Annotated in this window: 70 protein-coding genes and 1 pseudogene; 37 read left to right on the top strand and 34 right to left on the bottom strand. The window is 42.4% G+C overall.

What is annotated here, in order from left to right:
* From M2273_RS21735 to M2273_RS21720, 4 genes and pseudogenes are all read left to right on the top strand, one after another.
* Positions 1-459 (top strand): annotated as a pseudogene (locus M2273_RS21735) (glucosamine-6-phosphate deaminase); the annotation flags it as partial.
* Positions 460-772: 313 nt separating this feature from the next.
* Positions 773-1,888: an acyltransferase family protein gene (locus M2273_RS21730; RefSeq protein WP_429399875.1), complete on the top strand. Its 1,116-nt coding sequence runs from the start codon at positions 773-775 to the stop codon at positions 1,886-1,888.
* Between the two features lie 3 nt (positions 1,889-1,891).
* Positions 1,892-2,389, top strand: coding sequence for a DUF2059 domain-containing protein (locus M2273_RS21725; RefSeq protein WP_429399874.1), 498 nt, complete (start codon positions 1,892-1,894; stop codon positions 2,387-2,389).
* A gap of 70 nt (positions 2,390-2,459) precedes the next feature.
* Positions 2,460-5,321: a M16 family metallopeptidase gene (locus M2273_RS21720; protein WP_429399873.1), complete on the top strand. Its 2,862-nt coding sequence runs from the start codon at positions 2,460-2,462 to the stop codon at positions 5,319-5,321.
* A 244-nt stretch (positions 5,322-5,565) separates the two neighbouring features.
* Here M2273_RS21720 and M2273_RS21715 read toward each other — a convergent pair whose 3' ends face one another.
* The gene (locus M2273_RS21715) at positions 5,566-6,231 is read right to left on the bottom strand and encodes a hypothetical protein (protein ID WP_429399872.1); all 666 of its coding nucleotides are present in this window, start codon (positions 6,229-6,231) and stop codon (positions 5,566-5,568) included.
* An 82-nt stretch (positions 6,232-6,313) separates the two neighbouring features.
* On the opposite strand from M2273_RS21715, the gene M2273_RS21710 reads away from it, so the two are divergent.
* The 7 genes from M2273_RS21710 to M2273_RS21680 all read left to right on the top strand — a co-directional run bounded on the left by M2273_RS21710 (position 6,314) and on the right by M2273_RS21680 (position 14,468).
* Complete coding sequence (locus M2273_RS21710; protein WP_429399871.1) at positions 6,314-8,917, top strand: ligase-associated DNA damage response DEXH box helicase; 2,604 nt, start codon at positions 6,314-6,316, stop codon at positions 8,915-8,917.
* A 178-nt stretch (positions 8,918-9,095) separates the two neighbouring features.
* Positions 9,096-9,431, top strand: a complete 336-nt coding sequence (locus tag M2273_RS21705) for a tRNA-binding protein (protein WP_429399870.1) — start codon at positions 9,096-9,098, stop codon at positions 9,429-9,431.
* The gene (locus M2273_RS21700; protein ID WP_429399869.1) at positions 9,432-9,905 is read left to right on the top strand and encodes a nucleoside deaminase; all 474 of its coding nucleotides are present in this window, start codon (positions 9,432-9,434) and stop codon (positions 9,903-9,905) included.
* Between the two features lie 199 nt (positions 9,906-10,104).
* Positions 10,105-10,716 (top strand): superoxide dismutase, encoded by a 612-nt coding sequence (locus M2273_RS21695; RefSeq protein ID WP_429399868.1) that lies wholly within the window; start codon positions 10,105-10,107, stop codon positions 10,714-10,716.
* A 191-nt stretch (positions 10,717-10,907) separates the two neighbouring features.
* The gene (locus tag M2273_RS21690) at positions 10,908-11,906 is read left to right on the top strand and encodes a zinc-binding dehydrogenase (protein ID WP_429399867.1); all 999 of its coding nucleotides are present in this window, start codon (positions 10,908-10,910) and stop codon (positions 11,904-11,906) included.
* A 73-nt stretch (positions 11,907-11,979) separates the two neighbouring features.
* Positions 11,980-13,434: an amino acid permease gene (locus M2273_RS21685; RefSeq protein ID WP_429399866.1), complete on the top strand. Its 1,455-nt coding sequence runs from the start codon at positions 11,980-11,982 to the stop codon at positions 13,432-13,434.
* Positions 13,435-13,439: 5 nt separating this feature from the next.
* Complete coding sequence (locus M2273_RS21680; RefSeq protein WP_429399865.1) at positions 13,440-14,468, top strand: 2Fe-2S iron-sulfur cluster-binding protein; 1,029 nt, start codon at positions 13,440-13,442, stop codon at positions 14,466-14,468.
* Between the two features lie 150 nt (positions 14,469-14,618).
* Here the strand turns inward: M2273_RS21680 and M2273_RS21675 are convergent, their stop codons facing one another.
* The 3 genes from M2273_RS21675 to M2273_RS21665 form a co-directional block, all read right to left on the bottom strand.
* Positions 14,619-15,779 (bottom strand): PepSY-associated TM helix domain-containing protein, encoded by a 1,161-nt coding sequence (locus tag M2273_RS21675; protein WP_429399864.1) that lies wholly within the window; start codon positions 15,777-15,779, stop codon positions 14,619-14,621.
* A gap of 2 nt (positions 15,780-15,781) precedes the next feature.
* Positions 15,782-18,205, bottom strand: coding sequence for a TonB-dependent siderophore receptor (locus tag M2273_RS21670; protein WP_429399863.1), 2,424 nt, complete (start codon positions 18,203-18,205; stop codon positions 15,782-15,784).
* Between the two features lie 317 nt (positions 18,206-18,522).
* Positions 18,523-19,458, bottom strand: coding sequence for a LysR substrate-binding domain-containing protein (locus tag M2273_RS21665; protein ID WP_429399862.1), 936 nt, complete (start codon positions 19,456-19,458; stop codon positions 18,523-18,525).
* Positions 19,459-19,546: 88 nt separating this feature from the next.
* Here M2273_RS21665 and M2273_RS21660 point away from each other — a divergent pair, with 88 nt between their 5' ends.
* Positions 19,547-21,046: a catalase gene (locus M2273_RS21660; RefSeq protein ID WP_429399861.1), complete on the top strand. Its 1,500-nt coding sequence runs from the start codon at positions 19,547-19,549 to the stop codon at positions 21,044-21,046.
* Positions 21,047-21,133: 87 nt separating this feature from the next.
* Here M2273_RS21660 and glmS read toward each other — a convergent pair whose 3' ends face one another.
* The 3 genes from glmS to M2273_RS21645 all read right to left on the bottom strand — a co-directional run bounded on the left by glmS (position 21,134) and on the right by M2273_RS21645 (position 25,381).
* A complete protein-coding gene (glmS, locus tag M2273_RS21655; protein ID WP_429399860.1) occupies positions 21,134-22,969 on the bottom strand; it encodes a glutamine--fructose-6-phosphate transaminase (isomerizing) in 1,836 nt (611 codons plus the stop codon).
* A gap of 189 nt (positions 22,970-23,158) precedes the next feature.
* A complete protein-coding gene (locus M2273_RS21650; RefSeq protein ID WP_429399859.1) occupies positions 23,159-24,541 on the bottom strand; it encodes a DUF4270 family protein in 1,383 nt (460 codons plus the stop codon).
* Positions 24,542-24,556: 15 nt separating this feature from the next.
* On the bottom strand, positions 24,557-25,381 hold the full coding sequence (locus M2273_RS21645; RefSeq protein WP_429399858.1) for a glycogen/starch synthase: 825 nt from the start codon (positions 25,379-25,381) through the stop codon (positions 24,557-24,559).
* A 153-nt stretch (positions 25,382-25,534) separates the two neighbouring features.
* Here M2273_RS21645 and panC point away from each other — a divergent pair, with 153 nt between their 5' ends.
* Complete coding sequence (gene panC / locus M2273_RS21640; protein ID WP_429399857.1) at positions 25,535-26,368, top strand: pantoate--beta-alanine ligase; 834 nt, start codon at positions 25,535-25,537, stop codon at positions 26,366-26,368.
* Between the two features lie 120 nt (positions 26,369-26,488).
* Positions 26,489-26,839 carry an aspartate 1-decarboxylase gene (gene panD, locus M2273_RS21635; RefSeq protein WP_429399856.1) on the top strand — a complete coding sequence of 117 codons (351 nt, stop codon included), beginning with the start codon at positions 26,489-26,491 and terminating at the stop codon, positions 26,837-26,839.
* 134 nt (positions 26,840-26,973) lie between these two features.
* Here the strand turns inward: panD and M2273_RS21630 are convergent, their stop codons facing one another.
* Positions 26,974-27,498, bottom strand: a complete 525-nt coding sequence (locus tag M2273_RS21630) for a hypothetical protein (protein ID WP_429399855.1) — start codon at positions 27,496-27,498, stop codon at positions 26,974-26,976.
* A 409-nt stretch (positions 27,499-27,907) separates the two neighbouring features.
* On the opposite strand from M2273_RS21630, the gene carB reads away from it, so the two are divergent.
* From carB to M2273_RS21610, 4 genes are all read left to right on the top strand, one after another.
* Complete coding sequence (carB, locus tag M2273_RS21625; RefSeq protein ID WP_429399854.1) at positions 27,908-30,724, top strand: carbamoyl-phosphate synthase large subunit; 2,817 nt, start codon at positions 27,908-27,910, stop codon at positions 30,722-30,724.
* A gap of 106 nt (positions 30,725-30,830) precedes the next feature.
* Positions 30,831-31,520: a hypothetical protein gene (locus tag M2273_RS21620; protein ID WP_429399853.1), complete on the top strand. Its 690-nt coding sequence runs from the start codon at positions 30,831-30,833 to the stop codon at positions 31,518-31,520.
* Positions 31,521-31,628: 108 nt separating this feature from the next.
* On the top strand, positions 31,629-32,111 hold the full coding sequence (locus M2273_RS21615; protein WP_429399852.1) for a hypothetical protein: 483 nt from the start codon (positions 31,629-31,631) through the stop codon (positions 32,109-32,111).
* A gap of 259 nt (positions 32,112-32,370) precedes the next feature.
* Complete coding sequence (locus tag M2273_RS21610; protein ID WP_429399851.1) at positions 32,371-33,009, top strand: hypothetical protein; 639 nt, start codon at positions 32,371-32,373, stop codon at positions 33,007-33,009.
* A 24-nt stretch (positions 33,010-33,033) separates the two neighbouring features.
* Here the strand turns inward: M2273_RS21610 and M2273_RS21605 are convergent, their stop codons facing one another.
* Positions 33,034-33,498: a DUF4920 domain-containing protein gene (locus M2273_RS21605; RefSeq protein WP_429399850.1), complete on the bottom strand. Its 465-nt coding sequence runs from the start codon at positions 33,496-33,498 to the stop codon at positions 33,034-33,036.
* A 288-nt stretch (positions 33,499-33,786) separates the two neighbouring features.
* On the opposite strand from M2273_RS21605, the gene M2273_RS21600 reads away from it, so the two are divergent.
* The gene (locus tag M2273_RS21600) at positions 33,787-35,169 is read left to right on the top strand and encodes an SMP-30/gluconolactonase/LRE family protein (protein ID WP_429399849.1); all 1,383 of its coding nucleotides are present in this window, start codon (positions 33,787-33,789) and stop codon (positions 35,167-35,169) included.
* Positions 35,170-35,491: 322 nt separating this feature from the next.
* Here M2273_RS21600 and radA read toward each other — a convergent pair whose 3' ends face one another.
* Complete coding sequence (radA, locus tag M2273_RS21595; protein ID WP_429399848.1) at positions 35,492-36,958, bottom strand: DNA repair protein RadA; 1,467 nt, start codon at positions 36,956-36,958, stop codon at positions 35,492-35,494.
* Between the two features lie 369 nt (positions 36,959-37,327).
* On the opposite strand from radA, the gene M2273_RS21590 reads away from it, so the two are divergent.
* Complete coding sequence (locus M2273_RS21590) at positions 37,328-37,774, top strand: DUF1569 domain-containing protein (protein WP_429399847.1); 447 nt, start codon at positions 37,328-37,330, stop codon at positions 37,772-37,774.
* Between the two features lie 195 nt (positions 37,775-37,969).
* Here M2273_RS21590 and M2273_RS21585 read toward each other — a convergent pair whose 3' ends face one another.
* From M2273_RS21585 to M2273_RS21575, 3 genes are all read right to left on the bottom strand, one after another.
* On the bottom strand, positions 37,970-39,520 hold the full coding sequence (locus M2273_RS21585) for an Rne/Rng family ribonuclease (RefSeq protein ID WP_429399846.1): 1,551 nt from the start codon (positions 39,518-39,520) through the stop codon (positions 37,970-37,972).
* Positions 39,521-39,750: 230 nt separating this feature from the next.
* Entirely contained in the window at positions 39,751-40,599 is an 849-nt protein-coding gene (locus M2273_RS21580) for a tetratricopeptide repeat protein (RefSeq protein WP_429399845.1), read from the bottom strand.
* Between the two features lie 9 nt (positions 40,600-40,608).
* Complete coding sequence (locus M2273_RS21575) at positions 40,609-40,932, bottom strand: HU family DNA-binding protein (RefSeq protein WP_429399879.1); 324 nt, start codon at positions 40,930-40,932, stop codon at positions 40,609-40,611.
* A 316-nt stretch (positions 40,933-41,248) separates the two neighbouring features.
* Between M2273_RS21575 and mutY the strand changes: the two genes are divergently transcribed.
* Complete coding sequence (gene mutY, locus M2273_RS21570) at positions 41,249-42,298, top strand: A/G-specific adenine glycosylase (protein ID WP_429399844.1); 1,050 nt, start codon at positions 41,249-41,251, stop codon at positions 42,296-42,298.
* A gap of 23 nt (positions 42,299-42,321) precedes the next feature.
* On the top strand, positions 42,322-42,744 hold the full coding sequence (locus M2273_RS21565; RefSeq protein ID WP_429399843.1) for a single-stranded DNA-binding protein: 423 nt from the start codon (positions 42,322-42,324) through the stop codon (positions 42,742-42,744).
* A gap of 78 nt (positions 42,745-42,822) precedes the next feature.
* Here the strand turns inward: M2273_RS21565 and M2273_RS21560 are convergent, their stop codons facing one another.
* Together M2273_RS21560 and M2273_RS21555 are read right to left on the bottom strand one after the other, a co-directional pair.
* The gene (locus M2273_RS21560) at positions 42,823-43,305 is read right to left on the bottom strand and encodes a hypothetical protein (protein WP_429399842.1); all 483 of its coding nucleotides are present in this window, start codon (positions 43,303-43,305) and stop codon (positions 42,823-42,825) included.
* A gap of 114 nt (positions 43,306-43,419) precedes the next feature.
* Entirely contained in the window at positions 43,420-45,606 is a 2,187-nt protein-coding gene (locus tag M2273_RS21555) for a S9 family peptidase (RefSeq protein WP_429399841.1), read from the bottom strand.
* A gap of 104 nt (positions 45,607-45,710) precedes the next feature.
* On the opposite strand from M2273_RS21555, the gene M2273_RS21550 reads away from it, so the two are divergent.
* Positions 45,711-47,240: a serine hydrolase gene (locus M2273_RS21550; protein ID WP_429399840.1), complete on the top strand. Its 1,530-nt coding sequence runs from the start codon at positions 45,711-45,713 to the stop codon at positions 47,238-47,240.
* 84 nt (positions 47,241-47,324) lie between these two features.
* Here the strand turns inward: M2273_RS21550 and M2273_RS21545 are convergent, their stop codons facing one another.
* Positions 47,325-47,645: a hypothetical protein gene (locus tag M2273_RS21545; protein ID WP_429399839.1), complete on the bottom strand. Its 321-nt coding sequence runs from the start codon at positions 47,643-47,645 to the stop codon at positions 47,325-47,327.
* A 92-nt stretch (positions 47,646-47,737) separates the two neighbouring features.
* Between M2273_RS21545 and M2273_RS21540 the strand changes: the two genes are divergently transcribed.
* The 9 genes from M2273_RS21540 to M2273_RS21500 all read left to right on the top strand — a co-directional run bounded on the left by M2273_RS21540 (position 47,738) and on the right by M2273_RS21500 (position 56,371).
* A complete protein-coding gene (locus tag M2273_RS21540; protein ID WP_429399838.1) occupies positions 47,738-48,031 on the top strand; it encodes a nucleotidyltransferase family protein in 294 nt (97 codons plus the stop codon).
* 173 nt (positions 48,032-48,204) lie between these two features.
* The gene (locus M2273_RS21535) at positions 48,205-50,079 is read left to right on the top strand and encodes a M61 family metallopeptidase (RefSeq protein WP_429399837.1); all 1,875 of its coding nucleotides are present in this window, start codon (positions 48,205-48,207) and stop codon (positions 50,077-50,079) included.
* Positions 50,080-50,123: 44 nt separating this feature from the next.
* Positions 50,124-51,419: a M20/M25/M40 family metallo-hydrolase gene (locus M2273_RS21530; protein ID WP_429399836.1), complete on the top strand. Its 1,296-nt coding sequence runs from the start codon at positions 50,124-50,126 to the stop codon at positions 51,417-51,419.
* Positions 51,420-51,720: 301 nt separating this feature from the next.
* A complete protein-coding gene (locus tag M2273_RS21525) occupies positions 51,721-52,254 on the top strand; it encodes an AAA family ATPase (RefSeq protein ID WP_429399835.1) in 534 nt (177 codons plus the stop codon).
* Between the two features lie 242 nt (positions 52,255-52,496).
* Complete coding sequence (locus M2273_RS21520) at positions 52,497-53,057, top strand: RNA polymerase sigma factor (RefSeq protein ID WP_429399834.1); 561 nt, start codon at positions 52,497-52,499, stop codon at positions 53,055-53,057.
* Positions 53,054-53,620 (top strand): hypothetical protein, encoded by a 567-nt coding sequence (locus tag M2273_RS21515; RefSeq protein ID WP_429399833.1) that lies wholly within the window; start codon positions 53,054-53,056, stop codon positions 53,618-53,620. Before M2273_RS21520 ends, M2273_RS21515 begins: the two co-directional genes overlap by 4 nt.
* Positions 53,601-55,010 (top strand): hypothetical protein, encoded by a 1,410-nt coding sequence (locus tag M2273_RS21510; protein WP_429399832.1) that lies wholly within the window; start codon positions 53,601-53,603, stop codon positions 55,008-55,010. Before M2273_RS21515 ends, M2273_RS21510 begins: the two co-directional genes overlap by 20 nt.
* An 87-nt stretch (positions 55,011-55,097) precedes the next feature.
* On the top strand, positions 55,098-55,865 hold the full coding sequence (locus M2273_RS21505; RefSeq protein WP_429399831.1) for a TerC family protein: 768 nt from the start codon (positions 55,098-55,100) through the stop codon (positions 55,863-55,865).
* 95 nt (positions 55,866-55,960) lie between these two features.
* Entirely contained in the window at positions 55,961-56,371 is a 411-nt protein-coding gene (locus M2273_RS21500; protein ID WP_429399878.1) for an endonuclease domain-containing protein, read from the top strand.
* Between the two features lie 168 nt (positions 56,372-56,539).
* Here the strand turns inward: M2273_RS21500 and M2273_RS21495 are convergent, their stop codons facing one another.
* Positions 56,540-57,727 (bottom strand): class I SAM-dependent rRNA methyltransferase, encoded by a 1,188-nt coding sequence (locus tag M2273_RS21495; protein WP_429399830.1) that lies wholly within the window; start codon positions 57,725-57,727, stop codon positions 56,540-56,542.
* Between the two features lie 182 nt (positions 57,728-57,909).
* Here M2273_RS21495 and M2273_RS21490 point away from each other — a divergent pair, with 182 nt between their 5' ends.
* Positions 57,910-58,761, top strand: coding sequence for a DUF2911 domain-containing protein (locus M2273_RS21490; protein WP_429399829.1), 852 nt, complete (start codon positions 57,910-57,912; stop codon positions 58,759-58,761).
* A gap of 15 nt (positions 58,762-58,776) precedes the next feature.
* Here M2273_RS21490 and M2273_RS21485 read toward each other — a convergent pair whose 3' ends face one another.
* The 3 genes from M2273_RS21485 to M2273_RS21475 all read right to left on the bottom strand — a co-directional run bounded on the left by M2273_RS21485 (position 58,777) and on the right by M2273_RS21475 (position 63,429).
* Positions 58,777-60,489 carry a sodium:solute symporter gene (locus M2273_RS21485; protein ID WP_429399828.1) on the bottom strand — a complete coding sequence of 571 codons (1,713 nt, stop codon included), beginning with the start codon at positions 60,487-60,489 and terminating at the stop codon, positions 58,777-58,779.
* Positions 60,490-60,597: 108 nt separating this feature from the next.
* A complete protein-coding gene (locus M2273_RS21480; protein ID WP_429399827.1) occupies positions 60,598-60,789 on the bottom strand; it encodes a hypothetical protein in 192 nt (63 codons plus the stop codon).
* Positions 60,790-60,966: 177 nt separating this feature from the next.
* Positions 60,967-63,429 (bottom strand): PIG-L family deacetylase, encoded by a 2,463-nt coding sequence (locus M2273_RS21475; RefSeq protein ID WP_429399826.1) that lies wholly within the window; start codon positions 63,427-63,429, stop codon positions 60,967-60,969.
* Between the two features lie 242 nt (positions 63,430-63,671).
* Between M2273_RS21475 and M2273_RS21470 the strand changes: the two genes are divergently transcribed.
* The 4 genes from M2273_RS21470 to M2273_RS21455 are packed head-to-tail and all read left to right on the top strand — an operon-like array spanning position 63,672 to position 68,298.
* A complete protein-coding gene (locus M2273_RS21470) occupies positions 63,672-64,319 on the top strand; it encodes a TetR/AcrR family transcriptional regulator (protein ID WP_429399825.1) in 648 nt (215 codons plus the stop codon).
* A complete protein-coding gene (locus tag M2273_RS21465; protein ID WP_429399824.1) occupies positions 64,303-65,670 on the top strand; it encodes a TolC family protein in 1,368 nt (455 codons plus the stop codon). The genes M2273_RS21470 and M2273_RS21465 overlap by 17 nt, the downstream gene beginning before the upstream one ends.
* Positions 65,671-65,692: 22 nt before the next feature.
* Entirely contained in the window at positions 65,693-66,745 is a 1,053-nt protein-coding gene (locus M2273_RS21460; protein ID WP_429399823.1) for an HlyD family secretion protein, read from the top strand.
* Positions 66,746-66,750: 5 nt separating this feature from the next.
* Positions 66,751-68,298 (top strand): DHA2 family efflux MFS transporter permease subunit, encoded by a 1,548-nt coding sequence (locus tag M2273_RS21455; RefSeq protein ID WP_429399822.1) that lies wholly within the window; start codon positions 66,751-66,753, stop codon positions 68,296-68,298.
* 259 nt (positions 68,299-68,557) lie between these two features.
* Here the strand turns inward: M2273_RS21455 and M2273_RS21450 are convergent, their stop codons facing one another.
* From M2273_RS21450 to tal, 14 genes are all read right to left on the bottom strand, one after another.
* Positions 68,558-69,142, bottom strand: a complete 585-nt coding sequence (locus tag M2273_RS21450) for a carboxymuconolactone decarboxylase family protein (protein ID WP_429399821.1) — start codon at positions 69,140-69,142, stop codon at positions 68,558-68,560.
* Between the two features lie 155 nt (positions 69,143-69,297).
* Entirely contained in the window at positions 69,298-69,843 is a 546-nt protein-coding gene (locus M2273_RS21445; protein WP_429399820.1) for a peroxiredoxin, read from the bottom strand.
* Positions 69,844-70,049: 206 nt separating this feature from the next.
* Complete coding sequence (locus tag M2273_RS21440) at positions 70,050-71,672, bottom strand: NADP-dependent glyceraldehyde-3-phosphate dehydrogenase (RefSeq protein ID WP_429399819.1); 1,623 nt, start codon at positions 71,670-71,672, stop codon at positions 70,050-70,052.
* Between the two features lie 95 nt (positions 71,673-71,767).
* Positions 71,768-72,010 (bottom strand): Atu4866 domain-containing protein, encoded by a 243-nt coding sequence (locus M2273_RS21435; RefSeq protein WP_429399818.1) that lies wholly within the window; start codon positions 72,008-72,010, stop codon positions 71,768-71,770.
* A gap of 6 nt (positions 72,011-72,016) precedes the next feature.
* Positions 72,017-72,856 carry an oxidoreductase gene (locus M2273_RS21430; RefSeq protein ID WP_429399817.1) on the bottom strand — a complete coding sequence of 280 codons (840 nt, stop codon included), beginning with the start codon at positions 72,854-72,856 and terminating at the stop codon, positions 72,017-72,019.
* A gap of 41 nt (positions 72,857-72,897) precedes the next feature.
* Positions 72,898-73,629 (bottom strand): SDR family oxidoreductase, encoded by a 732-nt coding sequence (locus tag M2273_RS21425; RefSeq protein WP_429399816.1) that lies wholly within the window; start codon positions 73,627-73,629, stop codon positions 72,898-72,900.
* Positions 73,630-73,783: 154 nt separating this feature from the next.
* The gene (locus tag M2273_RS21420) at positions 73,784-74,641 is read right to left on the bottom strand and encodes an SDR family NAD(P)-dependent oxidoreductase (RefSeq protein ID WP_429399815.1); all 858 of its coding nucleotides are present in this window, start codon (positions 74,639-74,641) and stop codon (positions 73,784-73,786) included.
* A 179-nt stretch (positions 74,642-74,820) separates the two neighbouring features.
* Positions 74,821-75,720 carry a helix-turn-helix domain-containing protein gene (locus M2273_RS21415; RefSeq protein ID WP_429399814.1) on the bottom strand — a complete coding sequence of 300 codons (900 nt, stop codon included), beginning with the start codon at positions 75,718-75,720 and terminating at the stop codon, positions 74,821-74,823.
* 799 nt (positions 75,721-76,519) lie between these two features.
* Entirely contained in the window at positions 76,520-77,248 is a 729-nt protein-coding gene (gene pgl, locus M2273_RS21410; protein WP_429399813.1) for a 6-phosphogluconolactonase, read from the bottom strand.
* A gap of 124 nt (positions 77,249-77,372) precedes the next feature.
* Positions 77,373-78,887, bottom strand: coding sequence for a glucose-6-phosphate dehydrogenase (gene zwf / locus M2273_RS21405; protein WP_429399812.1), 1,515 nt, complete (start codon positions 78,885-78,887; stop codon positions 77,373-77,375).
* 54 nt (positions 78,888-78,941) lie between these two features.
* Positions 78,942-79,295 (bottom strand): four helix bundle protein, encoded by a 354-nt coding sequence (locus tag M2273_RS21400; RefSeq protein WP_429399811.1) that lies wholly within the window; start codon positions 79,293-79,295, stop codon positions 78,942-78,944.
* A gap of 51 nt (positions 79,296-79,346) precedes the next feature.
* Positions 79,347-80,774, bottom strand: a complete 1,428-nt coding sequence (gndA, locus tag M2273_RS21395) for an NADP-dependent phosphogluconate dehydrogenase (protein WP_429399810.1) — start codon at positions 80,772-80,774, stop codon at positions 79,347-79,349.
* 82 nt (positions 80,775-80,856) lie between these two features.
* Positions 80,857-81,480: an HAD family hydrolase gene (locus M2273_RS21390; protein WP_429399809.1), complete on the bottom strand. Its 624-nt coding sequence runs from the start codon at positions 81,478-81,480 to the stop codon at positions 80,857-80,859.
* A gap of 7 nt (positions 81,481-81,487) precedes the next feature.
* Positions 81,488-82,585, bottom strand: coding sequence for a transaldolase (gene tal / locus M2273_RS21385; protein WP_429399808.1), 1,098 nt, complete (start codon positions 82,583-82,585; stop codon positions 81,488-81,490).
* Positions 82,586-82,587 lie beyond the last annotated feature (2 nt).

Here is an 82,587-nt window from a genome sequence, read left to right as displayed (position 1 = left end):
ACCAAAAAGAACACCGTGGGTGAGGCAGATATCCAGCTCACCATCGACCTGCTGCAAAAAATAAAACCGCAGCAGATTTTTGCCGCCGGTGATTTCGCCGATCCGAACGGTACCCACCTCGTTTGTTTTAACATTATCCTGGCCGCTTTGGACCGTTTAAAAGACACCGAGGACTGGGTAAAAGACTGCTGGCTGTGGATGTACCGCGGGGCATGGCATGAGTTTGAAACCTATGAGATTGAAATGGCCGTGCCACTTTCCCCGCAGGAGGTGATCCGCAAGCGGAATGCTATCTTCAAACACCAGTCGCAAAAGGACCGTCCGGTGTTCCCGGGTGATGATGCCCGCGAGTTCTGGGTACGTGCCGAGGACCGCACCCGGGATACTGCTCAGCGTTATGACCGCCTCGGACTTGCTGAATATGAGGCCATGGAGGCGTTTATGCGGTACAAGTTTTGAGTAGTGAGTGATGAGTTTTGAGTTTCATCCCATCGTCTGTGTCTTCACAGACGATTTGCATTTATTCGTTGAAATAAAGAAAGTTGCCGTGAGGACACGGGCAACGGAAAATAGAAATATATAGACATTTTAATTCCCTCCCCTGGGAGGGGCGCGATGGATTGGTGTAGTGGTAGGGAGGGGTCTATGCGATTAGTTTAACCCCTTCCTCCCCTTCCCAAGGGAAGGAATCGCACTTACCCCTGCTTTTTAAAACTCAAATTAAACCCAGGCACCATATTAATATAAAATTAATAGCTCTAAAATATATTGAATGACCTCAACCATTACTACTGAAAAACCCACACGACTTGTTTCACTTGATGTAATGCGCGGCGCAACCATTGCCGCTATGATACTGGTAAATGATCCCGGCGACTGGGGGCATATTTATCCACCGCTGGAACATTCTAAATGGAATGGATGTACACCTACCGATCTGGTGTTCCCTTTCTTTTTGTTCATGGTTGGTGTAGCAGTGGTTTATGCTATGGAGAGCAAGAAGGCAACCGTGCCGCATGGCAAAATGATATTAAATGCCTTGCGTCGTACGCTTATACTCATCGCCATTCCGTGGATCACGCAGTTTATTTTTCATCCTGAAGGAGGGTTTGCACATTTGCGTTTCCCGGGAGTATTGCCACGTATCGCACTGGTTTACTTTATCTGTACCGTATTTTATTTAAAAACCTCACAAAAAACCCGCGACTGGATATTTGCCTCGGCATTAATTGGTTATTTCATTATCATGACCTGTATCCCGGTACCGGGTGTGGGTTATGCCAATCTGGAGCCCGAAACCAACATGGGCGCCTGGATAGACAGACTGGTATTTACTACCAACCACCTCTGGCGCGAATCGCATACCTGGGACCCTGAAGGTTTGCTGGGCACACTGCCCGCAGTAGCCACCGGCTTGTTTGGTATAAGGGTAGGCAGCTGGTTAAAACGGAAGGACCGTGATGAAAATGTTAAAGTAAGCTGGATGTTTACCTACGGGGTAATAGCAGTTGTAGCCGGCTTGATCTGGGACTTGTTTTTCCCCATCAACAAAGCGCTGTGGACAAGCTCATTTGTACTATACACCGGCGGACTGGCCACCATTGCCTTGGCCATTAGCTATTGGCTTATTGATGTGCAGGGCCATAAAAGATTTACTTACCCTTTTGTTGTTTTTGGGGCCAATGCCATTACCGCGTATGTGCTATCAGGCTTTATTCCGCATTATATGGGTATGATCAAAATTGGCGGGGCATCAATCTATCAAACGCTGTTTGTACCTTATTTTTCACCTGTTAACGCCTCATTGGCAAGCGCCATATTTACAGTAGCCATACTATGGCTGGTTATGTGGTTATTCTACATCAAAAAAATCTTTATCAAAATATAAATCATGAAACTAAACCTTATCGCCCTTATCACATTACTTGTTTTATCAACTACCTGCCTCAAAGCACAAACCGCTGCCCCGGCTTTTACGGCATCGCACCTGAAAGCAGCCGATGACTTTTTAACTGCCACGGGTGTAAATAATCAATTTGGCAGCGTTATGGATAACATGATCAAATCGTCAAGTGCTCAAATACCGGAAGAACATCGTGCGTCCTATTTAAAAGTAATGAATACTTTCATCGCTAAATATTTTACATGGGATATGCTTAAAGATAAAATTGCTACCGTGTATGCTGCCGAATTCACTGAAGATGAACTTATAAAGCTGTCTGCATTTTACAATACCCCGCTTGGAAAAAAAATCAGCTCAAAACTCACTGTACTAACCCAAAAAGGAATGGCAATAGGTCAGCAGGCCGTTGCCGACCACCGACCGGAACTGGAACAAATGATGAAAGATGCCTTTGAAAAGGATACGCCTCCGGCTACCAAGCAATAATTAACATTTTGCAACTTGTAACTAATAATTTCGTTTTGCATCTTAGCATAAAATATTCCCCAATTAATATATGAAATTAAACCTCAAGCTTTCCGCACTTGCCTTAGCTTTGATCATAACCTCGGCAGGCGCTTTTGCGCAGGTTAAAAAAAAGCCGGCTCCATCGTCCAAAGGCAAACCCGTTGTTGCGCAGGCAAAAGCAAAAGCTGATGTATTGCCCGTTGACGACCAGGTGATCATTGGCAAGCTGCCCAACGGATTAACCTACTATATCAGGCAAAACGTTGAACCTAAAAACAAAGCTGAGTTATACCTGGTAAATAAAGCCGGTTCGGTTTTAGAAGCTGATGACCAGCAAGGACTTGCTCACTTTACCGAGCACATGGCCTTTAACGGCACCCGCGATTTCCCTAAAAATGAAATGGTTGATTATCTTCAAAAATCAGGGGTAAAATTTGGTGCCGATCTAAACGCTTATACATCATTTAACGAAACCGTATATCAGCTGCCAATACCATCTGATACCGTTAAAATTTTTGAGAATGGTTTTAAAATATTGGCCAACTGGGCAGGATATGTGAGCTTTGACCCTGCAGAAATAGATAAGGAACGTGGTGTTGTTTTAGAAGAAGAGCGCCTGCGTGGTAAAAATGCCCAGGAACGTTTACAAAATCAAACCTTACCTGTATTGCTTAATAACTCACGCTATGCTTTACGTTTGCCTATTGGTAAGGATGATGTGCTGAAAAACTTTAAACCGGAAACTATTAAAAGTTTTTACCACGACTGGTACCGCCCCGATCTGCAAGCTGTTATAGCTGTTGGTGATTTTGACCCTAAACGGGTTGAGCAACTGATAAAGCAAAATTTCTCTCAGCTGCAAAATCCACCGGCCGAAAAACCACGTGTAAAATATACCGTACCAGCAACTCCCGGTACTGCGGTTAAAATAGCTACAGATGCTGAATTTCCATATACCCTTGCCCAAATCATAGTAAAGCATCCCGGAACAACAACCAAAACAACAACTGATTATATGCAGCAGATCAGGGAGCAATTGTTTAACCAGATGCTTAATGCTCGCCTGGGCGAACTGTTGCAAAAAGCAACCCCTCCATTTTTATTTGGGCGATCAAGCTATGGTGGTTTTTTGGGCGAGCAAGATGCCTTTACTTCCATAGCTGTAGCCCGGCCGGGTGAGCTGGAAGGCGCTATTAAAGCCGTAGTTGCTGAAACAGAACGTGCGCGCAAGTTTGGCTTTACGCTTACCGAATTGGAAAGGGCCAAACAGGATGCCCTGGTACAAATGGGAAATGCCTTTAGAGAAAGAAACAAAACCCGCTCGGTAAATTTTGTACGGGAGTACCAGCAACACTTTTTAACAGGCGAAGCCATACCAGGTATTGAATATGAATACAATTTTTATGTGAACAACATTGGCAAAATAACCCTTGCCGAAATGAATGCGCTTGCCGGTAAATTCATCAGCGACCAAAACAGGGTGGTGATCGTAGAAGCGCCTGATAAGGAAAAAGACAAACTACCTGCCGAAAAAACATTATTACAATGGATAAGCACAGCAGGGCAAAATGTAACCGCCTATGTTGATAATGTATCGTCAGATCCGTTGATTAGCAAATTGCCCGATGGCAGCAAGGTTACCAATCAGGTTGCAGATGATGCCATTGGTACAACCACCTTAACATTGGGTAATGGCGTAAAAGTAATTTTAAAACCCACAGAGTTCAGGAACGATCAGATATTGATAAACGGATACGCCTTTGGCGGTACCTCCTTAGCCAATGATGATGATTTTACATCGGCAAACCTAGCTACCGCCATAATAAGCAACAGTGGTATAGCCCAGTTTAACCAGGGGCAGCTTGATAAAAAACTGGCTGGTAAAAATGTGAACATTTCGCCATACATCAGCGAATTTACACAGGGAATAAGCGGTAGCACGTCACCTGCTGATTTTGAAACTGCATTGCAGCTTATCTACCTGTATTTTACCCAGCCACGTAAAGACAAGGATATTTGGCAATCGCAAATTGACCAAACCCGCTCATTATTAACCAACCGTGGCCTTGATCCGGTAAGCGTATTCCAGGATACCGTGGCAGCTGTATTAAGTAATTATAATTTCCGCGCTATGGTTACCACACCAGCCAGGTTAAACGCGGCATCACTTGATAAAGCTTATTCTTTTTATAAAAGCAGGTTTGCCGATGCAAGCGGCTTTACTTTTACCCTTGTAGGTAATTTTAATGTAGAAACTATTAAGCCTTACCTGGAGCATTATTTAGGAGCCTTGCCATCAACCAACAGTAATGAAACCTATAAAAACCTGGATATACATCCCGCGGCAGGATTGATCAATACAACCGTTAATAAAGGTGTTGGCGAAAAAAGCAGCGTGCAGTTGGTTTTTAGTGGTGAGTTTGACTACAACGAAGCCAACAATTTGCAGATGGATGCACTGGAAGAGGTGCTTAACATTAAATTGATAGAGCGCCTGCGCGAGCAGGAAAGCGGTGTTTATGCGCCGGGTGTAAGAGCAGGGTACCATAAAACCCCAAGCGGCAGATATACTATCTCTGTTTATTTTGGATGTGCCCCTGAAAATGTAGATAAAATGGTAAATGCCACATTAGAGGAAATTGCCAAGATCAAACAAAACGGGGCCTTGCCTGCCGATATCCAAAAATTTGTAGCTAAAGAGGCCCGTTCAACCCAGGAGCAATTGAAAGAAAATATCTTCTGGGCTGGATATTTGGCCTCATCATCACAAAATAAGGAAAACCCTGATCAGATATTGAGCCATGTAAACAACCTGGAACAGGTAACCGTGCAAAGCACCAAAGATGCTGCAAACAAATACCTGAGTGGCAAAAACCTCATCAAACTAATATTAATGCCTGAGAAAAAATAAGTTTTTTCTCCCATTGGGATATATTAAGAACGCCCCGCCAGATGATCCTGGCAGGGCGTTCTTGTTTTGTGCTTAACGTGCTTTAATTCCCTCCCTTGGGAGGGGCGCGGTTGGATAGCGCGGTAGCAGGGAGGGGTTTCTACACATGACACAAGCTTGCATTATTTACTAAACCCCTTCCTCCCCTTCCCCAAGGAAGGAATCGCACTCGTCCCTACTCATTTTTAATTTGGCTTGATGATTCTCAATGCATATTCAAATAGGCCGATGCCGCATCGTGGGCTTTATGCACCACTACGCCAACGCATTTGTTACTGGCATCTATTTCAAAAGAAATGCCTTTATCCATATCGGTATAAACCTGCACTTTGCCGTCTTTATTTTTATAATCACTGGTTGGTTTTAGGTCGTAAGCTTTTTTAATTTCATCACGCATAGCGCCCACTCCAACACCATCAGCTGTTTTAAACTCCGGCGAAGTGATCAATATTTTCTGAATCCGGCTAATGTTCTCGTCCTTACCTCCCATATTCCGATGCGAAAACACACTGGTTTTGTACCCCGAACTATTGTGCTTAGCGTACCACACCATTAATGAGCTTCCCATAGCGGCATCAGAACTATCAGGTCGCCCTAATAACTGACTAACATTTTCAACATCTTCGTTCAATAATATGCGTCCAATGCCCCTACCGGGACTAATGAGCTGGTCGGCAGATATTGTTTTTGTTGTACCTGTATCGGTTGTGGCCGGGCTTTTGGCTATGGAGTCGTCTAATATAGGCTGTTTTACTTTGCCGGTATCGGCGGCTTGTTGTGTGGTATCGGCAGGTGTCTGTTTTTTTGTGGATTGATTACAGGCAAACAGACCTGCACTCAGTAATAATATTATAAGGGAGTTCTTCGTCATATATCAACATAACAGTATTATATTTATTTTGTTGGCCGGGTTATTTACCTAACCAAATTAACATTAATTTGTTGAACAAATAATGATCACAAAAGGCCAACAGGTTATACAGCAATGGTACAAGCAAAAAAACTGGCAGCAGTTCCCTTTTCAGCAGGAAATGGAAGCAGCCTACCTTGCCGGCTACTCAGGTTTGCAGAATGCGCCTACCGGTAGTGGTAAAACCTTCGCACTGTTTTTGCCTTTCCTGGCCAATTTTATTAATAAACATCCCGACACTTATACTACTCAAAAGAACAACGGCCTGCTCATGCTGTGGATAACCCCGCTGCGTGCCTTGACAAACGACATCAGGAAGGCCATGCAGGAATCTTGTGACGAAATAGGTTTGCCATGGCAGATTGCCACCCGCACCGGAGATACATCAGCTGCCGAAAAGCAAGCCCTGAAGCGAAAGCTGCCCGAAGTATTGCTCACCACCCCGGAAAGCCTGCACCTGATGCTGGCCCAAAAAGAATACCCCAAAATGTTCAGCAACCTGCAGATAGTAGTGATTGATGAATGGCACGAACTTTTAGGCACCAAACGCGGCGTACAGGTGGAGCTGGGGTTGTCTAAGTTAAAAGCCTTGAGTTCTGAGTCTTTAGTCCAAAGTGAAAACAATAAACCCCATGCAAAACTTTCAAACTTAGAACTTCAAACTTCAGACTTTGGGCTTCGTATCTGGGGCATCAGCGCAACCATTGGCAATTTAGAGCAGGCTGCCGAAGTATTGTTAGGCAACGATTTTCCGCCGGAACGAATAAAAATGGTGCGGGCCAACCTGGATAAAAAACTGGAAATAAAATCAATCATCCCTGATAATGTGGAGAATTACTCCTGGGCTGGCCACATAGGTTTAAAGCTGTTGCCGCAGGTGATGGAGATCGTGGCGCGCAGCAAAACCACTTTGATATTTACCAATACGCGTTCACAATCCGAAATCTGGTACCATGCCATTTTAGATAACTATCCGGAGTATGCAGGCATCATGGCCATGCACCACGGCTCGTTGGATAATGAGCTGCGTAACTGGGTAGAGCAGGCTCTGCACGCCGAAGCTCTGAAAGTAGTGGTATGCACATCGAGTTTAGATCTGGGGGTAGATTTTCGACCGGTAGATACTGTGGTTCAGGTAGGCAGCCCGAAGGGAGTTGCCCGTTTTATGCAGCGTGCCGGGCGAAGTGGTCATCACCCGGGCGCGGTATCAAGAGCCTATTTTGTGCCCACACACTCGCTCGAGCTGCTGGAGGGTGCCGCCCTTAAAGAGGCCATCAGAAAAGGCATTTTTGAAAGCCGCGACCCTATGTTGCTTACCATGGATGTGCTGATCCAGTACATGGTTACGCTGGCCGTATCGGATGGTTTCAGGGCCGATGAATTGTTTAAAGAGGTAAAAAGCACTTATGCCTTTGCCGATATCACCCGTAATGAATTTGGTCAGCTGCTTGATTTTATAACCAGCGGCGGCAAAACCCTGGCGCAATATGATGAGTTTTTAAAGGTGGAGGTTGAAAATGGCCTGTACAAAGTAAACAGCAGGCGGGTGGCTATGCGTCACCGGCTTAGTATAGGTACCATTACCAGCGAGCTGAGCATCCGGGTAAAATGGCTGAGCGGCGGCAGCCTGGGCACTATCGAAGAATCATTTGTATCCAAATTAAAGCCGGGTAACACCTTTTGGTTCGCGGGCCGCAGCCTCGAATTTATCCGGGTTAAAGAAATGACCGCCTATGTAAAAAAATCAAACTCCAACAAGGGCCTCATCCCCAGCTGGAATGGTGGCCGGATGCCTTTATCGTCGCAACTATCTGCCGTGTTCAGGGATAAACTGGATGAGGTAGCGCATGGTATTGAAAAAGATGAAGAAGTTATCGCTCTTAAACCCTTATTTAATTTGCAGCAGGAACTTTCGCACCTGCCCCAAAGTCATGAGTTTTTGATCGAGTCATTTAAATCGCGCGAGGGGCACCACCTGTTATTTTACCCCTTTGAGGGCCGGTTGGTACATGAGGGTATGGCTTCGTTGCTGGCCTTTCGCATCAGCAAAATAAAACCCGCCAGCTTCTCCATCGCCATGAACGATTATGGATTTGAGCTACTCACAGATGAGGATGTACCTATTGACGAGGTACTGGAAGATGTCAGCTTTTTTTCGATTGATAACCTGTTGGATGATATTCAGCACAGTTTAAATGCCAACGAAATGGCACGCCGCCGTTTCAGGGATATAGCCCACATCGGCGGACTTGTGTTTACAGGATACCCCGGTCAGCAGGTAAAAAACAAGCACTTACAGGCATCTACCTCCTTATTGTTCGAGGTATTTACCGAGTATGAGCCCGATAACCTGTTGGTGCGGCAGGCTTATAACGAGGCGCTCGCTTTTCAACTGGAGGAGTTTAGACTCAGGGCAGCGCTGCAGCGCATAGCTACACAAAACATTATTCTTAAAGTAATTGAACGCCCTACTCCATTTGCTTTCCCTATTATGGTTGACAGCCTTGGCCGTGAAAGATTGACCACCGAAACCATGGAAGAGCGAATAGCCAAAATGGCACGAAGCTACGGTGCCGAAGGTGTTGCCGAACCCGCCGAAAATCGCAGAAACCGAAAATCCGGAATTACCAGGAAGAAAGGCTTTTAGCTCGATACCTAAAAAACACATCATTGAGGCACGAAGCAAGAAGCCCCCTCTAAATCTCCCCCAAAGGGGGGAGACTTTGAAAGTGTTTTAAAGCCCTCTCCTTTGGAGAGGGTTGGGTGAGGCCCTGAAATTTGCACATCTACACATAAATTCCACCAGGCTTTATACCTTTGCCCTCATGGAAACTATTACCTGGCACGATTTTGAGCAAGTAGAACTCAGGGTTGGAACTATTCTGGAAGCAGCAGATTTCCCCGAAGCACGCAAACCCGCCTTTAAGGTAAAGGTTGATTTTGGGGAGTTCGGCATTAAATGGTCAAGTGCGCAGATCACTAAACATTATACCAAAGAAGAATTAACCGGCAGACAGATCGTCGCGGTCATCAACTTTCCTAAAAAACAGATCGCTAATTTCATGTCGGAATTTTTGGTTACCGGTTTTGCCGATGAAAATGGCGATATAGTTTTAGCCGCCATTGATAAACCCGTGCCAAACGGTAGTAAACTTATTTAAATGAGATATATCAATTTTGAGGACGAGCCCGCTATTTCGCCCGACGATTTTTTCATGGGCGAGGCTTTAAAAGAAGCCCGCTATGCTCTTGAAGAAGATGAGATACCCATTGGCGCCATTGTGGTATACGGCGGCAAGATCATAGGGCGTGGCCACAACTTAACCGAGCGATTGAGCGATGTATCGGCACATGCCGAAATGCAGGCATTAACCGCCGCGGCCAACTCCATGGGTGGTAAGTATTTGCCGGGCTGTACTTTATATGTAACTATGGAGCCTTGTGTAATGTGTGCCGGGGCATCCTACTGGTTCCAGGTGAGCAGGATTGTTTTTGGCGCTTATGATACCAAGCTTGGCTTTGGCAGGCTTAATCAAAAAATAACCCATCCCAAAACGGTTATTACCGGAGGCATCCGTGAAAACGAATGTGCCGAACTGGTAAAAAGTTTCTTTAAAGGGAAGCGGAAAAAATGATGTCTGAATCAAAGTTTTCAGAATTTATAAATTAAGAGAATGGGTTATTCGAATTTGATAACCCCTGAAGACTTCTCACATTCTGTAAATTCTGATTCCAGACAAATACCTGACAAACTTTTTAGAACAAAAACTGAGTTCAACTCTTATATTTGTTACGTCACAACATTAAACTTTTAAACTTTAATAATAAACAATTATGGCATTTACACTACCGGCGTTACCTTACGCTACCGATGCTCTGGAACCGCACATTGATAAACTGACCATGGAAATTCACCATGGCAAACACCATCAGGCTTACGTAACCAACTTAAATAAAGCCCTTGAAGGTAAACCTGAAGCTGATAGCAGCATTGATGATATCATTAAAAATATTTCAAAATTTCCGCCTGCTGTACGCAACAATGGTGGTGGTCATTACAACCACTCTTTATTCTGGACATTGCTTTCTCCAAACGGAGGCGGCGAGCCTACTGGCGCTTTAGCCGATGCTATAAAAAGCACTTTCGGTTCATTTGCCGATTTTAAAACTAAAGTGTCTGAAGCTGGTGCAACCCGTTTCGGTTCGGGCTGGGCATGGTTAATTGTTACTGCCGATAAAAAACTGGCTATTACATCAACTCCAAACCAAGACAACCCATTAATGGATATTGCCGAAGTAAAAGGCACACCAGTTTTAGGTATTGATGTTTGGGAACATGCTTACTACCTGAAATATCAAAACCGTCGCCCTGATTATTTAGCGGCTATCTGGAACGTGATCAACTGGAAACAAGTTGCCGAGCTTTACGCAAAAGCAACAGCTTAATATTAAGAACCTATAAATTTAAAGCGGCAGAGTTTAAACAATTCTGCCGCTTTTTTTATTTAATTTTATTTTATATAATTTAACTTGTCATCCTGAGCGCAGCGAAGGATCTATTCACCGACATGTATGGTGAAGATAAGATTCTTCGCTGCGCTCAGGATGACAAGTTAGGTTGAAAAACCATCATCCCTATGAAAGCCATCGTTTTAGAAGCCGCCGATAAACCACTGGTATATAAAGAGGTTGAAAAACCAACCCTTGCTCCCGGCGAAGTATTAGTACATATAAAAGCCGCCGCATTAAACCGCCGCGACTACTGGATAACCATAGGCCGGTATGCCGGTATCAAATATCCATCCATATTAGGATCAGACGGGGCCGGTACAGTTGCCGAAGTTGGCAGTGAGCAGGATAATCACTGGCTAAACCAGGAAGTGGTCATCAACCCAAGCAACAACTATGGCCAGAGTGATGATTACCAAGGAGCGGATTTTAAGATATTGGGCCTGCCCGATAATGGCACTTTTGCCGAATATGTAAAAACCCGTGTAGAATATCTGCACCCCAAACCCGCTCATTTAACCTGGGATCAGGCCGCAGCCATTCCGCTGGCCGGGCTAACCGCTTACCGCGCATTATTTACCAAAGCTAAAGCCAAAAAAGGCGATAGGGTTTTGATATCTGGCGTTGGCGCGGGGACGGGCGCTTTTGCACTGCAATGGGCTGTAGCTGCCGGATGCCAGGTTTTTGTAACCTCGGGCAATGGCGAAAAAATTGAACGCGCCAAACACCTGGGCGCGGCAGCAGGCGTAAATTATAAGGCGCAGGATTGGGCCGAACAACTGAAACTGATCGTTCACGGTTTTGATATCATTATTGATAGTGCCCTGGGTCCGGGGTTTGCCAAATTCCCTGATCTTTGTAATCCCGGCGGGCGCATCGTGATCTTTGGCGGAACAGTAGGTAATATCCCTGCACTTGACGGACGCAAGATATTCTGGAAGCAATTGCAACTCCTGGGCACCACCATGGGCACCACAGCTGATTTTACGGCTATGCTACAATTTGTAAACGAGCATAAGATAATTCCCATAGTTGATGAAGTGTTTCCGCTGAGGGATGCGCAAAAAGCCATTGACAAAATGGAAAATTCCTCACAGTTTGGTAAAATTGTACTGCAGAACCTCTAATAATAGCTGTTTAAACATTTGTATATAGCGCGATTGCCTAATAATCTACTAATTTTGTGGACTTTATTTAGGCATGATCAAAAAACCCATAGACCTGCTGCTGAAAGAGTCGGCAGAAGTAGGAGAACATTCATTAAAACGCACACTTGGCCCGGTTAACCTGATATTGATCGGGATAGGCATCATCATAGGAGCAGGGTTATTTTCATTAACCGGTATCGCGGCCGGTCAGCATTCAGGACCAGCGGTAACCATCTCCTTCCTGATAGCTGCTTTAGGCTGTACATTCGCCGCACTTTGTTATGCCGAGTTTTCGGCCATGATACCGGTTGCGGGCAGTGCTTATACCTATTCTTATGCTACTATGGGCGAGCTTTTTGCCTGGATCATTGGCTGGGACCTGGTGCTTGAATATTCCGTTGGTGCCGCTACCGTGGCCATTAGCTGGTCGCAATACCTCACTAAATTCCTGTCCTGGTTTGATCTTTACCTGCCCCCGCAGCTTACCTTATCCCCTTTTGAAACCGCCAAAGCTGCCAATGGCGATGTGGTGAGCGGTATTATTAACCTGCCCGCGGCCTTAATAGTTATTATTGTTACAAGTATCATCATCCGGGGTACAAAAGGTTCGGCTTTGGTTAATGCCATTATTGTAAGTTTAAAGGTGGGTGTGGTACTGGTGTTCATAGCTGTTGGCTGGTCGTTCATCAACCCGCAAAACTATCACCCTTATATCCCGCAAAATACAGGCGTATGGGGAGATTATGGATGGTCGGGCATATTACGGGGCGCGGGATTGGTTTTCTTCGTATTCATTGGGTTCGATGCCGTATCAACCGCGGCACAGGAGGCTAAAAACCCGCAGCGAAACATGCCCATAGGTATCATCGGCTCGCTGGTAGTTTGTACAATCCTGTTCGTGATCTTCGCCCATGTTATGACGGGCATGGCTAATTATAAAGAGTTCATTGGCTCAGGCGCTCCGGTTGCCATCGCTATCGAAAAAACACATTACCAATGGTTAAGCAAGGCTATTGTGCTGGCTATATTGATAGGTTATACCTCGGTTATATTGGTTGATTTACTGGGCCAGTCAAGGGTATTCTTCTCCATGTCGAAAGATGGATTGCTGCCCAAAGTATTCTCTGATGTGCACCCTAAATTCCGCACGCCATGGAAATCAAACATTGTGCTGTGCGGCTTTATCGCGTTATTCGCTGCTTTTGTACCCATCCGCGTGGTGGGCGAAATGACGAGTATTGGTACTCTGCTGGCCTTTGTGATGGTTTGCGCGGGAGTACTTATATTACGTAAACAGCAGCCCAATGTGCACCGGCCGTTTAAAACACCGTTTGTACCTGTTGTGCCTATATTGGGCATATTGGTTTGCTTTGCCATGATGACATTTTTGCCCGGCGATACCTGGCTGCGATTATTAATTTGGTTGGCAATTGGTTTAGTTATATATTTCACCTACGGTAAAAAGAACAGTGTAATACGAAAAAGGCTTGCGGCTAAGCAGGAATAGTTTTCATGAATGAGGATATACTAAAATTAAAGATTGAACGGATAAAATGGGAAACGCCGGATACCGCTTCCTTTTATTTAAGCAACACAACAGGCAAGCCTATACATTATAAAGCCGGGCAATTCATTACCCTGATATTCAATCACCATAACGAGGAGATCCGCAGGTCATATTCCCTGAGCTCCTCACCAGATGAGGATCTTTTATCCATCACCGTAAAGCGGATAACCAATGGAGAGATCTCCCGCTTTATGCTTGCTAAGGAACATCCGGGTGATATATTAACGGCACTCACCCCTGCCGGCCGGTTTACTATAACCAACTTTGAGCCGGAAAAAGATATACTCCTGTTTGCAGGTGGCAGCGGCATTACACCCATATTTTCGCAGCTTAAATATATACTGAACCGCCCGGGTAAAAGTCGGATTACGCTTATTTACAGTAACCAGGATGCAAAGTCTATATTATTTAAGGATGAACTGATTGAACTGGCCGCCAAATACCCGGATAGGTTTACCATTATTAACCTGCTCAGCAGCGAGGCCAACCGACTGAATACCGACAGGGTTGAAAAGCTTACCCGCCAAATTGTACAGCATGAGCTGGGCAAGGCTGAATTTTATCTTTGCGGCCCATTCCCTTATATGCGGATGATCAGGTTCGCGCTGGTGTATATGGGTATAAACCCTAACCAGATACGCCGGGAAAACTTTGTATTGGAAACCGTATCTGTTACCAGCTCGATCATCAATTTTCCGCCTCGCAACATCAGGATCAAATTTAAAAACGAGGTGCATGACCTGGCCGTTGGCGAAAATCAATCCATATTACAGGCTGCCCTGCAAAACAACGTAGCGCTGCCTTATAGCTGCCGCAATGGAGTATGCTCCACCTGTACAGCCAAATGCGCCAGTGGTAAAATTGAAATGGTAAAAAATGATGTGCTTACCGATGCCGACATAGCCGAAGGCTGGATACTGACCTGCACCGGTCATCCCATAAGTGATGATGTGGTGATATCGTTTGGGGAGTAAATAAAAATGCGTCATTGCGAGGTACGAAGCAATCTCTACACAGGCAAGTCAATTTGCTCTGTATAGCATAGAGATTGCTTCGTACCTCGCAATGACGTGTGGAAGGAAATATAGATGCTTCACTCAGTTCAGCATGACAAATTTTATAAGCTATGTCAAATGCTGTTTATGCACTCTTCTGTGCACCACCTCTTTTACTTTTTTTGATTTTGACTTTTTACGCTTGCCCAGCCAAATGATAAACCCTGTTATGGGCAGCGAGGCACAGATCAAACTGGCTAAAAAAGCGATAATCTTGGTGGTAAGTCCACCTATTTGGCCCACATGCAGATCATAATTCATCTCGTTCATTTTCAGGCCGGTACTTTTCTTTTCATTAGGTGTTTGCTTTAGCAGTTTGCCTGTATATTTTTCAAAAATGTATTCGTCGCTATTATAATAGTGCAGGGTTTGGGCGTAAGCACTTATACCAACCGTACCAGCAGCAGTAGCATCGTCATTAATAAGAAACATCTCGGCTTTGGGCGACCGCACCTGCGCAATTGCAAAAGCTTTATCTATCACAAAACCGTTTTTTACTTTCCCTTTCAAAAGTGAATCAGACTTCAGCACCTCTTTTTCTGATGGATATGACCGGCCTAAGTTAGCAGTGATATAAATACCCTCCCTTACCGATTCAAAAACCATCGACAGGCCCGTTATAGCCAGTATAATGGCTACGGAGGTAGCATAAAAGCCCAGTACATTATGCAGATCGTAATTTACCCTGCGCCAGCGGCCGTTCCATTTAATATTAAAGCTGCGTTTACGGTCGCTTTTACGTTTGGGCCACCAGAGTATGAGGCCGGTGATCATGATCACCATAAATATAATGACGGATATGCCCACCACTAAGCTGCCAACCTTAGCAGGCAGCAGCAGGTACAGGTGAATGTACTCTACAATAATAAAAAAGTTTTTCGCCGGGTTCTCGGTATGGGTTATTTTGCCGGTGTAAGGGTTTAAATACACATACAACATTTCGTCCTTAGGCAAATTGACCAGTACGGCAGCAGGCCTGTTCACTCCATAATAGTACATATAAGTGGCCGATGCTCCTTTCCGACCCTTAAGCGCTTCGGCTTTTAAAACTGATGGATCAAGGTAGGGTTTGTACTGTACTTCAACCTTGCGGTAATCATGTATCAGGTCCTGTATCTCATCCTGAAAACAAAATATACAGCCGGTAATACTCACAATAAACACCACCAGCCCGGATATAAACCCGAGCCAGCGGTGACAGAATAATATGACTTTCTTAAACCTCGTCATTATTAAAATCGGTAAGCAATACTCAAACGGAAATTGCGCGGTGCATCTGCCTGCCAGTAATAAGCGTTCAGGAAAGAATAATAGGAACCGCTATAAGTATATTTGTCAAGCACATTAAATACGTTGCCGGTAATGCGCATTTTCGCACCTTCCCAAAATAAGCCAGCATCCATTTTAAAGTAGTTGGGCAACTTTTCCAGGCCAACGCTCCAGGTATCTGTCTGCCGGCCGGCAAGATAAGTTCCGCCCAAAGAAATGCCGGTACCTTTTAGTCCACCGCTACTTAATTTATAGCTCAACCAAGCGTTAGCAACATGTTTTGAGTAACCGGGAACCACATCACCTACTTTAATAGTATTATCTGGAGATGCGGCAAGGTCGGGATTTACTTTGCTCACTTTTGAATCGGTGTATGCGTAGTTTGCAGTCAGGTTCAAACCGGGTAGCACTTCACCACGCAGGTCAAACTCCAAACCCTGAGATTTTTTTTGACCAAATATGATACTTAACCCTGAGTTAGGAGCAGCATTGGGGTCGGCAGTTAACTCGTTATTTCTTAAGATGCGGTATACCGAAAGCGTAGTGTTCCATTTGCCATCAGCCCAATCTTTTTTAATACCAAACTCGGTGTTGGTACCGGTTAATGGCTGTAATTTACCAACGCTAACCCTGCCTGCCTGTGGTAAAAATGTCTGGTCGCGTAAACCATAAACCGAAGTTTGATTGTCTATGGATACGCTCAGGCCAACACGCGGGGTAAAATGCTTAGCTTCTTCCGGAGTGTTAAAGTCTGACATTTGTATGGAGGTATAACGGCCTGCCAATGTTAATCTAACTCTGTTATCAAAAAACCCAAGTTCGTCTTGCACATAGAAGCTTGAATAGCGTGAGTTGATCAGACCAAATCCTGCTGCTGCACGCGCCTCTAAATTTAAGGTACGGTCAAACGTAGGATAACCATTTGCAGGGTTGTTTAATGTAGGGACGCCTTCTTCATAAGGATTAAAAGGTGTTTCTTTGGTATCAAGCGATTTAGTTTGAGCATAATCGGCAATATATTTTTTGTCTGCCATATCAATGCCCCCTAAAATTTTATGAACTATGCCACCGGTAGTTACCTTGCCATTTAAAAATACCTGGGCTAATGACATAGTGCTTTGTGCTTCCCAAATACCTGCGTTGCGCACATACCGGCCGTCGGCAAATACGGTGTCGGCCCACATAGAGGTGCCGAGTTGCGAAGAGCTGTAACGTGCCGCCTGCGCAGTCAATTTCCAGTTATCAGCTAACTGGTGCTGCAGGTTCAAACTAAAGCTATGATCATTAATATTGGTTGGAGGCAGGCCTGCCGGTAACTGGGTAAAGTTACGCGGAAGCACAGCATAGCCTTTAGGGCTGAATACGTAGTATGAACCAACGTCAGACATATGCGCGCGCTGATAAACATACTCGGCCGTCAGCTTGGTTTTATCGTCAATTTGGTAAGAAATCACCGGCGCAATGGCATAACGGTCATTAAACTCATTAGCACGGAACGAGGCCTTGTTTTGTGCAGATAAGTTTAAGCGATACAGCAGTTTTCCATCTTTGCTCAGTTTCCCGTCAAGATCAAGCGTTGCGCGGTTCAAATTGAAACTACCGGTGGTAAAGCTAACTTCGCCTTTTGTTTGGCCGGTAGGCTTTTTAGTAACCACATTGTATAATCCACTTGGGTCGCCGTTAGACAACATAAAGCCTGCAGGGCCTTTTACAAATTCAATATGATCAACAAAGCTCATGTCTTCGGTAAGCGGGCCCCAGTATGAACTTACTACGTTAAAGCCGTTCCGGAATGCCTGTATCTGCGAACCGCGCATGGTAATATTAGTATACATATCGCCCCAATGCTCTAATCTTACTGCACCGCTCACGTTACGTATCAAACCATCGCTCATGCTGATTACCTGTTGATCGGCCAATACTTGTGATGTAACTACCTGAATATTTTGAGGAATCTGCAATAAAGGCTCATCCAACCGCAAACTATTTGAAGGGGCATCTACTTTATATTTTTGCCTTTTACCGGATATGGCCACTTCATTTAACTGGTTCGCATTTTCGGCCAGCGTAAAATTGGCAACAGCCGGATGGCCAGCCATTACTTCAACCTGTGCTTCCTGTGCCTTTTGACTAACGTGACTGATAACAAGGGTGTACTTTCCCTGAGGTACCCGCAAACTAAAATCGCCATTCGCGTCGGTAATTGTTCCATACTTGGTGCCCTTTAAAGTAACCGAAACGTTTTCGGCCGGGCCGTCATTATAAATTTTAATGTGACCTTTAACAATACCGCGTATTTGCTGCGCCGAAGCGAAATTTGAACTAAAGGATAATAAAATTAAGAGAGGGAGAAATATTTTGTGAAAAGAGAGTTGGGGTTGTTCCATTTTATTTAGACTAATTACAAATAATGGTCAAAAATAAAATACAAAGCCTTACAATCCAAATTATTTAGAATAATTATAAATAATAATGGTTTTTTAGTAAGAGAATCGCTGAAGAGAATTATTCTCATTAATGCTAAGCTTGACGTTCTCTATATGGGCGCAATGTGGCAATCTCACCGTGCAGGTTGCACAAGCAAAGTTTGTTACTTATCCTGTGAGATTGCCACGCTGCGCTCGCAATGACATAATTGTAGATGGTTCAGTAGAAGCGCCTACTGAGCAACTTAACTTATATAAACAACGCCCGGATTGTTGTATCAAATATCAATCACTTCTTTCTTTTTCTTACTTTTCATTCGTTTGGGTACAAATTCAAGTATCTCATTTTTGAGGGCCTCAATCATGCGGCGTTTTAAAAAGTTACGCTGTATCACAATGCTTACCTCGCGGGCAGGTTCGGGCGATTTAAAATAACGCACCCTGTCCAATTGTTTGTCGCTTAGTTCGGCCAGGGCAAGTTCAGGCAATATGGTGGCGCCGTTATTCTGGTCAACCATCCGTTTCAGAGTTTCAACACTCCCGGTATTATATTCAAAATGCAAAAATCCTTTAGTTGATTTACGGCGCTGGCAAATGTTTAAAACCTGCTCGCGCATACAATGCCCCTCGTTAAGCACCCAAATCTCTTCCATATCAATATCCTCGGGGTTGATATTTTTCTTTTTTGAAAGTTTGCTATTTTTAGATACGTAGGCCACAAAGTTCTCGTAAAAAACAGGGATCTCGGTTAAGGTGCTTTCATGCAGCGGGGTCGACATGATGCCGCAGTCTATCATCCCCAATTTTAACTGCTGCACAATTTCCTCGGTAGTTTGCTCCCAAACTATCAGCTTAACCTGCGGAAACTTTTCAATAAAACCCCGGATAATTTTGGGTAAAATATAAGGAGATACGGTAGGAATAATGCCCACCCTTAATTCGCCGGATAATTCTTTTTGCCTGTCGGTAATAATTTCCTTTATTTTTTCACTTTCCGACAGCATGATACGGGCCTGCGTAATTATTTCGATACCAATTTCGGTAGGTGTTACAGGTTGTTTGCTACGGTCAAAAAGTTTTACACCAAGCGTATCTTCCAGCTTTTGTACCTGCATACTCAGTGTTGGTTGCGTAACAAAGCATTTTTCGGCAGCTAATACAAAACTCCGGTAGGTATCAACGGCTACAATATATTCAAGTTGGGTAATGGTCATATAGATAAATTCTATTCAAATATAACAATTATTGATTTTTTCTATTGAAATATTATAATGAAGTTTGAACTAACAAAACCAACTTGATATGGAAACCAATAAAAAAAAGCTGACTACTGCATCCGGTATCCCCTATGTGGAAAATGAAAACTCACTAACTGCCGGACCAAGAGGACCGATCTTGTTACAAGACTTTATACTTCACGAAAAAATGGCTCACTTTAATCGTGAACGTATACCGGAACGTGTGGTACATGCAAAAGGATCAGGCGCTTATGGTAAACTAACCATCACCCACGATATTTCAAAATACACCCGTGCCAAAATATTTAATACGATAGGTAAAGAAACCAAGGCATTTTTACGTTTCTCGACCGTAGGTGGCGAAAAAGGATCGGCTGATACGGAGCGCGACCCAAGAGGGTTTGCCCTAAAATTTTATGCAGAAGACGGTAACTGGGACCTGGTAGGTAACAACACACCAGTGTTTTTTATAAAGGACCCAAAGAAATTTGGTGACTTTATTCACACCCAAAAACGCGACCCCTATACCAACTGCAAAAGCGCTACCATGATGTGGGATTTTTGGTCATTAAGCCCTGAAAGCCTGCACCAGGTAACCATACTGATGAGCGACAGGGGAACGCCTTACGGTTATCGCCATATGGATGGTTTTGGCAGCCACACTTTCTCGTTCATCAATGCGCAGAATGAAAGATTCTGGGTGAAATTCCACTTTAAAACCCAGCAGGGTATTAAAAACTTTACCGACGCGGAAGCCGGTGAAATGCGTGGCAAAAACCCTGATTTTGCACAGCATGACCTGTTAACCGCTATTGACAATGGCGATTTCCCGAAATGGGCCTTGAAAATTCAGGTAATGCCTGAGGCTGACGCCAAAACATATCACATTAACCCGTTTGACCTTACCAAAGTATGGCCACATGCCGATTATCCGTTAATTGATGTTGGTATATTGGAGCTTAATGAAAACCCCGACAATTATTTTGCCCATGTGGAACAGGCTGCTTTTGCACCGGCACATGTTGTTGATGGTGTTGGCTACTCGCCCGATAAAATGCTGCAGGGCCGCATCTTGTCATATCCTGATGCGCACCGTTACCGTTTAGGAGGTAATTATGAACAGATCCCTGTAAATAAATGCCCGTACCTGGTAAGTAATTACGAAAGGGATGGCCAAATGCGTGTGGATGGCAACCAGGGTTCAAATCCTAACTATTTCCCTAATAGTTTTGATGATATTGAAGTTGATCAAAGCTATAAACAGCCGGCCTGGGATTTTGGCAGCTCTGTAGGCGACTGGTATGACCGCAACGCCGAAGGCGAAAACGATCATTACACCCAACCGGGTAATTTATACCGTTTAATGGATGGACAGGCAAAACATGACCTGATCACTAATATTGTGAATTCTATGAGTGGTATTGATGGCCCTAAAAAAGATCAGATAGTTAACCGTCAACTATGCCATTGGTTCAGGGCCGATATTAATTTAGGTATGGCAATTGCCAAAGGCCTGGAACTTGATCTGAATGAAACCATGAAACAAATGCCGGCTTCGGTATAAAGTATTAAGTCAAAAGTTTTAAGTCCTAAGTCTGCAGTTGTATTAAAAATACTGCCGGCTTAGGACTTAAAACTTTTGACTTAGAACTTACTCCACCGTAACAGACTTAGCCAGATTACGCGGCTGGTCAACGTTACAGCCACGCATTACGGCTATGTGGTAAGCCAATAGTTGCAACGGTATTGTAGCCACCAGCGGTACAAACGCCTCATTGGTTTGAGGTATCTCAATCACATAATCGGCCATGTTCCGTACTTCGGTATCACCTTCGGTAACAATGGCTATTACATGCCCCTTACGTGCTTTTACTTCCTGTATATTACTGATCACTTTTTCGTACGAGGAATGCTGGGTTGCAATAACCACTACCGGCATATCGTCATCAATTAAGGCAATAGGGCCGTGTTTCATTTCGGCGGCAGGATAACCCTCGGCATGAATATAGGATATCTCCTTAAGCTTTAAAGCTCCCTCAAGCGCCACTGGGAACGAACTCCCCCTGCCCAGGAACAGGCAATTTGTTGAATCCTTGAATTTCGCGGCAATTTCTTTAATATGGTCGTTTGATTTTAAAGCCTGCTCCACCAGTTGCGGGATCTCGTTTAGCTCGGTCAAATACTCCACCAGTTTGCCTTGTGTTATTTTACCGCGTTGCTGCGCAATGTAAAAGGCAATAAGTGTTAGCACGCTAACCTGGGCGGTAAATGCCTTTGTTGATGCTACACCAATTTCTGGGCCGGCGTGGGTATACACCCCGGCATGTGTAGTACGCGGTATGGATGCACCCACTACATTACAAATACCAAAAATAGTAGCGCCTTTTTCCTTTGCCAGTTCAATAGCCGCCATGGTATCCGCGGTTTCGCCCGATTGTGAGATGGCTATTACCAGGTCCTTTTCTGTAATGATAGGATTGCGGTACCTGAACTCAGAAGCGTACTCCACTTCAACCGGTACACGGGCATATTCTTCGATCAGATATTCACCAACTAAACCCGCGTGCCATGACGTGCCGCAGGCAATGATGATAATACGGTCAACATTTTTTAGTTTTTCAGTATACTCCTTTATCCCCCCCAGCTGTACCTTACCCTGCTGCGGGTAAATACGGCCACGCAGGCAATCACGAATGGAACGGGGCTGCTCATATATCTCTTTGAGCATAAAGTGGTCATAACCGCCTTTTTCAAGCATCTCCAGCTTCAGGTCAAGCTCCTGTATGTATGGGGTTTGAACCGAGTTGTCAATATTTTTGATCAGCAGGTTATTACGGTTTATAAACGCAATTTCGTTATCATTTAGATAGATCACATTTTTAGTGTACTCCACAATAGGTGTGGCATCTGATGCAATAAAATATTCGCCCTTACCTACACCAATTACCATTGGGCTGCCTTTACGGGCAGCTATGAGCTCATCTGGCTCGTCAGCGCTCATGATCACAATGGCATAAGCGCCTATCACCTTATTTAAAGCTACCCTCACAGCATCGCGCAGATCCAGGCCGCCCTGCTGCTGTATATCCTCTATCAGGTGAATTAAAACTTCGGTATCCGTATCGCTTTTAAAAACGTGGCCTTTAGCCAGCAGGGTTTCTTTAATAATACCGTAGTTTTCAATAATGCCATTATGAATAATGGTTAACTTACGGTCGCCAGACGAGTGCGGGTGCGAATTGCGGTCGCTTGGCTCGCCATGTGTTGCCCAGCGGGTATGCCCTATCCCTATTGATCCTTTCAGGTCAATGTCTTTAACAAACTTTTCAAGATCATCAACCTTGCCTGCCTTTTTATAAACCTTCAGCTCTTTATCTAATAAAGCCACACCGGCGCTGTCATAGCCCCGATATTCTAAACGGTGAAGTCCTTTAATAACTATTGGATAAGCATCCCGGTAACCTATATAACCTACAATTCCGCACATAATAAATTTATTAAAATGTAAATGGAGCAAAAATAATTAGCTATATAACATAAATCATAGCTAATTATTTTGATTTTTTTAGAAAAGAGGGACGTTTTTAATTACTTAAAAACAAATTTTAAGAAGTATAAATAGCTTAAATAAAAAATCCCCTTATCGGGGATTCTTTTTATCTAATCAGAGGTTCGTTTACTTACGGATCTTGGTATAAATGATATTCAGCTTGATTTTATAAGGTGAAGTTTTATCGCTTCCAACCGCTACGGTACGGGCTGCAACCTGTGCGGTTGGACTAATATTAGTAGAACCTGTTTGACTATTAACCTCTGTTGTATCAACAGGTGCTACATACGTTCCATAATCAATTGTTTTTTTAAGTAACAGATCCTGGATGTAAGCTGTCACTATAAAATGATATTCTTTTTTTGTTTTACTATATCCCCCGCCAAATACACCTGCCTGGGCACGCGCATCGGTTGGTGAAGCATCCTGAATAAGAGTACGCTGCTTGGCTATATCTAACTGGTACATGGTAAGTTTTGGCAATGGAGCATAAGGTATACCTGAGTTTGGCACTGGTGTGATCACCAGTTCGGCCCTGTTCAGTACAATAGAATCAGGCAATTTACTCAGATCCGGGAAACTCACTTTGGCTCTTAAACCTGCAAGCCCTTGCAAATAAAAAGTGTTTTGTGAATTTGTTTTGTCGTTTAGCGCAGCCTGAATGGTTGAAGTATAAGTATGTGTTATCTCGGCACTGTGCGATGAAAAAGGCAACGTCACCGTAGCGGTATCAATGGTTGCACCATTTACAGCTTTATAAAACACATCTATGCGTGATGAGTCAAGTGCAAGCTGTAAAACACCCCCGGCATTGGAAGCCTGGGTTTTATCTAACATAACATATAAACCCTTCACTGCATTTTGGAAAAGCAGCGTTGAAGCCAGCTGCGAACCAGTTGCATTCAACAGATTATCATAAATAAACTTCTTGCTGAATGGAATACGCAACTGCGGACCAACCTTTTGCACAGTATCAACCTTTGCATCCCTGATGTTAGTAATGGTTACGCTATCGTGTGTACGGGCTGTAAATGTTTTTGTACCCAATAAATTGCCCAAATTAGCCTGCCAGTGTTTGGTGTTATAATAAGTTTGGTTATTGGCTTTTTCCTGTAGCTGGTAAACATTTGCTACGTAACGGGTAGCAACAGAATCACCATAAAAACCATCGGCATATCGTAATACCAATACAGCAGAGTCAATAGTTAATGTACCCGGTGGCACAGTATATGCCGCATTATTTGGTAATGAAAGGGCAAGGGCCAAATTTGATTTTGTTGTTCCAAATTCAGGGTCGGTAAAGTTAGCAAGCGGTGTTTTTGCAAGCGCCGATGTAACTACAGAGTCTTCAACAACAGTATTAACAATAATGTTGGAATCAACAATTAAACTTCCGTTGATCTGATTTGAAGAGTCAATACCTAAACCGATCCCATCTTGTCGTTTACAACTATTAAAAATAAAAAGACTTATTAACAGCGTCAATAAGTCTAATCTTAAAAATTTCATATATAATATTAAAGATTAAGCAACATGCACCAATTCATCGTTGGTAATTTCGTCGTAAAAATTGTAATAATTTTCGAAATCTGCGGTAGAATCAAATTCTAAAACCGATTTATTGCTGTTTTTAACATTATTTAACACATCTGCATCTATATTCTCGCTACCCAAAACTATTCCGTCTGAGTATTGAATGGCACCTGCATATAAGGCAGAATTTGTACCTTCTTTGTAAGCGTCAACGTGCTGTTCGGTCATGTTGTTCATGATAGCCTTACGCACAAAATCGCCATTCATTTTCTCTTTAAAATCATTTTCGTAGATAGAGTAAATGATCTTTGAGTTTTTGAATGTAGGATCGTCTTTATAAGTAGTTTTTAAATAAGCAGGCACCAATGCACTAAGCCAACCATGGCAGTGAATAATATCAGGAGCCCATCCTAATTTTTTTACAGTTTCCAATGCACCTTTGCAAAAGAAAATCATCCGCTCATCATTATCGGCGTAAAATTTACCGTCTTTATCACCAAACACATGTTTACGCTGAAAATATTCTTCATTATCTAAAAAATATACTTGCATGCGCGCCGCCGGGATAGATGCTACTTTAATGATCAGCGGGTTATCATTATCGTTGATAATGATGTTCATACCCGATAAACGGATCACTTCATGAAGTCTGTTCCTGCGCTCATTAATATTACCAAAACGCGGCATAAGGATACGGATCTCGTAACCTTTCTCCTGCATAGCCTGCGGAAGTTGGCGTGTTATTTCAGCAATTTTAGTGAGTTCGAGAAAGGGAGACATTTCATGAGTTATAAACAAAAGCTTAGATTTACCCATCACTTAATCAGTATTAAATATGTAAAGAAGTCAAAAAATTTGAGTCTGCAAATATAAGCATTATTATATGAACTGTCAACGAATTGTGCAAGTAACTTTTGGTATTTTTTAGGCAAATGCACATCTTTACCAAAATTTGTAATAGTATTTACATTGAAAATATTTACCACCAAAAAAGAAATAACACACTATTTTACCCATAAAACAGGAAAAATAGTGGGCTTTGTACCTACACTGGGAGCCCTGCACCAGGGCCATATGTCATTAATTAAACAGGCACAGCAAAACAGCACCGAAGTGGTTTGCAGCATTTTTGTTAACCCCACACAGTTTAATGACCCCAAAGACCTTGAAAAATACCCCAGGCCAATAGCTGCAGACATCAGTATGCTGGAGCAGGTTGGATGCGATATTTTGTTCAATCCCCCGGTTAATGAAATTTATGATGATAATGAGAAATGGCATTTAAACATAGGCGATCTGGAACATTTGCTCGAAGGCGAATTTAGGCCGGGGCATTATCAGGGGGTTACCCAGGTGGTTTATAAGCTGTTTAGCATTGTGAAGCCGGATATCGCTTTTTTTGGGCAAAAGGACTACCAGCAGTTTTTAGTGATCAGTAAAATGGTTGAATTGCTGAACATGCCGGTTAAACTGGTCATGTGCCCTATTGAGCGCGAAAATGACGGTCTTGCCATGAGCTCAAGAAATATTCATTTAACTCCCGACGACAGGCACCATGCGCTGATCCTCTTCAAAGCACTAAGCTGGGTTAAAAACAATTTTGATGCAGGCAATATTCCGGCAATAAAACAGCAGGCCGGGCTAATGATAAGTAACGAACCCGGAATTGAGTTGGAATATTTTGAAATTGTTGACGGCCAAACTCTGCATACCGCAACTGCCGATACAAAAAACATAGTTGCACTTGTTGCGGCCAGGGCAGGTAAAACAAGACTGATAGATAATATGTTGATTGGTTCTTAGCTCATGATTCACAGATCATGGTAGCCCGATAATTGCAGGTATACAACTATTTACATTTAGCCAACAATGCAATGTACTATCAGCTATGAACCATGAGTTAAATATTCATAACTTTGCATCATGATTATTGAGATATTAAAGTCCAAGATTCACAGGGTTAAGGTAACACAGGCCGAACTGAATTATGTGGGCAGTATTACAATTGATGAAGATTTGATTGAAGCGGCTAATATTATACCGAACGAGAAAGTCCAGATTGTAAATAATAATAATGGCGCACGCTTTGAAACTTATGTAATAAAAGGCGAGCGTGGCAGCGGAACAGTATGCCTTAACGGTGCAACAGCACGGTTGGCCCAGGTTGGCGATATTGTGATCATTATGTCATACGCGTACATGGAAACTGATGAGGCCCGTGCATATGAGCCCATATTGGTGTTTCCTGATGCTGATAATAAGCTGATCAAATAAGATTCGTTTTTCCAAACAAACAAAAACAACCATCCTTCTCTCAAAGCACCGCTATAAGCCGGACAGGTCATCTACGCACAATTTTTGTTAAAAATTTAACGTAAATCTGTGACACAATCCCCTGTTTTCAGGAATTAATTACGCGGATAAGAACCCAAACCCAGGGTAACTTTTAAACTTGCATCAACGGCGTTAGCCTTACGCAACAGGTAAACCATCCTGATGCGCACACTTGGCTGCCGAACAAGGTCATCAAGAAAATGTGAATTATCAATATCAAGCACAATGCTATTACCAACTTCGGGGGTAATATCCTTACGCACAGCAACCAGTACTTCATCACTCCCATCGGCTTTTGCCATATACACCCTCAAAGAAACTATATTGCCAATGTTATAATCAGATGGGTCTTTTGATTGCAACTTGGCCGATACAACGCGCACCTCGCTTATCCGGCCTGCATTATTACCATCTTTAGTAAAATCCTGGTCAAAGCTGTTGGCTATACTTAAAGCAGTACGCGCTTCGCCCACTGTTGCCGATGCCGGAATCACCAGATTGGCTGTATAAGGGAACGTTGACTTTACGATAGATTGCATCATGGCGCAACTACCCAAAAACAAGGTTATTATCAGAATAAACAAAGGCTTCTTCATCATATCAATTCAGGTGGTTATCCTCTACACTACAAACGCGGGTTTAATAAGTTTGTAATGCATATTATATATTAAATTTCAGTATAATTTAACTTAAAGCCGAATTTTTTTTTGAAAATTGTTAAAAAAACCGGTATCGGGGTTATGAACCGGTCTATCACAGCAATATTTAAAAATACGCTTTTTTTTGCATTTAAAATCACATTTTAGTTACAGTAAAGCTATACAATATTACGCCAAAGCGGCTTTCTAAAATTTTATAAAAAAATAGGCTAAAAAGTTTCACAAAACTCTATCTTTGCACCCCGACACTGAAGTCGGGATTTTTTCGCTTTCAGTGCATAGGAAAAATCGTTATCGTCTTAACAGACATTGACTTTTAACTTAGAACTTTTGACTTAAAAAAAGCCCTATGCCCAAAGACAACTCCATCAAGTCCGTTTTAATTATTGGTTCAGGCCCTATCATTATTGGCCAGGCCTGCGAATTTGATTACGCCGGCTCACAAGCAGCCCTTTCGCTCAAAGAAGAAGGTATTACCGTTTCCATCATTAACAGCAATCCGGCAACTATCATGACGGATAAGGTTATTGGCGACCATGTTTATCTGCTGCCACTAACCTGTGCAAGTATTGAACAGATACTTGCAGAACAAAAAATTGATGCTGTATTGCCTACTATGGGCGGTCAAACCGCGCTTAACCTTTGTATTGAAGCTGCAGAACGCGGAATTTGGGAAAAATACGGTGTAAAAATTGTAGGGGTAGATATAGCCGCTATTGAAAAAACCGAGAACCGAGAAGCTTTTCGCCAGTTAATGGTTGATATAGGCGTGGGCGTAGCTAATTCAAAAATTGCCAACTCTTTTCTGGAAGGTAAAGAGGCGGCACAGGATATTGGCTTTCCGCTGGTTATCCGCCCAAGCTATACCCTTGGTGGTAAAGGGGCGGGCTTTGTGCACAAAAAAGAAGATTTTGATGCCGCATTAAGCCGAGGCCTTCAAGCTTCACCATCGCACGAGGTTTTGGTTGAGCAGGCTGTTATAGGCTGGAAAGAATACGAGCTTGAGCTGCTGCGTGATAATAACGATAACGTTATCATCATCTGCTCTATCGAAAACTTTGACCCGATGGGGATCCATACCGGCGACTCGATCACTGTGGCCCCGGCCATGACCCTGAGCGACCGCTGCTACCAGGATATGCGTAACCAGGCCATCCGTATGATGAGAGCCATTGGCAATTTTGCAGGTGGCTGTAACGTACAGTTCTCGGTTAACCCAGCCGATGAAGCCATCATCGCTATTGAAATTAACCCGCGCGTTTCGCGCTCATCGGCGCTGGCATCAAAAGCAACAGGTTATCCTATCGCTAAAATTGCTGCCAAGCTGGCCATAGGTTATAACCTTGACGAAATAGAAAATCAGATCACTAAAACAACGTCGGCTTATTTTGAGCCTACTTTAGATTATGTGATCGTTAAAATACCACGTTGGAACTTTGATAAATTTAAGGGCGCCAACAAAGAGCTGGGCCTTCAAATGAAATCAGTAGGCGAAGTGATGGGCATTGGCCGCAGCTTTATTGAGGCGCTGCAAAAAGCCTGTCAGAGTTTAGAGATAGGCCGCGCCGGTTTAGGTGCCGATGGCCGTCAGAGCCGCAATCTGGAAGAGATCATGCACAGCCTGGAGCATCCAAGCTGGGACAGGCTTTTCCATGTATATGACGCGCTGAGCCTGGGCGTTCCCATTGAATCGGTAAGGAAGGTTACAAAAATTGATCGCTGGTTCCTGAACCAGATCATGGATGTGGTGAACCTGGAGAACGAACTGCGCCGCTATTCGTTAACCAACATTCCTGAAGATTTCTTCTTCACCCTGAAACAAAAAGGATTTTCTGATACCCAGATAGCTTATATACTGGGTAACGTTACCGAAGAAGATGTGTATCTGCGCAGAAAAGCTTTGGGTATTAACCGCGTTTACAAAATGGTTGATACCTGCGCTGCCGAGTTCCCGGCCCAAACGCCTTACTACTACTCAACCTACGAGGGCGAAAACGAATCAATATCATCAGATAAAAAGAAAATAATTGTATTAGGATCGGGCCCTAACCGTATTGGTCAGGGTATTGAGTTTGATTACAGCTGTGTACATGGGTTATTAGCCGCCAAAGAAGCCGGTTTTGAAGCTATCATGATTAACTGTAACCCTGAAACTGTATCAACCGATTTTAATATGGCCGACAAGCTATACTTTGAGCCGGTATATTGGGAACATGTTCGCGAGATCATTGAACTTGAAAAACCTTATGGTGTAATTGTTCAGCTTGGCGGGCAAACTGCTTTAAAAATGGCCGAGAAGATGCACGAACATGGCATCAGGATCATAGGTACATCATTTGATGATATGGATGTTGCCGAAGACCGCGGTCGTTTCTCAGATCTCCTGAAAGAGCTTGATATCCCTTATCCAAGATATGGCGTTGCCGAAAGTGCCGAAGAAGCACTTGAAGTTGCCCACCATGTTGGTTACCCTGTTTTGGTGCGCCCGAGCTATGTATTAGGCGGACAGGGCATGAGCATTGTTATTAATGACGAGGACCTGGAAAAAGCTGTAGTTAGCTTATTAAAAAACCTGCCAGGCAACCGTGTATTGATTGACCACTTCCTTGACCGTGCCGCAGAAGCCGAGACTGACTCGATCAGTGATGGTGATGACGTGCATATCATTGGTATGATGGAGCATATAGAGCCTGCAGGGATCCACTCAGGCGATTCATTTTCGGTATTGCCACCATTTGACCTGTCAGACAACGTGATTAGCCTGATGGAAGAATATACGGTTAAAATTGCCAAGGCATTAAATGTGCGCGGCTTGCTTAACATCCAGTTTGCTGTTAAAAATGATCAGGTGTTTGTAATTGAGGCCAACCCGCGTGCATCACGTACGGTACCTTTTATTGCCAAAGCTTATGATGTACCTTACATTAACATAGCTACCAAGGTAATGCTTGAAGTTAATAAGCTTAAAGACTTTACCATTGAGCGCAAACTATGGGGTTATGCCATAAAAGAACCTGTGTTCTCTTTCGATAAATTCCCTGAAGTGAACAAGGAGCTTGGCCCCGAAATGAAATCAACAGGCGAGGCTATACGCTTTATACCAAACCTGCAGGATCCTTATTTCAGGCACTTGTACAAAGAGAAATCAATGTACCTGAGCAAATAAAAATAATTAAAACATTAAATTACACGTGTAGTTTAATAACAGGATAAACATTTACCTGTAGCTCCCCGGTTACAGGTAAATTATTGTTGAACTTAGTTACTATAGATTGAAAGTTAATTCGAATAATACCCAGGCATTCAACCTCAATAATGTTGATCCTGAAGATATAGGTGATGTTCTTGTAAAAATTGAAAAGTCCTTTAATATCCGTTTAGACGATACATCCTGTAAAGATGTTAAAACCTTCGGCAAGCTTTGTGATATTGTAGTTGAAAAGGTAAAGCAAACCAACAACGATAGCTGTACTACACAACAGGCATTTTATAAAATACGCAATGCTATTAACTCCACCATTTCGCCGCCTAAAGAGCTGATAAAGCCTCAAACCCGGTTAGCAGATATTTTTCCCCGTGATAACCGTTTAGAGGTAATAGCCGAAATTGAAAAGGAAATGGGTTTTAAAATTAACCTTTTACAACCTAAGCAAGGCATAGTGGGCACATTCGTATTTGTATTACTGGCATCTTTGGCCGGTTTCTTTTTTCAACCGGTAATGGCTTTTGTTGGATTGATCATTGCGGCTATAGGGCTAATGCTTGCAGGAAAGTTTGGTAAAGAATTAAAAGTAAAAACCCTTGGCGACCTGGCCGAAAAAGTGGCGAGAGAGCATTATCTGAAATGCAGGCGCGATACCGCTACTGTAAACAGAACCGAAATAGCACAAAAAATAAAAGAGCTTTTTACAGCTGAGCTATATATGGAACCATCGGTATTAACCCGCAACACCAAGTTTTAAGCAAAAAACCACAACATCTTTTTTTGAAAGGTCATCCATATTACTTGGGTGACCTTTTTTATTTAATCCATATTTGGTTGTCGCATTATTCAGTAAATTGCGAAACCTATGAATATCCTGCATAAACCTTTAAAACTAATATTAATTATTGGTAGCCTCATTTGTGGTGCCAATTTTGCAAACGCCCAGGCAAAAAATGCCATCGGAATTGGAGCCGGCTTGAACACTTCAAGAGAGGGCTCGGGCGTTGGTGCTACTTTACAAGGCGAAATTAAACTGACCAATTCCATTAGTTTAGCCCCTTCTCTTGGTATTGAAATACCTTATGTAGCTTATTTGGGTGTTGCTGGCCGATACTATTTTACCGATGAGGTTTATGGATCGCTTGGGGGCTTCGCGCATGTTGGCGGCGTTGATGATCCTTACCTCGGGCCTGGCGGAACAGCCGGTATCGGTTTCATAATACTCGCAACCACCAGGCATGTTCTCGACGTAAACTTTCATGCCGATTATTTTGAGAACGACCATGAAAGAACTACCCTGGCTGGTTTACGTTTAACATATAATTTTTCATTCACAAGGTTAAAATAACGCAGTTCAATCTTCACGGGCTTTCGTGTTTAAACAGCTTGGATGCTCCGTTAGGAGCTGCCTGTTTGTAGCAAGCCAAATCAAAAAACAAGATTGCTCCATAGGTGCAACCTAAATTGGCAGTAAATTGCCTTTAAAGATCATCTATATAGAAGACTTTTTTTATTTCGTCTATTTGCTGTGAACCAAGGTAAAAAATTTATCAATCACCTCTCGGATTCTAAAGTAACTTCATTTAACTTGGGCTTACTTAAAAAAAATGAAAAACTTTATTTCATATGAGGGATTACCTTTAAAATCCGGAGGAGCACACAAAATAAATAAAAACCCTATAGTGATTTTCGAGTCAGTAATTGATTTTATAAAATCGTTTACTAATAATGATGCTCCTTATGACTCTACATTGATATTTAACACATCAGAGAATAAGGATTCAAAATCAGCAACATTCTGGCTCTTATTTAAGGCATTTGGCTTACCGGGATTATCTCTAACAAATAAGCAATTTAGTTGGATATGGAAAGTTAGAAATAGCCAATTAAGTAAAGCTGTTAGTTTTAGTGATCGATTTACAAATTTGACATTGGCAGTCATGTGGCGATTTAGATTTGTTGATCCTGTTTCAAAGAAAATTATAATAGGCCAGGATAAAATTCCGGTTATAGATGAGCGCTTATACAACTCTCAAATCTATTTAAGGATAGGTAAAGTTTCAACAATATCTATATGGTTTACTTTTCCCTTTACAAGTACTGATAACCTCAATTATTTGAAATTAGTAAAAGACAATTGCCCTTTTGCATTATCAAAAAATCAATGGAAATCATGGAAACTATCAAAAAACGGCAATTGGATAGATCGAAAAATTAATATAGACGAAATTACTTTTAACGAATAACCATTAATGTTTTAGATAGCGGTTTTATTTATCAACTATTAATCCTTTCACCTCAAAAGTTACCTTTCGTTTAGGATCAGTTTTAACCTCATGCTGTTTCTTGCCACTAACCGTATCACCGGCCATGTGCTGCAGGTCATCGGCTATAAATTGTTTGGCTGCTACACCTTCAACTATTACCTTACGCCCGGCCAGGTCTGCAGGTATATTAATATTATAATTTTTAAAATGCGCCGATATTACTTTACCGGCACCGGCATCTAACTCAAACCAGCCACCTTTTTCACGCGTCACCCTGATCACCCTACCTTCAATGGTAGTACTGATCCGTGTTTTTTTCCCCATAAATGCTTCCACTTTGGCGGCGCTCATCATAGCTGTTGTATCAGGCTTTTGCCCGTAAACCATGCCGTGCGGTAAGGGCACCTCTTTTTGTGCCAGCACCGTTGCCGACGCAAATAACAAAACAAAAAATGTTAATAATTTCATGATACAGCTTATTAAAATACAACAATGATCCAGGCAAAATGTTGCCCTTGCCGCTGCTGTATTTTCCTGTTTCTGCACCCTGGGAGCTAAGTATCCTTTTAACTAAAAAAGTATTTTTTTAAGTATCGTTTAAAGTCGGGCCAGCGTATATGTTAATGTATGTTAAAACGTGTTAATGTATGTTAAAACAGCCTTGTTACAGGTAATATGCATCACCATGTTGAGTTAATTTTGACGCAATGACATACTTCTTACTTAATCTATTTATAATTTATTAACTATTAACACATGAACAAAACCTTGACCAAAGCAATTTCATTTGCCGCGTCGCTATTGGCTATTATTTTAGTTGTTACCGGGTGCAATAAAGGCACAACAACCACACCCGGCTCTATCCCCGTTTTAACCACAACCGATGTAACTATTGATGCTGCCGGTACAATGGCACATAGTGGTGGCATTATTACTGCAACGCTTACTGATGGCTTAACGGCTTACGGTGTATGCTGGAGCAGTACCAATCAAAGCCCAAGCATAGCCGACTCCAAATCTACAGACACGGTTAATCAATTGAGCTTTGCCAGTAAAATAACTGGCTTAAGCCCCAAAACCACTTATTATTTAAGAGCTTACGCTACCAGTGCCGCGGGCACAGGTTATGGCAACATGATACAGTTTACCACCAATACCGATCTGTCGGCAGCAGTTGGTACTGTGAGCACACTGGCAGGCAACGCTTCTTCAGGTTTTATAAATGGTACGGGTACTGGTGCATTTTTTGACGGCCCGCAGGGATTAACCGTAGATGCAAGCGGCAATATTTATGTTGCCGACTCCTTTAATAGTGCTATAAGGAAAGTTACTCCCGCAGGTGTTGTAACCACATTATCGGGCAGCGGAAACATAGGCTATTTGGATGGCCCTATCGCCAGTGCCCAGTTTTATGCCCCTCAAAGTTTGGCGGCTGATGCCGCGGGTAATATTTACGTAGCCGATATGGGTAATAATATGATCCGTAAAATATCAGCAAGCGGCGTGGTAAGCACGCTTGCAGGAAGCGGTGATGCCGGTTATGTCAACGGAACAGGCACGGCGGCAACCTTTAATAGTCCGCGTGGGATAGCTTTAGACGCCCAGGGGAATTTATATGTAGCCGACCAGGGGAATAACCTTATCCGCAAAGTTACCGCGGCCGGTGTAGTAACCACCGTTGCCGGTACCACAACAGCAGGCTATGTTGATAATGCTACCGCCACCAGCGCACAGTTTAACCGGCCGGATGGTATTGCATTGGATGCCCAGGGCAATATTTATGTCGCCGATCTGCTAAACTATGCTATTCGTAAAATAAGCACAGCCGGAGTAGTTACTACTTACATAGGCGGCCCTAAACAAACCGGCGTTATTGGTAACCCAGGCGCTATTACGTTTGATGCTAAAGGGAATTTCTTTATAAGCGATCAAAATGGCCGCATACTGGAAATAACCACCGGTAAGGTTTTACTTTCGATAGCTGGCAAAACAACTTCGGCAGGCTTTGCCGACGGGCAGGGAGCAAGCGCTTTATTTAGTTCGCCACAAGGCCTGGTTGCCGATGCCAGCGGAAACATCTGGGTGGCAGATAGCAATAACAACCGTATACGTAAGGTGGTACCGCCTGCCGGGATATAATTTGAACAAGGACCGGTAGACAAAGGACGAAAAGACAGAAGCATTTAAAACATGCGGTCAGACCTCTTCTGTTTATCTTTTGTCCACAGGTCCTTTTTCCATATGTGTTTATATCAGTATATCCCCTCCCTACGGGAGGGGTGTGCTGAATTGTGAAGTGGCGGGGAAGGGTTTACACAAGTAGTTTAAGCCCATCATGTTCTCAAAACCCCTACCTCCCCTTCCCCAGGTAAGGAATCGCACTGCCCAAGGCTTTATTTTTTATTCATGCCAACACTTATCATCCTTTGTCTTTTATCCTTCCATCCTTTGTCCCAAAGATCTATCCAAATAATAAGCCAAACACTTCTTCAATGCTGCTTACAATTTTTATGTCGATATCGTAGCGTGACAGGTCCATACGTTTTTTGTCCTGGCCGCCCGATGGCAGGTTATATTTTGAAATAAAGATCTGGTTAAAGCCTAATTTTTGTGCTTCGGCAATGCGCTGCTCCACACGGTTCACTGCCCTGATCTCGCCCGACAGACCTATCTCACCTGCGAAACAGGTTTTAAAAGGCACCGGCATATCCTCATGCGATGAGATGATGGCAGCAGCCAACCCCAGGTCAATAGCCGGGTCTTCTACCCTTATGCCACCGGTTATATTTAAAAATACATCCTTTGCAGCCAGCCTAAAGCCACAACGTTTTTCGAGGACGGCCAGCAGCATGCTCATGCGTTTGGTATCAAAACCAGTCGCGGTACGCTGCGGTGTGCCGTAAGCCGATGTACTTACCAGTGCCTGTGTTTCTATCAGCATGGGGCGCAGTCCCTCTAAAGTTGCAGAAATGGTGATCCCACTTAAAGGCTCATCGCGTTGCGATAACAAGATCTCAGAAGGATTAGATACCTCCCTTAATCCCTCGCCCAGCATTTCGTAAATGCCCAGTTCAGATGCCGAGCCGAAGCGGTTTTTAACCGTGCGTAATATGCGGTATACATGGTGCCTGTCGCCCTCAAACTGCAAAACGGTATCAACCATGTGTTCCAGTATTTTGGGGCCGGCTATCATGCCGTCTTTGGTAATGTGCCCTATCAGGAACACCGGTGTAGAAGTTTCCTTGGCAAAGCGCAGCATTTCGGCCGTACATTCACGCACCTGCGATACACTGCCCGGCGTTGATTCAATATGCGACGAATGCAGGGTTTGTATCGAGTCGATCACTACCAAATCAGGCTCCAGTGCTTCTATCTGTTTAAAAATATTCTGAGTTGAGGTTTCACAAAGCACATAAGAGCCCCCCCCGCCCCCTGAAGGGGGAGCTAATAGCTCAATAATAGATTCAGAAACTCCCCCTTCAGGGGGCGGGGGGAGCGTCGTTAGTCTTTCGGCCCTCATCTTGATCTGCCTTTCGCTTTCCTCGCCCGATACATATAGGACTTTCAGATTGGGCATGTTAAGGGCCAGCTGCAGCATCAGGGTTGATTTACCTATCCCCGGTTCTCCGCCAATAAGTACGAGTGAGCCGGCTACAATACCACCACCCAAAACCCGGTTAAACTCCTTATCGGGGGTTAACATGCGATGTTCTTCACTAAAAGTGATATCGGCAACCTGTACCGGTTTATTGGCGCGCTGTTGGGTATTGGAGGTAACTTTCCAGGTGGGTACCGCGGCATTGTTCCCTTTATCAATGATCTCCTCAACAAAAGTGTTCCAGGCCTGGCATGAAGGGCACTTGCCCAACCACTTTGCCGACTCAAAGCCACAGCTTTGACAAAAGTACGCGATCTTTGATTTAGCCATTATTACTTAGATGTGCAGATTTACTCTGTTGAGGGTTCCGCTGTTTTTAGATGTGCAAATATGCAGATTTAATTGGAAATGCGTTATTGTTTTACTAATTTAATTAGCAATAAAGAGCCCTACATTCTATTCAAGCTTAAATTCTTGTGCGTATCTTTAAAGTAAGCGTGGACGCTTACCTCAGGACATTATTCAAGCGAAAGACGCTTGAATAGGCTGGCAGGCGGAACTTCCGGATCGACTTATTCTTTGTCGCATTTACCCCCTTTAATTGTCATTTCCAAAACCGGCTTTATTAAGCTTTATGCATAATTTTGGTTTATACCGTAAGCAAAAAAAATTGACGTGTATTTTCAAATTATTGGCCAAATGAAAACAACATATGATAAAACAACAAGAGATGAATTGATTTACAGGATCAATACACTTGATGAAAACAGCACTGCTCAATGGGGCAAAATGAATATTTACCAGATGCTGAAACATTGTACCCTGTATGAAGAAATGATGTTAGGTAAACAAAAGTATAAATGGGCGTTTGTTGGCCGTTTGTTTGGCAGAATGGCTTTACCAGCTTTTGTAAAAGATGAAACTCCTATAAGGCGAAATGTACCTACACTTACCGAACTTAAAGTAAAAGAAAACAGCGGCAATATTGCATGCGAAAGAAAGAGGTGGACTGCCTTACTTGAAGAATACGCACATCTTTCAAACCATGAGATTGTACACGCCTTTTTTGGAAAACTAACAAAAGAGCAAATTGGGTATTTAGTTTATAAGCATACAGATCATCATCTTCGACAATTTAATGGTTAATAAAGGCTGTCATGCTGAACCTGTCGAAGCATGGTGGGCTGGCCTCTACGCGCAATCCTTCGACAAGCCCAGGATGACAGGCCTCACTTAACACCTGAGTCTATGGGTGCTTAATATCCTTATAAATTAAAAATGTGCAGATGCTAATTAAAACATCTGCACATCCGAAATCTGCATATCTGCACATTTAATTCCTTACAGCTTTATTTCCTCATCTTTTGATGAAAAGAAATGGAACTCGGTGATCTGGTAAGCAGGATTGCTTTTAACCTTGATCCACTGGCCATATTTAACAAACCACTTCATTTGGCGGTTATAAATACCTTTTTTAATGTAAGCTTCAATATATGGGTGCACAACCAGGGTAATGCCCTTTTCATTTTGCTCATCCAAAATATAATTGAAGTTGTTCTCAATATCATCCAGCAGCAAAATAGTTGGCCTAATGGTACCGGTACCATTACAGGTTGGGCACACTTCGCTGGTAACAATATTCATTTCGGGCCTTACACGCTGGCGTGTAATTTGCACCAAACCAAATTTACTTGGCGGTAAAATGGTATGCTTGGCCCTGTCGTACAGCATTTCTGCTCGTAAATAATCAAACAGTTCCTTACGGTTCTGCGGTTTGTGCATATCAATAAAATCAATAACCACAATGCCGCCCATATCGCGCAGGCGCAACTGCCGGGCAATTTCTTTAGCCGCCTCCTTATTTACCTGGTAAGCGTTCTCTTCCTGGTTTTCTTTACTGGCTGTACGGTTACCGCTGTTAACGTCAATAACGTGTAATGCCTCAGTATGTTCAATAACCAGGTAAGCGCCGCCGGCAAGGTTCACTGTTTTACCAAAAGCGCCCTTAATCTGTTTATCGATCCCAAAATGTTCAAATATAGGCTCCTTATGCTTATGCATACGCACTATACTCTCCATATCGGGCGATATTTCATGGATGTACGAACGAATTTCTTCGAACATACTATTATCATTTACGTAAATATGCTGAAAATCGGGGTTCAATATATCCCTAAGGATAGTTGATGTGCGCCCAATTTCGCCCAAAACCTTTTTTGAAGGTTCAACAGACGGCAGTTTGGTAATAAATAACTCCCATTTTGATATCAGATCAAGCAGGTCTTTTTGTAACTCTTCAACCCCTTTACCTTCAGATACTGTACGGATAATAACGCCAAAATGCTTTGGCTTAATACTTTCAACAACCTTCCGTAAACGATTTCGCTCTGTATTGCTCTTTATTTTTTTGGAAATAGAGATAGCTTCCGAAAATGGTACTAATACCACATACCGGCCAGCTATTGAAAGATCAGAGCTTAAGCGTGGTCCTTTGGTTGATATAGGTTCCTTAGCTATTTGTACCGGAATAAGCTGGTTTTTTGATAATATCTCAGAGATCTTTCCTCCCTTATTAATATCACCTTCCAGCTTAAGGCCATCCAAAAGCTTCGATTGGTATCCCCCGCTACGTACTTGTTTGGTTAATTTAAGCAGGCTTTGTACCTGCGGACCAAGGTCAAGATAATGCAAAAAGGCATCCTTCTCGTAGCCAACGTCTACAAAGGCTGCATTTAAACTGGGCATAATTTTCTTTATGCGCCCAAGGTAAATATCACCAACAGTATAATTGTTGCTGATCTGCTCTTTATGAAGCTCTACAAGTTGTTTGTCCTGTAATAATGCAATAGTAGCCCCATTTGGGGATGAATCGATAATTAATTCTTTTATCAACTGCTACTCCATTTCTTAAAACGGTAAAAACCGCATGTTAATAAGTGGGTAAAAAACACTATTAAAGTTACCTGCCCGTAAAAAAAGCAGGTAAGCTGCTTTAAAAAAAGCAGCTTATTTCTTTTTATGTCTGTTTTTTCTTAAACGCTTTTTGCGTTTGTGGGTAGCCATTTTGTGTCTTTTACGTTTTTTACCGCTCGGCATAATAATAATTTTAAAATGTGATTAATTTAATTCTTTAATTCCTTGATATATTCATCAATTCGCTGCCCAAATACAGGATCGGGCATCATTTCTTTACATTTTTGGTAAGCGTCAATAGCTTCCTTTTTCATGCCCAGTTGCTTGTAACTTTCGGCCAAATAAAACGTTGGCTCCAATTCCTGTTTCTGCGCAATTAATGTTTTAAACCGGCCTACTGCTTTTTCGTACTGGCCCGATTTCATGGCGAACATACCCAGATTAAGGTTTGCGTTCCAGTTGTTCGGTTCCTTTTTAACTACTTCAAGCAGTAAGGCAATACCTTGCATAGGGCTGGCGCCGCCATTTACATAAGCAACGCCTAATCCTGTTTTACCCTCAAGGCTTTCAGGCTTTAATTTCAGGGCACTTTGAAACGCTTCCACCGCATTTGTTACAAATGCGGGCTGCGTTAGGGTGTCTTGCGTAAGTTTGTAAGCATCATTAAAACGATTACCTGCATTTAACCAATCTTCCAGCTTATTTTCTTTACGGGCCAAAGCCTGGTAATAAAATGCTGCCGGAGCCGGCTGGTTAACATCATCCCACTGGCTAGCCAATTGCTTTTGCAATTTTTGCCCGTCAGCGCCTGATGCGTTTTTTAATTGCCCTTCAAGGTCATTTATCTTAGCTGTTAAGGCCGCCCCAATTGCGGCTTTAGCAGGTGCAGATACCATATCAACCGTTACAGCAGTTGCCGCCTTGCGGTTTGCTGACATCACGTTTGTTTTATCGGTTTTTGCCTCTTTGGGTTTTATTAAACCTTTAACAGGTAAAGAATACAAATAGCCCATGATAGCAATAACTACTACACCTACAACTATTTGTTTCTTATTCATGCTTATAAATTATTTACTTGTTTTGTTACCGGTTTTAACTTTTTCAACAAAAGTTTTAGCTGGTTTAAAGCTCGGTACAAAATGCTCTGGAATAATGATGGCAGTATTTTTTGAAATATTGCGTGCTGTCTTTTTCGCTCTTTTCTTTACAACAAAACTTCCGAATCCTCTAACGTAAACGTTCTCGCCGCCAACCATTGAGCTTTTAACTACTTTAAAAAATGCCTCAACTGTTTCCTGCACGTCTACTTTCTCTATACCTGTCTTAGATGAGATTTCAGTTATAATTTCTGCCTTAGTCATATCTGATTTACTTTTATTTAATATATAAATACTTAACTGTTTTGGGGTTGCAAAAGTATCGCTTTATAATTTAAGAGCGAAATATTTGTATGTTTTTTTTTATTCAATATGTAAAACGTACATTATCGTTACATATTATGGGCTAAAGCAGTGAATTAGAGACAAAAATCGAGCGCAGGAAATCAAGATATATGATGCAAAAAACAAAGGATAAAACAGGATAAAAAATAAGGGGTTAAAGGACAAAAATATAAGAGTAAATGGCAGTTCCTTTGTTATTTCATCCTTTATCTTTCGTCTAAAAATCTTTTATCCCTTCTTGATTCGCATTACTACTTTTACATCAATGAATTTTACTGACGAACTGGTACAATGGTACCTTAAAAATAAACGCGACCTGCCCTGGCGCAACACTACCGATGCTTATGTGATATGGCTGTCTGAAATTATTTTGCAGCAAACACGCGTAGAGCAGGGACTGCCCTATTTTTATCGTTTTGTTGAACGGTACCCTGATGTAAGCAGCTTTGCTGCAGCCCATGAAGACGAAGTGCTTAAACTATGGCAGGGGCTGGGTTATTACTCGCGGGGGCGCAATATGCTTAAAACAGCACGCCTGGTTCAGGAACAACACCAGGGTAAATTCCCTGAAAGCTATGACGCACTTATTAAACTAAAAGGTATAGGCGAATATACTGCCGCGGCTATAGCATCATTTTCGGCAAATGAGGCCAAAGCTGTTGTAGACGGAAATGTTTACCGGGTACTCGCCCGTTATTTTGGCATTTACGAACCCATTAACTCCACCAGCGGTAAAAAAACGTTTCAAGCATTAGCAAATGATTTGCTTAATGAACAAACACCGGCTTTACATAACCAGGCCATGATGGAATTTGGCGCCATGCTCTGCAAACCTAAAAATCCGGCCTGCGGTATTTGCCCGGTACGTACCGGTTGCGCAGCTTTTTTAAATAATGCCGTCACTGCTTTACCTGTTAAATTAAAGACCCTGAAAGTGCGCGAACGCTTTTTAAATTACTTTTTAATAACCGATGGCGATAATATATTAATGAATAAAAGGGGCGATAAAGACATATGGGCCAATATGTATGACCTGCCAATGGTTGAAACTTCCTCCCTGTTACCACTTAATGAACTTATTGATTTGCCACAGGTACGGGAAATTTTTGATGCTGAAATTAAATTAAACGGAGACATTATCCCGGTGCAAAAACACATCCTTACCCACCAGCGCCTGTACATAAGGCTTATAAAAACAGCATCAAAACCGGTTAAATTAGAAATAAACTGGTTTTATACTACAGTTGAAAACCTGCATAATTTAGCCCTTCCAAGAGCTATTATTATATTATTAAAAAATAATTTTAATTTATAAATAACTTTTCGTTAATTTAGAGCATGTCTGGAATAAATAAAGTAATACTTGTAGGGCATTTGGGCAAGGATCCTGAGGTGCGAAGTTTAGAAGGAGGGGTGTCAGTGACCAGTTTCCCGTTAGCTACTTCTGAAACTTATAATAAAGATGGTCGTAAGGTTGAACAAACCGAGTGGCACAATATTGTAATGTGGCGCGGGCTGGCAGATATGGCAGCCAAATATTTACAAAAAGGAAAACTGGTTTATATTGAAGGTAAACTGCGCACCCGATCATTTGAAGATAAGGAAGGCGTAAAAAAGTACACTACCGAGGTAGTGGCCGAAAACTTTACCATATTGGGTCGTAAAAGTGATTTTGATAATGACACACGTTCAATTACAAAGCATGAAGATCCAATTAGCTATTCAAACGGAACAAATGAAAATGAAAATAACGCCTATTGATATAAAATTTTACTAAACCAAATCATAATGAAATGCCTGGGGTGAGTACCCTGGGCATTTTGCTGTAACACATTTACTCTATTGCTTATAGTAATAAAAAGGAGGTATGTAAACCGTAGCGCAAAGCTCATTAGGTCCACAGATATAGGTGAGGGAAAATTTATTTCCTTCAGCATTTAATAATATAGTGTAATCAATGCTTTTTAGTCCGGTACTAACAACCAGATCGGTAACCGGGCCATACGTGTGATCCTTATTTATATAACTTACAATATCGTAAAGGTTCAATTGCTTATCTTTCAGCTGATATTTCCCAACTTCTTTCGCGATTATTCCGAGATTTTTTTTGGTAACAGAATCGGTACCTGTTTGAGTATGTTCATAAGTATGATCGGCTTTAAATTCGTAAAGCGACATTTGTTCTGATTTAGGAATAGCGGCCAGCCATTTGCCTGTTAAATCCCCCTTGCCCGAAGAATCTTTCTTACAAGCAGAAAAAGTTAAAAATAAAATGCCAGACAAAAGGCCCAAAGTTGAGATAAGGTTAAGTGATCTTTTCATACCAATCATTACGCATAACTATATGATTGTGATACACTTGAAAATAAAAAACTCCCTGTATTATCGACTATCTAATCAGCAATACAGGGAGTTAATTTTATTGAGAACCTTTACTTATCTGCCACCCGGCGGACAGTGCTCTTTTAAATACCTGGTGAACAGGGTTCTCAAATGCAAAGAAGTCCCCTCGCCTTCTGAAATGCTATGTGTACGGTTAGGGTACGACATCAGATCGAACTGGCGGTTGTATTTTACCAGCTCATTGATCAACTCTTCGGCATTTTTATAATGTACGTTATCGTCGCCTGTACCATGTATGTACAACAGGTTACCACGCAGGTTTTTAGCGTACGTAACCGGCGAACCTTTTATAAATGCAGCGCGGCCCTCATCATCAATAGGCACCCCCATATAACGCTCCTGGTAAATATTATCATAGGTAAGCTGATCGCCTACGGCTGCTACGGCTATCCCCGTTTTATAAATATCGGGGTACTGGAACATCAGATTTAATGTTGACGAGCCACCGCCGCTCCAGCCATGAACCGCTATGCGGGTGGAGTCAACAAATGGCCATTTCAATATTTCTTTAACAGCCATAGCCTGGTCGCGGATGTTGATAAGGCCTATGTTTTTATAGATAGCTTTACGCCAGGCGGTACCTTTTGGTGCCGGTGCGCCACGCCCTTCTACTGACATATAGATATAACCATCATCGGCCATACTGCCTACGTATAAGCCATTACGGCCAGCTCCCCAGGTATCGGTAACTGTTTGCCCCGCAGGTTCGCCATAAACCGTAAACACAACCGGGTATTTTTTATTCGGATCAAAATTGGTGGGCTTCTTCATCCAGCCATCCATTTCAATGCCATCAACGGTTTTTACTTTAAAAAACTCCGTTTTATTTTTGGCATCCTTGTTCAAAACCACAACTGTGCCGCCAATATGCTTATGCTCAGGCAGGCTCACTACTTCGCTTACCGGCGGGGTATAACTGTTGGAGAAGTTATGTAGCGCCACCTTGCCATTTGGCGAAATATCATAGCCATGAGTTCCGGGTTCATCAGCCGGCGAAACGCGCTCAGGCTTTGTTCCGCCGGTAATTTTTATGCGGTATAAATACTTTTGGGTAGCATTATCGGGCGAAGCCATAAAATAAATATAGCCTGATGCATCGTCAATTAAATTTATACTGATCACATCATAATCACCTTTGGTTACCAGGGTTTCTTTACCCTCGCGACTTATACGATAGATGTGCTTCCAGCCGTCCTTTTCGCTTACCCATAAAAAGTCCTTGCCTTTGTTTATCCATTCCCATCCGGTTGGGTCGCCCCCGTTCCAGCGTTCTTTTCCATCAATCCAGGCATTGCTTTTTTCCTCACGGATAACGCGGGCAGTACCGTTTGATATATTGCCTATAAACACCCGGCTCTCGGTTTGCGCCCGGTTCAGTTGCTCCAGGATGATCTCGTTCGAGTTTAATGTCCACTCCATCCTCGGTATATAATGTTGTACAGCATCGCCCGGCGTATTTATCCAGTTTGTTTTACCTGTGCTGATATCAACAACCCCTACCTTGCATGAGCTTGGATTTTCGCCGGCAACCGGGTACTCCACAGGTACTACATAAGGGTAAATAGAGTCGGTAGTGTTCAGCATCAGGTAGCTTTTTATTTTGCGGGCATCTATTTGCCAGTAAGCAATTGATTTACTGTCAGGTGACCAGCGGAAACCATCGCGGCAGCCAAATTCTTCTTCGTAGGCCCAGTCGAAAGTGCCATTGATCAGCCTGGTACTGCCATCTGTGGTTAATTGTTTAACTGATCCATCAGCCAAATCCTCTGCATAAATATTGTGCCCGCTCACATAGGCCGCGCTTTTTCCATCGGGCGATAATTTTGCAAACATAAGCGACGATGCCGGCAGGTTTTTACCCAACTGCCATAGCTTTTTAGTATTGGTATCATACACCCAGTAATCGCCGCGGGTATCATAACGCCATACTTTTTTTGTATTGGTATTGATGAGCACTTTCTGTCCATCGGCCGATACCGTAAATCTTTTAATGCCTATAGGTGTTTGTCCTTGTGGGGTAAGCATTTCTTTACTTATCCATAAGGTTTTTTTACTGGTATCGCGGGTGTCCAGTATCCTGATGCCGCCATCGGTAATTTTGTAATACTGGTAGCCATCGGCCGTCCAATGCGTTGGTGCCCGCTGTGCTTTTGCCGTATATACTCCCAAAATGAGCAATACAGTTGTAAGGAATAATGATCCCGAACGTAAAAATTTCATATACAATGTGTTTTAATTAGATTGCGGCGTTATTTTACAATTGTGTAAAGCCGCTGTAAATTTTGCATTAAATTAGCACATTCAAAGAGTGTAACATCTGTGTAATGAAAAAAATACTTCTACTTTTTACTGTTTGCATTTCATTTATCACTGTAACCCAAGCCCAACGTGCCGACCGCACCAAATTTATAAGAGACAGTTTGGACCTTTATATAAGCAGGGCGCTTACCAACTGGCGTGTACCTGGTATTGCAGTTTGTATTGTAAAGGATAATAAAATAGTGCTGGTGAAAGGTTATGGCATTAAAGAGCTTGGGCTTACCAATTATGTTGATGTAAATACATTATTTATGATTGGCAGTAATACCAAGGCTTTTACAGCCACTGCTTTAGCCATGCTGCAGGCCAATAATAAGCTATCGCTTGATGATAAGGTAACCAAATATATTCCAGAGTTTAAACTGGAGAATAAATATGCCGGACAGGAAGCCATGGTACGCGACCTGCTTTGCCATCGCCTGGGCTTACAAACCTTTCAGGGCGATTTTACCTTTTATAACACCAACCTTACCCGAGCTGATATAATTAAAAAACTTGGGGAAATTAAAGCGCCTTACCCCTTCCGCACCAAATGGGGTTATACCAATGCCGCGTTTTTAACGGCTGGCGAGATCATTCCCCGCGTAACAGGTAAACCCTGGGAAATATATTTAAAAGAAGCCATTTTTGCCCCGCTGGGTATGACCAATACCCTGGCACTAAGTAAAAACCTGCCAAAATCACTGAACCGCACTGTACCCCATACCTTAACCGATGGCCGGCTTACAGCTATCCCTTATTGCCAGATTGACGGACTTGCGCCTGCCGGGGCTATCAGCTCATCGGCAAGCGATATGGGTAAATGGGTGCTGGCTTTATTAAATAATGGCAAGGTGGGTAACAGACAGGTTATACCACAGGCCGCCATACAAGCCACCCGTGAACCACAGGATATTGTTGGAAGTCAATATCATCTTAACGGCGAAAATAATTTTGAACTGTACGGGCTTGGCTGGTTTATACAGGACTACTCAAACCATAGGCTCATTATGCATGACGGGGGTGTAAACGGTTACCTGTCATCAGTAACCCTATCGCCACAGGATAATCTGGGTATCATTATTTTAACCAATACTGATCAAAATCGGCTATATGAGGCTCTTCGCTGGGAAATTTTAGACGCATACTTTGGCCGTGGCTATCGCAATTACAGCGATGCTTATCTGAAAATTTATAAAACCCAGGCCGCTACCGCACAACAAGCCGAACGGAAATTGCGTGATACTGTATTGCTAAACTTAAAACCTATGTTGCCCGCAATTGCTTACGCCGGCAAATACTCCAACAGCCTGTATGGCAGCATGACTATTACACAGGGCGAAAATAACGACCTGGAAATGCGTTTTGAACACCACCCCACCATGTTTGCCAAATTGCAACCATTAGGGGGCAACCGTTTTTACGTCACTTTTTCTGATGCTACACTGGGCAAGGCGGTTTTTCCGTTCACGGTACAAAATGGCAAAGTAACCGGTGTAAAGGTTAAAGTTGCCGACTTTGTAGAATACAATGCTTATGAGTTTAAGAAAGAGTAGCGAGGAAAGCTAAAGGCTGAAGGCTAAAAGTTTTCAAAAGAGAACATCAAAAAGCTTTTAGCCTTCGGCTTTGGGCTTTAAGCCTTAAAACTTAAGATTAGCTTTAAGCCATTCCTGTACATCCTGTTGTACAGTAATTTCTGCCGGCAATTTATCGTGTATCAGTTTTTCCATTTTGTTGCCGGTGTTGGCAAAACGGTAATCCCAAAGTATCATCAATTTATTGATCAGGTAAACTACCTCATTACCCTCATCCTTAGTAAAAGGAGTAGTATCGGGCTTACCGTTTACACGCGGGTCGTTTTGGTTATATACGCTCCATTTGTAATCGGAGTAATGCAAGTTTCTTCTTGAAAAAAGGATCATGAGTTCATTAATTTCTTTAAAGGTACGTATAATTAACATGGAATTAGTTTACAAGGGGTTTTACTGCGTTAGGATAAAGCCTTTTAATTATGTAATTACATGTAGTATCTGTTTATTATATTTGTACTATAATGCAGCTGTCAACAGATGATATTCAAATACTTAGAGATTACTTTTCCGGCAAGCCGGTAATAAAGGCGTACTTATTTGGCTCATATTCACGTGATGAAGCTGACAAAAACAGTGATGTAGATATACTGGTTGATCTTGATTATTCAAAACATATAGGCCTGGGTTTTGTAACTATGCAATCAGATATTCAACAAAAACTCCAAAAACCAATCGACTTAGTTTCCTCCAAAGCCATATCTAAACGCCTGTATCCTTTCATAGAAAAAGATAAAATTTTAATATATGAAAGGTAAAATGGGCGACCGCCAGAGGTTGCTTCATATAATAGAAGCAATTGATGAAATTCATGCCTATACGCTAAATTGAAAGAAAAAACCTTAACCGCTTTAGAAATTATCAGCCAATAATTTTGATAGAATACATTTCCCCGATTAATTGTAATTTCAGCGCTATTAATCAGGTTTACATGAAAAAAATATTTTTAATTACTATTGCCTCTTTATTAACGTCTGCTGCTATTGCGCAGCAGGATGTACAAAAAGCCATTTACTATTCCATATCGTTTCCAAACGCGGCACATCACGAAGCAGAAATTGTGATGACTGTACCCCAGGCACCCGATGGGCCATTACGTTTACGCATGAGCCGCTCATCTGCCGGGCGTTACGCAACACATGAGTTTGGCAAAAATATTTATAATGTTAAGGTAACTGATATTGACGGCAATGCGCTCCCAATTACACAATTAGAGGGCGACTTATATGAAGTAACCACTCATCCGGCCAATATAAAAGTTAGCTATACTCTGTTTGGCAACTGGACCGATGGCACCTACACCAGCATTGACCCCAGCCATGCACACCTGAATATGCCTGCCACCTTTATGTGGCTTTTGGGCCAGGACAAAAGATCAGTTAAGTTTGAGTTTAATGACCTTGATAAATACGGATGGAAAGTTGCCACTCAACTAAAGCACGAAGGCGCAAATGTATACAGCGCACCTAACCTGCAGTACATGATGGATAGCCCTACCGAGCTTGCCAATTATAAAATAACCAGCTGGGATGTAGTAAACGCCGACGGCAAAAAAGAGAAGATCAATGTAACCATCCACTCAGATGATGACCAGGCCGCGGTTGATAACTTCGGCAAAATGGTACAAAAGATGGTACTGGAAGAAAAAGCCGTGTTTGGCGAGTTGCCTGCTTATGATTACGGTGAGTATACATTTTTAACAGATGTTTATCCAACCACATCAGGCGATGGGATGGAACACCGCAACTCTACCTGTATTGTTGACCCGCTTGATAAAGTGGCCGGTAACGAAAACGGCCTTTTGGGCATATTCTCGCACGAGTATTTCCACAGCTGGAATGTAAAGCGCATCCGCCCAAAATCATTGGAACCTTTTAATTTTGAACATGCCAACATGAGCAGCGAACTTTGGTTTGCCGAAGGCTTTACCCAATACTATGGCGAACTGTTGCTTACGCGTTCAGGGTTTAATACCCTTGATGATTATGCCCGTACCCTGGGTGGCCTTATTAACCAGATCCAGAACACCCCGGGAGCAGCAAAATACCCGGCCACACAAATGAGCCGTTATTCGGTATTTGCAGATGCCGGTGTATCTATCGATCCAAACAATAATGTTAATGATTTTACCAGCTATTATACTTATGGTGGCGCCATAGCACTGGCGCTTGACATGCGTTTGCGCAGCGAATTTAACCTAACCCTTGACGATTATATGCGCCAGGTTTGGCTTGCACGCGGTAAGGTCATGAAACCATATACCATTCCTGATCTGCAAAACGATCTGGGCAAGGTTACCAACAACCCCAAGTTTGCTGCCGATTTCTTTAAACGCTACATTTATGGAACCGACAAAAATAATTATGAAGAACTGCTGGCTAAAGCGGGCTTAATGCTACAGAAAGCACAACCGGGCAAAGCATGGGCAGGTTCATTAGCCTCTACCCCGGGCCGTGGCCGGGCCGGGCAGCAGCGTGCAGCCGGGGCCGAAGGTTTACCTATCCTATCAAGCACCATAATTGGCACACCTGTTTATAAAGCGGGCCTTGATGCCGGTGATGTTATTTTAAAAGCCGATGGCCAGGCCATCACAGATCCAAAATCATTTTCAGACGTACTTGCCAGTAAAAAACCCGGCGATAAAATAACCGTTAACTATAAAAACCGTACCGGCGCTCATGAAACAACCATAGTACTGGAAGAAAGCCCGTACCTGGAAGTGGTTACCTTTGAAAAAGCCGGCAAACAGTTAAGTAAAGAACAGGAGACTTTCCGTAATAGCTGGTTACAGTCAAAAGTTAAATAAGCGGGCTATAGCTCCCATAAAAATGAAATATTAAACAAATAAAAATGAAAAGATATTTAGTAACAATTGCCTTATTAGCTGCTTCCATAAGTAGCTTTGGGCAGGACGTAAATAAACTGATTGGCCAGGATGATGTAACGCGCATCATCAAAACCCTGTCGGCCGATGATATGCAAGGCCGGGCCACATTTACGCCAGGTATTGAAAAAGCAGCCGCTTTTATTGAAAGCGAATATACTAAGGCAGGACTAAAGCCCCTGACCGGCAATACGGGCTATCGTCAAAATTTTACAATGATCCGTTCAACACCTATAAAAACAACTGCTACCATTAATGGTAAGAGCATACCTGTTGATAGCCTTTTTGCATCAGCCGGCGCGTCATTTAATTGGGCAAACAATAGCGATGTACAGGTAGTGCAGTTAGGTGCCGAAAAAAACTTCAGAGAGGAGTATCTGGCTGCTATAAAAAGCGGTAAAAAAATGCTCGTCCTGGTCGACCCTAATTTTCAGGCCATATTTAAACGTGTACGTAACCATATTTTAACTGGCAGCGCGAGTTTTAAAACAGATAACAACCAGGCTCTGGTATTTGTGCTGGGCAAGTTTGACAGTGTAAAATCGTTTGAGGTGAGTTATGAAGGCAAAACAGAAGAATTGCCTTTATTTAATGTTGCGGGTATGATACCCGGTAAAACCAAGCCCGATGAGTATGTTGTTTTTTCGGGCCATTATGATCACCTTGGTATCATAAAACCAATGGAGGGCGACAGCATTGCCAACGGTGCCGATGATGACGCGTCAGGAACAACAGCGGTGATCTCTTTAGCCAAATACTATAAAAAACTAAACAATAATGCCCGTACGCTTATATTTGTGGCCTTTACCGCCGAAGAGATAGGCACATATGGTTCACAATATTTTGCTACCAAAGTTGATCCTGATAAAGTTGCGGCCATGTTCAATATTGAAATGATAGGCAAGGCATCAAAATTTGGTGAAAATTCGGCTTTTATAACAGGTTTTGAGCGCTCAAACTTTGGCACTATATTACAAAATAACCTGCAGGGGACCGTCTTTAAGTTTCACCCTGACCCTTACCCCGATCAGGACTTGTTTTACCGCAGTGATAATGCCTCATTAGCCGAAAAGGGTGTGCCCGCGCATACCATATCAACAGATCAAATTGACATTGATAAACTTTACCATACCGTAAAAGATGAGTTTAGTTCGCTTGATGTAAGCAATATTACTTCAACCATCAGAGCCATAGCGTTAAGCTCGCGCAGTATAGTTTCGGGCAAGGATACGCCTACACGGGTGCCTAAGCCGGAGAAATAAAGATAAAATTTGTACGAGTTATTGTATACCGGCTAAGACTCACCCCGGCATCGCTACGCTCGCCGCCCCTCTCTTCAGCTTCGCTGGAAAGTGGGTTAAGAAGAAAAATAAGTTTGTCATGCTGAACATAGTGAAGCATCTATTATTCGATATACATGTTGTTGAATAGATCCTTCGTTGCTCAGGAAAACAGTTAAAATGAAAGCATTTAATCCCCTCTTTCCGCCGAAGGCGAAGAGAGGGTGGTCGAGCGAAGCAATGACCGGGTGAGTCAATTCTTCGCTCATAAAATTCCTCCACCATGAAAAACATACTCAAAATAGCGGTAGTAGGGCCAGAGTCAACAGGAAAATCAACCATGTCTGATTACCTGGCTGCGCATTATCATACCATCGCGGTACCCGAGTATGCCAGAGGGTATTGCGAAAAATTAACCGAACCCTGCACCTGGCAGGATGAGATCAACATGTTTTACGGGCAACTGGCGCTCGAGGCAGAACTGCTGCCCAAAGCCAATAATATCCTGATCTGCGATACTACTTTCATCACTGTAAAAATATGGAGCGACCAGATGTTTGGTCGTGCCCCCCAGGAAGTACTGGATGAATTGCCCAAGCACCCCTATGATCTTTACTTGCTGTTAAATATCGATTTGCCCTGGCAGGATGACCCGCTGCGTAATTTCCCCACCCTGCGCGAACATTTTATGAATATTTGGTACAAAGAACTTGATGCATTGCAGGCCCGGTACGTACTCATATCAGGTACCGGTACCGATAGGTATGACAACGCGGTAAAAGCTATTGATGATTTTTTGACCGTTGATATTGTCTGAACCGGGATATTGTCTGAACTCAGATTAAACAGATTAAAGGATTACCCGGATTTTTATAAGAAATCGTAATAATCCTTTAATCCTAAAAATCCCGGTTCAGACAAATTAATCGCGGTTCAGGCAATAATTGGCGGTTCGGCAATATGTCCGGACAAAAAAATCTAAGTTCCAACAAATTATTTTTCACAATGATGCAACGTTGTAAAAACTGGTGCGTCATTTAACCTGAAGCTTAACATAATTTGGAAGCCATATTTATTGACAAACATTACAACCTGGTGGTTGAGTGCAAGCAGGGAAGCAAAAAAGCCTGTTACGAATTGTACCGTTTATATTCAAAAGCGATGCTGAACATCGCCTTTAGGATAGTGGGCAATATTGGCGAAGCTGAAGATGTTTTGCAGGAAGCTTTTCTGGACGCTTTTAACAAGCTTAAAGATTTTAGACAGGAAACAACATTTGGTTTGTGGCTTAAGCAAATTGTGGTTAACCGCTCCATAAACCTGCTGCGAAAACGCAAGCTGGAATTAATAGAGCTGGAAGTTGATCATCTGGAAAATATACCCGAAGAGGAAAATGAGGATGAAGAAGAGGTACAATACCAGGTGGCCATGGTTAAAGAGGCCATGAAACAACTGCCCGATGGTTATAGGGTAGTACTGTCGCTTTACTTGCTTGAAGGTTATGACCACGAAGAAATAAGTCAAATATTGAACATATCAGAAAACACCTCAAGAACCCAGTTTTTGAGAGCTAAAAGAAAATTAATGGAAATTTTAAAAAGAAAAGGAACAGTATCATGAGCAAGCGATTTGAAGATTTCATTAAAAAGAACAGGGAGGAGTTTGACGAGGTTGAACCATCGGCAGATTTGTGGAGCAAAATTGAGCAAAGCTTAAATTTGCAGGAGGAACTGCCAAAAAAGCCGGCAACAAAAACTTTTTCTCTTGCTTTCGTGCTTCAGGTCGCGGCATCGGTAATCGTGATCATGGGAATAGGTTTCGGGGTATACCTGCAAAGCCAAAAAGGCGCAAAAGGAATTGACCTTGCAGCCATTAACCCCGAATATGCTAAACAGCAACTGCATTATGCATCGCTTGTTGAAACTAAACTTACCGAACTTAAATCAGTTGCCAAAACCGACCCGCAACTATACAAAGAGTTTAGCGCCGAAATAGCTAAAATGGATTCTACCTATAAAAGACTCAATAGTGATTTAGCCACCAGCCCCAACCAGGAACGTGTTTTACGTGCAATGATCCGGAACTTGCAAATACAAACCGAGGTGCTTAATCAGCAATTAAGTGTGATAGAACAATTCAATCAAATGAAAAAAGATCAACAAAATGAAATCAAAAATATTTAAACAGTCCCTGCTGACTGTTGTGGTTTTATTAACCATTAGCGCAACTTGCTTTGCACAGGAAACACCTGCTGCACCTCCGGCCCCACCTGAACCGCCTAAACAGGCTCCGGTACAGGAAATGTCTCCATGGAACAATGCTGACTTTCAGTTAAAAATGAAAGACATGAAAGTGAAATTGAAAGACATGCAATTTAAAATGAGTAAAATTCAAATGCCAAAATTCAAGTATCAGATGAAGTTGAACATGAAGAATTTTGACAAGCAGTTTAAGCATCTTAACAAAAACCTGGTTTTTAAAATGGATAGCTTAAAAACCTTCAAGCATACATTTAAATTTAACGATAGCCTGAATTTTGCCTATGAGTTTACCAACATAGCACCTCAAATTGCCTATGGATTTAAAGACTTCGACACAAATCTTAGCTTTAACTACACCGACGATAACAACCAGAAGAGTGATGATGGCGTTGAAAAAACTAAAAGCTACAGCAAAAGCTATACAGTTGATGGTAACGATGTAATAAACATTGATAACCGTTTTGGAAAAATAACTGTAAATACCTGGGCAAAAAACGAAGTAAAAGTTGATGTACAGATAAAGGTAGCGGCAAATGATGAAGATAAAGCGCAAAAGCTATTGGATAACGTAACCATCAGGGATAGTAAAGACGGGGCAGGCGTATATTTCAAGACCAATATCAATGCCAATAATGATGATAGCTCATGGTCGCTGTTTGGCGGCAAACATAACAATGTGCGTAAAATGGAGGTAAACTATACCGTGTACATGCCTGTAAAAAACCCAATGAACATAAGCAACAAATATGGCAGTACTGACCTGCCCGATTTGGAAGGTAAACTAACCATCAATAACAGCTACGGAAGTCTTGTGGCCAAAGCCCTGAGCAACCCCGGTAACCAGATCACTGTAAAATACGGCAGCGCCACCATTGGCGCGCTTAATGGCAGCGATTTGGATGTTGCTTATGGCAGCTTAAACCTGGGCGAGTGCAATAAACTTAATGCCGATATTAGCTACGGTTCGGCAAAAATTGGCCGTATTACTACTTCTGGAAACATCAATGTAAAATTCAGCGGCGCTTTAAGCATAGGCGATGTGGATAAAAACGTAAAAAACTTAGCTGTAAACGCGTCCTATTCAAGTGTTAAGCTTGGCCTCAGTGGCGATCAAAATGCCGACTTTGATGTAACCGTACGTTATGGCAGCTTTAACTATGGTGGTAATGATGTTAACATTACCAGTAAAACCCCTTCAGATAGTGAAAGAGGATTTAATCCTACCAAGAATTACAAAGGGCATTTAGGTAAAGGCGGAACAGATAGAACCATAACCATTAACTCGAGCTATGGCAGCGTAAGCTTTAATTAAACACTATATATTTAACACTAATTCATTAACCCCTGTCATTTTCGGCAGGGGTTTTGTTATTTTAGGGCGAAAATAAATCTCAACCCTATGGAAATATTTGCCAATGCCGAATCATGGATCTCGCTAATTACCCTTACGTTATTGGAGATAGTTTTAGGGATCGATAATGTGATCTTTATATCCATTTTGTCTGATAAACTCCCGGCAAAACAACAGGCCAAAGGGCGCAGGATTGGTTTAGCCATGGCCATGATCACCCGCGTTTTGCTGCTGCTATCTATAAGTTGGGTAATGACACTTACTGCTCCCATATTTAGCCTGGGGCACCTTTTCAATATAACTGATGCCGACTGGGCCGAAAAATTAGCCATTTCGGGCCGCGACCTGATCCTGATCATTGGCGGGCTGTTCCTGATATATAAAAGCACAGCCGAAATACACCATAAAATTGAAGGCGACGACGAAAACCCTGAAATCGTAAAGCCACACAGTTTTTGGGGTACCATTGTTCAGATCATGTTGCTGGATATCGTTTTCTCGCTCGATTCTGTGATCACCGCCGTGGGTATGGCCAAGCATGTCGAGATCATGATCATTGCCGTAGTAATTGCAGTAGGGATCATGATGTGGGCATCAAACGGCGTGGCTGGATTTGTAAACAAGCACCCTACCGTAAAAATGCTGGCATTATCTTTTTTACTACTGATCGGTGTTTCGCTTTTAGCCGAAGCCTTTGAGCAGCATATCCCCAAAGGATACATCTATTTTGCCATGGCATTTTCCGTACTGGTTGAAATGCTGAATCTGAAAATGAAAGCGAAGAGTGGAAAAAAGACTGTGAGAGTCAAGAAATAAGAATAGGATTAGTAAAAGTATGGCCGGTGCGATTCCCTCCCTTGGGAGGGGCAGGGAGGGGTTTCTCCAATTAATCTCCTAAAAGATGATATTAAATTATAACCAAAATAATTCCTTATGATCCTAAATTAAAATCATTAGCTCGTAAGCTGAGAAAGGATATGACTTTTGGTGAAGTATTGTTATGGAATGAATTGAAAAAAAATAAACTATTCGGATTTGATTTCGACCGCCAATGCTGCATTGATAATTATATAGTCGATTTTTATTGTAAAAACTTAATGTTGGTTATTGAAATTGATGGCATATCGCATAATTATGAAGAAGCTTTCAATAGGGATGAATTAAGGCAACAAAAGTTAGAAAGCTTCGGAATACAATTCCTGCGTTTTTCGGAAGCAGAAATAAAGAATGATATGCTAAATGCAATTAGAACAATTGAAAGCACAATAATCAATATGGCGAAAAATGATCCTTCTATTAAATTACCTAAGGAATTTGATTGAGGGTTATTGAAATGAAAGATTTAACTTTAATGGAGTAGAGAAACCCCTTCCTACCCTCCCAAGGGAGGGAATCGCACCGGCCCGGCTTTTTTAATTTTAACCTTGTACTCAGCATGACAAAAAAAAATTGTCCCCTGATTCTAACAGTCCTTACTCTCTACTTCCCTCTTAAAATACCCTGCAAAGCAACCCTTTCAAATACTCACCTTCCGGGAACGATGCCCTTACCGGGTGATCTTCGGGTTGATGGAACTGGTAAATAAATTGCACCTGTTTGCCGGCATCCAGGGCGGCCCAGGCTATTACCTGCTTAAAGGTTTCCATATCCATAGCCCCCGAGCAGGAATACGTGGCCAGTAGCCCCCCATCGTTCAATAGCAGCATACCTAAACGGTTCAGGTCTTTATAAGCACGTGAAGCTCGGGTCAATGCAGAGCGTGATGGCGCGTACTTGGGTGGGTCGAGTACAATGATGTCAAACTTTTCGCCATCATCCCTGAATTTGCGTAGTTGCACATTTACATCAGATTTGATGGCCGTATGACTTGTTGCATCCAGTTTATTAAGCTGTACATTTTCCTTTAATGTTTCAATAGCCAACGCCGAGCTATCCACACTGGTTACAGACGAGGCGCCATTTTTTAAGCTGTTGAGCGTAAAGCCACCGGTATAGCAAAAGCAATCCAGCACTTTTTTCCCTTTGGCGTATGATGCCAATATATGCCTGTTATCGCGCTGATCACAATAAAAGCCCGATTTTTGACCCTCAGTGATATTGATGCCGTAAACAATATTGTTTTCCAATACTTCCACTATTTCGGGTGGCGGATTACCGACCAGCATCTTATTCTCCGTTTCGGGCAAACCTTCATGCGCACGGGATGTGGCATCACTTTTATCAGATATGCTTTCGGGGTTTAACAGTTTTTGTAACTCATCAATAATTACCGGCATCATCTGCTCCATGCCCGATGTAAGTACCTGCACAGCCAGGTGACCGGCATATTTATCAACTATTAAACCGGGCAAATAATCAGATTCACTGAAAACCAGTCGGCAAGTATTAGTTCCGTTCTCCAATACATTGGCACGGCTTTTTACCGCTGTAGCTAATTTATTACGGAACCAGTCGTCATTAATTTCAACTTCTTCGTTCCATTCCAGGAGCCTTAAAGCCACCCGCGATTGATCGTTATAAAAACCATAGGCCATAAAATCGCCTTTTGAGTTGAGCAGGCGCACCACATCGCCATTGGCCGGCTTGCCCTTTACCTTTTCAACAGCGCCCGAAAACACCCAGGGATGTTTTTGCAAAACAGCTTTTTCTTTACCTTTATTTAAAACAACATCAATCATAGCTGCAAAGGTAATAAAAAGCTAAAGGCAGAAAGCTTAAAGCAAAAAGCATATTAACTACGGCAGCTTCCGGTTTTCTACCTTTAGCTTTCTGCTTAAATTAAACTTTTGTAAAATTTATTACTCCAACACAATATTTCCCGATTAAAAACATTTGGTATCTTAGTATCGAAAACATAAACATGAGAAAAACTTACTTATTTTTAGTTACCATGCTATTGGCATGTGTAAGCTATAAAAGCTACGCGCAGGTACCCCGCATACCTGAGGCAAGTTCAACCCAAACCATAATCCAGGATTTTGGATTAGGCAAAATTACGGTCACCTATTCAAGGCCAAATGTTAAGGATCGCAAAATATTTGGTGGCATTATACCTTACGGAGAAGTTTGGAGAACCGGCGCTAACGCGGCTACCACCATTACCTTTACCGAAAGAGTAGTTATTGAGGGCAATCCTGTACCGGCTGGCACCTATTCGCTTTTCAGCATCCCTGAAAAAAGCGAATGGACCATTATCCTGAACAAAACCGTTAAGCAATGGGGCGCATACAGCTACAAACAGTCAAATGATTTTTTACGATTTAAAATAAAACCTATCCGCGTAAGCGAAAAAAGGGAAACATTTACGATGGCGTTTGCAAACTCAAACACCAAATCAACCGATCTGTATTTAGTATGGGACCACACAGCTGCCGCAATACATATGGAAACTGATGATGATGCCAAGATCACAGCCAACATTGATGAACTGATGAAGGGCGACCGCAAGCCATATTACTTTAACGCCATACAGTACTATTACGAAAATAATAAAGATGTTGACAAAGCTTTAGGTTGGGTAGCCGAGGCAGAGAAGATTGACCCTAAAGGCCCGTGGTATAAATTGTGGGAATCTCGCTTGTTATTAAAGAAAGGCAATAAAGCTGGCGCTATAGCAGCAGCCCAGGCCGGACTTCAGCTTGCCAAAGACAGTAACGATGATGAATACACCAGACTGAACCAGGAAGCATTGGATCACGCTAAAAGCTATTAAGATATATTTAAAGAATTACAGGCCCGGTTCAGTTTGAGCCGGGCTTTTTTGTGGAATTACTTTGTTCAATATATAAGCCAGTATAATTAACAAAATGCACCCAACCGCATTAAGCCACAAATAAGCTATCGCATCAAAATACCCCAAAATGCATATCACGGCTTCGGTTATTATCGCGGCTGTAAAAACGGCATTCCCTCTTATTTTTTTAAGGTAGAACGCCACAATAAACACCCCTAAAATAGTTCCGTATATATATGAACCTAATTGGTTCACGGCCTCAAGCAGGTTGCCAATACGGCTTGCATAAAGCGCCATGCCTATACAAACCACGCCCCAAAATACAGTAGCCAACCGCGATGCATTTAAGTAGTTTTGCTCTGATGCATTAGGGTTCACGATGCGTTTATAAATATCGACCACGCTGGTTGAGGCCAGGGAATTTAAAGCGCTGGCTGTTGAACCCATGGAGGCCAGGAAAATAATGGCAACCAGCAAGCCTATAAGCCCTTTAGGTAGGTACTGGGTAACAAAGGTGAGGAATACATAGTTGGTATCATTACCATCAGCCCCGGCGCTGCTTTTTTTCATTAAGGCAATGGCATCCTGCCTGATGATGCGGGATTGCATATCGGCTACTTTTAAAGCATCCTGAGCATGATCTATTTGTTCTTTATCTTTACTATCGATAGCCTTGATCAAATCATTGGTCTTAACTTTCTTTTGCTCAAAGGCTTGGGTATATTGCTGGTCGAGGTAATTATATTGGGTAGCATAACTGCTTTGTTTAACCTTATTTACCTCGTAATTATTAAAAAACATAGGCGGTCTGTTAAACTGGTAAAAGGCAAAAACCAACACCCCTATTAACAGGATCATGAACTGCATGGGTATTTTTATCAAACCGTTCATGATAAGCCCCAACCGGCTTTGCCCTACTGAGCTACCTGTTAAATACCTGCCTACCTGGCTTTGGTCGGTACCAAAATAAGATAGCTGCAAAAAGAACCCGCCAATAAGCCCGCTCCAGATATTATACCTGTTGTCTGGGTCAAACTTCCAGTCGATAACGTTCATACGACCCAGCTTACCCGCCATTTTAAGTGCATGCGTAAAGCCAACCCCAGCCGGCAATAAGCTTACCACCAGAATGCCCGCCAAAAACATTCCCGAAAAAATAATACTCATTTGTAGTAGTTGGGTGTACGATACCGCTTTACTGCCGCCATAAACCGTATAAAATATAACCAGTCCGCCAATAAACAAGGTGGTATAAACTGTATTGATATTAAGTATTGTTGATAAAATAATAGAGGGTGCGTAAATAGTTATCCCGGTTGAAAGCCCGCGCTGAACCAGGAACAAAAATGCAGTAAATGCCCGCGTCTTCAGATCAAACCGCTGCTCCAGAAATTCGTAAGCTGTATATACTTTAAGGCGATGAAATATGGGGACAAAGGTGATGCAAAGTACGATCATGGCCAGTGGCAGCCCAAAGTAAAACTGCACAAACCGCATCCCATCTGAGTAGGCCTGCCCCGGAGCCGATAAAAAGGTGATGGCACTGGCCTGGGTGGCCATAACCGAAAGCCCTACGTGGTACCAGGGTAATGACCGGTTACCCATTAAAAACTGATCGATGTTTTTATTGCTGCCGCTTTTCCATACACCGTAAAGTACTATGGCAAATAGCGTTGAACCTAAAACTATCCAATCAGTTAAACTCATTCAAAAAATCTTGTAATGAGCCAAAATAATAAAATTAAAAAAACCAGCCATGCGACCACAATGCCGTAAAACTGGTTCCAATTACTTATAAATGAGGGCAGATCAGGATCACGCCTTTTCACCACGGCCTTTAACCAAAACGGTTATAAAGAAAGAGGCAGTTAATAAGCCCAAAACACCACCAACAAATATCCATGTAAATCCTTTATCAATTATTGCTCCTACAAAAAGGCCGGATACCAATCCTACCAGGTAGTATACAAAATCCAAGTTTTTTTCTTCTTCTTTGTGATGTTTCATATTACTGTTTTTATAACGGGAACAAAAATAGGTGATTAATTGATTTTTACCAAAAAAACTAATTGGTGTACTTAAACTGTTACTTTTTTAAATTTGCCCTGCCAGGCCAATTGAAGCATAACGGGCAAATGCCTCTTAGCGCAAGTCTTCAACAGGCTCAAACTGACATGTCTTTTTTTATATGGAGCCCTTTGGTTTACTCAATAAATTAATGAACAAACGGTATGCTCCCGGTACGCCTGCAGGCAATTCCCTAAAGAAAGCCAGCGATGTATAAACAAAACGGCCCTTCCCATAATCAGCAACTATCAGTGCGCCATTATTAGGTTGTTCGCCTTTGTCATTCATCTGCAAAATGGCTTTATATTGCGGATCGATATCGTTTACAAAATATAGGCCGCGTTCCTGTATCCAGCCTTTAAAATCATCCTGTGTAATTTTATTAGGATAATTCAATACCGGGTTTTGCTTATCTAAAACAATAACCTCGGCATCCTCGTCGGTAACCCTTTGGTTAACCACCTTGAAAGGATACGGGCCTATTTGTTTTACAACCAACCCGGCGTTATTATTATACTGCACCAATAAATTGCCGCCATTTTTAACATAATCCATTAACCGCGATTGTTCATAGGCCAGTCTTTCATTTACGTTATAGGCACGTACCCCGGTAATAATGGCATCATATACCGATAGATCGGCGTTCATGATCTCATTTTCTGATAGCAGCCGTACATCATACCCAACCTGGCGCAGGGCCTCTGGCATCAAATCGCCGGCACCCACAATATAGCCTATTTTTTTACCCGCAATTTTCATGTTGAGGTTCACCAATTTTGCTTCTGACGGCGGAAACAAAGTAATAGCCGGTACATGATCATACCTGATGCGTCGCAGGGCCAGTGAAAAAGGTTTTTCGTTAGCGGTTACAACAAACTGCAAGCAATCTGTCCGGGGTTTACTATCAGTGGGCACCACTGTGAAAGCCACGGCCCATTCATCGTTTTTGGTTTTACCGGCAAAATCAATTTTTTCGGGACTTATTTTCCAGCCGGCAATCGGTTTTAAACTGATACTTCCGCTGGCATTGGTAAAGCTCTTTAATTTTATCTGAACCACCTGCGGCTGCTGGGCATTAAAAATATAATCCTGGCTTTCAACATTGGCAGTAACAGGCGGGGTAATTTCCAACGGCTGGTAAACTTCGCCCCTAACCGGGTCAACATATTTATATAGTAACCTGCGTTCAAAACGTACAGGCTTACCTTCAATAATAAATTCAAAATCAACTTTTGGCAGGTCAGGGTTCTCTGGGTTGCCGGCAAGGGTGTCGTCAGGAATGTTATATGAACCTATGGGATGCGGCACTTGCAGCCAGTAAGGCTGTGTAATTTTATCGGCAATACAAGTTTGTTCAAATGTTTGTAATTGATTAGCCGGAATCACTTTACTATCCAAATTTGAGGCATTGCCCTGGCAGCTAATGCTGTTTATTTTTACCCGGTTGCTATACCTGTTTACCACCTGCGACCGTATCCGGATCTCATCGCCCAGTGCATAAGTTGGCTCCGCGGTGTAAGCCTCAAACCACAGCCCCGCACAGGCAGCTATCAGGTTGCTTAGCTCTTTTGTTTTTTGTGTGCGCCAATAGGTATCTGATATTTTTTCAACGCGGCCAAGCAACTGTACAAGTGCCGGCACTGATTTTTCAGGGGCTTCGGCGTTAAAATCCCTGTTAATGATACCTATGCCTGCCCCAATAGTTTCACCATCCTTTACCCTTTTCCAGGTGGTGTTAACACCATCCATCAGGTCATTTTGCGGAGCATCACCTAAAATGGTTTTAAAATATTCATAAAATTCTCCACGTTGCTTAGCCGAACCAAAGCCCTGTGTTTTATGATTGCTGCGGCTTTCGGCAGCTATTTCGCCGTAACCTTTACCCAAAACCGGGTTGTAAACACCTACGTTTATTTTAAATTGATCAGCGGCGGTAGTATTTACACTTCCAAAACTGAAAGTGTTCCATAACAAACGTTTGGCCTGCCAAGGCTGCACATATTTTAATTGTTCAGGGTAACGCTTAGGATCGGCAGCGGCAGCAAATGCTTCCTGCGCTAATATGGCCGATGAAGTATGATGTCCATGGCCCCCCTCGCCTGTTGTAGGGAAACGGCATATCATTACATCGGGCCTGAATTTGCGGATCACCCAAACCATATCGCCCAATACTTTTTCCCTGTCCCATATTTTCAGGGTTTCTTCGGGCCCTTTTGAAAAACCAAAATCATTGGCCCGGGTAAAAAACTGTTCGGCGCCATCAATCTTTCGTGCAGCTAATAACTCTTGCGTGCGTATCAACCCCAAAAGTTCACTCTGCTCATTACCAATTAAATTTTGGCCGCCATCACCACGGGTAACAGAAAGATAACCTGTACGGTAATGCTTTTCCTGTGCCAGGTAAGCCAGTAACCGGGTGTTTTCATCATCAGGATGCGCGGCTATATACAATACGCTGCCCAGCGTGCTCAGTTTTTTAAAATTTTGCTGTATGCTGCCCAGATCGGTTGGTGGTGAGGTTTGTGCTGCTGCAAATGTGGATAGGTATAAAAATACTGTAATGAGGTTGATCCGCTTCATGGTAACAAATATATTGAAAGATACATATTAACGAATTTATGTATCAATAATATAACAATGTGCAAAATGCTTTATTATGAAAAACATAACAGTTTAAACATATAATTAAAGAATTCAAAAAATATTGAGCCTATAAAAACAATTCTGTCATTCAATAGTAATGATTAATCAAACGATTAGTTTTTTGCCCCTGACTATTAGGCACTAATCAATCGTTTGATTAGTTTTGTGCCGTTAAAAAAATGGACAAAGATAAAATAGATAAAAAAGACCATATCCTGGATGTTGCCGAGCGCATATTTGCAGATATGGGTTATGATGGAGCCTCAACCCGCATGATCTCGGGCGAGGCCGCTGTGAACATGGCTATGCTTAATTATTATTTCGGTTCAAAAGAAGGCTTGTTCCTGGCAGTTATAGAGCGTAAGATCACCTCGTTTCAAAACATATTACAAAGTCTGGGCAGCGCTGAAAATACCAGTTCCTGGGAAAAAATAGAAGCGTATATTGAAATATATGGCGAGCGGGTAGTAAATAATAACTGTTTTCAGAAATTATTATATCAGGAGTTAACCATGAACCGCCGCACAGAACTTGCAGAAAAGATCCGTAACATCCTGATGAAAAGTGTATCGGAGCTATTCAGGATATTACAGGAAGGAATAGATAATGGTGAGTTTCATAAAGATACGGACATGCAAATGGTAGTAGCTACACTTTATGGCACCAAAAACTTTATCCTTAACACACCGCTCATGTCGTCGACAATGTTGGGATACGATATTACGGACGATAATATATTGGAGGAAACATTTAAACCCCGCATAAAAAAATATTTAAAAAACCTCTTAAAAGCATATTTAGTTAATGAAAATGACAACTCAAAATAAAAAACCCCATCACCTTACACTGTTAAGAGCAGTGCACCACATCTGCCTTTATGCTTTTACGTTTGTAATAGCAGGTGTGCTATTTGCCGAAAGTGCGAATGCACAGGACAGAACCATTACCTTAGATGAAGCGATAAAACTGGGCCTTGATAACAGCAAGACTTTAAAACTATCGCAATCAAAAGTTGAGCAGGCTGTTTCTGAGTATAACCAGGCCAAAGACGAAGCCTTGCCAACCGGCAAGGTAAGCTATGGCTACAATCACGCCGAAATTCCGGCCAACAAACTGGCATTAGGATCCGAGAGCTTTAATTTACCCAACAGGGCCGATGCTTATCTGGGTATACTTACTTTGAACCAAACTATTTTTGGTGGCAATAAATTAAAGTACGCCCGCCAATCAACTGATTTACTAACCCAGGTTGCCCGTTTAGATGTAACTAATGATAAGGATCAGATAACTTATGATATTATCAGTTCATATTACAGCCTGTACAAGGTATTGCAAAGCAAAAAGGTAGTTGCTCAAAACTTAACCACCATTGACGCGCAAATAAAACAGGCACAAAGGTTTTTTGACCAGGGACTTGTAACTAAAAATGATGTGCTGCGTTTCCAATTGCAAAGATCAAATATCGAACTTAACGGTATCGATCTGGAAACCAACCGCCGCATTATTAACTACAACCTTAATGTTTTATTGGGCTTACCCGAAGGTACGCAGTTAAACATTGCGCAAATAACCGAAGCAGACAGGCAGGTAGCCCCACTGGCCAATTACCTGGATACCGCTATGATCAGCAGACCGGAATTACAGCAGTTTGATTTGCGTACCAAAGTGGCCGAAACCAATGTAAAAACCATCAAGGCTAATACATTGCCAACGCTTGGAGCATCAGCCGCCGCATATTATGTGGATGTGAGCTCAAACCCGATACCTAAAAGCGGCCAGTTCATTACGCCGCTATCGGTAGGCTTAACCCTGTCATGGAACTTTGGCTCATTATGGACCAATAAAAACAAGGTTACTGAAGCTAAAATACAACGCGAACAAACGGTTATCAATAAGAGTATTTCTGTTGACCGTATAAAAGACGAAGTGAACCAAAACTACCAGAACTACACCATGGCTTTAGATAAGATAAAGCTTTTACAAACATCAATTGAGCAAGCCGGCGAGAACAATAAAATACTCGAGTCGAAATATAAAAGCAATATAGCATCAGCCACTGATCGTGCCGATGCCGAAACATTGCTTTACCAGGCGCAGATCAATCTTGAACTGGCCAAAGCCGATGCGGGACTTGCTTACTATACCCTATTAAAATCAACTGGAAAAATCAACAAATAATAATACTAAACCAATCAATAAAATGGCAAAGGAACAAGAAACACAGGATAAAAAGAAACCGAGTAAAGTAATTCCAATCATATTAGGAGTGCTGCTTATTGGCGGTATTATTTTCGGGATAAAAGAATATATATATTATGGTAAACACATTGATACTGATGACGCGCAGATAGACGGCGATATAAGCCCGGTTGTTACCCGCGTTGGCGGCTATGTTGATTCGATTTACTTTGAAGAGAACACGCATGTAAAAGCAGGCCAGGCTTTGGTTAAAATTGATGACCGCGACTATAAAGTTAGGTTGGAGCAGGCACAGGCAGCGCAAGTAGGTGCAAGCGCTGGTATAAATGTTAATCAATCAGAAATTTATGCCAATGAAGCAAATTCATCAAGCGCCAGAGCGCAGGTTGCATCAAATGCCGCCCGTTTGGATAAGGTTAAAAAGGACTATGCACGTTATGCCAACCTGGTAAAAGATGGTTCAGTAACACAACAGCAATTTGACCAGGCTAAAGCCGATCTTGATGTGGCACAGGCTAACCTGAGGGCATCACAAGACCAGTACAAAGCAGCGCAGCAACAAATTGGTACTACACGCAGTCAATTAAAGGTTACCAACACTGGTGTATCACAAAAGCAGGTTGATATTGATTTTGCAAAACTGCAACTAAGCTATACTACTATTAAAGCGCCATCAGCAGGTTTAGCCTCAAAAAAGAGCGTTCAGTTAGGTCAGTTGGTACAAGCCGGACAAACATTGTTTTCCATTATTAACGACAATAGTTTGTACATAACCGCCAACTTTAAGGAAACACAGCTTGATGAGATGAAAAGCGGTCAAAAGGTTGACATTGAAGTTGATGCTTATCCAGATCTGAAGCTGGAAGGCCAGGTTTATAATTTTTCGCCGGCTACAGGTGCTAAGTTCTCCTTGCTGCCTCCTGATAATGCAACCGGAAACTTTGTAAAGGTTGTACAACGTGTTCCTGTTAAAATAAAAATAAACGCCAGTAAAGAGGTGATGGATAAGTTACGTCCCGGAATGAGCGTAAAAGTTTCTGTAATTAAAGGATAAATAATATGGCTGAAACAGGCTTTAAAAAATGGATCATCACCATTACGGTTATCATAGCCTCCCTACTGGAGCTTATTGATACCACAATCGTGAACGTATCGCTGCCCGATATACAGGGTAATCTTGGTGCTACACTGGAAGATATTGCCTGGGTAGTTACCGGTTACGCTGTAGCAAACGTTATTGTACTTCCCATGTCAGGTTGGCTGGGAAGCCGTTTCGGGCGTAAAAACTATTTTATAACATCCATCATTGTTTTTACCATCGCTTCATTTTTATGTGGTAATGCAACCAATCTTAATGAACTGGTATTATTCAGGATTTTGCAAGGTATAGCAGGCGGTGGCTTGATATCAACCTCGCAGGCTATACTGATCGAGACCTGGCCACGTGAACAAATAGGTACAGCTACAGCATTGTTTGGTTTAGGCGCTGTAGTTGGTCCTACTGTTGGGCCTACTATTGGAGGTTATATTACTGATCACTCTTCATGGAGATGGATATTTTATGTAAACATTCCGGTTGGCGCGCTGGCGGCATTTTTTGCCTACACCTTTGTGCGCGAAACCCCCAAGGATGAAAAGGGTAAACCTGTTGACTGGTGGGGCATTGGTTTGCTGGCAGTTGCAGTAGGTAGTTTACAAACCATATTGGAAAAAGGCGAATCGGAAGATTGGTTTGCCACACCGTATATCACTGTGCTTACCATTACGGCCATATTAGGATTGATCCTTTTTATATGGCGCGAAATGAGTATAACTTACCCGATTGTGAACTTTGCTATATTAAGACACAGGAGCTTTGCAGTGGGGATGTTCACCTCCTTCATACTCGGTTTCGGGTTATACGGATCAGTGTTTGTATTCCCCATATTTTGCCAGAACCTGCTTGGCTTTACGGCACAGCAAACGGGCGAAATCTTATTTCCGGGTGGGTTGTGTACCATTATTATGATGCCATTTATAGGTAAAATGCTTAATAAAGGTATTCCGGCCCAGTTTATGGCAACCGGCGGTATGTTCCTGTTCTTTGTGTTCACCACCATGCTAAGTAACTCCACACTGGCCATGGGTACAGGCAATTTCTTTATACCATTGGCAATACGCGGTGTGGGAATGGCCTTATTATTTGTGCCATTAACCACCCTGGCCATTGCCGATTTAAAGGGGCCCGAAATTGGGCAGGGAACGGGCTTAAACAACATGATGCGCCAGTTAGGCGGTTCATTTGGTATAGCTACCCTTACAACTATTATCCATGTTAGGCAAGGGGTACACCGGAGTAATCTTTTAACAAATATTACATCTACCAATCCGGCGTTTACTGACCGGTTTAATGCATACCTGCATGGTTTTATGGCTAAGGGCCACTCCCTGATAGATGCTACACGTATGGCTTATGGAGCTATAGAAGGCGCCCTTACCAAACAGGTACTATTATTAACCTATGACGATGCCTACTGGATATCTGGTTTGGTTATGTTATTCTCCATACCGTTATTGTACTTGCAACCTTTCAAAAAGGCAGTTAAAATGCCGGTTGACGCGCATTAAAATGATAAAAGCCGTTCCACTATTACTTGGAACGGCTTTCCCCAAAAAAAATTAACAATTAAAATTTAAGTAATCGCCCCGAAGACAAAGTTGCTTCCAAAAAAGATCTTGCAGAGTCAGGGGGGTGTTTAATCTTAGGTATAAATTTAGAAGTTTTTAATTAACAAACACAAATTAATTCGGTAATAAACTACAATTTGTGAAAAAGACATGAAATTTGTGAACTTCATGTCTTTTTTTTACATAAAATGGTAATATTTTAAAAAACTATCTTTCCGGTAGATGTTATCAGGGATGCAATACGCATTGCATCAAAAATACGCTCTTCGGTAGTTGATAATTTTATTAATGAATCTTCATGAGCATTAACGCACATCTCACAACCGTTAACGGCAGAGATAGCCAGGCTCATCAATTCAAAAAATTCTTTACCGGTTACCGGTTTCATCATCAGCTGCATACGGATACGGGCCGGGATCTGGGTATATTTTTCCTTTTGGGTAAAATGCCTAAACCTGTAAAACACGTTGTTTGATGCCAGTAAAGAAGCACAGCCAACAGCTTCGGCTATCTCAGCAGCATCGGCTCCCTGTTCCTCTGCATAGGTAGTAAAATAGATAGTAAGGGGCTTGTTATTGTTATTTACAGCGGTACTTAAACCTAATAAAGCACACTCTTTAGCTGTTAAATGAGCCGATGTAAGTGTACTTGTAAAGTTCAGCTTTAAGTCGCGCAGGTAACGTGATTCGCCTTTTTCAAGCAGAGTAAGGGCTTCTGTTCTGTAATCTTTATCTAATCCAATACTTTGCAATATTTCCTGGATCACTTCGGTACTTTCGTTCATGTTTTTTGTGCTTAAAGCAAAAAGCCTAAGGCTTAAAGCAAATTATGATTTAAATAGCTTTCGGCTTTCTGCCTTAAGCTTTCTGCTTATAAAGTGTATAAAAAATCCCCGCACAGAATTAAAATGTACGGGGAATATGGAGATTAACAGGGGTATTAAACGGTAAGAGTTTCCTGACCTTTTTCCCAATTACATGGGCAAAGTTCGTCGGTTTGTAAACCATCAAGTACACGTAAAACTTCCTTAACATTACGGCCAACGCTTAAATCGTTAACAGATACCCAACGGATGATACCGGTAGGGTCAACAATAAAAGTAGCACGGTAAGCAATTTTTTCGGTTGGCTCCAATATACCAAGATCCTCAGCCAATGATTTTGAAGTATCGGCAAGCATCGGGAATTTAAGATCGCGCAGATCATCATGATCGCGTCTCCAGGCAGCATGAACAAATTCAGAATCAGTTGAAGCACCAATTAAACGGGTTTCGCGGTCACGGAACTCACCATAGTTTTTGTTAAACTCAGCAATTTCAGTTGGGCAAACAAAAGTAAAATCCTTTGGCCACCAGAACATTACAGTCCAAACGTTATCATCGTTCACCAGGTAGTCAGAAGTTAGTGTTTCAAACTCTTTGCCTTTTTCAAGACTTGTTACGGCAATTTTAGAAAATTGGGGGAATTTTTGTCCTATCGTTAACATATTTGCTATTTCTTTATTATTTATGCAAATATAAACTTTTTAAGGCTGCCGCCGAATACTAATAATCTATATCATATAGATTTTATTTATACATGATTTAAATCATATAATTTATAACTATTTATATAAAAATACTCATAAAATCATTGTACAGTATAAAAAGCGGCGTATTATATACGCCGCTTTTAAAGAACTTAAACATCGGCTCACAGTATGAACTTGGTACTCAGGAAATTGGAATCATTATTATTCACAATTTCATTGAGGATCTGTTTATTGGCCTCATTCATTTTAGTGGCTACTAAGGAGCGTATAGAGAAAGCCCTTAGTGCATCAAATACCGAAAGCGTACCCTCGGCACTGTCTTTACGCCCGGTAAACGGAAATACATCGGGCCCGCGCTGGCACTGGCTGTTGATATTTACCCGGCTTACCAGGTTCACAAAAGGATCAATTAATGATGATACCTCTTTGGCATCGTTACTGAATATACTCACCTGCATACCATGCGGCGAATCTATCTGGTAATCAATAGGTTCTTCAATCGACTCAAAAGGAATTACCGGTATCACCGGGCCAAACTGCTCCTCGCGGTACAGCTTCATTTTTTCGTTTACAGGGTAAACAATAGCCGGGTAAAAGAATGAGGCAACGGTTTCGCCGCCATTTTCATTAATAATTTTAGCGCCGTGGGTAATGGCGTCATTAACTATGTCTGTTAAATAGTCGGTCTTGTTGGCTTCGGGCAGCGGGGTAAGTTTTACATCTTTATCCCAGGGCAACCCAAATTTAAGCTTTGATACTTCCTCACTTAACAGTTTCAAAAACTCATCGGCAACATCCTTGTGTACAAATATCACTTTTATGGCAGTACAGCGCTGTCCGTTAAATGACAATGCGCCTAAAACACATTCACTTACAGCCAAATGCAGGTCGGCGTTTTTTGTTACGATGGCTGCGTTTTTAGCATCAAGACTAAGCACCGCCCGTAAACGGTTTATCTTAGGATGGCGTTTTTTAAGGTCATTGGCCACCTTGCTTGAGCCAATAAAAGCAAGCACGTTGATTTTGCCGGTTTGCATTAAACCCGGGGTAACCACTGCACCGCGGCCATAAACCGTATTAACCACGCCTTTCGGGAACGACTCCTGGAAAGCCCTTAACAATGGGTAATGCAATAGCGTACCATGCTTAGGTGGTTTAAATAAAATAGTATTGCCCATAATAAGGGCAGGTATCAGGGTAGTAAAAGTTTCGTTAAGGGGATAGTTAAATGGCCCCATACACAACACCACACCCAACGGTGAGCGGCGAATCTGGGCTATCAGCCCTTCGGCCATTTCAAACCGCGACGACTTTCGGTCAAGCTCCTTCAAAGCATCAATAGTAGCATTGATATATTCAACGGTACGGTCAAACTCTTTTGCCGAATCGCCATATGATTTACCAATTTCCCACATCAACAACTTTACCACGAGGGTGCGTTGTTCAATCATTTTGTAAATAAAGCGCTCCATACATTTGATCCGGCCATCAATGCTCATAGTGGGCCATTCGCCGCGGCCATTATCATAAGCAGCAATGGCCGCCTCAAGAGCGTCATTAGCTTCCTCTTCGGTACAAATGGGGTATGTACCTATTAGCTTACGTTCATATCCATCGGGTGTAGGGAAACAAACGGGCGAGTAAACTTCGCTCACCGGCCCAATCCATTGTTTCATTTCGCCGTTGCAAAGGTATTCCCGCTGGTGCACTTCTTCTATTTGGAATTCGGCCGGTATCTGGCTTTCCTCCACAAATATCGAACTGATCTGGTCTTGAAAACTCATATTTAACTGGTATTTGATTTCTATAAAGATAAAAAAAGCCTGCTTTTATTAGCACGCTTTTTATTAGAAATACAATTGATTACCAATTTTTCAATTTATGCCGATTCTTTATACAGCACCATGCCGGCATGGTAAAAAACGCCATCCCTAAAATCGCCATCGGCTGTAAAACCGGTATCGTCCAGATATTCTACATGCTTACCCCTAATGGTATAAAACCCGGTGTACGCGCTTTTTTTATTACCACGAGCCTCATCATAACGGCCGTTTGGTAAAAATTCATGGCGTATGTAACCATCCCTTGTTACCCAAACGCCTATATGCTGATCTTTCTCCATGTTATATTAAAATCCTGTTGATGTTGTTAACGATTTCCATGCTTCCAGTTCATTTTGAACTAAAGCTATTTTTTGCTGTGCGAAATCATAAGCATCCGCGCCCAGGAACAAATTGAGCGGAGCTTCCGGCTCATTCGTTATCCTGATCATGGCCGCTGCCGCCTTTTCCGGATCGCCAGCCTGTTGATTGTCCATATCGTTCTGATGCCAGTTTACTGTATCACGCACATTTTGATAGGCATCTATCTGTTTTTTAGGAACTACAAGCGATCCCTCGGAAAGGAAATTGGTGCGGAAATATCCGGGCATTACTATGGTCACCTTTATACCAAAGGGTTTAACTTCTGAATACAATGCCTCAGAAAAACCATTAACCGCGAATTTAGTAGCACAATAAATCCCGCCACCCGGTGCTCCTCCGGTAAATCCTCCAACCGATGATATATTAAGAATATGACCCGATTGCTGTTCGCGCAAATAAGGCAATACCTTACGAATCACGTTTAAAGAACCAAACACGTTTACGTCAAAGTTATTACGAGCTTCCTCGTCGGTTAACTCCTCCAAACCGCCAAGCAAACCATAACCGGCATTGTTAACCACTACATCAATTTTGCCAAAGGTGCTTACTGTTTTTTCAATAGCCTCCTGCACGCTGTCTTCATTTTTAATATTCACAGCAAGCGGTAAAAACTGATCGCTATGGTTATCAACAGCCTTATTCAGGTCGCTCAGGTTTCTTGAAGTAGCAGCCACGCGATAGCCTTCTGCTAATAATTTTTTTACTAAAGTGAGCCCTAATCCTTTAGAGGCTCCGGTTACAAACCATACTTTTTTATTTTCCATTTTATTTTTTGTTTTTTAGGTAGATGTTATGAGTGATGCCGTTACCTGGTTTGCCCGAGTGGCCTTAATACTACATCGTTCACATTGATATTACCAGGCTGACTTATAGCGTATACAACAGCGTTGGCAATTGCCTCCTCATCCATCTTGGGCATGTTTTTTAAATTCCCGTAAAGAGCCCGGATCTTAGGGCTGGTAATGTCATGTCCCAGTTCAGATTGTGTAGCGCCCGGGTAAATGGTAGTTACTTTTATTATCCGGGTTACTTCTTCGCGCAGTGTTTCCATAATGGCCTTCACAGCAAACTTGGTACTGCTGTAAACCCCAATACCCGGCGACGTTCTTAAACCACCTACTGATGAAGTAGCCAAAATATGCCCCTCGCCTCTCGCTATCATATGCGGCAGTACGGCATTAATACCATACAATACCCCTTTGATGTTGATATCGATCATCCGGTCCCATTCTTCTACAAGTCCTTCGTCAAAAAAAGAAATGGGCATAATACCTGCATTATTCCATAAAACGTCAATATGCCCGAATTTGGCAATCGCCTGTTTAATAAGGCTATCAACGTCCGCACGTTTGCTCACATCTGTTATTACATATATGGCGTTATCCCCCAGTTGGTTTACCAGGGACTTTAACTGATCTTCCCGGCGCGCGGCCAAAACCACTTTAGCGCCAAGTTCAATCAGTTTGCGGGCAGCAGCCGCGCCAATGCCACTGCTGGCGCCGGTAATTACAATAACTTTGTCCTTAATGTTTTCCATGATGATTATCAGTGTTTAGCCTCAGCCTCACCTAAACAGCGAAGCCCTCGTGTAATAATCCTCTCCAAAGGAGAGGACTTTGACTTGCCAAATGAATAATTATTCATTTTCAAGCCCTTCTCCTTTGGAGAAGGGTTGGGATGGGGCGCTGCTTTTAATTATTTTCAAGATCATACTCAAAATCAGTTGAGCAGGTAAGATCCTGCCAATCGCGGATCTCGTCGTGCAAAGCATCCAGCTTGGCCAAAGCCCTGTTATAAGCATCGCCACCCAATAATAAGTACAAAGGCGGATTTGCCTCACCGGCAATTTTTATAATAGACTCGGCCGCTTTTTCCGGATCGCCGGCCTGCTCGCCATCCATTTTCAGGTATTTAGCATGTGAAGCTCTAACATCTTCATAATCGGCTATAGGATTATTAGTGATAGTTAAGGAATCAGGAGTAAGGAAACTGGTTCTGAACGCGCCCGGGGCAACTACAGTAACCTTAATACCCAATGATTTTACATCAGCGGCAAGCACTTCTGATAAACCAATTACGGCATACTTCGCAGCGCCATAAATTGCCCAGCCAGTACCCGGTGCAATACCTGCTATTGATGATATGTTGATGATATGTCCCGAACGCTGTTTACGCAGATAAGGCATCACATATCTGATCACGTTAAGGGTAGCAAATACATTTACATCAAAGGCCTGGCGGCTTTCTTTATCCGTAAGCTCTTCAATGGCACCGCCAATACCGTAACCGGCATTATTAATAACTACATCTATCTTACCAAATGTTTCATTAGTATGTTGCAGGGCCAGTGATACGCTGCTCTCATTAACAAGATCGACCTGAAGGGGTAAAAAATTATTGCTTTGGGTGTTAACTGCTTCAATTAACTCCTGTTGATTTCTGGAGGTGGCGGCAACAAGCTGACCAGCATCCAGTAATTGTTTAACTAAACTGAGCCCAAATCCTTTGGAAGCTCCGGTTATAAACCATACTTTTTTGTTGTTGTCCATAATTTGTTCTGTTTGATAGAACAAATTTACGGCAGGGACGGAGGCAATGCATTACGCTAATCAAACCAATGGTTACAAAATTCAAACATTTATGAATTTACGAAGAATGCTTTAATTGAAAAGGCCTGTTAGGTTTATAACAAATATAACGATTTGCACCCGCAAAATAAAATCGGCATTTAAACATTTCTGAAAGAAGATGGCGTTTGCTGGGTTTGTTTCTTAAAAAAGTTATTGAAATGCGTAGGCTCTTCAAAGCCAAGGCAATAGCCTATTTCAGATACATTCCAGTCGGTATGCCTTAGTAATGATTTGGCTTCGCTTAGCAGGCGTTCGGCAATGTGATCAGTGGTGGTTTTACCAGTGGTTTCCCTGATGGCCCTGTTCAGGTGATTTACGTGTACTGAAAGGCGTTGGGCAAAGTCATTGGCCGACCGCAGCGCGAAGCGCTGTGCCGGGGTTTCTATCGGGAACTGGCGCTCCAGCAGTTCGGTAAAAACAGATGTTATTCTTGATTTGGCATCGGCATGTTTATATACGTTTTCTGATGGCTGGGTTTTTAGGGCATAATAGGCCATTTCAGTAACGTAGTTCCTGATCAGGTCATACTTAAAATCATACTCAGAATTGATCTCATCGATCATTTTCAGGAACAAACCGCTCACGTATTCATTCTGCTCGCTATTTAACGCGTAAACCGGTTTTGCACCAAGGGCAAACATCGGCAGCTCGCTTAAACCGCCCCTAAACCTTTCTGTAAAAAAAGCCTCAGTAAATATGCAAAAGAACCCGGTTCTGTCATCAGACATGCGCTCAAACGTATACGGCACATGCGGACTAAAAAACATTAGCGAAGTGCCTGATAACTGAATACTTTTATCGGCATAATGAATAATATTATCACCATGCATCAGGCTGATCTTGTAAAAACTCCTGCGGCTGTAAGTAACCGGTTTTGCGTTAGGGCCTATGCAATCCTCAATCCTGAAAACGTTAAAATGACCGATGTTTTGCTGCAGGTTATCGGGCAGCCAGTCAAATTTATTTTTGTAAAATTCTTCGAGTGTTTCTGTTGCCATACCCAAAGTTACAAAATTCAAACTTCACTATCCAAATAAACGGGTTGTTAAGGTGCCTTTTTTGTGCATTAAGTGGCGATAAGGTGACATTTAATACGTATTTCTACCCCATTTTAGGCTTATTTAACTATTTATAAATGACAAAAAATTACACTTTTTAGCATTTCTTGATCATTATTAACCGGTTTTAAACCATTTTGAGCTAAAAATGAGTGTTTTCAAAAAATATGTCATTGCGAGCGCAGCGTGGCAATCTCATCAGACAAGTAACGAACTTTGCTTGGACAACCTGCATAATGAGATTGCCACGCTGCGCTCGCAATGACAACATATTATGAGGAAGGGGAAGCTTCGGGGAAAGCGGATAGAACAAGGTGACCCGCGCGACTAATTGTCTGAACCAGGATTTATGGGATTAAAGGATTACCATGATTTTATTTTTAACCATTCATTCTCTCCCGTCAGCAGATAAGCTTCGGGCGAAATCAGTCAGAACAGGGTGGGTTGTGCGACGCATGACAACAAGTTCATGAGTTAAGAAAAGAAATCCTATAATCCTTTAATCAGGTTAATCAAGGTTCAGACAAAAAGGACCGTGCGGAAGGAGCGCTCTGCGATAGGCTCTATTCGCTCTGTATAGCATAGAGATTATTAATGTTGTGTTAGTTTTTATTTGTATTAATGAGCTCCCTTCGGTCGGTTGGCTTCGTACCTCGCAATGACGTGTCCTAAAGTATAAAAAGAAAGCCGGCTCATTAATGAGCCGGCTTTCTTTTTATAACGGAATAAAATTCCTTTCTTATTCTCCTTCCAGGTCAGCGGCGGCGGCTTCATCTAAAAACCACACGGTTTCGCCTGTAATTGAATCTATCAGCTGGGCTGGGTATTCTTCAATATCCTCGGCATCTTCCAATACATGGTGTACAGCTATCGCTTTACCTTCGCCATATACCAAAAACGCTATATGACGACCATCGTTGATCAATGGAGCATTCAATGTAATGCGCCACACCTGCTGGTCTTCCAGCCAAACTTCTTTTACACCGGGTGTAGTATCATGCAGCACCGGTGTATGCGGAAACAATGATGCGGTATGTGAATTATCGCCCAGGCCAAGCAGTACCAGGTCAAAGCTCAGTTCACCTTCATCAAAAAAGGTGGAGATCATTTCCCAATACCTGGCAGCGGCTTCCGCAGGCTCAAATGTGGTATCAACAGCAAAAACATTGGCTGGGCTAATCAACAATGGATCAAACAATGCCTTTTTAGCCATCAGGTAATTACTGTCTTTATGGTCCTGGGGCACATTGCGCTCATCACCAAAAAAGAAGTATACTTTTTCCCAATCTACATGATCGGCATAAGAGGTTGATGCCAGCAGTTCATATAGCTTTTTAGGCGAACTACCACCTGATAATGCTACCGTAAACTTGTTCTTTGCAGCTATCGACTCTGTGGCTACTTTAACAAAATAATCTGCCAATGCGGTAAGCACCTCATCGGCCGAGTTAAATATATTTAATTTCATGGTTACTGTTTTATAGTCTTAAGTCTGAAGTCCTAAGTCTCGAGTCCAAAGTCTCAAGTTCCTAATCATAAGACTTTGGACTTCAGGCTTAAGACTTAAGACTACAGACTTTAAACTTGTATTACTATTTTTTACTGTTTACCGGCAATGTGAACCATGTAAATCCATCGCGGGCAATTAATGCCTCGGCAGATTCGGGTCCCCATGAGTCGGCAGAATAGTTAGGGAAATTCAGGCTCTTTTTATTCTGCCAGGTGCTCAGAATAGGCATTACCAGTTCCCACGCCGCTTCTACCTGGTCGCCACGCATAAACAGGGTTTGATCGCCCAGCATGGTATCCAATATCAGCGTTTCATAAGCTTCGGGCGCCTGGTTTGTGTAAGTACCTTTATAATCAAACACCATATCAACAGCATTTAGCACCATATCAATTCCGGGGCGTTTGGCCTGCACCTGCAAACGGATGCTCATCTCGGGCTGTATACTGATGATGAGCCTGTTTTGCTGCCAGCTTTCGGCGGCCTCAGTAGGGAAAATCAAATGCGGAACATCCTTAAACTGAATGGTGATAACTGATGACGGCTGGTGCAATCTTTTACCTGTACGTAAATAGAACGGAACACCTTGCCAGCGCCAGTTGTCAATAAAAAACTTAATGGCGGCAAAAGTTTCGGTATTTGATTCAGGGTTAACCTTTGGCTCTTCACGGTATCCGGGAACTTCTTTGCCCTTCATCCAACCGCTGCCATACTGGCCCCTAACGGCCGAATTACGTACATCCTCGGGGCTAAACTTGCGCATAGCTTTTAGTACATCAACTTTGCGGTCGCGCACTTCATCGGCGTTAAAGCTAACGGGCGGTTCCATGGCTACGTGGCAAAGCAACTGCAACAGGTGGTTCTGGATCATATCTCTCATAGCGCCCGATCCGTCATAATAGTCGCCGCGATCTTCAACGCCTAATTGCTCGGTAACCGAGATCTGTACGTGTTCAATGTAATTACGGTTCCACAGCGGCTCCATAATGGAGTTGGCAAAGCGGAAAGCCATAATATTCTGAACAGTTTCCTTACCCAGGTAATGGTCAATACGATAGATCTGGCACTCATCAAAAATGCTCGACAGCAATTGATTCAGTTCTTTCGCTGTTTCCAGATCGTGCCCAAATGGTTTCTCAATGATGATCCTTACCCGTTTTTTATCCTCAGCCAGTTTGGCCTTTGATATGTTAGCAGCAATAATCGGGAAGAAATTAGGCGCTACTGCCAGGTAAAACAATACGTTGGCTTTAGTTTTCCACTCGGCATTGTGTTTTTCAATACGTTTGCCAAATTCTTTATAGGTTTCAAAGTCGTTAGCGTCTGATACCTGGTAAGTGATATTTTTTACAAATTCGGCCCATTTTTTATCGTCGGTTTTACCGCTGCGCGAAAACTGGTTGATATCTTTAAATAAATTCTCCCTGAATTGCTCGTCGGTAAGCTTGGTACGCCCGGTGCCGATAATAGAAAATTGTTTAGGCATCCAGCCATCTAAAAAAAGATTATAAAGGGCCGGTGCAATTTTCCGGGAGTTTAAATCCCCTGTGCCACCAAAAATGATGAATATAGTAGGATCTGATTTAGTGTGTGTGCTCATGTTAATGCTATTTTTTTTGTATCAAGTAGCTAGTATCAAGTATCATGACTTTTTTCAAGTGCTAAGGCTTTTTTGCAAGCCGTATACCATTTTCTGTATATCTGTAATTATCGTGCAAGCTTCTTCCAGTCTTTCCTGGCTTATATAGTTAAATTCTTTAGCAATAATAAGTTGTGTCTCCAATTCAAAAGAAGACCCCAATGCTATACTTAAAAAGTGATGTAGCTCTTTATTCGATCTTCTTCCGCAACCTTCTGCAATATTAGAAGGTATTGAAACAGCCGAACGCATCAATTGGGAAATTAGCCCATATTTTTCTTCGGAAGGTAAAGTTTTGCATAGTTGAAATACTACTTTCGATATTTCGATTCCTGCTTTCCATACTTTCAGTTCCTTGAAATTATGCATTCCTGTCTTGATACTTGATACTAGCTACTTGATACTAACTCTCCTTATTTATTAGTCCTGAACTGGTGCCCATTGTGTATGGAATGTACCTTCTTTACCTATCAGCTCGTAAGTGTGCGCGCCAAAATAGTCGCGCTGGGCCTGGATAAGGTTTGATGGCATCCTTGCACTGCGGAAAGCATCAAAGTAACTTAATGATGCCGCATAGCCTGGTGCTGCCACACCGGCAGCAATGGTTTTTGACAATACCTTCCTGATGCCCGGTACAACGCTTTCAACTAATGCCTGCACATTGGTATCCAGTAACAGGTGCTCTAAGCCGGCATTCTTTTCGTACGCTTTAAAAATATCGTTCAGGAATTTTGAGCGGATGATACAGCCTCCACGCCAAATTTTGGCTATCTCGCCCAGGTGCAGATCATATTTATACTCTGCCGACGCGTTTGACAGCAAATGCATGCCTTGCGCGTAGCTGATGATCATGGTGAAGTAGAACGCCTGTTCCAAAGCCGCTATAAACTCGGCTTTATCGGCTTCTAAAACAATAGCATCCTTAGCATACAGTGCAGCGGCTTTTTCGCGCAGTTGTTTGTATTTTGACAGATCGCGCATGGCTACCGAAGTATCCACAGTAGGGATAGGTGCCTGCAGGTCCATGGCCACTTGCGATGTCCATTTACCGGTACCTTTAGCACGGGCTTCGTCCTTAATATCATCTAATAATAAATGATCGGTACCCGGAGCTTTATATTTAAAAATGTCTTTGGTGATATCCAGCAGGAATGATTGCAGCCTGCCTTCGTTCCATTCGGCAAAAATTTTGCCTATCTCATCATTGCTTAGTTTTAGGCCTTTTTTCAGGATCTCGTAAGTTTCAGCAATCAGCTGCATAATGCCATACTCAATACCATTGTGCACCATTTTAACAAAGTGACCTGATGCACCCGGACCAATGTAGGTAACACAAGGCACGCCATCAACCTTAGCGGCAATGGCTTCAAAAATAGGCTTCATTACGTTGTAAGCCTGCTTGTCGCCACCCGGCATCATGCTTGGGCCACGACGCGCGCCTTCTTCACCACCAGAAACACCCATGCCAAAAAAATGCAGGCCAATGGCTTCCAGTTCTTCCACACGGCGGTTGGTATCGGTAAAGTGCGAGTTACCGCCGTCAATCAATATATCACCTTTCTCCAGCAGCGGCGTAAGTTCTTCAATTACAGCATCCACAATTTTACCGGCCGGAACCAGCATCATGATAGCACGCGGGGTGGTTAAACTTTGTATAAATTCTTTAACATCACCAAAACCTTTAGCGGCACGGTCGCCGGCTTCTTCGTTCAGTGATGATACCTTGGCGGCATCTTTATCATGCCCGGCTACAGCAAAGCCGTGATCGGCCATGTTGAGCAGCAGACTGCGGCCCATAACGCCCAGGCCTATCATACCAAAAGCATACTTATTATTTGTTGCGCTCATTTTTATCTTTTCTTTTTTAGATCATTGGGTCATTAAGGTCATTAAGTCATTGATAAAGTTAATGACTTAATGACCCAGTGACTTAATGACCGTTTTCTTTTTTTAGATCTTCTAATATTTTTTTGGTGTTTTCGAAATCAGTGTGCAGGAACGAGCGGATACCCAATTTCTGGGCCGTATTCACAAACATGATCCTGTCGTCAAAATACACGCATTGTTGCGGCGATGCCTGCGCTATACCCATAGCCAGTTGCCATATACCCGGATCGGGTTTACGCATTTTTACCTCGCACGATGATACAAAGGCATCAAAACACTCATGCAGCTTAAATTTCTTAACCCGGTAATCATTCAGCTCCTTACCCTCGTTATTTACCGAAATGATACGGAAACCACAGTCTTTTTTCCACGCTTTAAGCCAGGCAAGCATATCAGGCAGCTCAACCGACTGCGCATAAATAAACTCCTTAAAGTCCTCGCGTACAAAATCGCGCGGATGGTTAAATATTACGGTATCCAGGTATTCATCAAGGCTGATGCTGCCAATTTCATATACGTTAAATATGAAATTGTGCAGCTCATTCACTTCGGTGTAATTAAGGCCGAATCTTTTAGATGCTTCTTTCCGGGATTCATGACCCCAGCCGTTGGTGAGCAAAATGCCACCAACGTCAAAAAAAAGTATTTTAAGGCTTGCAGCTTCCATAAAGTAATTAGCTTACTTTACTTTTTTGCTCCTCAATCGCGTTCAATAATTTTTCAAAAGGTTTATTGAATTTCTCGATACCTTCATCCTCCAGTTGTTGGGTAATGGCATCCAGATCAATATCAAGATCTTTTAGTTTAGCTAAAGTAGCGGTTGCCTGCTCTAAACCACCTTCAAGCGTGTTGGCAGCAATACCATGATCACGGAAAGCATCAACAGTTTCTAAAGGAACGGTATCAACAGTATCCGGACCAATTAATGCCTCAACATATTTGGTATCTTTAAATGCCGGGTTTTTGCTGCCGGTACTTGCCCATAATAAACGTTGTGGCTGAGCGCCTTGTGCTGCCAGTTTTTTCCACCTTTCGGTACTGAACACTCTTTTATAAATTTCGTAAGCTTTTTTAGCTGATGCGATAGCAACTTCGCCTACCAGTTCTTTATGACCTTTTGATTCCAGCAATGGATCAACAACCACATCAATACGGCTCAGGAAGAAACTGGCTACTGATGCAATATGACCAATGGAATGACCTGCCGCCAAATGATCCTCTAAGCCCGAAATATAGGCTTCGGTAACTGCCTCGTAACGCTCTAAACCAAAAAGTAGGGTTACATTGATATTAATGCCTTTGGCAATTGATTGCCTGATAGCTGGTAAACCTGGTTGTGTACCCGGAATTTTGATCATTACATTTTTACGATCAACTTTTCTCCAAAGCTCAGCAGCTTGTTTGGTAGTGCCGGCGGTGTCTAACGCCAAAAACGGAGAAACTTCTAAACTTACGTAACCATCTACGCCGTTTGATTCTTCATATACGCCTTTAAACAAATCGGCCGCTTGTTGAATATCCTTTATAGCTAAACCAAAAAACAGCTGCTCGTTGTCGTCAGTGGTTTTTGACAGCTCAACAATATCGTTATCATAATCAGAGCTGCTGGTTATGGCTTTTTCAAAAATTGCCGGGTTTGAGGTTACGCCTCTTACACCATCTTCATCAATTAATTTTTTTAGTTTTCCTGAAGCAATGATCTCGCGATCGATGAAATCAAGCCAGATGCTTTGTCCGAAATCATGTATTTGCTTTACATTATTAGTTGCCATAT

Source organism: Mucilaginibacter lappiensis (assembly GCF_050433765.1).
GTDB lineage: Bacteria > Bacteroidota > Bacteroidia > Sphingobacteriales > Sphingobacteriaceae > Mucilaginibacter > Mucilaginibacter lappiensis_A.
The sequence above is the reverse complement of the archived record's forward strand: the minus strand, read 5'-3'. Positions and strand labels throughout refer to the sequence as shown.

What these genes read in the sequence shown, in the direction of transcription:
- M2273_RS21730 (WP_429399875.1), top strand. Translation starts at nt 773, where the DNA reads ATGACCTCAACCATTACTACTGAAAAACCCACACGACTTGTTTCACTT.
- M2273_RS21725 (WP_429399874.1), top strand. Translation starts at nt 1,892, where the DNA reads ATGAAACTAAACCTTATCGCCCTTATCACATTACTTGTTTTATCAACT.
- M2273_RS21720 (WP_429399873.1), top strand. Translation starts at nt 2,460, where the DNA reads ATGAAATTAAACCTCAAGCTTTCCGCACTTGCCTTAGCTTTGATCATA.
- M2273_RS21715 (WP_429399872.1), bottom strand. Translation starts at nt 6,231, where the DNA reads ATGACGAAGAACTCCCTTATAATATTATTACTGAGTGCAGGTCTGTTT.
- M2273_RS21710 (WP_429399871.1), top strand. Translation starts at nt 6,314, where the DNA reads ATGATCACAAAAGGCCAACAGGTTATACAGCAATGGTACAAGCAAAAA.
- M2273_RS21705 (WP_429399870.1), top strand. Translation starts at nt 9,096, where the DNA reads ATGGAAACTATTACCTGGCACGATTTTGAGCAAGTAGAACTCAGGGTT.
- M2273_RS21700 (WP_429399869.1), top strand. Translation starts at nt 9,432, where the DNA reads ATGAGATATATCAATTTTGAGGACGAGCCCGCTATTTCGCCCGACGAT.
- M2273_RS21695 (WP_429399868.1), top strand. Translation starts at nt 10,105, where the DNA reads ATGGCATTTACACTACCGGCGTTACCTTACGCTACCGATGCTCTGGAA.
- M2273_RS21690 (WP_429399867.1), top strand. Translation starts at nt 10,908, where the DNA reads ATGAAAGCCATCGTTTTAGAAGCCGCCGATAAACCACTGGTATATAAA.
- M2273_RS21685 (WP_429399866.1), top strand. Translation starts at nt 11,980, where the DNA reads ATGATCAAAAAACCCATAGACCTGCTGCTGAAAGAGTCGGCAGAAGTA.
- M2273_RS21680 (WP_429399865.1), top strand. Translation starts at nt 13,440, where the DNA reads ATGAATGAGGATATACTAAAATTAAAGATTGAACGGATAAAATGGGAA.
- M2273_RS21675 (WP_429399864.1), bottom strand. Translation starts at nt 15,779, where the DNA reads ATGACGAGGTTTAAGAAAGTCATATTATTCTGTCACCGCTGGCTCGGG.
- M2273_RS21670 (WP_429399863.1), bottom strand. Translation starts at nt 18,205, where the DNA reads ATGGAACAACCCCAACTCTCTTTTCACAAAATATTTCTCCCTCTCTTA.
- M2273_RS21665 (WP_429399862.1), bottom strand. Translation starts at nt 19,458, where the DNA reads ATGACCATTACCCAACTTGAATATATTGTAGCCGTTGATACCTACCGG.
- M2273_RS21660 (WP_429399861.1), top strand. Translation starts at nt 19,547, where the DNA reads ATGGAAACCAATAAAAAAAAGCTGACTACTGCATCCGGTATCCCCTAT.
- glmS (WP_429399860.1), bottom strand. Translation starts at nt 22,969, where the DNA reads ATGTGCGGAATTGTAGGTTATATAGGTTACCGGGATGCTTATCCAATA.
- M2273_RS21650 (WP_429399859.1), bottom strand. Translation starts at nt 24,541, where the DNA reads ATGAAATTTTTAAGATTAGACTTATTGACGCTGTTAATAAGTCTTTTT.
- M2273_RS21645 (WP_429399858.1), bottom strand. Translation starts at nt 25,381, where the DNA reads ATGGGTAAATCTAAGCTTTTGTTTATAACTCATGAAATGTCTCCCTTT.
- panD (WP_429399856.1), top strand. Translation starts at nt 26,489, where the DNA reads ATGATTATTGAGATATTAAAGTCCAAGATTCACAGGGTTAAGGTAACA.
- M2273_RS21630 (WP_429399855.1), bottom strand. Translation starts at nt 27,498, where the DNA reads ATGATGAAGAAGCCTTTGTTTATTCTGATAATAACCTTGTTTTTGGGT.
- carB (WP_429399854.1), top strand. Translation starts at nt 27,908, where the DNA reads ATGCCCAAAGACAACTCCATCAAGTCCGTTTTAATTATTGGTTCAGGC.
- M2273_RS21615 (WP_429399852.1), top strand. Translation starts at nt 31,629, where the DNA reads ATGAATATCCTGCATAAACCTTTAAAACTAATATTAATTATTGGTAGC.
- M2273_RS21610 (WP_429399851.1), top strand. Translation starts at nt 32,371, where the DNA reads ATGAAAAACTTTATTTCATATGAGGGATTACCTTTAAAATCCGGAGGA.
- M2273_RS21605 (WP_429399850.1), bottom strand. Translation starts at nt 33,498, where the DNA reads ATGAAATTATTAACATTTTTTGTTTTGTTATTTGCGTCGGCAACGGTG.
- M2273_RS21600 (WP_429399849.1), top strand. Translation starts at nt 33,787, where the DNA reads ATGAACAAAACCTTGACCAAAGCAATTTCATTTGCCGCGTCGCTATTG.
- radA (WP_429399848.1), bottom strand. Translation starts at nt 36,958, where the DNA reads ATGGCTAAATCAAAGATCGCGTACTTTTGTCAAAGCTGTGGCTTTGAG.
- M2273_RS21590 (WP_429399847.1), top strand. Translation starts at nt 37,328, where the DNA reads ATGAAAACAACATATGATAAAACAACAAGAGATGAATTGATTTACAGG.
- M2273_RS21580 (WP_429399845.1), bottom strand. Translation starts at nt 40,599, where the DNA reads ATGAATAAGAAACAAATAGTTGTAGGTGTAGTAGTTATTGCTATCATG.
- mutY (WP_429399844.1), top strand. Translation starts at nt 41,249, where the DNA reads ATGAATTTTACTGACGAACTGGTACAATGGTACCTTAAAAATAAACGC.
- M2273_RS21565 (WP_429399843.1), top strand. Translation starts at nt 42,322, where the DNA reads ATGTCTGGAATAAATAAAGTAATACTTGTAGGGCATTTGGGCAAGGAT.
- M2273_RS21560 (WP_429399842.1), bottom strand. Translation starts at nt 43,305, where the DNA reads ATGAAAAGATCACTTAACCTTATCTCAACTTTGGGCCTTTTGTCTGGC.
- M2273_RS21555 (WP_429399841.1), bottom strand. Translation starts at nt 45,606, where the DNA reads ATGAAATTTTTACGTTCGGGATCATTATTCCTTACAACTGTATTGCTC.
- M2273_RS21550 (WP_429399840.1), top strand. Translation starts at nt 45,711, where the DNA reads ATGAAAAAAATACTTCTACTTTTTACTGTTTGCATTTCATTTATCACT.
- M2273_RS21545 (WP_429399839.1), bottom strand. Translation starts at nt 47,645, where the DNA reads ATGTTAATTATACGTACCTTTAAAGAAATTAATGAACTCATGATCCTT.
- M2273_RS21540 (WP_429399838.1), top strand. Translation starts at nt 47,738, where the DNA reads ATGCAGCTGTCAACAGATGATATTCAAATACTTAGAGATTACTTTTCC.
- M2273_RS21535 (WP_429399837.1), top strand. Translation starts at nt 48,205, where the DNA reads ATGAAAAAAATATTTTTAATTACTATTGCCTCTTTATTAACGTCTGCT.
- M2273_RS21530 (WP_429399836.1), top strand. Translation starts at nt 50,124, where the DNA reads ATGAAAAGATATTTAGTAACAATTGCCTTATTAGCTGCTTCCATAAGT.
- M2273_RS21525 (WP_429399835.1), top strand. Translation starts at nt 51,721, where the DNA reads ATGAAAAACATACTCAAAATAGCGGTAGTAGGGCCAGAGTCAACAGGA.
- M2273_RS21515 (WP_429399833.1), top strand. Translation starts at nt 53,054, where the DNA reads ATGAGCAAGCGATTTGAAGATTTCATTAAAAAGAACAGGGAGGAGTTT.
- M2273_RS21510 (WP_429399832.1), top strand. Translation starts at nt 53,601, where the DNA reads ATGAAATCAAAAATATTTAAACAGTCCCTGCTGACTGTTGTGGTTTTA.
- M2273_RS21505 (WP_429399831.1), top strand. Translation starts at nt 55,098, where the DNA reads ATGGAAATATTTGCCAATGCCGAATCATGGATCTCGCTAATTACCCTT.
- M2273_RS21495 (WP_429399830.1), bottom strand. Translation starts at nt 57,727, where the DNA reads ATGATTGATGTTGTTTTAAATAAAGGTAAAGAAAAAGCTGTTTTGCAA.
- M2273_RS21490 (WP_429399829.1), top strand. Translation starts at nt 57,910, where the DNA reads ATGAGAAAAACTTACTTATTTTTAGTTACCATGCTATTGGCATGTGTA.
- M2273_RS21485 (WP_429399828.1), bottom strand. Translation starts at nt 60,489, where the DNA reads ATGAGTTTAACTGATTGGATAGTTTTAGGTTCAACGCTATTTGCCATA.
- M2273_RS21480 (WP_429399827.1), bottom strand. Translation starts at nt 60,789, where the DNA reads ATGAAACATCACAAAGAAGAAGAAAAAAACTTGGATTTTGTATACTAC.
- M2273_RS21475 (WP_429399826.1), bottom strand. Translation starts at nt 63,429, where the DNA reads ATGAAGCGGATCAACCTCATTACAGTATTTTTATACCTATCCACATTT.
- M2273_RS21470 (WP_429399825.1), top strand. Translation starts at nt 63,672, where the DNA reads ATGGACAAAGATAAAATAGATAAAAAAGACCATATCCTGGATGTTGCC.
- M2273_RS21465 (WP_429399824.1), top strand. Translation starts at nt 64,303, where the DNA reads ATGACAACTCAAAATAAAAAACCCCATCACCTTACACTGTTAAGAGCA.
- M2273_RS21460 (WP_429399823.1), top strand. Translation starts at nt 65,693, where the DNA reads ATGGCAAAGGAACAAGAAACACAGGATAAAAAGAAACCGAGTAAAGTA.
- M2273_RS21455 (WP_429399822.1), top strand. Translation starts at nt 66,751, where the DNA reads ATGGCTGAAACAGGCTTTAAAAAATGGATCATCACCATTACGGTTATC.
- M2273_RS21450 (WP_429399821.1), bottom strand. Translation starts at nt 69,142, where the DNA reads ATGAACGAAAGTACCGAAGTGATCCAGGAAATATTGCAAAGTATTGGA.
- M2273_RS21445 (WP_429399820.1), bottom strand. Translation starts at nt 69,843, where the DNA reads ATGTTAACGATAGGACAAAAATTCCCCCAATTTTCTAAAATTGCCGTA.
- M2273_RS21440 (WP_429399819.1), bottom strand. Translation starts at nt 71,672, where the DNA reads ATGAGTTTTCAAGACCAGATCAGTTCGATATTTGTGGAGGAAAGCCAG.
- M2273_RS21435 (WP_429399818.1), bottom strand. Translation starts at nt 72,010, where the DNA reads ATGGAGAAAGATCAGCATATAGGCGTTTGGGTAACAAGGGATGGTTAC.
- M2273_RS21430 (WP_429399817.1), bottom strand. Translation starts at nt 72,856, where the DNA reads ATGGAAAATAAAAAAGTATGGTTTGTAACCGGAGCCTCTAAAGGATTA.
- M2273_RS21425 (WP_429399816.1), bottom strand. Translation starts at nt 73,629, where the DNA reads ATGGAAAACATTAAGGACAAAGTTATTGTAATTACCGGCGCCAGCAGT.
- M2273_RS21420 (WP_429399815.1), bottom strand. Translation starts at nt 74,641, where the DNA reads ATGGACAACAACAAAAAAGTATGGTTTATAACCGGAGCTTCCAAAGGA.
- M2273_RS21415 (WP_429399814.1), bottom strand. Translation starts at nt 75,720, where the DNA reads ATGGCAACAGAAACACTCGAAGAATTTTACAAAAATAAATTTGACTGG.
- pgl (WP_429399813.1), bottom strand. Translation starts at nt 77,248, where the DNA reads ATGAAATTAAATATATTTAACTCGGCCGATGAGGTGCTTACCGCATTG.
- zwf (WP_429399812.1), bottom strand. Translation starts at nt 78,887, where the DNA reads ATGAGCACACACACTAAATCAGATCCTACTATATTCATCATTTTTGGT.
- M2273_RS21400 (WP_429399811.1), bottom strand. Translation starts at nt 79,295, where the DNA reads ATGCATAATTTCAAGGAACTGAAAGTATGGAAAGCAGGAATCGAAATA.
- gndA (WP_429399810.1), bottom strand. Translation starts at nt 80,774, where the DNA reads ATGAGCGCAACAAATAATAAGTATGCTTTTGGTATGATAGGCCTGGGC.
- M2273_RS21390 (WP_429399809.1), bottom strand. Translation starts at nt 81,480, where the DNA reads ATGGAAGCTGCAAGCCTTAAAATACTTTTTTTTGACGTTGGTGGCATT.
- tal (WP_429399808.1), bottom strand. Translation starts at nt 82,585, where the DNA reads ATGGCAACTAATAATGTAAAGCAAATACATGATTTCGGACAAAGCATC.